The organism is Rhodanobacter sp. IGA1.0 (genome assembly GCF_040208325.1).
GTDB classification, from domain to species: Bacteria; Pseudomonadota; Gammaproteobacteria; order Xanthomonadales; family Rhodanobacteraceae; genus Rhodanobacter; species Rhodanobacter spathiphylli.
On the sequence record NZ_CP157948.1, the window covers coordinates 796,917 to 912,259 of the forward strand.

General features: G+C 67.8%; 101 protein-coding genes, 1 other RNA gene and 1 riboswitch (1 of these 103 only partly in view). Of the genes, 72 read left to right on the forward strand and 30 right to left on the reverse strand.

What is annotated here, in order from left to right; genetic code table 11:
* Positions 1–25: 25 nt before the first annotated feature.
* Both ABNK63_RS03455 and ABNK63_RS03460 read right to left on the reverse strand, forming a co-directional pair.
* Positions 26–382 (reverse strand): YraN family protein, encoded by a 357-nt coding sequence (locus ABNK63_RS03455; protein WP_350016705.1) that lies wholly within the window; start codon positions 380–382, stop codon positions 26–28.
* Positions 382–2,298: a penicillin-binding protein activator gene (locus ABNK63_RS03460; RefSeq protein ID WP_007809386.1), complete on the reverse strand. Its 1,917-nt coding sequence runs from the start codon at positions 2,296–2,298 to the stop codon at positions 382–384. Before ABNK63_RS03460 ends, ABNK63_RS03455 begins: the two co-directional genes overlap by 1 nt.
* Before the next feature lie 81 nt (positions 2,299–2,379).
* Between ABNK63_RS03460 and rsmI the strand changes: the two genes are divergently transcribed.
* From rsmI to lpxC, 17 genes are all read left to right on the forward strand, one after another.
* A complete protein-coding gene (gene rsmI / locus ABNK63_RS03465; RefSeq protein WP_040673497.1) occupies positions 2,380–3,213 on the forward strand; it encodes a 16S rRNA (cytidine(1402)-2'-O)-methyltransferase in 834 nt (277 codons plus the stop codon).
* A gap of 91 nt (positions 3,214–3,304) precedes the next feature.
* Positions 3,305–3,671, forward strand: an RNA gene (gene rnpB, locus ABNK63_RS03470) — RNase P RNA component class A.
* 317 nt (positions 3,672–3,988) lie between these two features.
* A complete protein-coding gene (mraZ, locus tag ABNK63_RS03475; RefSeq protein WP_238530957.1) occupies positions 3,989–4,444 on the forward strand; it encodes a division/cell wall cluster transcriptional repressor MraZ in 456 nt (151 codons plus the stop codon).
* Between the two features lie 41 nt (positions 4,445–4,485).
* A complete protein-coding gene (gene rsmH, locus ABNK63_RS03480; RefSeq protein WP_350016706.1) occupies positions 4,486–5,412 on the forward strand; it encodes a 16S rRNA (cytosine(1402)-N(4))-methyltransferase RsmH in 927 nt (308 codons plus the stop codon).
* 5 nt (positions 5,413–5,417) lie between these two features.
* Positions 5,418–5,678, forward strand: coding sequence for a cell division protein FtsL (gene ftsL, locus ABNK63_RS03485; RefSeq protein ID WP_193385086.1), 261 nt, complete (start codon positions 5,418–5,420; stop codon positions 5,676–5,678).
* Positions 5,675–7,489: a penicillin-binding protein 2 gene (locus tag ABNK63_RS03490; protein ID WP_007809396.1), complete on the forward strand. Its 1,815-nt coding sequence runs from the start codon at positions 5,675–5,677 to the stop codon at positions 7,487–7,489. The genes ftsL and ABNK63_RS03490 overlap by 4 nt, the downstream gene beginning before the upstream one ends.
* Entirely contained in the window at positions 7,486–9,048 is a 1,563-nt protein-coding gene (locus ABNK63_RS03495) for a UDP-N-acetylmuramoyl-L-alanyl-D-glutamate--2,6-diaminopimelate ligase (protein WP_350016707.1), read from the forward strand. The genes ABNK63_RS03490 and ABNK63_RS03495 overlap by 4 nt, the downstream gene beginning before the upstream one ends.
* The gene (gene murF, locus ABNK63_RS03500) at positions 9,045–10,415 is read left to right on the forward strand and encodes a UDP-N-acetylmuramoyl-tripeptide--D-alanyl-D-alanine ligase (RefSeq protein WP_350016708.1); all 1,371 of its coding nucleotides are present in this window, start codon (positions 9,045–9,047) and stop codon (positions 10,413–10,415) included. The genes ABNK63_RS03495 and murF overlap by 4 nt, the downstream gene beginning before the upstream one ends.
* On the forward strand, positions 10,405–11,505 hold the full coding sequence (gene mraY, locus ABNK63_RS03505) for a phospho-N-acetylmuramoyl-pentapeptide-transferase (RefSeq protein ID WP_350016709.1): 1,101 nt from the start codon (positions 10,405–10,407) through the stop codon (positions 11,503–11,505). Before murF ends, mraY begins: the two co-directional genes overlap by 11 nt.
* Positions 11,506–11,622: 117 nt before the next feature.
* On the forward strand, positions 11,623–12,855 hold the full coding sequence (gene ftsW, locus ABNK63_RS03510; RefSeq protein WP_007809402.1) for a putative lipid II flippase FtsW: 1,233 nt from the start codon (positions 11,623–11,625) through the stop codon (positions 12,853–12,855).
* Positions 12,852–13,925 carry an undecaprenyldiphospho-muramoylpentapeptide beta-N-acetylglucosaminyltransferase gene (gene murG, locus ABNK63_RS03515; RefSeq protein ID WP_007809403.1) on the forward strand — a complete coding sequence of 358 codons (1,074 nt, stop codon included), beginning with the start codon at positions 12,852–12,854 and terminating at the stop codon, positions 13,923–13,925. Before ftsW ends, murG begins: the two co-directional genes overlap by 4 nt.
* Positions 13,922–15,361, forward strand: coding sequence for a UDP-N-acetylmuramate--L-alanine ligase (murC, locus tag ABNK63_RS03520; protein WP_007809404.1), 1,440 nt, complete (start codon positions 13,922–13,924; stop codon positions 15,359–15,361). The genes murG and murC overlap by 4 nt, the downstream gene beginning before the upstream one ends.
* On the forward strand, positions 15,358–16,299 hold the full coding sequence (locus ABNK63_RS03525) for a D-alanine--D-alanine ligase (protein WP_350016710.1): 942 nt from the start codon (positions 15,358–15,360) through the stop codon (positions 16,297–16,299). The genes murC and ABNK63_RS03525 overlap by 4 nt, the downstream gene beginning before the upstream one ends.
* Complete coding sequence (locus ABNK63_RS03530) at positions 16,296–17,030, forward strand: cell division protein FtsQ/DivIB (protein WP_350016711.1); 735 nt, start codon at positions 16,296–16,298, stop codon at positions 17,028–17,030. The genes ABNK63_RS03525 and ABNK63_RS03530 overlap by 4 nt, the downstream gene beginning before the upstream one ends.
* A gap of 10 nt (positions 17,031–17,040) precedes the next feature.
* Complete coding sequence (gene ftsA / locus ABNK63_RS03535; RefSeq protein ID WP_007809407.1) at positions 17,041–18,273, forward strand: cell division protein FtsA; 1,233 nt, start codon at positions 17,041–17,043, stop codon at positions 18,271–18,273.
* 122 nt (positions 18,274–18,395) lie between these two features.
* Positions 18,396–19,589, forward strand: coding sequence for a cell division protein FtsZ (ftsZ, locus tag ABNK63_RS03540; protein WP_007809408.1), 1,194 nt, complete (start codon positions 18,396–18,398; stop codon positions 19,587–19,589).
* A 475-nt stretch (positions 19,590–20,064) separates the two neighbouring features.
* Positions 20,065–20,979 (forward strand): UDP-3-O-acyl-N-acetylglucosamine deacetylase, encoded by a 915-nt coding sequence (gene lpxC, locus ABNK63_RS03545; protein WP_007809409.1) that lies wholly within the window; start codon positions 20,065–20,067, stop codon positions 20,977–20,979.
* 179 nt (positions 20,980–21,158) lie between these two features.
* Here lpxC and ABNK63_RS03550 read toward each other — a convergent pair whose 3' ends face one another.
* Complete coding sequence (locus ABNK63_RS03550; RefSeq protein WP_007809410.1) at positions 21,159–21,641, reverse strand: DUF721 domain-containing protein; 483 nt, start codon at positions 21,639–21,641, stop codon at positions 21,159–21,161.
* 27 nt (positions 21,642–21,668) lie between these two features.
* Here ABNK63_RS03550 and ABNK63_RS03555 point away from each other — a divergent pair, with 27 nt between their 5' ends.
* Both ABNK63_RS03555 and secA read left to right on the forward strand, forming a co-directional pair.
* On the forward strand, positions 21,669–22,598 hold the full coding sequence (locus ABNK63_RS03555) for a M23 family metallopeptidase (protein ID WP_007809412.1): 930 nt from the start codon (positions 21,669–21,671) through the stop codon (positions 22,596–22,598).
* A 192-nt stretch (positions 22,599–22,790) separates the two neighbouring features.
* On the forward strand, positions 22,791–25,526 hold the full coding sequence (gene secA, locus ABNK63_RS03560) for a preprotein translocase subunit SecA (protein ID WP_350016712.1): 2,736 nt from the start codon (positions 22,791–22,793) through the stop codon (positions 25,524–25,526).
* A gap of 69 nt (positions 25,527–25,595) precedes the next feature.
* On the opposite strand, the gene ABNK63_RS03565 is transcribed toward secA, so the two are convergent.
* The 9 genes from ABNK63_RS03565 to ABNK63_RS03605 form a co-directional block, all read right to left on the reverse strand.
* Entirely contained in the window at positions 25,596–26,447 is an 852-nt protein-coding gene (locus ABNK63_RS03565) for a symmetrical bis(5'-nucleosyl)-tetraphosphatase (protein WP_007809415.1), read from the reverse strand.
* A 15-nt stretch (positions 26,448–26,462) separates the two neighbouring features.
* Positions 26,463–26,846 carry a Co2+/Mg2+ efflux protein ApaG gene (gene apaG, locus ABNK63_RS03570; RefSeq protein ID WP_350016713.1) on the reverse strand — a complete coding sequence of 128 codons (384 nt, stop codon included), beginning with the start codon at positions 26,844–26,846 and terminating at the stop codon, positions 26,463–26,465.
* Positions 26,847–26,902: 56 nt separating this feature from the next.
* Positions 26,903–27,691, reverse strand: coding sequence for a 16S rRNA (adenine(1518)-N(6)/adenine(1519)-N(6))-dimethyltransferase RsmA (rsmA, locus tag ABNK63_RS03575; RefSeq protein ID WP_007809419.1), 789 nt, complete (start codon positions 27,689–27,691; stop codon positions 26,903–26,905).
* Complete coding sequence (gene pdxA / locus ABNK63_RS03580; protein WP_350016714.1) at positions 27,691–28,740, reverse strand: 4-hydroxythreonine-4-phosphate dehydrogenase PdxA; 1,050 nt, start codon at positions 28,738–28,740, stop codon at positions 27,691–27,693. The genes rsmA and pdxA overlap by 1 nt, the downstream gene beginning before the upstream one ends.
* A 15-nt stretch (positions 28,741–28,755) precedes the next feature.
* On the reverse strand, positions 28,756–30,093 hold the full coding sequence (locus ABNK63_RS03585; protein ID WP_007809423.1) for a peptidylprolyl isomerase: 1,338 nt from the start codon (positions 30,091–30,093) through the stop codon (positions 28,756–28,758).
* A gap of 33 nt (positions 30,094–30,126) precedes the next feature.
* Complete coding sequence (gene lptD, locus ABNK63_RS03590; RefSeq protein ID WP_040673500.1) at positions 30,127–32,541, reverse strand: LPS assembly protein LptD; 2,415 nt, start codon at positions 32,539–32,541, stop codon at positions 30,127–30,129.
* A 126-nt stretch (positions 32,542–32,667) separates the two neighbouring features.
* On the reverse strand, positions 32,668–33,585 hold the full coding sequence (locus tag ABNK63_RS03595; RefSeq protein WP_202946806.1) for a histone deacetylase family protein: 918 nt from the start codon (positions 33,583–33,585) through the stop codon (positions 32,668–32,670).
* 11 nt (positions 33,586–33,596) lie between these two features.
* Positions 33,597–34,169 carry a cob(I)yrinic acid a,c-diamide adenosyltransferase gene (locus ABNK63_RS03600; protein ID WP_007809429.1) on the reverse strand — a complete coding sequence of 191 codons (573 nt, stop codon included), beginning with the start codon at positions 34,167–34,169 and terminating at the stop codon, positions 33,597–33,599.
* An 18-nt stretch (positions 34,170–34,187) separates the two neighbouring features.
* A complete protein-coding gene (locus ABNK63_RS03605) occupies positions 34,188–34,805 on the reverse strand; it encodes a hypothetical protein (RefSeq protein ID WP_040673509.1) in 618 nt (205 codons plus the stop codon).
* 89 nt (positions 34,806–34,894) lie between these two features.
* Between ABNK63_RS03605 and ubiH the strand changes: the two genes are divergently transcribed.
* The 3 genes from ubiH (at position 34,895) to ABNK63_RS03620 (ending at position 38,199) form a co-directional block, all read left to right on the forward strand.
* Positions 34,895–36,124: a 2-octaprenyl-6-methoxyphenyl hydroxylase gene (gene ubiH / locus ABNK63_RS03610; protein WP_350016715.1), complete on the forward strand. Its 1,230-nt coding sequence runs from the start codon at positions 34,895–34,897 to the stop codon at positions 36,122–36,124.
* A complete protein-coding gene (locus ABNK63_RS03615) occupies positions 36,121–37,332 on the forward strand; it encodes a UbiH/UbiF/VisC/COQ6 family ubiquinone biosynthesis hydroxylase (RefSeq protein WP_350016716.1) in 1,212 nt (403 codons plus the stop codon). Before ubiH ends, ABNK63_RS03615 begins: the two co-directional genes overlap by 4 nt.
* A gap of 72 nt (positions 37,333–37,404) precedes the next feature.
* Positions 37,405–38,199, forward strand: a complete 795-nt coding sequence (locus ABNK63_RS03620; protein WP_350016717.1) for a dienelactone hydrolase family protein — start codon at positions 37,405–37,407, stop codon at positions 38,197–38,199.
* 740 nt (positions 38,200–38,939) lie between these two features.
* On the opposite strand, the gene ABNK63_RS03625 is transcribed toward ABNK63_RS03620, so the two are convergent.
* Entirely contained in the window at positions 38,940–40,400 is a 1,461-nt protein-coding gene (locus ABNK63_RS03625; protein WP_350016718.1) for a GTPase, read from the reverse strand.
* Between the two features lie 172 nt (positions 40,401–40,572).
* On the opposite strand from ABNK63_RS03625, the gene ABNK63_RS03630 reads away from it, so the two are divergent.
* Positions 40,573–44,127: an ATP-binding protein gene (locus ABNK63_RS03630; RefSeq protein ID WP_350016719.1), complete on the forward strand. Its 3,555-nt coding sequence runs from the start codon at positions 40,573–40,575 to the stop codon at positions 44,125–44,127.
* Positions 44,127–47,684, forward strand: coding sequence for a two-component regulator propeller domain-containing protein (locus tag ABNK63_RS03635; RefSeq protein ID WP_350016720.1), 3,558 nt, complete (start codon positions 44,127–44,129; stop codon positions 47,682–47,684). The genes ABNK63_RS03630 and ABNK63_RS03635 overlap by 1 nt, the downstream gene beginning before the upstream one ends.
* Before the next feature lies 1 nt (position 47,685).
* On the opposite strand, the gene ABNK63_RS03640 is transcribed toward ABNK63_RS03635, so the two are convergent.
* Positions 47,686–48,105: a DNA polymerase III subunit chi gene (locus ABNK63_RS03640; RefSeq protein ID WP_007809447.1), complete on the reverse strand. Its 420-nt coding sequence runs from the start codon at positions 48,103–48,105 to the stop codon at positions 47,686–47,688.
* An 85-nt stretch (positions 48,106–48,190) separates the two neighbouring features.
* A complete protein-coding gene (locus ABNK63_RS03645) occupies positions 48,191–49,675 on the reverse strand; it encodes a leucyl aminopeptidase (protein ID WP_350016721.1) in 1,485 nt (494 codons plus the stop codon).
* A gap of 98 nt (positions 49,676–49,773) precedes the next feature.
* On the opposite strand from ABNK63_RS03645, the gene lptF reads away from it, so the two are divergent.
* The 3 genes from lptF to ltaE all read left to right on the forward strand — a co-directional run bounded on the left by lptF (position 49,774) and on the right by ltaE (position 53,343).
* The gene (gene lptF, locus ABNK63_RS03650; protein WP_007809451.1) at positions 49,774–50,889 is read left to right on the forward strand and encodes an LPS export ABC transporter permease LptF; all 1,116 of its coding nucleotides are present in this window, start codon (positions 49,774–49,776) and stop codon (positions 50,887–50,889) included.
* Entirely contained in the window at positions 50,886–51,986 is a 1,101-nt protein-coding gene (gene lptG / locus ABNK63_RS03655) for an LPS export ABC transporter permease LptG (RefSeq protein WP_007809454.1), read from the forward strand. Before lptF ends, lptG begins: the two co-directional genes overlap by 4 nt.
* Before the next feature lie 337 nt (positions 51,987–52,323).
* The gene (gene ltaE, locus ABNK63_RS03660; protein ID WP_350016722.1) at positions 52,324–53,343 is read left to right on the forward strand and encodes a low-specificity L-threonine aldolase; all 1,020 of its coding nucleotides are present in this window, start codon (positions 52,324–52,326) and stop codon (positions 53,341–53,343) included.
* An 885-nt stretch (positions 53,344–54,228) separates the two neighbouring features.
* On the opposite strand, the gene phaZ is transcribed toward ltaE, so the two are convergent.
* The 3 genes from phaZ to ABNK63_RS03675 all read right to left on the reverse strand — a co-directional run bounded on the left by phaZ (position 54,229) and on the right by ABNK63_RS03675 (position 56,898).
* A complete protein-coding gene (gene phaZ, locus ABNK63_RS03665) occupies positions 54,229–55,482 on the reverse strand; it encodes a polyhydroxyalkanoate depolymerase (protein WP_007810178.1) in 1,254 nt (417 codons plus the stop codon).
* Positions 55,483–55,571: 89 nt separating this feature from the next.
* Entirely contained in the window at positions 55,572–56,339 is a 768-nt protein-coding gene (locus tag ABNK63_RS03670; protein ID WP_007810176.1) for a methyltransferase domain-containing protein, read from the reverse strand.
* 55 nt (positions 56,340–56,394) lie between these two features.
* Positions 56,395–56,898, reverse strand: a complete 504-nt coding sequence (locus tag ABNK63_RS03675; RefSeq protein WP_350017184.1) for an RDD family protein — start codon at positions 56,896–56,898, stop codon at positions 56,395–56,397.
* Positions 56,899–56,947: 49 nt separating this feature from the next.
* Between ABNK63_RS03675 and xerD the strand changes: the two genes are divergently transcribed.
* The 6 genes from xerD to ABNK63_RS03705 all read left to right on the forward strand — a co-directional run bounded on the left by xerD (position 56,948) and on the right by ABNK63_RS03705 (position 65,867).
* Positions 56,948–57,865, forward strand: a complete 918-nt coding sequence (xerD, locus tag ABNK63_RS03680; protein ID WP_350017185.1) for a site-specific tyrosine recombinase XerD — start codon at positions 56,948–56,950, stop codon at positions 57,863–57,865.
* 192 nt (positions 57,866–58,057) lie between these two features.
* Entirely contained in the window at positions 58,058–58,828 is a 771-nt protein-coding gene (locus ABNK63_RS03685; protein ID WP_350017186.1) for a DsbC family protein, read from the forward strand.
* A gap of 396 nt (positions 58,829–59,224) precedes the next feature.
* Complete coding sequence (gene purL, locus ABNK63_RS03690; protein WP_007810167.1) at positions 59,225–63,142, forward strand: phosphoribosylformylglycinamidine synthase; 3,918 nt, start codon at positions 59,225–59,227, stop codon at positions 63,140–63,142.
* A gap of 29 nt (positions 63,143–63,171) precedes the next feature.
* Positions 63,172–63,912, forward strand: a complete 741-nt coding sequence (locus ABNK63_RS03695; RefSeq protein WP_040673601.1) for a hypothetical protein — start codon at positions 63,172–63,174, stop codon at positions 63,910–63,912.
* A gap of 67 nt (positions 63,913–63,979) precedes the next feature.
* Positions 63,980–64,900: a glycosyltransferase family 2 protein gene (locus tag ABNK63_RS03700; RefSeq protein ID WP_350016723.1), complete on the forward strand. Its 921-nt coding sequence runs from the start codon at positions 63,980–63,982 to the stop codon at positions 64,898–64,900.
* 61 nt (positions 64,901–64,961) lie between these two features.
* The gene (locus tag ABNK63_RS03705) at positions 64,962–65,867 is read left to right on the forward strand and encodes a DMT family transporter (protein WP_350016724.1); all 906 of its coding nucleotides are present in this window, start codon (positions 64,962–64,964) and stop codon (positions 65,865–65,867) included.
* On the opposite strand, the gene ABNK63_RS03710 is transcribed toward ABNK63_RS03705, so the two are convergent.
* From ABNK63_RS03710 to ABNK63_RS03720, 3 genes are all read right to left on the reverse strand, one after another.
* On the reverse strand, positions 65,864–66,367 hold the full coding sequence (locus ABNK63_RS03710; protein WP_350016725.1) for a DUF2127 domain-containing protein: 504 nt from the start codon (positions 66,365–66,367) through the stop codon (positions 65,864–65,866). The genes ABNK63_RS03705 and ABNK63_RS03710 overlap by 4 nt on opposite strands.
* 106 nt (positions 66,368–66,473) lie before the next feature.
* Complete coding sequence (locus ABNK63_RS03715) at positions 66,474–66,668, reverse strand: YbdD/YjiX family protein (protein ID WP_007810154.1); 195 nt, start codon at positions 66,666–66,668, stop codon at positions 66,474–66,476.
* A gap of 1 nt (position 66,669) precedes the next feature.
* Positions 66,670–68,745 (reverse strand): carbon starvation CstA family protein, encoded by a 2,076-nt coding sequence (locus ABNK63_RS03720; protein ID WP_350016726.1) that lies wholly within the window; start codon positions 68,743–68,745, stop codon positions 66,670–66,672.
* Between the two features lie 173 nt (positions 68,746–68,918).
* Here ABNK63_RS03720 and ABNK63_RS03725 point away from each other — a divergent pair, with 173 nt between their 5' ends.
* The 5 genes from ABNK63_RS03725 to ABNK63_RS03745 all read left to right on the forward strand — a co-directional run bounded on the left by ABNK63_RS03725 (position 68,919) and on the right by ABNK63_RS03745 (position 72,565).
* Entirely contained in the window at positions 68,919–69,713 is a 795-nt protein-coding gene (locus ABNK63_RS03725; protein ID WP_007810152.1) for a DUF4197 domain-containing protein, read from the forward strand.
* Positions 69,714–69,846: 133 nt separating this feature from the next.
* The gene (gene def, locus ABNK63_RS03730) at positions 69,847–70,383 is read left to right on the forward strand and encodes a peptide deformylase (RefSeq protein WP_007810150.1); all 537 of its coding nucleotides are present in this window, start codon (positions 69,847–69,849) and stop codon (positions 70,381–70,383) included.
* Entirely contained in the window at positions 70,383–70,664 is a 282-nt protein-coding gene (locus ABNK63_RS03735) for a DUF427 domain-containing protein (RefSeq protein WP_007810148.1), read from the forward strand. The genes def and ABNK63_RS03735 overlap by 1 nt, the downstream gene beginning before the upstream one ends.
* A 64-nt stretch (positions 70,665–70,728) precedes the next feature.
* Entirely contained in the window at positions 70,729–71,922 is a 1,194-nt protein-coding gene (locus ABNK63_RS03740; protein ID WP_007810147.1) for an acyltransferase, read from the forward strand.
* 274 nt (positions 71,923–72,196) lie between these two features.
* Entirely contained in the window at positions 72,197–72,565 is a 369-nt protein-coding gene (locus ABNK63_RS03745; RefSeq protein ID WP_350016727.1) for a hypothetical protein, read from the forward strand.
* 46 nt (positions 72,566–72,611) lie between these two features.
* Here the strand turns inward: ABNK63_RS03745 and ABNK63_RS03750 are convergent, their stop codons facing one another.
* Positions 72,612–73,418, reverse strand: coding sequence for a hypothetical protein (locus tag ABNK63_RS03750; RefSeq protein WP_350016728.1), 807 nt, complete (start codon positions 73,416–73,418; stop codon positions 72,612–72,614).
* A gap of 138 nt (positions 73,419–73,556) precedes the next feature.
* Here ABNK63_RS03750 and ABNK63_RS03755 point away from each other — a divergent pair, with 138 nt between their 5' ends.
* Positions 73,557–73,790, forward strand: coding sequence for a hypothetical protein (locus ABNK63_RS03755; protein WP_350016729.1), 234 nt, complete (start codon positions 73,557–73,559; stop codon positions 73,788–73,790).
* A gap of 35 nt (positions 73,791–73,825) precedes the next feature.
* On the opposite strand, the gene pyrF is transcribed toward ABNK63_RS03755, so the two are convergent.
* The 4 genes from pyrF to ABNK63_RS03775 form a co-directional block, all read right to left on the reverse strand.
* A complete protein-coding gene (gene pyrF, locus ABNK63_RS03760; protein ID WP_007810139.1) occupies positions 73,826–74,644 on the reverse strand; it encodes an orotidine-5'-phosphate decarboxylase in 819 nt (272 codons plus the stop codon).
* Positions 74,645–74,785: 141 nt separating this feature from the next.
* Complete coding sequence (gene ettA / locus ABNK63_RS03765) at positions 74,786–76,453, reverse strand: energy-dependent translational throttle protein EttA (RefSeq protein ID WP_007810137.1); 1,668 nt, start codon at positions 76,451–76,453, stop codon at positions 74,786–74,788.
* Positions 76,454–76,598: 145 nt separating this feature from the next.
* Positions 76,599–77,207 carry a TetR family transcriptional regulator gene (locus ABNK63_RS03770; protein WP_350016730.1) on the reverse strand — a complete coding sequence of 203 codons (609 nt, stop codon included), beginning with the start codon at positions 77,205–77,207 and terminating at the stop codon, positions 76,599–76,601.
* The gene (locus ABNK63_RS03775; RefSeq protein WP_350016731.1) at positions 77,204–78,100 is read right to left on the reverse strand and encodes an NAD(P)H-binding protein; all 897 of its coding nucleotides are present in this window, start codon (positions 78,098–78,100) and stop codon (positions 77,204–77,206) included. Before ABNK63_RS03775 ends, ABNK63_RS03770 begins: the two co-directional genes overlap by 4 nt.
* Positions 78,101–78,370: 270 nt before the next feature.
* Between ABNK63_RS03775 and glyA the strand changes: the two genes are divergently transcribed.
* The 11 genes from glyA (at position 78,371) to ABNK63_RS03830 (ending at position 87,456) form a co-directional block, all read left to right on the forward strand.
* Positions 78,371–79,624, forward strand: coding sequence for a serine hydroxymethyltransferase (gene glyA, locus ABNK63_RS03780; RefSeq protein WP_350016732.1), 1,254 nt, complete (start codon positions 78,371–78,373; stop codon positions 79,622–79,624).
* A 20-nt stretch (positions 79,625–79,644) separates the two neighbouring features.
* On the forward strand, positions 79,645–80,016 hold the full coding sequence (locus ABNK63_RS03785; RefSeq protein ID WP_350016733.1) for a hypothetical protein: 372 nt from the start codon (positions 79,645–79,647) through the stop codon (positions 80,014–80,016).
* Between the two features lie 8 nt (positions 80,017–80,024).
* A complete protein-coding gene (nrdR, locus tag ABNK63_RS03790; RefSeq protein WP_007810127.1) occupies positions 80,025–80,537 on the forward strand; it encodes a transcriptional regulator NrdR in 513 nt (170 codons plus the stop codon).
* A 32-nt stretch (positions 80,538–80,569) separates the two neighbouring features.
* Entirely contained in the window at positions 80,570–81,631 is a 1,062-nt protein-coding gene (gene ribD / locus ABNK63_RS03795) for a bifunctional diaminohydroxyphosphoribosylaminopyrimidine deaminase/5-amino-6-(5-phosphoribosylamino)uracil reductase RibD (RefSeq protein WP_350016734.1), read from the forward strand.
* 108 nt (positions 81,632–81,739) lie between these two features.
* Positions 81,740–81,908: riboswitch (FMN riboswitch) on the forward strand.
* A 131-nt stretch (positions 81,909–82,039) separates the two neighbouring features.
* Positions 82,040–82,681, forward strand: a complete 642-nt coding sequence (locus ABNK63_RS03800; RefSeq protein WP_350016735.1) for a riboflavin synthase — start codon at positions 82,040–82,042, stop codon at positions 82,679–82,681.
* Positions 82,682–82,847: 166 nt separating this feature from the next.
* Positions 82,848–83,939: a bifunctional 3,4-dihydroxy-2-butanone-4-phosphate synthase/GTP cyclohydrolase II gene (gene ribBA / locus ABNK63_RS03805; RefSeq protein ID WP_350016736.1), complete on the forward strand. Its 1,092-nt coding sequence runs from the start codon at positions 82,848–82,850 to the stop codon at positions 83,937–83,939.
* Positions 83,940–84,014: 75 nt separating this feature from the next.
* The gene (gene ldcA, locus ABNK63_RS03810; protein WP_007810117.1) at positions 84,015–84,944 is read left to right on the forward strand and encodes a muramoyltetrapeptide carboxypeptidase; all 930 of its coding nucleotides are present in this window, start codon (positions 84,015–84,017) and stop codon (positions 84,942–84,944) included.
* 115 nt (positions 84,945–85,059) lie between these two features.
* Complete coding sequence (gene ribE / locus ABNK63_RS03815; protein WP_007810115.1) at positions 85,060–85,524, forward strand: 6,7-dimethyl-8-ribityllumazine synthase; 465 nt, start codon at positions 85,060–85,062, stop codon at positions 85,522–85,524.
* A complete protein-coding gene (nusB, locus tag ABNK63_RS03820) occupies positions 85,521–85,964 on the forward strand; it encodes a transcription antitermination factor NusB (RefSeq protein ID WP_007810113.1) in 444 nt (147 codons plus the stop codon). The genes ribE and nusB overlap by 4 nt, the downstream gene beginning before the upstream one ends.
* 20 nt (positions 85,965–85,984) lie before the next feature.
* Entirely contained in the window at positions 85,985–86,953 is a 969-nt protein-coding gene (thiL, locus tag ABNK63_RS03825) for a thiamine-phosphate kinase (RefSeq protein ID WP_350016737.1), read from the forward strand.
* Positions 86,950–87,456 (forward strand): phosphatidylglycerophosphatase A, encoded by a 507-nt coding sequence (locus ABNK63_RS03830; RefSeq protein WP_350016738.1) that lies wholly within the window; start codon positions 86,950–86,952, stop codon positions 87,454–87,456. Before thiL ends, ABNK63_RS03830 begins: the two co-directional genes overlap by 4 nt.
* Positions 87,457–87,523: 67 nt before the next feature.
* Here ABNK63_RS03830 and ABNK63_RS03835 read toward each other — a convergent pair whose 3' ends face one another.
* The 4 genes from ABNK63_RS03835 to ABNK63_RS03850 are packed head-to-tail and all read right to left on the reverse strand — an operon-like array spanning position 87,524 to position 91,067.
* Entirely contained in the window at positions 87,524–89,203 is a 1,680-nt protein-coding gene (locus ABNK63_RS03835) for a flotillin family protein (protein WP_007810108.1), read from the reverse strand.
* A 33-nt stretch (positions 89,204–89,236) separates the two neighbouring features.
* Positions 89,237–89,854 carry an OB-fold-containig protein gene (locus ABNK63_RS03840; protein WP_350016739.1) on the reverse strand — a complete coding sequence of 206 codons (618 nt, stop codon included), beginning with the start codon at positions 89,852–89,854 and terminating at the stop codon, positions 89,237–89,239.
* Positions 89,851–90,522, reverse strand: coding sequence for a PspA/IM30 family protein (locus ABNK63_RS03845; RefSeq protein WP_350016740.1), 672 nt, complete (start codon positions 90,520–90,522; stop codon positions 89,851–89,853). The genes ABNK63_RS03840 and ABNK63_RS03845 overlap by 4 nt, the downstream gene beginning before the upstream one ends.
* A 41-nt stretch (positions 90,523–90,563) precedes the next feature.
* Positions 90,564–91,067: a hypothetical protein gene (locus tag ABNK63_RS03850; RefSeq protein WP_204110651.1), complete on the reverse strand. Its 504-nt coding sequence runs from the start codon at positions 91,065–91,067 to the stop codon at positions 90,564–90,566.
* Between the two features lie 185 nt (positions 91,068–91,252).
* Here ABNK63_RS03850 and ABNK63_RS03855 point away from each other — a divergent pair, with 185 nt between their 5' ends.
* The 22 genes from ABNK63_RS03855 to ABNK63_RS03960 form a co-directional block, all read left to right on the forward strand.
* The gene (locus tag ABNK63_RS03855) at positions 91,253–92,227 is read left to right on the forward strand and encodes an aldo/keto reductase (protein WP_350016741.1); all 975 of its coding nucleotides are present in this window, start codon (positions 91,253–91,255) and stop codon (positions 92,225–92,227) included.
* A gap of 85 nt (positions 92,228–92,312) precedes the next feature.
* Complete coding sequence (locus ABNK63_RS03860; RefSeq protein ID WP_350016742.1) at positions 92,313–92,516, forward strand: hemin uptake protein HemP; 204 nt, start codon at positions 92,313–92,315, stop codon at positions 92,514–92,516.
* A gap of 99 nt (positions 92,517–92,615) precedes the next feature.
* A complete protein-coding gene (locus ABNK63_RS03865) occupies positions 92,616–93,197 on the forward strand; it encodes a hypothetical protein (RefSeq protein WP_350016743.1) in 582 nt (193 codons plus the stop codon).
* A 184-nt stretch (positions 93,198–93,381) separates the two neighbouring features.
* Positions 93,382–94,653, forward strand: a complete 1,272-nt coding sequence (locus ABNK63_RS03870; protein ID WP_350016744.1) for an efflux RND transporter periplasmic adaptor subunit — start codon at positions 93,382–93,384, stop codon at positions 94,651–94,653.
* 161 nt (positions 94,654–94,814) lie between these two features.
* The gene (locus ABNK63_RS03875; RefSeq protein ID WP_007810092.1) at positions 94,815–95,534 is read left to right on the forward strand and encodes an ABC transporter ATP-binding protein; all 720 of its coding nucleotides are present in this window, start codon (positions 94,815–94,817) and stop codon (positions 95,532–95,534) included.
* Positions 95,535–95,634: 100 nt separating this feature from the next.
* The gene (locus ABNK63_RS03880; RefSeq protein ID WP_350016745.1) at positions 95,635–96,948 is read left to right on the forward strand and encodes an ABC transporter permease; all 1,314 of its coding nucleotides are present in this window, start codon (positions 95,635–95,637) and stop codon (positions 96,946–96,948) included.
* Between the two features lie 5 nt (positions 96,949–96,953).
* On the forward strand, positions 96,954–98,192 hold the full coding sequence (locus ABNK63_RS03885) for an FtsX-like permease family protein (protein WP_007810087.1): 1,239 nt from the start codon (positions 96,954–96,956) through the stop codon (positions 98,190–98,192).
* A gap of 55 nt (positions 98,193–98,247) precedes the next feature.
* A complete protein-coding gene (locus tag ABNK63_RS03890) occupies positions 98,248–99,570 on the forward strand; it encodes an ABC transporter permease (protein ID WP_350016746.1) in 1,323 nt (440 codons plus the stop codon).
* Positions 99,571–99,581: 11 nt separating this feature from the next.
* Positions 99,582–100,841 (forward strand): ABC transporter permease, encoded by a 1,260-nt coding sequence (locus ABNK63_RS03895; protein ID WP_350016747.1) that lies wholly within the window; start codon positions 99,582–99,584, stop codon positions 100,839–100,841.
* Positions 100,842–100,885: 44 nt separating this feature from the next.
* On the forward strand, positions 100,886–101,509 hold the full coding sequence (locus tag ABNK63_RS03900; protein WP_350016748.1) for an ankyrin repeat domain-containing protein: 624 nt from the start codon (positions 100,886–100,888) through the stop codon (positions 101,507–101,509).
* A gap of 26 nt (positions 101,510–101,535) precedes the next feature.
* The gene (locus tag ABNK63_RS03905) at positions 101,536–102,834 is read left to right on the forward strand and encodes an ABC transporter permease (protein WP_350016749.1); all 1,299 of its coding nucleotides are present in this window, start codon (positions 101,536–101,538) and stop codon (positions 102,832–102,834) included.
* 1 nt (position 102,835) lies between these two features.
* Complete coding sequence (locus ABNK63_RS03910; protein WP_350016750.1) at positions 102,836–104,059, forward strand: FtsX-like permease family protein; 1,224 nt, start codon at positions 102,836–102,838, stop codon at positions 104,057–104,059.
* 114 nt (positions 104,060–104,173) lie between these two features.
* Entirely contained in the window at positions 104,174–105,493 is a 1,320-nt protein-coding gene (locus ABNK63_RS03915) for an ABC transporter permease (RefSeq protein ID WP_350016751.1), read from the forward strand.
* An 86-nt stretch (positions 105,494–105,579) separates the two neighbouring features.
* Complete coding sequence (locus ABNK63_RS03920) at positions 105,580–106,794, forward strand: FtsX-like permease family protein (protein WP_350016752.1); 1,215 nt, start codon at positions 105,580–105,582, stop codon at positions 106,792–106,794.
* 107 nt (positions 106,795–106,901) lie between these two features.
* Positions 106,902–108,095 (forward strand): alpha/beta hydrolase, encoded by a 1,194-nt coding sequence (locus ABNK63_RS03925; protein ID WP_350016753.1) that lies wholly within the window; start codon positions 106,902–106,904, stop codon positions 108,093–108,095.
* A gap of 58 nt (positions 108,096–108,153) precedes the next feature.
* On the forward strand, positions 108,154–109,467 hold the full coding sequence (locus ABNK63_RS03930) for an ABC transporter permease (protein ID WP_007810073.1): 1,314 nt from the start codon (positions 108,154–108,156) through the stop codon (positions 109,465–109,467).
* Between the two features lie 11 nt (positions 109,468–109,478).
* Positions 109,479–110,711 carry an FtsX-like permease family protein gene (locus ABNK63_RS03935; protein WP_350016754.1) on the forward strand — a complete coding sequence of 411 codons (1,233 nt, stop codon included), beginning with the start codon at positions 109,479–109,481 and terminating at the stop codon, positions 110,709–110,711.
* Between the two features lie 61 nt (positions 110,712–110,772).
* On the forward strand, positions 110,773–112,092 hold the full coding sequence (locus ABNK63_RS03940; RefSeq protein ID WP_350016755.1) for an ABC transporter permease: 1,320 nt from the start codon (positions 110,773–110,775) through the stop codon (positions 112,090–112,092).
* 15 nt (positions 112,093–112,107) lie between these two features.
* Positions 112,108–113,343, forward strand: a complete 1,236-nt coding sequence (locus ABNK63_RS03945) for an FtsX-like permease family protein (RefSeq protein ID WP_350016756.1) — start codon at positions 112,108–112,110, stop codon at positions 113,341–113,343.
* Between the two features lie 85 nt (positions 113,344–113,428).
* Positions 113,429–114,775, forward strand: coding sequence for a sigma-54 dependent transcriptional regulator (locus ABNK63_RS03950; protein ID WP_350016757.1), 1,347 nt, complete (start codon positions 113,429–113,431; stop codon positions 114,773–114,775).
* A gap of 135 nt (positions 114,776–114,910) precedes the next feature.
* Complete coding sequence (locus tag ABNK63_RS03955; RefSeq protein ID WP_007810068.1) at positions 114,911–115,240, forward strand: hypothetical protein; 330 nt, start codon at positions 114,911–114,913, stop codon at positions 115,238–115,240.
* 31 nt (positions 115,241–115,271) lie between these two features.
* Positions 115,272–115,343, forward strand: partial view of an ATP-binding protein gene (locus tag ABNK63_RS03960; protein WP_350016758.1) — the 5' portion only. It continues 1,314 nt past the right edge of the window; only the first 72 of its 1,386 coding nucleotides appear in the window; its start codon is at positions 115,272–115,274; its stop codon lies beyond the right edge, outside the window.

Consider the following 115,343-nt stretch of genomic DNA (forward strand, 5'->3'; position numbering starts at 1 on the left):
CCGCGATTATCGCACCGGGCGGGGTTCAGCCCGCCTCGAATGCACCGCGCAGCCATTGCCGCTGCGGTGCTTCCACCGGGCCGTCGTAGCTGAGCACGTCGAAGCGGCAGGCCGCGCGCGCATGTTGCGGGTGCGCGGCCAGCCAGTGTTGTGCCGCAAGTATCAGCTTGCCCTGCTTGGCGGCGGTCACCGAAGTGGCGGCGTCGCCGTGGCTGGCGCTCTTGCGGTAGCGCACCTCGACGAAGACCACGGTGCCGCCGTCACGCATCACCAGGTCCAGCTCGCCGTGGCGCGTGGTGTAGTTGCGCGCCAGCAGTTTCAGGCCGGCGCGTTCGAGCTCGCCGCAGGCGCGTTGCTCGAAGTCGTCGCCGGCCGCGCGCATCAGCGTGATTCGGGCTGGAAGGTTCCGCTGGACGACGGACTCGCCGGCACCGGCTCCGCGTTGGCCGGCGGCGCGGTCGATGGCATGTCGTCCATCTGCAGGCTGCCGCCCAGCGGACGCGCCAGGCCATCCTGGAAGCGCGCCCAGATCAGCACGCGGCGCACGCGACCGAACTGGTCGGCGGCAAGCTGGCCGCTGGCGCCCGGCAGGTAGCTGCCCGGATGGGCGCGCATCCATTCGATGTAGGGCACCAGGTTCCAGGCATCCATGCCGAAGGCGAACAGCCGCGCCGCGCCGCCCCGGGCCGCGGGCAGGCGCGTGGCGATGTCGTCGTGGCTTGGCAGTCCCGGCTGGGCGTCGAACAGCCAGGGCGCGTCGCAGAATTCCAGGCCGTCCAGGTCGCGATTCGCGGCGGAGTCGTCATTGCCTTCATAGACGTGCGAAGTGCCGAACACCGGCAGGCCGACCCGGGCAATGTGCAACTGCGGCAACAGCAGTCGCGCCTGTTGCGGGCGCATGCTGATGAAGATGCCGCTGTCCACCACCACCGGATTGTCCGGTTGCGCCGTGCTGGCGCTGGCCGCGGGCTCGGCGGTCGCCGGTGCCGTCGGCAGTCGCATCCCGGCAATGACATCGGCGTAGCTGGTAACTCCGGGCGGCAGGGTGATCGAGCCCAGCAACTCGCCGCCGCGGGCCGTCAGCTCCGCCTTGAACGCGCCGGCCGCACGCTGGGCAAAGTCATCGACGGAAACCATCACGTAGGCCTTGCGGATGCCTCGTTCGATCATGTGATCGGCAGCCTGCGCGCCCTCGGTCTCCGGCAGCAGGCCGAATTCGCTGGTGTCACCGGCGGGCAGTTGCTTGTCGTCGGGATGATTCAGGGCCAGCAGCGGAACCGGCAGTTGCGCCTGGCCGAACACGGCGGCGACCTCGGCACGGGTCAGCGGGCCGACGACCAGTCGCGCGCCGTCACTGACGGCCTGCTGATACGCCTTGAGCGCACCGTCGGCGGTGCCCTGGCTGTCGTAGACCCGCACCGAGGGGCGCGGCGCGTGATTGCGGCCGGCATCGAGGTAGGCCGCGAAGAAGCCTTCGCGGATCGCCGTGCTGGCGGCGGCGTAATTGCCGTCGTTGGGCAACAGCAGGGCCACCTGGGTGGGCACCTGGTAGCCCTCGCGCACGTTGGCGTCGGCGCCGGGCAGCAAGGTGCCGACCGGTTGCTGGAGGTCGGGCGTCGGCTGCGCCACGGTGACGCCGAGCTGGCTGAGCGCCTCGTTCACCCACGGCAGCATGCGGTCGCCGCGCTGCATGCCGGCGGCACGCTGCTTAAGCGAATCGACGCCGACCTTGCCCAGCAGGGTGAGGATCTGCTGGCGATTCTGGCTGTGGTCGAAACCGCTGAGCTGCCCGTCCAGCTCCACGCGGGTTCGTGCGGCTCCCCACGGGTCGCCGCTGGCGGCCATCGCGCGGGCGCGGAATTCCAGCAGGCGCGGCTGCAGCGCCGCCGGGACGGCGACCCGCGGCTGCGTGGTCAGCCGCAGCGCGGTGGCCGCATCATGCTGGTCCAGCGCCAGTTCGGCGCGCAGCAGGTCCAGTCGTACCGGTTCGTCGCCGGCAAGGTTCTGCCGCTTGATGCCGGCCAGCACGGGCGCGGCGCGCTGGAGCTGGCCTTCCTCGCGCCACGCCTCGGCGGCGTACAGGCGATAGCTGTCGGCGTGTCCGCGCGATTGCCCGGCCAGTGCGAGCCATGCCTGCGCGGCCTGGTCGAACTGGCCCTGCGTGGCCAGTGCGGCGGCACTCTGCGCCGCGGCAAGCTCCGCCGGCGAGCGTGGTGCATTGCTGGGCACGCAGGCTGCCAGCAACAGCGAAAACAGCAAGGCAGTCGCGGCGACGCGCGAGTGGCGCATGAAGCGCATGGGAAATCCCTTGGTCGTCATGGTCGTCAATGCGCGATCATAACGGATTGGATTGTCGCCCCGTGGTGCAGGAGTTAGCAGATGTCATCGGTTCAGTCAGGGTGTTTGTGGGTGGTGGCCACGCCCATCGGTCATCGCGACGATTTTTCAGCACGTGCGATCGCCACCTTGCGCGCGGTGGCGGTGATCGCAGCGGAAGACACCCGCCACAGCCGCCCGCTGCTGGTTCACCACAATATAGATACGCCGCTGCTCGCACTGCATGACCACAACGAGCGCGATGCCGTGGATGCGATCGTGCGTCGGATGCAGGGCGGCGATTCGGTCGCGTTGATCTCGGATGCGGGCACGCCGCTGATCAGCGACCCGGGCTTCCGGCTGGTACGCGCCGCGCGTGCCGCAGGCATCCGCTGCATTCCGGTGCCGGGCGCGTGCGCGGCGATCGCGGCCCTGTCGGTGGCCGGCCTGCCCAGCGATCGCTTCGTGTTCGAGGGTTTCCTGCCGCCGAAGGCGGCGGCGCGGCGCAGTCGCCTGCAGGAACTGGCCGGCGATCCGCGCACGCTGATCTTCTACGAGTCGTCGCACCGCGTCGCCGAAAGCCTGGCCGACATGCGCGACGTGTTCGGCGCCGACCGCGAGGCCGTGCTGGCGCGCGAGCTGACCAAGATGTTCGAAACCGTGCTGGGCGAGCCGCTGGCGGAGCTGGCGGCGCGGGTCGTCAGCGATCCGGACCAGCAGCGCGGCGAGCACGTGATCCTGGTGGCGGGGCGCGGCGAGGAAGCCGACGCGAAACTGGCCGAAGGCCGGCGCGTGTTCGCGATCCTGCGCGACGAGCTGCCGCCGGCGAAGGCGGCCAAGCTGGCGGCGGCGATCAGCGGGGCGCCGCGCAAATCTCTCTACGAGAGCGAGAAGTGAGTGGAGAGGAGTGAGGTAGGGGCAAACACGCATGCAGCGGCTTCTCTCTCGTTTCTCACTCCTCCTCACTCACTCCTGTATCCTTTCCCGTGGAGTCGGCCGGACAGTCGCGTCGCGCGCAAGCGCATCGAGGAAAGTCCGGGCTCCGCAGGGCAGAGTGCCAGGTAACTCCTGGGCAGCGTGAGCTGACGGCCAGTGCAACAGAGAGCAGACCGCCGAACGGCATCTCCGGATGTGCGTGGCAAGGGTGAAAGGGTGCGGTAAGAGCGCACCGCGTACGGGGCCAACGTCGTACGGCACGGTAAACCCCACTCGGAGCAAGACCAAATAGGGGAACGATAACGCGGCCCGCGTTGTTCCCGGGTAGGTTGCTGGAGCCAGGCGGCGACGCCTGGCCGAGAGGAATGACTGTCGCGTCGCAAGACGTACAGAACCCGGCTTACAGGCCGACTCCACCTCTTCGTGCATGTCATCGCCACCCCGACGTCTTCGTCAGGGTGGCGATGGCACGCCCATGTGAACGGGAAATTCAGTCCGCGGGCGCCAAATGGCGTGATTTCGCGTGGAATTCACCCCGTTCCGGCCCAAAGCAGCGCGGCCCTGATTGCAAAAAATTCCCTGCTTTCAAACACCTTGCCGGTGTTCCTGAGAATATGCTGCATGTCCGGTCAGGATTTTGCCTTTACTCATTGATTCACAAGCGAAATTGCCTTGACAGTCTCAGGGGGCGAGATTATCGTGGGCTCCAGTGTGAAATTGTGGGTTTTCGTGGAGTCTGCTGATCGTGTTCCAGGGCGAAACCGCCATCACCATCGACGACAAGGGTCGCCTGACCATCCCGACAGCGTATCGGGAGCAGGTGGCGGGCGAGTGCGCCAATCGCCTGGTGATCACCTACAACCCGTTCGAGGCGGGCAGCCTGTGGCTGTTTCCGCATGCGGAGTGGGAAAAGGTGCGCGATCAGGTGAACGCCCTGTCCAAGGTCAAGGCGGCTCACCGCGACATGCAGATGAAGCTGGTCGGTGCCGCCGCCGTGGTCGAGCCCGATGGTGCGGCGCGCGTACTGCTGCCGGCCAGCCAGCGTGCCACCACCGGCATCGAGAAAAAGGCGGTGCTGCTGGGCATGGGCAACAAGTTCGAGCTGTGGAGCGAACAGGCCCACCTGGCCAAGATCCGCCAGAGCATCGGCGAAGACGACATCACAAGCGAAATGGCCGAACTGCGCCTGTAGACGGCGCGGCGACACACGTGGGACGGGAGCGGGAGTGCGGCATGGCCGAGCAAGTTTTGCGGCACATCCCGGTGATGCTGGGTGAAGCAGTGGAGGGTCTCGCCGTGCATGCGGGCGGGCGTTATCTCGATGGAACCTTCGGTCGCGGCGGACACGCCCGCGAGGTCCTGTCGCGCCTGGGCGCCGACGGTCGCCTGCTGCTGATGGATCGCGACCCCGCCGCCATCGCCACGGCCCGTGCCGAGTTCGCCGCCGATCCGCGGGTATCGATCCGCCATGCGAATTTCTCCAGCCTGGCCGAGTGGGACGAAACCGCTGCCGGCCTCGATGGCGTTCTGCTCGACCTGGGCGTGTCGTCGCCGCAACTGGACGAGGCCGCGCGCGGTTTCAGCTTCATGGCCGATGCGCCGCTGGACATGCGCATGGACACCAGCCAGGGCGAGAGCGCGGCCGACTTCCTGGCCCGGGCCAGCGAGCGCGAGATCGCCGACGTGCTGTGGAACTACGGCGAGGAACGCCACAGCCGGCGCATCGCCCGCGCCATCGTGGCCGATCGCGAGGCGACCCCGTTCACCCGCACCGGCCAGCTGGCCGCGCTGATCGAGCGCGTGGCGGGCCGGCGCGAGCCGGGCAAGCATCCGGCCACGCGGAGCTTCCAGGCGCTGCGCATTCGCGTGAACGGCGAGCTGGATGCCTTGCAGCAGGGCCTGAATGCCGCGCTGGAACGGCTGAAGCCGGGCGGTCGCCTGTCGGTGATCAGCTTCCACTCGCTGGAAGACCGCGCGGTGAAGCTGTTCATCCGCGACCACTCCGGCCGCGTGCAGAACAGCCGTCGCGGACCGCCGGTGCAGGGCGCGCCGGCGCAACTGGCTGCGGTCGGCAAGGCGCAATTCCCGGGCGATGCCGAGCTGGCGGCGAACCCGCGCTCGCGCTCGGCTGTCCTGCGCGTGGCGGAGAAACTCGCATGAAGGCCATCGGCGCCCTCTGCCTGCTGGTGTTGCTGGTGGCCGTGCTGGCCAGCGCGCTCGGCGTGGTGTGGACGCGCCACGAGAGCCGCGTGCTGTTCGTCAACCTGACCGCGCTGCAGAACCAGCGCGACGAGTTGAACATCGAATACGGCAAGCTCGAACTGGAGCAGGCCACCTATGCCGAACCCCGGCGCATCGACGACGAGGCCCGGCAGAAGCTGGGCATGGTCGATCCGCGCCCGCAAGACATCCGGTTGCTGCGATGAGCTGGCGCAAGCACGTCAAGCCATCCCCGCCCGGTCGCCGCCGCGTCGCAGGTCCCAGTGCGCGGCGCCGCATGATCGTAGTGGTCGGCCTGCTGGGGCTGGTTTCCGCAGCGCTGGTCGCGCGCGCGTTCGACCTGCAGGTGGTGCGCAAGGAGTTCTACCAGCGCCAGGGTGACGCGCGCTTCCTGCGCGAAGTGCCGATCCCGGTGTCGCGCGGCACCATCTTCGACCGCAACGGCGAGCCGCTGGCGGTGTCGACGCCGATGATGTCGATCTGGGCCAATCCGTCCGAGGTGCTGGACAACGACGAGCGCATTCCCGCGCTGGCCCAGGCGCTTGGCGTGGAAGCGGACGGCCTGAAGGCGCAGCTGGCGCAGCGTTCGGATCGCGAGTTCGTCTACCTGCGCCGGCAGATGTCGCCGGCCGCGGCACAGGCGGTGCTGGACCTGGGCATTCCGGGGATCAACGGCCAGCGTGAATTCAAGCGCTACTACCCGTCCGGCGAAGTCACCGCCCACGTGCTCGGTTTCACCAACATCGACGACCGCGGCCAGGAAGGCCTGGAGCTGGCGTACGACGAATGGCTGGCCGGCAAGCCGGGCGCCAAGCGCGTCATTCGCGACCGCATGGGTCACGTGGTCGAGGATCTGGAGCAGGTGCGCGCGCCCAAGCCCGGCCAGAACCTCACGCTGAGCATCGACCGGCGCATCCAGTTCCTGGCCTACAACGAGCTGAAGAACACGCTGGAGAAATCGCAGGCCGACTCCGGCTCGATGGTGGTGCTCGACGTGCGCACCGGCGAAGTACTGGCCATGGTCAACCTGCCGACCTACAACCCGAATGCGCTGGGCGGCAGCAAGCCGGGCCAGCGCCGCAACCGGGCGATGACCGACGTGCTCGAACCCGGCTCGACGATCAAGCCGATCCTGATGGCGGCGGCGCTGTCCAGCGGCAAGTACACGCCGACCAGCCCGCTCATCGACACCACCGGCGGGCACTGGTACTTCCAGGGCCACGACATCCACGACACGCACAACTACGGCGTGCTGACCCCGACCGGGGTGATCACCAAGTCGAGCAACGTGGGCGCGGCGCACATCGCGATGCAGCTGGACACCTCGCTGATGTACGACACCTATCGCGCGTTCGGCTTCGGCAACAGCACCGAGAGCGGCTTCCCCGGCGAAGCCTCCGGCTATCTGCGCATCGGCCGCGACTGGCGCCCGCTGGAAAAGGCCATTCTCGGCTACGGCTACGGACTCAACGTCACCGTGCTGCAGCTGGCCAATGCCTACGCCACCATCGCCGATGGTGGCGTGATGCACAGCCCCACCTTCATCAAGGACAACGACAGCACCGCGAAGCAGATCATCTCGCCCGAGGTGGCGCACGAACTGCTGCAGATGATGGAGACGGTGACCGGGCCGGGCAGTACCGGCACGATGGCGCGCATCGCCAACTACAGCGTGGCCGGCAAGACCGGCACCGCGCACAAGGCCGCCGGCGGCAGCTATGCCAAGAGCAACTACACCTCGGCGTTTGCCGGCATCGTGCCGGCCTCCAGCCCGCGCCTGGCGGCGGTGGTGGTGATCGACAACCCGCAGAAGGGTAGCTATTACGGCGGCACCGTGTCCGGTCCGGTCTTCTCCAAGGTGATGGAGGGCGCGCTGCGCCTGCTCGACGTGCCGCCCGACAATATCGGTCGCTGGTATGTCGGCGGTCCGCTGCAGAGCCCGGACGGGCTGGTCGGCAGCAAGCCGCCGGTGGATGCGCCGATCGACGACGCGCCCGTGGACGAGGACACGCCATGAACACCGGCCACCTCGATCAATTGCTGCTGGGCATCGCAGACGCGCAACTGGCAGCGATGCCGGAAGCCGCGCGCATGACGGTCTCCGGCCTGAGCCTGGATTCGCGCAGCGTGCAGCGCGGTGACGCGTTCTTCGCGCTGCATGGCACCCGCGCCCATGGCATCAGCTTTGCGCCTGCCGCCGTGCAGCGCGGCGCGCGCATCGTGCTGGCCGAGGCGCCGGCGACAGGCGAATCGCTTCCCTCGCTGGCAGGGGAAATTGACGAGGGCGGAAGGGATGCACTGCCGCAGGCAGTCGGCGAGGTGCCGGTGCTGTGGATCGACGACCTGCACGCGCAGGTCGGCGAGATCGCCGCGCGCTTCCATCAGCGACCCAGCGAGTCGCTGCGCCTGATCGGCGTGACCGGTACCAACGGCAAGACCTCCTGCGTGCAGCTGCTGGCCCAGGCGCTGACCCTGCTGGGCCATCGCGCCGCCTCGATCGGCACGCTCGGCGCAGGCGTGCACGGCCAGCTGCACGAGGGCGAACGCACCACCCCCGACGCGATCAGCGTGCAGGCGCAGCTGGCGGCGTTCCGCGACGACCGGGTCAGCCACGTGGCGATGGAAGTTTCCTCGCACGCGCTGGTGCAGGGGCGCGTGGCTGCGGTCGACTTCGAAGTGGCCGCATTCACCAACCTCACCCGCGACCACCTCGACTATCACGGCAGCATGGAAGCCTACGGCGCCGCCAAGGCCATGCTGTTCGCGTGGCCGGGTCTGCGCAGCGCGGTGATCAACATCGACGACGCGTTCGGCCGCGAGCTTTCGAGTCAGCTGTCCGATGATCTGCAGTTGCTGCGCTTCAGTGCGGCCGGCGACGACGAGGCGGAAGTTGCCGCCAGCGACATTGTCACCTCGGCCGAGGGCCTGGCCTTCCATCTGCGCACCCCGTGGGGCAGTCAGGCGATCCGCAGCCAGCTGATCGGTCGCTTCAACGTGGCCAACCTGTTGGCCGTGGTGGCCAGCCTCGGCGCGCTGGGCGAACCGTTCGCGCGCATCGTCGAAGTGGTCGCCCGGCTGCAGCCGGTGAATGGCCGGATGAACCGGATCGGCGGCGTACACGGCCAGCCGCTGGTGGTGGTCGACTACGCGCATACCCCGGATGCGCTGGAGCAGGCACTGAATGCCGTGCGCGCCCACTGCGCCGGCAAGCTGATCTGCGTGTTCGGTTGCGGCGGCGAGCGTGACGCCGGCAAGCGCCCGTTGATGGGCGAGATCGCCGCCAGGCTGGCCGACGTGGCGATCGTCACCGACGACAACCCGCGGGGTGAGGACGGCGACGCGATCGTGGCGCAGATCGTGGCCGGCATGACTGCCGCGCCGGCGATGGCGGTCGAGCGCGATCGCGCGGTGGCGATCGCCGACGCGCTGGCGCTGGCCAGGCCGGGCGATGCGGTGCTGATCGCCGGCAAGGGCCACGAGACCTATCAGGACGGCGCGACCGGCAAGCATCCGTTCGACGACCTGCTGGTGGCTCGTGCTGCGCTGGAGCAATGGCAGCGGGAGCAGCGCGCATGATGGCGCTCGCCACCATCGCCGTGTGGACCGGCGGCCGCCTGCTTGCGGGCGATGCCGAGATCACCGGCGTGGCCATCGATACGCGCAAGCTCAAGCCCGGCGACCTGTTCGTCGCGATCAAGGGCGAGCGCGCCGACGGCCATGACTACCTGGCCGAGGCTGCCGCGAGGGGCGCGGTGGCCGCGATGGTCACGCGCAAGGTCGACAGCGACTTGCCGCAGGTGCTGGTCGACGACGCCGGATTGGCGCTGGGCGACCTGGCCAGTGCGGTGCGCGCCCAGCGCGACGTGCGCGTGGTCGGCATCACCGGCTCCAACGGCAAGACCACGGTGAAGACCCTGGTCGCCTCGATCCTGTCGCGGCACGGTCGCACCCATGTCAGCGGCGGCAACTACAACAACGAACTGGGCCTGCCGCTGAGCCTGCTGGCGATGCCGGCCGACACCGAATACGCGGTGTTCGAGATGGGCGCGGGCAAACCCGGTGACATCGCGTACCTGGCTGCCATCGCGCGGCCCGATATCGGCCTCGTCACGCTCATCGCGCCGGCGCATCTTGAGCGCATGGGCAGCATCGAGGGCGTGGCCGAAACCAAGGGGGCGCTGTATCAGGCACTGCCGGTCGACGGCACCGCGATCATCAATGCCGACGATGCGTTCGCCAGTTTCTTCGGCGGCCTGGCCGGTTCGCGCCAGGTGCTGCGGTTCGGCCTGGAGCACCGGGCCGACGTGGGCGCCGACATCATCGAGCAACGCGTGGACGGTTCGCGTTTCGTGCTGAGCACGCCCCGGGGCGACGCCGAGGTGGCGCTGCCGCTGCCCGGTCGCCACAACATCGCCAACGCATTGGCCGCGGCCGCGGTGGCGCTGGCGCTCGATGTGCCGCTGGACACCATTGTCGCCGGGCTCGAGCAGTCCTCCGGCGTGGCCGGCCGGCTGCGCCGCGTGGTGGCTGCCGGCGGCTGGACCGTGATCGACGACAGTTACAACGCGAACCCCGGTTCGATGGCGGCGGCGATCGACACGCTGCTGCTGGCCGGTGGCGAGCGCTGGCTGGTGCTGGGCGACATGGCCGAGCTGGGCGCCGATGCGCGGGCACTGCATGCAGGCATTGGCGCGATGGCGCGCCAGCGCGGCATCGAGCGCCTGTTTGCGGTGGGCCCGTTCGGTGCGGCGACGGTCGAGGCCTTCGGCGCCGGCGCCACGCACTTCGACGACAAGCCGGCGCTGATCGCCACGCTGCAGGCGCAACTGCATCCGGGCGTCACCTGCCTGGTCAAGGGTTCGCGTTCGGCCGGCATGGAGCAGGTCGTGGCCGCCATCGACGGTGGCGCAGAGAAGAAGGGGGAGGCATCCCATGCTGCTTGAGCTGGCCGACTGGATGGCACGGCATTTCACGGCGCTGCACCTGTTCCAGTACATCACCTTCCGCACGATCATGGCCGCGCTCACCGCGCTGGCGATGTCGCTGCTGTGCGGGCCGTGGCTGATCAATCGGCTGGCTGCGCTGAAGGCGGGCCAGGTGGTGCGCAGCGACGGTCCGCAGACGCACCTGGTCAAGGCCGGCACGCCGACCATGGGTGGCGTGATGATCCTGCTGTCGGTCACCGTGGCCACCCTGCTGTGGGCCGACCTGCACAACCGCTACGTGTGGGTGGTGCTGGCAGTGCTGCTGAGCTTCGGCGCGATCGGTTTCTACGACGACTACCGCAAGCTGGTGCTGAAGGACAGCCGCGGCCTGGCCAGCCGCTGGAAGTATTTCTGGCAGTCGGTGTTCGGGCTCGGTGCGGCGCTGTTCCTCTACTACACCGCACCGCATGCCGCGGCCGCCGGGCCGGTGGCGGAAACGGCGCTGTACCTGCCGCTGTTCAAGCACGTGGTATTGCCGCTGGGCCTGTTCTTCATCGCCATCACCTACTTCATGATCGTGGGCTTCTCCAACGCGGTGAACCTCACCGACGGCCTGGATGGCCTGGCGATCATGCCGACCGTGCTGGTCTCCGGCGCGCTGGGCGTGTTCGCCTATCTGGCCGGCAACAAGGTGTTCTCCGAATACCTGGGCATCCCCTCGATTCCCGGTGCGGGCGAGCTGGCGATCTTCACCGGCGCGCTGGCCGGTGCGGGGCTGGGCTTCCTGTGGTTCAACACCTATCCGGCCCAGGTGTTCATGGGCGACGTGGGCGCGCTGGCGATGGGCGCGGCGCTGGGCTGCGTCGCGGTGATCGTGCGCCAGGAGATCGTGCTGCTGGTGATGGGCGGCGTGTTCGTGATGGAAACCGCCTCGGTGATGATCCAGGTCGCCAGCTTCAAGCTCACCGGCAAGCGCGTGTTCCGGATGGCGCCGATCCACCACCACTTCGAATTGAAGGGCTGGCCCGAGCCGCGTGTGATCGTGCGCTTCTGGATCATCAGCGTCGTGCTGGTGCTGATCGGCCTCGCCACGTTGAAGGTGCGGTGATGATCAAGGCCGGGAATCGGGCATCGGGAATCGGGAAGCGGAAGGGCGTGCGCCTGTGCGCTTTTGCCCATTCCCCATTCCCCATTCCCCATTCCCGTGCCTCCAAGGGACGCACCCATGTTTGACGCCTCGCAAGCCAGACGCCGGACCGGGCCGCGCGGCAGCTTCGACTTGTGGCTGCTGGTCGCGCTGATCGGTCTGGCCAGCGTGGGCGTGGTGATGGTGACGTCCAGCTCGATCGCGGTGGCGGACAGCCAGCACATCGGCGCGTTCTACTTCCTGAAGAAGCACCTGCTGTTCCTCAGCCTTGGCCTGCTCGCCGCTGCCCTGGCCATGCGCACCGAGCTGAAGCTGCTGGAGAAGTACGCGTTCCCGCTGCTGGCGCTGGCCTTCCTGATGCTGCTGGCGGTGTTCGTGCCGCACTTCGGCATGCGCATCAACGGCGCGCGGCGCTGGCTGAACCTGCTGGTGACCACGTTCCAGCCGGTCGAGGCGGTAAAGCTCATTCTGGTGATCTACGTGGCCAGCTACCTGGTGCGCCATCGCGACAGCGTGGAGACGAAATTCCTCGGCCTGTTCAAGCCGTTGCTGGTGGCCGGCCTGATCGTGCTGCTGCTGCTGGCGCAGCCGGACTTCGGCTCGGCCACGCTGGTGATCGCGGTGACCATCGCGATGGTCTGGCTGGGCGGCGCGCGGCCGATCTTCCTGTTCCTGATGGGCCTGCCGCTGATGCCGCTGCTGTATGTCGCGGCGACCGGCGAGAGCTACCGCATGAAGCGACTGACCTCGTTCATGGACCCGTGGAAGGACCCGTTCAACGACGGCTTCCAGCTGACCCAGTCGCTGATGGCTATCGGCCGCGGCGAGTGGACCGGCGTGGGCCTCGGTTCGAGCGTGTTGAAGCTGTCCTACCTGCCCGAGGCGCATACCGATTTCATCTTCGCGGTGATCGGCGAGGAGCTGGGCCTGGCTGGCGTGATCCTGGTGATCAGCCTGTTCGGACTGGCGGTGGGCCGCGGCCTGTACATCGGCCTGAAGGGCGTCGAGGTGGGCCAGCGTTTCGCCGGCTATGTGGCGTTCGGCATCTCGCTGATGCTGGCGATGCAGGCCTTCGTGTCGGTGGGCGTGAATCTCGGCGCGCTGCCGACCAAGGGGCTGACGCTGCCGCTGATCAGCTATGGTGGTTCGTCGATGGCGCTGACCTGTGCCATGGCCGGCGTGCTGCTGCGCGCCACCTACGAGATCAACCGTGCGCTGGACGCGCGGCAGATGGCCACCCGGATGCCGGCAGCTGTCGCTGCTGTCGACGCGAGCGCCGCGGCAACGCCGCGCGAGGCGGTGGCTGCATGACCGCGCAGCGTCCCGTGCTGATCATGGCCGGCGGCACCGGTGGCCATATCTTCCCCGGACTGGCCGTGGCCGAATGCCTTCGGGCGCAGGGCGTGCCGGTGGTGTGGCTGGGTGCGGTCGGCGGGATGGAAACGAACGTGGTGCCGTCCCAGCGGATCGAGCTGCACACGGTGGCCGTCGGCGGTCTGCGCGGCAAGGGTTGGAAGACCCGGTTGCTGGCGCCGCTGATGCTGTTGCGTTCGCTGCTGGCCTCGCTGGCCGTACTGCGCCGGGTGAATCCGCGCAGCGTGCTGTCGATGGGTGGTTATGTCGCCGGCCCCGGTGGCGTGGCTGCCTGGCTGTTGCGCCGACCGTTGCTGGTGCACGAACAGAATCGGGTGGCCGGCTTCACCAATCGCAAGCTGGCCGCGCTGGCGAAGCGCGTGCTGGCCGGTTTCGCCGATGCCTTGCCGCAGGCCGAATGGGTCGGCAATCCGGTACGCGACGCGATCGCCGCCCTGCCGCCGCCGGCGCAGCGCATGGCGGGGCGGGAGGGCAGGCCACGCCTGCTGGTGCTCGGCGGCAGCCTGGGCGCGCGCGCACTGAATCTCGCGCTGCCGCAGGCACTGGCCCTGTTGACGGCGGAACAACGGCCCGAGGTGCTGCACCAGTGCGGCAACCGCGGTCTGGACGAGGCGCGCGCCGCGTATGCGAAGGCCGGCGTCGAGGCGCAGGTGGTGCCGTTCATCGATGACATGGCGGCTACCTACGGCCGCGCCGACCTGGCCGTCTGCCGCGCCGGCGCGCTGACCCTGGCCGAGCTGGCTGCGGCCGGACTGGGTGCGGTGCTGGTGCCGTTCCCGCACGCGGTGGACGACCACCAGACGCGCAATGGTGAAGTGCTGGTGGCGGCCGGAGCCGCCGAACTGATGCAGGAGAACGAGCTGGACGTACAGATTCTGGCGCAGCGACTGGAGTCGCTGCTGGGTGACCGCAAGCGCCTGCTGGCGATGGCCGAGGCCGCGCGCACGCTGGCGAAACCCGACGCGGCGCAGGTCATCGCCCGCGCATGCCTGGAGGTGGCCGCATGACGCCGCGTCGCCTGCATGCGCACGAAGATCCGATGAGCACGTTCCGCCGGGTGCACTTCATCGGCATCGGCGGCGTCGGCATGAGCGGCATCGCCGAAGTGCTGCACAACCTGGGCTACGCGGTCTCCGGCTCCGATCGGGCGAACTCGCCGACGGCACAACGGCTGCAGCAACTGGGCATCGTGGTGCACGTGGGCCATGCGGTGGAAAACATCGGCGACGCCGACGTGGTGGTGACATCCAGCGCGATCAGGCAGGACAACCCCGAGCTGGTCGCCGCCCGCGCCGGCCGCATTCCGGTGATCCCCCGCGCGGAGATGCTGGGCGAACTGATGCGTTTCCGCCGCGGCGTGGCGATCGCCGGCACCCACGGCAAGACCACCACCACCAGCCTCACCGCCAGCGTGCTGGCCGAGGCCGGTTACGACCCGACCTTCGTGATCGGTGGCCAGCTCAACGCGGCCGGCGCCAATGCCCGGCTGGGCACCGGCCAGTACCTGGTGGCGGAAGCGGACGAATCGGACGGCTCGTTCCTGATGCTGTCGCCGGTGATCGCGGCGGTGACCAACATCGACGCCGACCACCTGGAGAATTACCACGGCGATTTCGCCGAGGTGAAGCAGGCGTTCGACGACTTCCTGCACCGGCTGCCGTTCTACGGCCTGGCCGTGCTGTGCGTGGACGACCCGGAAGTGGCGGTGCTGGCCAAGTCCACCACGCGGCGGGTGATGACCTACGGCATCGACAGCGCGGACGCCGACGTGCGCGCGCTGAAGGTGAGCCAGCACGGCTTCGAGATGCACTTCGACCTGCAACTGCCGGGGCGCGACGAGGTGCTGCCGGTGAAGCTCAACCTGCCCGGTCGCCACAACGTGCTCAATGCGCTGGCCGCCGCGGCGATCGGCTGGCAGCTCGGCGTCGAGGCCGATGCGCTGGCCCGTGCGCTGGAGAATTTCCAGGGCGTCGGCCGGCGTTTCCACCGGCGCGGGGAGCTTGCGCTGGACCACGGCAGCGTGCTGCTGGTCGACGATTACGGCCACCACCCCCGCGAACTGGCCGCGGTGTTCGCCGCCGCCCGCGGCGGCTGGCCCGACCGGCGCCTGGTGGTCGGTTTCCAGCCGCACCGCTACAGCCGCACGCGCGACCTGCTGGACGACTTCGCCAACGTGCTGGCCGAGGCCGACGTGCTGGTGCTGACCGATGTCTACCCTGCTGGCGAGGCGCCGATCGCCGGCGCCGACGGTCGCGCCCTGGCGCGCGCCGTGCGTGCGCGCGGCAAGGTCGATCCGGTGCTGGTCGAGCATCCGCGTGATCTGAAAGAGAGCCTGCCGGCGCTGCTGCGCGATGGCGACCTGCTGCTGCTGCTCGGCGCGGGCGACATCGGCGCGGCGGCGGTGGAGCTGGCGCAAACGGGCAACCTGAGGACAAGCAAGTGAGCACGATGATCAAGGACCCTGCCCAGTTCGGACGCGTCGCCGTGGTGATGGGCGGCAGCTCGGCCGAGCGCGAAGTGTCGCTGGATTCCGGCCGCAACGTGCTCGATGCACTGCGCGCGCGCGGCATCGACGCCCATGCCATCGACGGCATCCCGGCCCTGCTCGATGCGTTGCGCGCCGGGCACTTCGCCCGGGTCTTCAACATCCTGCACGGCCAGCATGGCGGCGGCGAGGATGGCGTGCTGCAGGGCGCGCTGGAATCGCTCAACGTGCCGTACACGGGCTCCGGCGTGCTGGGTTCGGCGCTGTCGATGGACAAGACCCGCTCCAAGCGCGTGTGGCAATCGCTGGGCCTGCCGACCCCGAAGTTCGTGGCGCTGCCGCGTGGCGCCGACGTGCACGCGGCGGCGAAGCAGGTCGGCTTTCCGCTGATCGTGAAGCCGGCCTGCGAAGGTTCCAGCGTTGGCGTCACCCGCGTGTTCGACGAATCGCAACTGGACCAGGCGGTGGAGCTGGCCGCGAAGTATCCCGGCGACCTGCTGATGGAAACCCTGATCGAGGGTGACGAACTGACCGTCGCGATCCTCGGGCGCCAGGTGCTGCCGTCGATCCACATCGTGCCGAAGGGCGCGTTTTACGACTACAACGCGAAGTACATCGCCGAGGACACCCTGTACCTGTGCCCCGGCCAGGAAGGCGAGGCCGAGGCGGAACTGCGCGCGCTGGCGCTGCAGGCGTTCGACGCGCTGGGCTGCGCCGGCTGGGGTCGGGTCGACGTGATGCGCGATCGCGCCGGTCGCAACTGGCTGCTGGAAGTGAACACCGCGCCGGGCATGACCTCGCATTCGCTGGTGCCGAAGGCCGCCGCGGTGGACGGCATCGACTACCAGGAGCTGTGCTGGCGCGTGCTGGAAACCAGTTTCCGGGAGGGCCTGTGAAGGGAGCCGTCCGCCTCGTCGCCTGGTGCCTGGCCATCGCCCTGGTCGCGCTGCCGATCGTCGGCGTGCTGCGCGGCTGGTTTGCGGCCGGGCGCTGGCCGGTGACCCGGTTGACGGTGCAGGCCGAGTTCAAGCACGTCAGCGAAAGCGACCTGCGCGCCGCGGTGCGGCCGCGGTTGGGCAAGGGCTTCTTCGCGCTGGATCTGGATGCGGTGCAGAAAGCCGTGGCCGCGCTGCCGTGGGTGGAATCGGTCGAGGCGCGCAAGCGCTGGCCCGACACGCTGCAGTTGCGCATCTACGAACGCCAGCCGTTCGCGCGCTGGAACGACAGACAGCTGATCAGCCGCCAGGGCCTGGTGTTCGATGCGCCCGGCATGAATGACCTCGGCGACCTGCCGGAACTGCATGGCCCGGATGCCAGGCTGGCCGAGGTGGTGAGCTTCTACGCCCAGACACAGAAGGCCTTCGCCGGCACGCACCTGCGCATCACCGGCGTGGCGCTGACCGAGCGCGGCAGCTGGAGCATCGGCACCGCGGGCGGTGCGCAGATCGTGATCGGCGACCGCGAGCAGGCGGGTCGTCGCCTGCGCCGCTTCCTCGAGGTCTATCCGCAACTGATCGCCGGACACACCGAGGGTTTTGCCTACGCCGACCTTCGCTACACCAACGGATTCGCCGTGCGCTGGCCCGATGCGGCCGCCGCCAACGCTGGGGGTTCGCCTCGCACATGAGCATTTTTCTATGAAGCCGCGCAACGACAAGCAACTGGTGGTGGGGCTCGACATCGGCACCTCGAAAGTGGTGGCGATCGTGGGCGAGTACGAGCCGGGCGAGCCGATCACCGTGATCGGCATCGGCACCCACGTCTCGCGCGGCATGAAGCGCGGCTCGGTGGTCGACATCGAATCGACCGTGCACTCGATCCAGCGCGCGGTGGAGGAAGCCGAGCTGATGGCCGGCTGCGACATCCGTTCGGTCTACGCATCGATCTCCGGCAGCCACCTGGAAACCCGCAACTCGCACGGCAACGCGGCGATCCGCGACCGCGAGGTCACCGCGGCGGACCTGGAGCAGGTGCTGGAGGCGGCCAGCGCGGTGGCGATCCCGGCCGACCGCAAGGTGCTCTACAAGGAGTCGCAGGAATACCGCATCGACGGCCAGGACGGCATCCGCGCCCCGGTCGGCATGAGCGGCGTGCGGCTGGAGGCCAACGTGCACCTGGTCACCGGCGCGGCCGCGGCGGTTCAGAACATCTCCAAGTGCATCCAGCGCTGCGGCCTCACCGTGGATGAACTGGTGCCGTCGGCGCTGGCCAGCGCCAAGGCGGTGCTCACCGACGACGAGCGCGAGCTGGGCGTGTGCCTGGTCGACATCGGCGCCGGCACCACCGACATCGCGATCTACACCCAGGGCTCGATCCGCTACACCGCCTCGCTGCCGGTCGGCGGCGACCAGGTCACCAGCGACATCGCCTACGGCGTGCACACGCCGACCGCCCACGCGGAGGAGATCAAGATCAAGTACGCCTGCGCCCAGACCGGGCTGGCGCACGCCGAGGAAACCATCCAGGTACCCAGCGTGGGCGACCGCCCGCCGCGCCGGCTCGCGCGGCAGTCGCTGGCGCAGAGCGTGCAGGCCCGCTACGAGGAAATCTTCGAGATGGTGCAGGACCAGCTGCGCCGCTCCGGCTACGAAAGCCTGGTCGCGGCCGGCGTGGTGCTGACCGGCGGCGCCTCGAAGATGGAAGGCGCGCTGGAGCTGGCCGAGGAGATCTTCCACAAGATGGTGCGCATCGGCGTGCCGCAGCAGATCGACGGCCTCGGCGAAGTGGTCTCCAGTCCGCTGCACGCCACCGGCGTGGGCCTGCTGCTGCACGGCGCGCGGGCGGGCGGCATGCGCGTGGGCGGGCCGGTCGGCGGCAGCGTCGGTGGCCTGGTCGGGAAAGTGCGTGGCTGGCTGACGCGGAATTTCTGAAGCACGGTTGCGGATGACGCAGGACGCGTCATCCAGGGTGGAGGGACATCCACCCATCACCATGGACCGACAGGAGTCGTCATCCATGGTTAAAACGACAACAACTCTACGGAGGACGGGAAATGTTTGAACTGATCGATAAACTCGCACCCAATGCAGTCATCAAGGTGATCGGCGTGGGCGGCGGCGGTGGCAATGCCGTGGCGCACATGCTCAACGCCAACATCGAAGGCGTCGACTTCGTCGTCGCCAACACCGACGCCCAGGCGATGACCAGCTGCGGCTCGCGTACCCACCTGCAGCTCGGTGGCAACGTGACCAAGGGTCTCGGCGCCGGCGCGAACCCCGAAGTCGGCCGGCAGGCTGCGCTGGAGGATCGCGAACGGATCGAGGCGATGCTGGAAGGCGCCGACATGGTGTTCATCACCGCCGGCATGGGCGGCGGCACCGGTACCGGCGCCGCGCCGGTGGTGGCGCAGCTGGCCAAGGAGAAGGGCATCCTGACCGTGGCCGTGGTGACCAAACCGTTCCCGTTCGAAGGCCGTCGGCGCATGCAGGTCGCCCTGAAGGGCATCGAGGACCTGTCGCAGCACGTCGACTCGCTGATCACCGTGCCGAACGAGAAGCTGCTCAGCGTGCTCGGCCGCGAAGTGACCCTGCTCAACGCGTTCAAGGCGGCCAACGACGTGCTGCAGGGCGCCGTGCAGGGCATTGCCGACCTGATCACGGCCCCGGGCCTGATCAACGTCGACTTTGCCGACGTGCGCACCGTGATGTCGGAGATGGGCCTGGCGATGATGGGCTCGGGCACCGCGCGCGGCGACGATCGTGCCCAGGCCGCGGCCGAGGCGGCGATCAAGAACCCGCTGCTGGAAGACGTCAACTTGAATGGCGCCTGCGGCATCCTGGTCAACGTCACCGCCGGTCCGAACCTCACCATGCGCGAGTTCGACGAGATCGGCCGCATCATCCACGACTTCGCCAGCGAAGACGCCACCGTGGTGATGGGCACCTCGCTCGACCCGGAGATGAAGGACGACGTGCGTGTAACGGTGGTCGCCACCGGCCTCAACCGGGCGATGGCCTCGCGCCAGCAGCCGCCGATCCGCATGGTGGAAACGAGCCAGCAGGTGCAGATGCGTCCGCGCCCGGTGGTGCTGCGCACCGGCACCGGCAACGAGGTGGTCGACTATGCCCAGCCTGACGTGGTGCATTCGAACCAGGGCAGGACCGAACCCGCGGCGCCGGCGAAGCACGCCGAGCCCGGCTTCGACTACCTGGACATTCCGGCGTTCCTGCGCCGCCAGGCCGACTGAAGAGGTGACTTCCGGCAGGCTGACTTCCGACAGGTTCAAACTGTTGGGGGAGATGCGAAAGTATTGAACAAATCCGCGTTGGGCCGGTCACTGCAGGACTCACCGGGCTCGCCGCCTGCCGATGGCAGCGTGGCGGATTCGGGTGTCCTGGCCGGTACACGCAGGTCCAGGCACGCTGCCGGTAGTGCCCCGTGATACCGCAACAAGACTGTGCATCAGGACGATGCATGGCCTGTCGCCACGGCTTTGCCGTGACGGCAGATCCGATGTCCCGTGCCGGATTCCCGTCCCCGGCACGGGACGTCGTGTCGGTCGCCGTTCTCCCCGGGAAATCAGATGGATACCCGTCGCTTCAGGGATGAAGGAACCATGAAGGCATAATCAGACTGTACGGTACGGTTTGCTTTTACCACAGGTTAAAACTGTGTTAGCATCCGCCCCTGATTGGCTGCTGCCTACACAGGTACCAACAAAAATGATCAAGCAGCGTACCCTCAAGAACATCATCCGGGCGACCGGTGTCGGCCTGCATACCGGCGACAAGGTCTACATGACCTTGCGTCCCGCGGCGCCCAATACCGGCATCGTGTTTCGACGAACGGATCTCGATCCGCCGGTCGATATCCGCGCGCGTGAGGATCATGTCGGCGATACCCGCCTGTCGACCACCCTGGTCAATGGCGACGTGCGCGTCTCCACGGTCGAGCATCTGCTCTCGGCGATGGCCGGACTGGGCATCGACAATGCCTATGTCGACCTTTCCGCGCCGGAAGTGCCGATCATGGACGGCAGCGCCGGTCCCTTCGTGTTCCTGCTGCAGTCCGCCGGCATCGAAGAGCAGGCCGTGGCCAAGCGCTTCATCCGCATCAAGAAGCCGGTGAAGGTGCAGGAAGGCGACAAGTGGGCCAGCTTCGAGCCGTTCGAAGGCTTCAAGGTGGGCTTCTCGATCGACTTCAACCATCCGATCATCAGCCAGCGCACCTCGCGTGCCGAGATCGACTTCTCCACCACCTCCTTCGTCAAGGAAGTGAGCCGCGCCCGCACGTTCGGCTTCATGCGTGACATCGAGATGCTGCGCGAACACAACCTGGCGCTGGGCGGTTCGATGGACAATGCCGTGGTGCTGGACGACTACCGCGTGCTCAATGAGGACGGCCTGCGTTACGAGGACGAGTTCGTCAAGCACAAGATCCTCGATGCGATCGGCGACCTGTACCTGCTCGGCCACAGCCTGATCGGCGCGTATCACGCGCACAAGTCGGGTCATGAGCTGAACAACAAGCTGCTGCGCACGCTGATGGCCGACGCCTCGGCGTGGGAAGAGGTCAGCTACCAGGACGATCCGGCCACCTCGCCGATCTCCTACGCCCATCCCGCCCAGGCGATCTGAGCCCACGCCGCGGCAGCGGCGCTCCTGTCAAAACGAACGGCCGTGTCTCGCGACACGGCCGTTTTCGTGACGGGCGTCACATTTTGCCCGCGTCATGTTTCACGCCCCCGCGACATCCCGGCTTATTCCTTAACAAAGTGCATGCTATAAACCTCACACCGAATTGACGGGCGGCGACTTCAGCCCGCGTCGGCAGCAGGGGAATCAGCGGTTTCGGCGAAGGACGCCAGCTCAAGGAACAGTGCCCGCAATTCGGGGTCTGTGAATGACGCGGCGGCCGCCACGAGGTGGGCGGCGGCGGCAGGCGAAAGCGGTTTTGACCGATCCGGTGGTGTTGCGGCCGGTGGTTGGGGGACCACTTTCACGGTGACTGAACTGGCGCGCGTGCCGATGGCATGTGCGGCGGCAAGGATCTGTGTCTGCATCAAGCGCAGACGCGATGCCCAGCCCGGTGAAGACGCCAGGAAGACGAGGCGGTCGTGGCGCAGGTTGGCGAATCTCACCTGCTCGCGCAACGGCGATGGCAACGTCTGGCGCAATGCGCGATCCAGCGCTTCCAGCGACTCGGCCTTCTGGGCCAGGGTCGCGAAGGAGCCGCAATCGACAAGTGACTTCGGTCCGTTGTCGCGGCGGCGGGAAGTGGCCGGGGTAACGCGTTGCATGGTGCCGGAAATCGATCTTGGAAAGACATGCAAATCATACTCGTATCACGTGCCCGGAAATTGCCGCAAACCCTTGATCTGGCGAACCGACGCCTGCGCTGGAAGCTGTTCGCCCTGGCATCGGTGGCGGTGCTGGCCTGCATGAGCGCCGGCGTGGCGCTGGCGCTGCTGGTGGCCAGCCCGAGAGATCGCTCGCTGGCCGAGATCCATGCCTTGCAGCAGGAGATCGGTCAGCAGAAAGCCCAGTTGGGCACCGTGCGCGAGGATGCCCGGCGCGGGCTGGACGCGCTGGCCGTGAAGCTGGGTCAGCTGCAGGCCCAGTCGACCCGCCTGAACGCGTTGGGCGAACGCCTGGCCGAGGTCGGCAAGCTGGACAGCGGCGAGTTCAACTTCGACCAGCAACCCGCCGTGGGCGGTGTCGAGGACGCCAGCGGCACGGCCTATGCGCTGCCGCCCTCGCTGGACAGCGGCATCAACCAGCTCGCCAGCCAGTTCGACCGCCAGCAGGCCCAGTTGTCGGCGTTGCAGAGCCTGCTGCTCGACGCCAAGATCGAATCGAATCTGAAGCCCACCGGCATGCCGGTGCCGGGTTACATCTCCTCGTACTTCGGCGTGCGCGCCGACCCGTTCGACGGCCATTCGGCGAGGCACACCGGCATCGACATATCGACGCCCCTGGGTACCGCCGTGCACACCGTGGCCGAGGGCATGGTGACGTTTGCCGGCGTGCGCAGCGGCTACGGCAAGGTGATCGAGATCGACCACGGCAACGGCTACATGACCCGCTACGCCCACAACAGCGCGCTGGAAGTGCGTCCGGGCCAGCACGTGCAGGTCGGCGACGTGGTCGCCAGGGCCGGCTCGACCGGTCGCTCCACCGGTTCCCACGTGCATTTCGAAGTCTGGTACGACGGCCGCGTGGTCAACCCGCTGGCCTTCGTGCGCAATCACCGCTGAGCCTTTTCCGGCGGTTGCCGCCACTTGAATCGGGCGCCCGCCGGCGCCATTCAGGATGGCGGGTGCGGCATCTGCGACTGCACGCATCCCCTCCAGTCCGGCCTGACGGGCAGTGCCGAGCGGGCATGTAGTAACATGCCCGATTGGCCCGCGCCCGTGGCGGGCGTTTCAACTCTCCAACCCGGAAAATCGATGTTCAATCGTGCCCTGACGAGCCTGTTTGGTAGCCGCAACGAACGCGTGCTGCGCCAGATGTCCAAGAGCGTCAACCGCATCAATGCGCTGGAGCCGGAATTCGAGAAGCTGAGCGACGACGAGCTGCGCGGCAAGACCGACGAGTTCAAGCAGCGCGTCGCCGCCGGTGAATCGCTGGACAAGCTGCTGCCGGAAGCGTTCGCCGTGGTGCGTGAGGCAGCCAGGCGCACGCTGGGCATGCGCCATTACGACGTGCAGATGATCGGCGGCATGGTGTTGCACCAGGGCAAGATCGCCGAGATGCGCACCGGCGAAGGCAAGACCCTCGTCGGCACGCTGCCGGTGTACCTCAATGCGCTGGCCGGCAAGGGCGTGCACGTGGTCACCGTCAACGACTACCTGGCGCGGCGCGACTCGGCCCAGATGGGCAAGCTGTACAACTTCCTCGGGCTGACGGTGGACGTCGTGTATCCGGGCATGGACCACGCCGACAAGTACGCCGCCTACCGCGCCGACATCACCTACGGCACCAACAACGAATTCGGTTTCGACTACCTGCGCGACAACATGGCGCTCAGCAAGGAGCAGCGCTACCAGCGCGGCCTGCACTACGCCATCGTCGACGAAGTCGACTCGATCCTGATCGACGAGGCGCGCACGCCGCTGATCATTTCCGGGCCCGCGGAGGATTCCCCGCAGTTGTATCTCGCGGTCAACAAGATCGTGCCGCGGATGATCCGCCAGGCCGAGGAAAACGGCGAGGGCGACTACTGGGTCGACGAGAAGCAGAAGCAGGTGCATCTGTCCGAGGCCGGCATGCAGCACGCCGACGAGCTGCTGCGCGAGGCCGGCGTGATCGACCAGGACAGTGGCCTGTACGACTCCAAGAACCTGGCGGTGGTGCACCACCTCAACGCGGCGCTGAGAGCCAACGGCATCTACCAGCGCGACGTGGACTACATCGTGCGCGACGGCGAGGTGATCATCGTCGACGAGTTCACCGGCCGTACCCTGGCCGGCCGGCGCTGGTCCGACGGCCTGCATCAGGCGGTCGAGGCGAAGGAAGGCGTGCCGATCCAGCGCGAGAACCAGACGCTGGCCACGGTGACGTTCCAGAACCTGTTCCGCATGTACAAGAAGCTGGCCGGCATGACCGGCACGGCCGATACCGAGGCGTTCGAGTTCCAGAGCATCTACGGCCTGGAGGTGGTGGTGATCCCCACCCACAAGCCGATGATCCGCAAGGACAACCCGGACATGATCTTCCTGTCGCAGACGCCGAAGTACAACTCGGTGATCGAGGACATCAAGGATTGCCACAGGCGCGGCCAGCCGGTGCTGGTCGGCACCACCTCGATCGAGGTGTCCGAACTGCTGTCCGGGCTGTTGAACAAGGCCGGGGTGAGGCACGAAGTGCTGAACGCGAAGCAGCATGAGCGCGAAGCGCACATCGTGGCCCAGGCCGGTGCGCCGGGGCAGGTGACCATCGCCACCAACATGGCCGGTCGCGGTACCGACATCGTGCTCGGCGGCAGCCTCGAGGCTGCGCTGGCGGCCTTGCCGGAAGGCGCCAGCGAGGTCGATCGCGCCCGCGTCAAGGCCGAGTGGAAGAAGCTGCACGAACAGGTGCTCGCCGCTGGCGGTTTGCACATCATCGGCACCGAGCGGCACGAATCCCGGCGCATCGACAACCAGCTGCGCGGCCGTTCCGGTCGCCAGGGCGATCCGGGCTCCTCGCGTTTCTACCTGTCGCTGGAAGACAACCTGCTGCGCATCTTCGGTGGCGAAGGCCTGGTGCGCTGGATGAAGCGCTTCGGCATGAAGGACGACGACGCGCTGGAAGATCGCATGATCAGCCGGCAGATCGAGAAGGCGCAGCGCAAGGTCGAGCAGCACAACTTCGACATCCGCAAGCACCTGCTCGAATTCGACGACGTCGCCAACGACCAGCGCAAGGTGATCTACCGCCAGCGCGACGAATTGCTGGACGGCGAGGAAGTGCAGGCGACTGTTGCGGACATCCGCGAGGACGTGGTGCAGTCGATGGTGCGTGCCTACGTGCCGGACGAGAGCATCGACGACCAGTGGGACCTGGCCGGGCTGGATCGCGAGCTGGAAAGCGAGCTGGGCCTGTCGCTCGACCTGAAGTCGTGGATCGAGCAGCAGCACGAGGTCGACGCGAAGATGCTCCTCGAGCACGTCCGTGGCGCGGTGAACGAGCTGTTCCAGGCCAAGGAAGCGCAGATCGGTGCCGAAACCATGCGCCAGCTCGAGAAGCACATCATGCTGACCGTGGTGGACAACGCCTGGAAGGATCACCTGGCCAGCATGGATTACCTGCGCCAGGGCATCTACCTGGTGGGCTACGCGCAGCAGGACCCGAAGCAGGCGTTCAAGCGCGAGTCGTTCAAGCTGTTCTCCGGCATGCTCGAACGGATCAAGGGCGAAGTGATCCAGATGCTGGCGCGCATCCGCATCCGCAGCGAGGAGGAAGTGGCGGCGATGGAGGCCGAGCAGCAGCGTCTGGCCGACCGCCTGCAGCAGCAGATGCTGGCCACGGGCGGCGGTGCGCCGCCGGCCGGTGCATTCGGCGGCGACTCTGCCGACGAATCCGCCGTCGGTGCCGGTATCCGCATGGCGCCGCAGGCCGAAGGCCCCAAGGTCGGCCGCAACGAACCCTGCCCCTGCGGCTCGGGCAAGAAGTACAAGCACTGCCACGGCCAGCTCGCCTGAGCTGCCGCGACAGTCCCCATGAAAAACCCCGCCGCGGCGGGGTTTTTCATGGCTGGAGGCGCTCGCGAATCAGTCTTCGCCGCCGGGTGGGCGTTTCCGGTGGGGTTCCGCGTCGACCGTGACGTAGCGCGGTTCGTCGCCGTCCAGCTGCAGCGCGGTGAGTTGTCCGCCCCAGACGCAGCCGGTGTCGATCGCGTGCACGCCCAGTCCGGCGAAGCGACCCAGTGCCGACCAGTGGCCGCAGACGATGCGGGTATCACGCTTGCGCATGCCGGGCACCGAGAACCACGGATACAGCCCCGGCTTCTGCGTGCCGGGAACGCCCTTGGCATCGAAGTCGATGCGGCCGTTGACGTCGCAGTAGCGCATCCGGGTGGTGGTGTTGATGGTGGCACGCTGGCGGTCCAGCCCCTGCAGGCGTGCCGACCAGACGGCCGGCCGATTGCCGAACAGGTTGCGCAGCAGACGCGGGTGGCGCGGACTGGACAGTTCACGCTCCACGTCCTGCGCGGCCCGCAATGCCTGGCGCAAGGTCCACATCGGGGCCAGCCCGGCGTGCACCATGGTCCAGTTGAGCCGTTCGTCGTGGTGCACCAGCTTCTGCGAGCGCAGCCATTCGAACAGCACCGGCGCATCGTCGGCGAACAGCACTTCGCGCAACTCGGGATTGACCCGCGCCTGCGCGTCCGGGCGGCGCTGCGAGATCGCCAGCAGGCTGAGGTCGTGGTTGCCCAGGGTGATGATGCTGGACTCGCGCAGGCCGTGAATCAGCCGCAGCGTGTCCAGCGACTGCCCGCCGCGGTTGACCAGGTCGCCGCAGAACCACAGCTGGTCCTGCGCCGGATCGAAGCGCAGCTTTTCCAGCAGGCGTTGCAACTCGGGATAGCAGCCCTGCACGTCGCCGATTGCGTACGTCGCCATGTCAGTCCCTGACCATCAATGCAGCGTACGCGGAATGGACAGGGTGAAAGTCGGGATCGGCGCCTCGAATTCCGTGCCGTCGTCGGCGAGCATCCGGTAGCTGCCGCCCATGGTGCCCACCGGCGTTTCCAGCACCGCGCCGGAGGTGTATTCGAAATCGTCGCCCGGGCGCATCCACGGCTGTTCGCCGACCACTCCTTCGCCGCTGACTTCCTCGACCTTGCCGTTGGCGTCGGTGATCATCCAGCGTCGGGCGAGCAGGCGTGCCGGCATCGCTCCGGCATTGCGCAGGGTGATGGTGTAGGCAAAAACGTAGCGATTGTCACCCGGCTTGGACTGGTCCGGAACAAAGCGTGTCTGGACCTGCACGTCGATCGTGTAGGAAGGTTTTTCAGTCATGTCGCGATTGTACGGCCTGCCGCCGTGATTGGGTGGCGTTGCCGCGGGTGCGTCGATCAGCGATCGCCGTAGACCTTGGCCAGGCGCACGAAATCCGCCGGCGCCAGTGTCTCGGCGCGGGCGCGCGGATCGACGTCGGCGCGGCGGATCGCGTCGGCATCGAGCAGTTGCGCCAGGGCATTGGACAGGGTCTTGCGGCGCTGTCCGAACGCCGCCTTGACCACGCTGTAGACGTGTTCGGGTCGCGCATCGTGCAGTTCTTCCGGAGCCAGCGGCAGCAGGCGTACCACAGCCGAGTCCACCTTCGGCGGCGGGCGGAACGCTTCCGGCGGAACCTCGAACAGCGGTTCCACCCGGCAAGCCAGCTGCAGCATCACCGACAGCCGTCCATACGTCTTGCTGCCGGGCTCGGCCGCCATGCGGTCGACCACTTCCTTCTGCAGCATGAAGTGCATGTCCTGGATGGCGGCGGCATGTTCGACGCAGTGGAACAGGATCGGGCTGGAGATGTAGTAGGGCAGGTTGCCCGCGATGCGCAGACGGGAGACGCCGTGGCTGTGCGCCATCGCGGTGAAGTCCACCTTGAGCACGTCGGCATGGACGATGTGCAGTTCGCCCGCGCTGGCCGCGCGCGCCTGCAGGCCGGGGATCAGGTCGGTGTCCAGTTCGATCGCGGTGAGCCTGCGGGCCGCGGCCAGCAGCGGCAGGGTCAGCGCTCCCTCGCCCGGCCCGATCTCGACCACGAAGTCCTCGGCGCGCGGCCTGATCGCGCTGACGATGCGATCGATGTAGCGGCCGTCATGCAGGAAGTGCTGGCCGAAGCTTTTCTTGGGGCGCGCGTTCATCAGGCGGATGCTTCCGGGGAAAGCGGTCCTTCGGCATGCTCTTCGCCCCGCGGGGAAGCGGAGGAGCGAGCGGCGCCGCGTGCCACCAGGTCCATCGCCATCTTCGCCGCGGCGATCAGGCTGGAAGGATCGCCGCGGCCAGTGCCAGCCAGATCCAGCGCGGTGCCGTGGTCGACCGAGGTGCGGATGAACGGCAGGCCGAGGGTAAGGTTGACGGTACGGTCGAAGGCTTCGCTCTTCAGTACCGGCAGCGCCTGGTCGTGATACATCGCCAACACCGCATCGTAGCTCTTGCGTTGCGCCGGCACGAACGCGGTATCGGCCGGCAGCGGCCCGATCAGCTGCATGCCTTCGCGACGCAAGGCCTCGATCACGGGGATCAGCGTGTCGATTTCCTCGTGGCCGAGGTGGCCGGCTTCACCCGCGTGCGGGTTGAGGCCGAGCACGGCGATGCGTGGCGAGGCCAGGCCGAACTTCGTCTGCAATTCCGCGTGCACGATGCGCAGCGTGCGCATGAGCGTGGCCGAAGTGATCGCGGCAGGCACGGCCGCGAGTGGCAGATGGGTGGTAGCCAGCGCCACCCTCAGCTCGGGGCTGGCCAGCATCATCACCACCTCGGCATGGGCGCGTTCGGCGAAGAATTCGGTGTGTCCGCTGAAGCGGATGCCGGCGTCGTTGATCGAGGCCTTCTGCAGCGGCGCGGTGACGACTGCGGCGTAGCGACCCGCCATGCAGCCGTCCGCTGCTTCGCTCAGCGTGTCCAGCACGTGGCGGGCATTGCGTGGATCGGGTCGACCCGGCGCTTCGTCGACCGCCAGGGGCACATGCCGCACGCGCAGCGTGCCGGGTTGACGTTCGGTGATGTCCGAACCGTCGTCATCGATCAGCGTGACCGGAACTGCGCAGCGCGAGGACGCGCGGCGCAGCAGGCTGCGGTCGGTGATGGCGACGAGATTGGCCGGCAGGGACGTGCCAGCCAGCCGGACCAGCAGCTCCGGGCCGATGCCTGCCGGCTCTCCGGCGGTGACCGCGAGCCGGGGCAGCGGCATGGCGTCCAACCGCGCTTACGGCGACTTGGCGGACTGGTCGTCCGCGCTGCGCAGCTCGGGTACCAGCACGTTGATGTAGGCGTTGGAACGCAGGTCGCGCAGATAGTCTTCGTATGCCTGCTCGGACTTGCGGGTGCCGATCGCCTGGCGTGCCTGGTCGCGGGCGATCTGCACCGTCTGGTCGCTCTGGCGCTCGCCGAGGCGTTGCAGGATGTGCCAGCCGGCTTCGCTCTGGAACGGCTTGGATACCTCGTTGTCCTTCAACTGGTCCAGCTGGTTGGCGATGGTCTTGCCCCAGGCATCCTTGGGGAACCAGCCCATGTCACCGCCGACGTTGGCCGAGGTGTCGTCCTTCGAATATTCCTTGGCCAGGGCAGCGAAGTCCTCGTGCTTGTCGACGATGCGCTGGTACAGGTCGCGCGCCTTCTGCTCGGCCTGCTCCGGCGTCACCAGCTCGCTGGGACGGATCAGGATCTGCCGGGCATGCAGCTCGGTGACCATCTTGCGGCTGCTGTCGCGCTGGTCGACCAGCTTGAGGATGTGGAAACCGGTCGGACCGCGCAGGGCGGGGCTGACGTCGCCGGGCTTCATGGTGGCGATGGTGTCGGCGAACGCGGGCGGAATCTCGTCCAGCCGGCGCCAGCCGAGGTCACCACCTTCCAGCGCATCCGAAGCATCGGAATAGCGGATCGCGGCCGCGTTGAAGTCCATGCCGCCCTTGATCGCGGCCATTGCCGCCTCGGCCTTGGCCTGGCTGGCCTGGATGGCCGCGGCGTCGCCGCCGGCGGGAATGCTGATCTGGATATGCGCCAGGTGCACTTCGCCGGACTTGTAGGTCGGGCTGCTGAGCAGGTTGTCAATCTCGCTGTCGGTCACCGACACGGAGTCCTGCACCACGCTCTGGTGCAGGCGCTGCACCGTGATCTGGTCACCGATCTGCTCGCGGAAGGCCGCGAAGCTGCTGCCGCTGCGCTCGACCTCGGTACGCAACTGGTCGGGGCTGAGATTGTTCTGCTGCGCCACACCCTGGATGGCCTGATCGATGTCGGCGTCGGACACCCGAATGCCCTGGTCCTGCGCCTTCTGCACCTGCAGGCGCATCAGCACCAGCCGGTTCAGTACCTGCTGCTGCAGCACGTTCATCGGCGGCAGTTGGTCGGTATGGCCGGCGTACTGCTGCTGCACCGAGAGCACGGCGTCGTTCAGCTGGCTCTGCAGGATCACGTCTTCGTTGACCACGGCCACGATCCGGTCCAGCGGCTGGCTGGCCGGCGCAGTCGGGGTCAGCAACTGGGCGTGAGCGGGCAGGATGATCGCAAGCGCGAGCAGAAGGGATGCGAAGGTTTGCTTCATCAGTGGAAAGCCTGGTCGCCGCAGCGAGTGTGTTTATTGATAGCCGAGAATATCACGGCGCAGCAGGGGGTCGATCTGGCCACCGGTGGAACCCAGGCCCTTGAACACCACTTCGAACATCACCGCGTTGTCCCGCCGATCGGGCCTGCCGGCCGTCGCGATCGGGCCAAAACCGTAATACGCCTGGTTGACGTAGCTGCGACCGACCAGGCGCAGCGACACGCAGCAGCTGTCGTATTCCACGCCGGCCAGCGCGTCAATGCTCTGGCGATCCTTCACCGAGTACGTCCACGCGCCCACCAGCCGCCAGCGTTCCGACACCGGGTAGACCACGGAAGCGTTGTATTGTTCCAGCAGGCCTCGACGATAGCGGTAGGAGAAGTTGAAGATGCCGTCCGTGCCGATCCGGCGCTGCAGTTCCAGCATGCCCATGTCGGTGAGCCGGCTGTTCGGGCTCCACTGGTACGAGCTGGCGAGGCGCCAGCGGTCATTCAGGCGGATGTCGAGCTGGGCCACGTAGTCCGAGCGGGTCCAGTCGGTGGGGGGCACCACGCTGTTCTGGCCGCGCGCCAGCTGCACCCGTTGCGGGCTGAAATAGTGGATCTGGCCAAGGCTGGCCGACAGCCGCTCCACGCCGCCCTCGTCGAGCAGACGCGTGGTGAGCGCCCCGGTGAGGTTGTTCGCGTCCATCTGCCGGTCGGCACCGGAGAAGCGGTTCGGCGAGAACAGCTGCCAGTAGTCGAACGTCATCGCGTTGGTGTCGAACAGCGGCAGGTTGTCCTGGTTGCGATACGGCACGTACAGGTAGTACAGCCGCGGTTCCAGGGTCTGCGTGTAGCTGTGGCCGAACAGTGACGCTGCCCGATCGAACACCAGCCCCGAGTCCAGGCTGACCACCGGCAACGAGCGGCTCGGCGACTCGTCGGTGAACGGCGTGCTGGCACCGCTGGCCAGCAGGCCGGAATAACCGTAATCCTGGTAGCCACCATCGAGCTGGTAGGCGGTGTAACGCCAGGCCACCTTCGGTCGCACGAACCACGCCGAACTGCCGAAATCGGCGGCGAGGTACGGATAGAGGTCCTCGCGCTGGCCCTCGACATAGCCGTTCTTGCGGAAGGCGACCGCCTCGCTGTCGAGGCCGAACTCCAGCCAGCGTGACAACGGCACGTCCATGCCGAAGCGGGCATACGGCAACTGCTTGTACGGCAACCCGCGGTCGGTGATGAACGGATTGACGTTCTGGTAGATCGTGCCGCCGACCGCGGCGTTCCACCACTTGCCTGAACCCACCAGTGCGGCGTTGGATGACAGCGTATAGATCGCGCTGTGGCTCAGGCTGTCGCCGAAGTCGTACAGGTAGCTGGCGTCCGAGGCGTGGTTGTACGAGCTGACGAACTGCCAGCCCTTCCACAATTGCGTGCTGTCGGAGAACTGCACCAGATAGCGTGAATCCCCCCGGGTGTCGGCCAGCCCGTCGTTCTCGCCATGATCCCTGGGCACGTACTGCGCGTTGAGCTGGCCGGTGCTGCCGGGCACCAGGTAGCGGAATTCGCCGCCCAGCATCGCACCCCGTGCGCTGTAGTAGCGGGGGTCCAGCGTGGCGTCGTAGTTCGGCGCCAGGTTGAGGTAGTAGGGCGTGCTGATTTCGTAGCCCGAGCGTCCGCTGTGGCCGATGGTCGGGTACAGGAAGCCGCTCTTGCGCCGGTCATCGATGGGAAAGCTGAAATACGGCAGGTACAGGAACGGCACCTTGCCCACGCGCATGGTGGCGTCGCGCGCCACGCCGACGCCGTTGACCTTGTCGATGGTGATCGACCTGGCGCGGAATTCCCACACGTGATGACCCACGTCGCAGGTGGAGTAGGTGGCCTGCGAGTAGCGCGTGTGCTGCGCGTCCAGCATCTGGCCCTGGCTGGCGGTGCCATTGCCGCGCGCTTCGAGCATCTGGTAGCGCACATCGTTGGCGACGCCGTGGCTGGCATTGGTGTTGCCGCGCATGTGCGAGGCGGCCAGCAGCTGCCCCGCGTCCTGATAGCGCACGTTGCCGCTCGCGTCGTAGTCGGTGCTGCCGTTGTTGTAGTCGATGCGATCGGCGCGCAACAGCTGATCGGCCCGCTCCAGCCGCACGTCGCCGCTCAGGTGGTAGACCGACTGGTTGGAGCTGTCCACATGCTGCGCCTGCACCTGGGTCGGGCTGCTGTCGCGCAGGCTGCTGTCCCGCATCAGGCCGGGGTCGTAGAACTCCAGCAGGGCGTTCGGGCGGCACATCGCGTAGTCGAGTGGACGCGGGGCGCAGTGGAACGAGCCCAGCGGGCAGGCCAGGTCGGCTGCTCCGGAGGCGTCGCGGGTGGCAGGGCTCTGGCCGTTGCTGGCGTCGGCCTGACCGCCGACCAGGGCGAGTGCGGCGGCAACCGCCAACAGGCGGCGTGGAGGTAGCTTGCGCGTCACGGGAAATCTGCCGGCTTCGAAGGCTCGTTAAGCTAACAGAAAGCCCCTCTCGGCGGCAGATGCTGGTTAGTAGAAAGCCGTCGGGATTCAGCGTGCGAAGGCCTGCCACCGGATTGGCGGAGGCCTTCAGTCCATCAGCGCGGCGACGTGCGCACTGCTGCTGGCCGCCAGCGCCGCCAGGTCGTAGCCGCCTTCCAGCGAGGAAACCAGCCGCCCGCCGGCGTGCGCTTCAGCCAGCGCCACCAGTCGTTCGGTGATCCATGCATAGTCCTCGCTGCCCAGCCGGATGTCGGCCAGGGGATCGTTGCGATGGGCGTCGAAACCGGCCGAGATCAGCACCAGTTGCGGCTTGAACGCATGCAACCGCGGCAGCAACACACCGTCCCACAGTTCGCGGAACTCGTGCGAGCCGGCGCCGGGCGAGAGCGTGCCGTTGACGATGTTGCCGACGCCGCGCTCGTCCTCGTAACCGCTGTCCGGATACAGCGGCGACTGGTGGCTGGAGGCGAACAGCACACGCGGTTCGCGCTCGAAGATGTCCTGGCTGCCGTTGCCGTGGTGCACGTCGAAATCGGCGATCGCCACCCGTTTCAGCTTGTGCAAGGCCAGCGCGTGGGCCGCGGCCACCGCGATGTTGTTGAACAGGCAGAAACCCATCGAGCGATCGGCGGTGGCATGGTGGCCCGGCGGACGCACCGCGCAGAACACGCGCCGGGTCGTGCCGCCCAGCACCGCGTCGACCGCCGCCACCACCGCGCCGGCAGCGCGCAACGCCGCGTCGGTCGAGCCGGCGCCCATCACCGTGTCCTGGTCCAGCGCCAGCATTTCGCCGGGAGGCGGGCCGGCCAGTATTTCCGCCACGTGGGCGGCACCATGCACGCGCAGCAGCTGTTCGCGGGTGACCGGCGGCGCCTCGATGCGATCGAGCGCGGCGAAGCGGTCGTGATCCAGCGCCTGCAACACCGCGCGCAGCCGCGACGGTCGCTCGACGTGGCCCGGACCGGGGTCGTGCTGCAGGCAGGCGGGGTGCGTGTACAGCCGCAGCATGCAGCGATTCAGACGGTCGGCTTGGGCTTGCGCCGGCGCTCGTGCTGCCACAGCACTTCGCCGTGGCCGCTGGCACGCGCCAGCACGCGCGAGATCACGAACAGCAGGTCGGACAGGCGATTCAGATAGCGCTGCGGCTGGCCGCGAACCTCTTCCACCCGGGCCAGCGCGATCACCTCGCGCTCGGCGCGGCGGCACACCGTGCGCGCCAGATGGCCGCAGGCCGCGGCCATGCCGCCGCCGGGCAGGATGAATTCCTTCAGCGGCGGCAGCGGTTCGTTGAGTTCATCCAGGATCGACTCCAGCCGGCTGATGTCGCTGTCCTCGACCATGGCCATGCCGGGAATGCACAACTCGCCACCCAGGTCGAACAGGTCGTGCTGCACCTGGGTCAGCGCCTCGCGCACCTCGTCGGTGACCCCGTCGGCGGCCAGCAGCATGCCGATCGTGCTGTTGAGTTCGTCCACCGTGCCGTAGGCATTGACGCGCAGCGAATCCTTGCCGACCCGGGAGCCGTCACCGAGCCCGGTGCTGCCGTCGTCGCCGGTGCGGGTATAGATTTTCGAAAGTCGGTTGCCCATCGTTGTCCGGCGCGCCGCTCAGCGTGGCAGCTTGGCTTGGTCGGCATGCATCGTCCTGGCGATCTGGATCGCCAGCACGTGCAGCACGGCCCCGACGCCGACATAGAGCGCCGTGGTCTGCAGGAACGGCAGGTACCAGTCACCCAGGTTGGCGAACCAGGCCGCGAAGTTGCGCGGCAGCGGCACGCTGTCGCTGAGCCAGTAGAAGCTGCCATTCGACAACAGGTAGCACGCGGTCCAGCTGACCAGCAGCGCCACCACGGCCATGCCGAGCGTGTGCAGGCGCAGGCCTGCCTGGTGCTTCGCCAGCCAGCTGCCGCCCAGCCACAGGCTGAGGTAGGACGGAACCAGGAACCAGTAGGCCGCCGAGACGCAGTAATGGCTCCAGAAATCGAGGCCCTGGCCGCTGATCACCAGATAGTCGACCAGCACCGCCTCGGCCATCAGCAAGGGGAACGCCCAGCGAAGGCCGGCCCAGCGGCCTTCGCCGCGCAGCCAGAAACCGGCAAGGAAGAAAATCGCCCACGACGCGTCGTCCACGCTGTGATGGAGCAGGGACAGGTGGATGCGGGTAACCGCCATCACCGCGGCGAGTGCCAGGAAGATGCCGAGGCGTTGGGTCATGGTCTTGACCATGGTGAGCTCCATGTGGACGTCTGGATATAGACCGCTAGTCTAGCCCAATGCAATGCAACACAGGCGGCGCCAGCGCGTATCATCGCCGCATGAATGTCTCCGAATCTCCCGCCTCGGGCGGGTCAGGCGTACTCATCGTCGGCGGTGGCCTGGTCGGCGCCAGCCTGGCGATCGCGCTGGATGCCGCCGGCGTCGCTGCCACCCTGGTCGAGACGGCGGCACCGCGCGCCGATGCCCAGCCCAGCTACGATGAACGCAACCTCGCGCTGGCCAGGGCCACCGTCAACGGGCTCGACGCGATCGGTGTCTGGCGTCACGCCGCTGCCCGCGCCACGCCGATCCGGCACATCCGGGTCAGTCGTGCCGGTGAATTCGGCAGCGCCCGCATCGACGCCGACAAGCAGGGCGTCGACGCACTGGGCTGGACCTTGCCGGCACGCGAGCTGGGCGCCGCCCTGCTGCGACGGCTCGACGAATGCACCCGGCTGACCCGGCTCGCTCCCGCGACGCTGTCCGCGCTGGAGCCGTTGGCCGATGGCTGGCGCGCCCGGATCGACACGGCGGACGGCCCGCGCAGCATCGATACACCGCTGCTGGTCGGCGCCGACGGCACGCATTCGTTCGTGCGCGACCGGCTCGGCATCGAGGCCGGGCATCACGATTACCGGCAAAGCCTGTTCGTGTGCACGGTCACGCCCGAACGCGCGCACGCGAACCGCGCCTTCGAGCGCTTTTCCGATGACGGCCCGATTGCCTTGCTGCCGCTGGCCGAGCGTCGCTGCGGATTGGTGCTCACCGTTTCGGCGGATGAAGCCGACGCGGTGGCCGCGCTGGACGATATCGGCTTCCTCGACCTGGCCCAGCGTCGCTTCGGCTGGCGGCTGGGTCGCCTGACGCGGCCGGGCAAGCGCCATCCTTACGCGATCCATCGCGTGGCCGCCACGCAGCTCGTCGCACCGCACGCAGTGCTGGTCGGCAATGCCGCGCAGACGGTGCATCCGATCGGCGCGCAAGGGTTCAACCTGGGCTTGCGTGACGCGTTGACCCTGGCCGAGCTGGTCACGGCGGCGACCGATCCGGGCGATCCCGCCCTGCTCGCGGCCTACGCGGCGCGCCGCGCGCCGGATCGCGAGGGCACCATGGCGATGAGCCACGGGCTGGTCCGGCTCGCCTGCCTGGAGCAGCCGTTGCTGGCGCCGCTGCGTTCGCTGGCGTTGCTGGCGTGCGACCGGCTGCCGCCGCTGCAACGGGCGCTGGCGCGGCGGGGCATGGGATTCCGCGGTGAGCCGCCACGAGCGGTGCTGGAGCGCCTGCCATGACTGCACCCGTCCAGGAACTGGCGTCCCGGCGTCGTCCACCCGCGCTGGACGTGGCGGTGGTCGGTGGCGGCATGGCCGGTGCCGCCACCGCGCTGGCGCTGGCCCGCGCAGGCTTCAGCACGGCCCTGCTGGAGGCGCGCGCGCCGGCTGCGTGGGATGCACGGGCCGAGGTGGACCTGCGCGTGGTCGGGCTGGCGCCGTCCTCGGTGGCCCTGCTGGATGACCTGGACGTCTGGACGTCCATTCGCAAGGCGCGCGCGGCGCCGTATGTCCACATGCACGTCTGGGACGCGGAAAGCGGTGCGTCGATCGACTTCGACGCCGCCAGCGAAGGACGCGACCTGCTCGGCCATATCGTCGAGAACTCGCTGGTGCAGTGGACGCTGTGGCAGGCCCTGCAGTCGGCCGGCGTGCGGGTGATCTGCCCCGCCGAGGTGACGGCGTTCGAGGCGCGCGAGGGTCGCATCCAGCTGGAGTTGGCCGGTGGGGAAACCCTGTCGGCGGCCCTGCTGGTGGCCGCCGATGGCGCTGCTTCGCCGCTGCGCCGGCTCGCCGGCATCGGCACCCGTGGCCGCGATTACGCGCAGCGCGCGGTGGTGGCGCACGTGACGACCGAACGACCGCACCAGGCCACCGCGTGGCAGCGTTTCCTGCCCGGCGGCCCGCTGGCCCTGTTGCCGTTGGCCGACGGTCGCAGCTCGATCGTGTGGTCGTTGCCGGAAGCCGAGGCCCGGCGGGTCCTGACGCTGGACGAGCCCGCGTTCCTCGATGAACTGGGCGTGGCCAGCGACTTCCGGCTGGGCCGGGTCATCGCCAGCACGCCGCGCGCCGCGTTTCCGCTCAAGCTGCAGCTGGCCGAGCGTTACCAGGCGGAGCGCCTCGTGCTGCTGGGCGACGCGGCGCATGCAGTGCATCCGCTGGCCGGGCAGGGCGTGAACCTGGGCCTGCGCGACGTGGCCGAACTGCGCGACGTGCTGGTCGACGCCCGCGCCGCCGGTCGCGACATCGGCGCGGTTCACGTGTTGCGCCGCTACGCACGCCGCCGGCGCAGCGCCGACACGCTGGACGCGCTGGGCTTCGACGCACTGGCGCGGGTCTATGCATGGCAATCGCCGGCGCTGGTGGCCGCGCGAGGACTCGGCGTGTGTGTGCTGGATCGCCTTGCGCCGTTGAAGCGGCGACTTTCGGAACACGCTGCCGGGTATTGAAACCTTGCTCCTCCCTCTGCTCGCAGAGGAGGGGTCAATCAATCCGCGTCAATCAACCCACGGAGAATCATCATGCGCATCTCCCGACTCTGCTGCCTGCTGCTGCTTGCCGGTTCGAGCTTCGCCCTGGAGGCGAAGATGGTGCACCGTCCGGTCGAATGGACCCAGGACGGCATCCGCTTCCACAGCGTACTGGTGTACGACGATGCCTCGACCGCGCAGCGGCCAGGCCTGGTGATGGTGCCGAACTGGTATGGCATCAACGATGTGGCCGTAAAGAAGGCCGAAATGATCGCCGGCAAGGATTACGTGATCCTGCTCACCGACATGTACGGCGCCAGCGTGCGCCCCCAGGTGGGCAATGCGGCGCAGGCGCAGGCCGCGGTGAAGCCGCTCTACGGCGACCGCGCGCTGATGCGCAAGCGGATCAACGTGGCGCTGGACCAGTTGAAGGCGCAGGCGGCGGGCGCACCGATCGACCTGAAGAAGCTGGGCGCGATCGGCTTCTGCTTCGGCGGCTCGGCCGTGCTCGACCTGGCCCGCAGCGGTGCCGATGTCGCCGCGGTGGTGTCGTTCCACGGCGGGCTGGACACCGACAACCCGGCGCTGGCGAAGAACATCAAGGCCCGCGTGCTGGCGATGAACGGAGCCGACGACAAGGGCACCATGCCGGACGCGGACAAGTTCATGGACGAGATGCGCCTGAGCCCGGCCGACTGGCAGTTCGTGGTGATCGGCCACGCCGTGCACTGCTTCACCGAAGTCGGCGAGAACTCGCCCGGCTGCCGCTACGACGAACGCGCCGCCACGCGCAGCTACCGCCTGATGCATGACTGGCTGCGCGCCGCGTTCGCGGGCACGCCGTAGGGGTTTCTGGCGCTTGCTGAAAGACCTTTGGAGCGGAAAGCATCAGGAGCCAGAGCTTTCGTCTGCCTACGGCAGCCGAGCCACCTTTCTCTGAGTGGCCAGAGAAACGTGGCCCAAAGAGAGGCCACCCCGCTTCCGCGCCTTGCGGACATCCTGTCCGCAAGGTTCGCGGTCGGGTTACGGGGTTTGTCGACAGGGCATCCTGCCCTGACGCCAAACTGGCTTGCATCCATGCAAGCCACCCTGCGGGCTGATCCTCCACCCGCCCGCCGCTGCAGAGGGGCCCCGGGTAGAGCAGCGGGCCATCGTGGCCCGCACTTTTCAGAAGAGCCGGATCAAGAGCAAAGCGGCGGCGACCCGCTTTTGCTTCGGCTCTGGCTTTTGCCTTTGCCTTTCAGCTTTATCACCGAGTGCGGGCCAGGAAGGCCCGCTGCTTTACCCGGGGTCCCTTGTGCGGCGGTGAGTCGGGGTCGACAGGCCGCGCAGCGGGCGTTGCCAGGGATGGCAACGCCTTTTCGCGCGGGCAGGAGCCCGCTCGAAAAGCCCGGCCCCGGCTCACGAACTTGTTGGGCAGGATGCCCAACAAGCGCCAAGCGGGGTGGCCTTCTCTTTTGGTTACTTTTCTCTTGGCCACGCAAGAGAAAAGTGACTCGGTCGCCGAAGGCGATCGACCGCTCTGCACTTGAGCTTCTCTTTCAAGTCATGGGGGTTCAACTGCAGCACACACCGTGCGCGGCACCTCAATCCGCGCGCTCGCGCACCGCATCCATCGTCAGCGCGGCCAGCTGGCGCAGGCGGTTGCCGCCGGCGTCGGCGAGCAGTTCCTTGAGGCGGGCGCCGGCGTCGTCCTGGTCCAGGCTGTGGCGTTCGGCCAGCGAGGCGGCCAGCGCGCGGCCCATCGAGTCGAAGATCAGCGCGTAGGCAAATGCGTGCAGCACGCCGCCGCCCAACGTGCCCAGGCCGGGGAACGCCTTCAGTGCGTTGCCGGCCACGGCCAGCACGATCGAACTGCCGCTGCGCAGGGTGAGCTTCGCCTGCTGCACGAAATCCTCGATCTGCACCTCGCTGACTTTCACGCCGTAGAGTTCGGCCAGCGCGCGGGTGAGGCCGGTGGCCAGCACGCCCTGGATCACCAGGTCGCTGCCCGGCGCCACCGCGGCCAGCGCGCCGACGATGGCGCGGCGCGCGTACTTGCGCACGATCTGCTCGGCGGCTTCGGCCCGGGTCCGTGCTTCGAGCATGCTGGTGCGCTGGTGCAGGCCAGCCAGTACGGCGTTCTCGCGCATGTCCTCCAACCCCTCCGCACCGGGTGCGGTGATCCGCGCCAGTGCCTGCAGCAGCGGTTCGATCGACGGCTTGCGCTGGCGTTCCACCGACTCGGTGCTGCCATCGGCCAGTTGGCGCTGGTAGCGCTCGCTGCCGCCGGCGCTGATCGCCAGCACCGCACTGGCGACGCCTCGCCCATGCCGGCGCAGGCGCTCCAGCAACGTGTCCCGTTCGGCGTCGCTCCACTGGTCGGCCTTGTTCAATACCAGCAACAGGGGCTTGCCGAAGTCGGCCAGCCAGCGCAGTTCGTCGGCCTGGGCCCGGTTGAGGTCGCCGGCGCACAGATAGATCACCGCGTGCGCCCGCAGCGCTTCCTCGCGTGCGAGAGTTTCGTGCGCCTCGCCGCCGTTTTCGCGGCTGCCCGGCACGTCGGCCAGCACCAGGCTGCGCCCGTCGGCGAGCGTGCCGTCGTAATGGTCCACGGCGCGGGTGGTGCCGCCGCGCACGTCGCTGGCGACGTGCGCCTGCGGTGCCAGCGCGCGGATCAGGCTGGATTTGCCGGTGGAGATTTCGCCGAACAGCGCCACGTAGACGCGGGCGCTGGCGCGGCGGCGATCGAGTTCGCCCAGTTCGGACGCCAGCGCGCCGGTATCCGCGCCGTGCTCGCGCAACTGGCCGATGCGCTGTTCCAGGCTGCCGCGATCGGGTACCGGCAACGGCCGCCGCTTGCGCCGGGGGCGCAGCAACCACCACAGCACGCTGACGCCCGCGGCGACGAACACCAGCAACACGCCGCCCAGGGTCCATTGCAGCCAGGTCGGCAGTTCGAGGAAACGCTGGGCCAGCGCCAACGCACGTTCGGCGGCGGCGAACAGCAGCCACAGCAATGCGGCCAGGGTCAGGGCGGTGAACAGCAATCGCAGGCGTCGTGACATGGGGACATTCTAGCCAGCTTGCGTTCGCGCACCGGCGGGGGTCTCGGCTCGCGCTGGCAGCCCGGTTTTGGCACTATCGGACGGGGCGATCGGATCGATGTTGGCGCCGGCATGTTGCCGTGCGACTTCGCCAAGGGGAGTTATGGGGAGCGGAACGAGATGGTTGGCCAGGATGGCGCTGGCGCTCGCCTGGCTGCTGCCCGGGCTGGCGGCTGCCGCGGTCGCCCCGTCGGCAGGCGCGGGGGCGCGCTCGTCCGATCCGCTGCCGACGCCGCAATTTCGCCGCTATCAGACCTCCGATGGACTGCCGGGCAGCACGGTGTATGCGGTGGCACAGGATCACCAGGGTGCGATGTGGTTTGGCGTCGGCGTCGACCTGGTGCGTTTCGACGGCGTGGACTTCCGCGTGTTCGGCCACCACTCGGATGATCCGGCGTCGCTGCCCGAAGGTACGGTGTACAGCCTGTTCGTCGACCGCACCGGGGAACTGTGGGTAGGCGGCTTCGGCTCGGGACTGAACCGCTACCGGCGCGACACTGCCGACTTTGCGCATTGGCGGCACGATCCGGCCGACCCGCGCAGCCTGGCCAGCGACAACGTCTGGTCGACGACGCAGACGGTGGACGGCACGCTGTGGGTGGCCACGGACGCCGGTCTGGACCGGATGCTTCCCGACGGCCGGCATTTCGAGCATGTCGGCAATCCACTGGAGAAGGACCCGGCCGCGGGATTCGGGGCCGTGCGTGCCCTGCTGGCGCGGCCGGACGGAAGCTTGTGGATCGGCTCCAGCCAGGGTCTGTTCGTGCGCGGGGCGGATGGCCGGGTGCGCCAGGTGACCATCGATCCGCAGCTGCAGAACCTCAAGATCTGGCGCATCCAGGCCGATGGCGACGACGTGCGCATCGCCGTGCGCGGCGGCCTGCTGCGAATGGACGCCAGCGGTGCGGCGATGCTGTACCGGCCCGCGCAGATCCCCCCCACCGACGTGTACAGCAGCACGCTGGACCAGGCCGGCAACCTGTGGATCAGCACGCGCAGCGGGCTCTACCTGGACGATGGGCGGGCGCATATCCACGCCATCGCGGGCCAGCCCTTGCTGCTGGGCAGCCTGCCGGCGCAGCAGGTGTGGCAGTCGCTGTGCGACAGCGAAGGCGGGCTGTGGTTCGTGATGGGTGATGGCGGCATTGCCTATCTGGCGCCGGGCTGGAACCAGTTCACCCGTTTCACCCACGTGCCGGATGATCAGCACAGCCTGCGCGACAACATGGCCTCGTCGGTGCTGGCCGGTGCGGATGGCTGGCTGTGGGTGGGTGGACACGAGCTGGTCGACCAGCTCGACCCGGTCACCGGCGAGGTGCGGCACGTGGTTTCGGGCCTGCAGGGCAACGTGCTGGACATGGTGGAGGACGCGCGCCAGCGGTTGTGGATCGTCAGCGAAGGCGGTGTCTACCGCTACGCCGGCGGCAAGCTGCAGCAGGTGGATCTGGCCCCCGCGGGCGCCACCCACCCGCGTCGCGTGACCCTCGGTCCGGACCAGCGCATGTACCTGGTGTCCAGTCGCGACGGCTTGTTCCGCATCGATCCGGACACCATGGCGGTCGATCCGAAGCCGGTGGCGCCCGCTGACGAAACCGGCTTCGTCGGCAATCGGCTGACCCGCTGGAACAGCCTCGGCTGGTACGTCGACAAGGGCACGCTGCTGCGCTGGAAGGCGGCTGCCGGCAAGCTCGAAGCGGTCGCCGGCCTGTCGGACGAAGGCTATGTCTACGCGCTGGAGTTCACCGCAGACGGGTTCTGGGCGGCGCGCAACAAGATGTTCGAACGCTACCGGCTGGACGGCGACAAGGTAGTGCGCGAGCAACTGGTGCCGATTCCGCCGAGCTGGCCGTCGATGGTGCTGATCGCCCTGCACGTCGACAACGAGGGACGTTTCTGGCTGTTCTGCAAGAACGGCCTGTGGCGGTTCGACCCGGCCAGCGGCGAGCTGAAATCCTTCGGTCTGCGCAATGGTCTGGTCAATGGCGAAGTGCGCGGCGACTCGCCGGCGATGATGCCCGACGGCACCATCTACGTGGCCAGCCTGGGCGGCGTGTTCGGTTTCCAGCCGGACCGCGTGCCGGCCATCGCCAGCCCGGCGGGCGTGGTGATCACCGCGGCCAGCGTGCGCCGCGATGGCGCGATCCATGATCTGCCGACCCGGGCGGTGCCGATCCAGCTTGCCTGGAGCGACCGCGAGCTGCGTTTCGAGGCGCGTTCCAGTTCCTACGTGGACCCGGGCGCCAATCGCTACCGCTTCCGCCTGCGGGGATTCGACCGCAACTGGGTCGACACCGGCAACCACGGCGAGCGCGAGTTCGCCGGCCTGGGCGCGGGTGACTACACGCTGGAAGTGCAGGCGGCCGGTGCCAACGGACGCTGGGCCGACCTGCAGCAGCCGCTGCGCATCCATGTCGAAGCGCCGCCATGGGAGCGCTGGTGGGCCTGGCTGGCCTACCTGCTGTTGCTGGCGGCCCTGGTCGGCGTGATCCTGCGCAGCTGGCGCCGGCGCCTGGCCCAGCGCCATCACATGCAATTGGTCGAGCAGCAGCGGCAGATGGCCGAGGCGGCCAGCGCGGCGAAGACCCAGTTCCTGGCCACGCTGAGCCACGAGATCCGCACCCCGATGACCGGCGTGATGGGCATGGCCGAACTGCTGCTGAGCACCCCGCTCAATCCGCTGCAGCACGACTACACGCAGGCCATGCAGCGCTCCGGCACGATGCTGCTGAAGCTGCTCAACGACGCGCTGGACCTGGCACGGATCGAGGCCGGTCGGCTGGAGCTGGAGCCGGTCGCGTTCGACCCGCGGCAGTTGCTGGAAGAGGTGGCGCAACTGGAGCAGGGGCTGGCGCATGCGCGGGGCCTGCGCTTCGTGCTGGACATCGCCGCCGGGCTGCCGCCGCAGTTGCTCGGCGATGCGCTGCGGATCAAGCAGGTGTTGCTGAACCTGGCCAACAACGCGCTCAAGTTCACCGAGCAGGGCAGCGTCACCCTGCGTGCGCAACGAATCGAGGGCGGCCTGCAATTCAGCATCGTCGATACCGGCCCGGGCATTCCCGAGGCGAGCCAGGCGCGCCTGTTCCAGCGCTTCGAGCAGGTCGAGGGTCCGCAGCGTCGGGCGGGCAGCGGCCTGGGGCTGGCGATCTGCCGCGAGCTGGTGGACATGATGGGCGGCAGCATCGAACTGGAATCGCGGCTCGCCCACGGCAGCACGTTCCGGGTGCGCTTGCCGCTGGTCGAGCCGCCGGCGTCGCTGCCCACGACGGTACCGTCTTCCGACCGGTGCTATCGCCTGCTGCTGGTGGAGGACGACACCATCGTGGCGGCGGTGATCCGCGGCCTGCTGGAACGCGAACGACACGCGGTGGTGCACGTGGTGAACGGCCTGGCCGCGCTGGCCGAGCTGGCCCAGTCCAGCTTCGATGCCGTGTTGCTGGATCTGGACCTGCCCGGCGTGGACGGGTTCCAGATCGCCCGGTTGATCCGCCAGCGCGAGCACCGGCAACAGCACCTGCCGATCATTGCGGTCACCGCGCGCTCGGGCAACAAGGACGAGGCGATGGCCCGCGATGCGGGCATGGACGGTTTCCTGCGCAAGCCGTTGACCGGCGAGCAGTTGAGCCAGGCGCTGGCGCGGGTGATCGGGCCGGCGGCGGCCACCCCCACCGTTCCGCAGGAAGCGGACTGATGCTGGCGGCCGCCTTGCTGGGCATGGCTCTTGGCGTGGCCGCGCCCGTCGCGCCGGCCGCTGCCGCTGCCGTCGTGCCTGCGGCGAGCGGGCTGTTGCCCACGCCGCAGTTCCGTCGTTACGCCACCACCGACGGCCTGCCCAGCAGCAGCGTGTACGCCGTGGCGCAGGATCGCGACGGCGCGATCTGGTTCGGCACCAAGGGCGGCATCGCCCGTTACGACGGCGTCGACTTCAAGGTGTTCCGGCACGCTGCCGACGACCCCGGCTCGCTGTATGACAACGGCATCGCCAGCCTGCTGTTCGATCGCGACGGCACGCTGTGGGCGGCCGGGCTGGAGGCGGGGCTGAACCGCTACGACGCCGCCAGCGGCCGCTTCACCCACTGGGGCAACGACCCGCACGATCCGGCCAGCCTCAGCAGCGACAAGGTCTGGTCGATGGTTGCCGATGCCGAAGGCAACCTGTGGATCGGCACGGTGCGGGGGCTGGACCGGATGCGGCCGGGTCATCGCGGTTTCGAGCACGTGACCAATCCCCTGCTGGGCACCGATCCGGCCGCGTTCGGCCTGGTCGCTGCGCTCTGTATCGATGATCGGCAACAACTGTGGATCGGCAGCAGCCGCGGACTGTTCCGTCGCGACATCGCCGGCAGCATCCATCGCGTTTCGCAGGACGGCACGGCGTTGCCGATCGATGCCTGGCACATCGATGGCGAAGCCGGAGAGATTCGCGTCGAGAGTACCCACGGCCTGCTGCTGGTGGGCAGCGACGACGTGGCCCGCCCGCTGGCCAGCGTGGGCGCGCCCGACGGCAATGTGTTCGCCAGCGCCCGTGACCGCAACGGGCGCCTGTGGATCGGCACCCAGCATGGCCTGTTCGTGCAGATGCAGCCATCGGCGCCGATGCTGGCAGTGACCGACCAGCCGGTGCTGCACGGAGACCTGCCCGGCACCTGGGTGTGGTCGATGCTGGTCGACCACGAAGGAGGGCTGTGGGTGACCATGCTGGACGGTGGCGTGGGTTACCTCGCGCCCGGCTGGAACGACACCAGCCGCTTCACCCACATCCCCGACGACCCGACCAGCCTGCGCGATTCGATCGTCACAGCGATGGCGCGCGGACACGATGGCCGCGTCTGGGTCGGCGAACGCTCCGGCCGGGTGGACAAGCTCGACCCGCACACCGGCAAGGTCGAGCATGTGCTGTCCGGTCTTGGTGGCGACGTGCTGGGCATGACCCAGGACCCGCAGGAGCGCCTGTGGATCGCGGTGCGTGGCGCACTCTATCGCGACACCCTCGGCCAGCCGCCGCAGCGCATCGACCCGGAAGGCCACTGGCTCAAGCATCCGCTGGAAGTGGAGCCCGGCCCGGACGGGCGCATGTACGCGCGCACGTTCGGCGAAGGCCTGTTCCGCATCGATCAGGACACCCTGGCGGTGACCCGGGTGGCGATGGACCAGCCGAACCAGCGCGTGTTGTGGGGCAGCCAGCTCACCCTGCACGGCGGTTGCTTCTGGTACGCCAGCGATGGCGGCATGCTGCGCATGAGCCCCGATCGCGACCGCTTCGAGGTGATCCCCGGGGTCACCAACGACCGGGCGGTGAACGCGTTCGATTTCGATGACGGCGGCATCTGGATGGTCCGCCCCGACGGTCTCGAGCACTACCACTACCGGGACGACACGCTGGTGCTGGATCGCACCGTCGACGCCTCGCAGGGCTGGCCTTCCATCAACGTCGTCGACCTGCAGGTCGATGCCGCGCAGCGGGTCTGGATGCTCGGTCACGACGGCTTGTGGCGATTCGATCCGCGCACCGGCCGGTTCCGTTCCTTCGGCCTGCAGAACGGCCTGGCCAACGGCGAATTTTCCCGCGGCTACGCCGTCATGCCCGATGGCAACATGTATGCGCCGACGCTGGGCGGTGTGGCGGGCTTCAACCCCGACCGCATCCGTGACGACACCACCGTGTCGCCGCTGGCGGTGACCCGGGTCAGCCTGCGTCGCGACGGCAAGCTGCAGCCACTGGCACCGCAGCAGCAGGCGATCACCCTGGGCTGGAAGGATCGCGGCCTGAACGTCGCGACGCGGCTTTTCTCCTATGTCGACCCGGCGGCGAACCACTATCGGTTCCGCCTGCGCGGTTTCGACAGCACATGGATCGACAACGGCAACCACGGCGAGCGCGAATTCACCGGCCTGGCTCCCGGCGACTACGTGCTGGAGGTGCAGGCCGCGGGCGCCAACGGCCAGTGGGTGCACCTGGCTCATCCGCTGCAGATCCAGGTGCAGGCGCCGCCGTGGCAGCGCTGGTGGGCGTGGCTGGGTTACGTGCTGATCGCGTTGCTGGGCATCTGGTTCGGCCTGTGGATCTGGCGGCGCCGGCTGGCGCGGCGGCACCACGTGGCGATGGTGGAACAGCAGCGGCAGATGGCCGAGGCGGCCAGCGCGGCGAAGAGCCAGTTCCTGGCCACGCTGAGCCATGAGATCCGCACGCCGATGACCGGCGTGATGGGCATGGCCGAACTGCTGCTGAGCACGCCGCTCAACCCGCTGCAGCACGACTACACCCAGGCCATGCAGCGTTCCGGCAGCATGTTGCTGAAGCTGCTCAACGACGCGCTGGACCTGGCCCGCATCGAGGCCGGGCGGCTGGAGCTGGAACCCTCGCCGTTCGACCCGCGCCAGCTGCTCGAAGAGGTGGCGCAACTGGAGCAGGGCCTGGCCCACGCGAAGGGCCTGCGCTTCATCCTGGAGATGTCCGACGACCTGCCGCCGCAATGGGTGGGCGATGCGCTGCGGATCAAGCAGGTGCTGCTGAACCTGGCCAACAATGCGCTGAAGTTCACCGAGCACGGCGAAGTGATCCTGCGCGCGCGGCGATCCGATGACGGCCTGCTGTGCAGCGTCAGCGACACCGGGCCGGGCATTTCCGAGGCCAGCCAGGCACGGCTGTTCCAGCGCTTCGCGCAGGCCGAGAGCCCGCAGCGCCGGGCCGGCAGCGGCCTGGGCCTGGCGATCTGTCGCGAACTGGTCGACATGATGGGTGGCTCGATCGAGCTGGAGTCGCAGCTCGGTCATGGCAGCACCTTTCGTGTGTACATGCCGCTGGCCGAGCCGGCGGTGGCGGCGCCGGTGGACGAGTTCGCCAGCGGGCGGCACTACCGCCTGCTGTTGGTGGAGGACGATCCGATCGTGGCGACGGTGATCTGCGGCCTGCTGGAACGCGAAGGCCATCGGGTCAAGCACGTGGGCAACGGGCTGGCGGCGCTGGGCGAACTGGCCCATGCGCCCTTCGACGCCGCGCTGCTGGATCTGGACCTGCCGGGCGTGGACGGTTTCCAGATCGCCCGGCTGATCCGCCAGCGCGAGCACGCGGGCCAGCACTTGCCGCTGCTGGCGGTCACCGCCCGTTCGGGCACCGGCGACGAGGCGAAGGCGCGCGAGTCGGGCATGGACGGGTTCCTGCGCAAGCCGGTCAGCGGCGAGCAGCTGATCACGGCGCTGGCGCGCGTGGTGCCGGGCACCGTGGCCAGCGAGGAATTGCCCGCCTGAACTACATGTCGTGCTTGCGCACCTCGAAGCCGCGGCGCTGGTATTCGCGCCAGCGCGCCCGCGAACCTTCGCGCGCGTCCGGGTCGGCGGCCACCACTTCCAGCACGCGCTGGTAGTGGCCGGGGGCGCAGGCCTCGCGCAGGTTGATCACCAGCGGACGGTCCGCCGTGTCCACGCCCGGCGGCACGATCAGCACGGCGGTGTGTTCGTCGTCGTCATCGCCGGCCAGCTGGTGCGGGATCATCGCGTCGTCGTCGAATGCCCACAGCAATTCGTCCAGTTCCTCGGCCTCGCTGAAATCGCGGACGAGGATCAGCGTGGGCTGCTGCGCCGCGAACGCCTTCTTCGCCAGCTCGCAGGCCAGCAACAGCGGCTGTTCGCGGAAGCGCGGCTTGTCGATCAGGTAGAAGTCGGCACGCATGGAAGCCGGGAATCGGAATGGAGAATAGGGAATAGTAAAGGCAAAAGCCGCGTTGCGTTCCTGGCTTTTCCGATTCCCGATTTCCCTATTCCCTGTCCAGCAGCCACTGCGCCAGCAGCGCCACCGGGCGGCCGGTGGCCAGGCCCTTGCGACCTTCGTCCCAGGCGGTGCCGGCGATGTCCAGGTGGGCCCAGCGCTGGCCGTCGGTGAAGCGCGACAGGAAGCAGGCGGCGGTGATCGCGCCGGCGCTCTTGCCGCCGATGTTGGCGACGTCGGCGAAGCCGGAGTCGAGCTGGGCCTGGTAGTCGTCCCACAGCGGCAGGCGCCAGGCGCGGTCGAGGGTTTCCTCGCCGGCGGCGAGCAGTTCGGCGGCGAGGTCGTCGTGCTTGCTCATCAGGCCGCTGGCGTGCTTGCCCAGCGCGATCACGCAGGCGCCGGTGAGCGTGGCCGCATCGATCAGCGCCTGCGGCTGGTACGTCTGCGCGGTGTAGGTCAGCGCGTCGCACAGGATCAGTCGGCCTTCGGCGTCGGTGTTGAGCACTTCGATGGTGAGCCCGGACAGGCTGGTCAGCACGTCGCTGGGGCGGTAGCTGTCGCCGTCGGGCATGTTCTCCACGGCCGGCACCACGCAGACCAGGTTGAGCTTGAGGCCCATCTTCACCGCGGCCACGAACGCGCCCAGCACGCCGGCGGCGCCGCCCATGTCGAACTTCATTTCCTCCATGCCGGCGCCAGGTTTCAGGCTGATGCCGCCGGAGTCGAAGGTGACGCCCTTGCCGACGAACGCATACGGCTTGTCGCCGTCGTTGCCGCCCTTGTATTCCAGCGCGATCAGGCGCGGCTTGTTGACCGAGCCGCGGCCCACGGCGAGCAGCGAGCCGAAGCCCAGCTTCTCCATCGCCACTTCGTCGAGCACGTTGCAGCTGACCTTGTCGTGGCCGTCGGCGAAGGCCTGCGCCTGCGCCGCGATATGGGCGGGGTTGCAGATGTTCGGCGGCAGGTTGGCCAGCTCGCGGGCGAAGCGCACGCCTTCGGCGATCGCCACGGCCTGCGCCAGTCCGCTGGCGGCTTCGTCGCCACCGGCGAAGGTCAGCCGGGCCAGTTCGACCTGCTTGCTCCGGTCGCGGGGCTTGAAGGTGGCGGTGTAGCGGTAGGCCGCGTAGTCGCTGGCCAGCGCGGCGATGCGCACGCGCCAGGCACTGTCGCGGCCGGGCACGTCGACGCTGCTGAGGCAGGAGACGGCATCGGCCACCGGCAGCCGACCCAGTGCACGCGCAGCCTCGATGTTCACTTTCTGGAAGCGCGCCGCGTCGAACGACTTCTGCGCGCCCAGCCCCACCACCAGCACGCGCCGTGCGGTGATGCCAGCCGGGGCGAACAGCAGCGTGGTCGAACCGGCCTTGCCGCTGATGTCGCCGCTTTCGATCTGGCGCCTGATCGCGCCGCCGCTGGCGTCGTCCAGCTGGGCAGCCGCGCTGGTCAGCACGCCCTGTTCGTACACGCCGACCATCACGCAGGCACTGTCGACGGTGGCGGGGGCAATGCTGGCGAGGCTGAACTGAAGTGTCATCGGAGGGTTCCTGCATGAGCCCGGCTATGGCCGGACAGGCTAGACTTGCGGTTTGCCGGCGCTGCTGCCGGGCCGGTTCAAGCGGACAAGTTTATCGCATGCTGAGCATCCTCGACCGCTATTTCCTGCGCGAGCTGGCGCAGACCGTGGCCGCCACCGTGGTGGTGCTGCTGGTGATCGTGGCCGGCAGCGCGTTCGCCCACGTGCTGCAGCAGGTCGCCAACGGCAGCTTTCCCGCCAGCGTGATGTTCCAGGTGCTGGGCCTGCGCACGCTCGACGGCCTCACCAACATGATGCCGCTGGCCAGTTTCATCGGCATCCTGCTCGGTCTCGGGCGGATGTACCGCGAAAGCGAGATGCACGTGCTGTCGTCGTCGGGCATGGGGCCGCGCGGACTGCTGCGGCCAGTGCTGATACTGGGCGCCGTGCTGGTCGCGATCACCGCCGGGGTTTCGCTGTGGCTCGGGCCGTGGGCCGTGCGCACCAGTGACGCGATGGTCGCCGCGGCGAACCGTTCGGTGATCGCCGCCGGCCTCGATGCGGGACGCTTCACCGAGCTGCCCGGCAAGGGCGGCATCATCTTCGTCGACAGCCTGAGCCGTGACGGCAGCAAGCTGGGGCGCACCTTCGTGGCGACCCAGAGCGAGGGCAAGGGCGGCCCGGCGCATCTGAAACTGGTCAGTGCCACCAGCGGCGAGCTGTACCAGGAGAGCAACGGCGACGGCCGCTTCATCGCCTTCAAGGACGGCTGGCAATACGACATTCCGCTGGGCGCGAACAACTGGCGGCAGATGCAGTACCAGCGCAACGACACCTCGCTGTCCGAGGTGCGGGCCGACGAGGACGACGATCCCGCGCATTCCAAGAGCAGCTGGGCACTGTTCCAGTCCGATGATCCGGATGATCGCGCCGAGTTCGCCTGGCGCGCCAATGCGCCGCCGCTGACCCTGGTACTGCTGCTGCTGGCGTTGCCGCTGTCGCGGCAGAGTCCGCGTGAACCCAGATACGGCCGGCTGCTGCTGGCGGTGGTCACGTTCTATCTCTACTACACCTTGCTCGCGCTGGGCCGCGCCCAGATCGGCAAGGACCACTGGCACAACCAGGCGCCGCTGTGGGCCCTGCATGCGCTGGTGCTGGGCATGGCCGGCTGGATGCTGTGGAAACAGTATTCCCCGCGCAAGCTGCGGACGCCGCCCACCGGTGTGGCCGCATGAGCATGTTCAACATCAAGCGGGTCGACCGGCTGGTCGCGCTGAGCGTGCTCGGCTCGATGCTGATGGTGTGGCTGGTGCTGACCGGTTTCGACGCGGTCACCCAGTTGCTGCGCCAGCTCGGCAACGTGGGCAAGCACGGCTACACGCTGAGCAATGCGATTGCCTATGTGCTGGTGACATTCCCGCGCCGGGCCTACGAGATGTTCGGCAATGCGGCGCTGATCGGTGGCCTGCTGGGCCTGGGTGGGCTGGCCGGGACCGGCGAGCTGACTGCCTTGCGCGCCGCCGGCATGTCGCGGTTGCGCATCGCCGGTTCGGCGGTGGGCGTGGTCGCGGTACTGATCGTGGGCGTGGTGATCATGGGCGAGACGCTGGCGCCGTGGGGCGACCAGCAGGCGCAGGTGATGCAGGCGCGGATGAAGTCCGGCAACCTCGGCATGACCTCCAGCAGCGGACTGTGGGCACGCGACGGCGATGACGTGATCAATGCACGCGGCACCTCGCTGAAGCAGCATGACGGCCTGGCCACCGTGCAGCTCAGCGACGTGCGCATCTTCAACTTCAGCAGGGATGGCCAGCTGCATCGCTTCACCTGGGCCAGGACCGCCCAGCACGACGGCAGGCAATGGATGCTGCACGACGTGCGCATCACCACGCTGGACGAAGCCGGCACGCATGCGAGCACCGAGGCGGAGTTGCCGTGGAAGTCCACGCTGAATCCGCAGGTGCTGGCGCAGTCGGTGATCCAGCCGCAGTACCTGTCGATGCGCGACCTGCGCCGCAACATGGATTACCTGGAAGGCAACGGGCAGAGTCCCGGCAGCTATGCGGTGGCATTCTGGGGACGCGCGCTGTATCCGCTCAACGTGCTGGTGCTGGTGTTGTGCGCGATGCCGTTCGCGTTCGGGTCGCTGCGTTCGGGTGGCCTCGGCAAGCGCATGTTCATCGGCATCCTGCTGGCGCTGGGCTGGTATTTCCTGCAGCAGGCGATGGTGAACTTCGGTACGGTCTACGGCATGCCGCCGCTGCTGGCCAACCTGCTGCCAGCGGTGATCCTGGTGCTCGTCGCCTGGTTGTACTTCCGGCGACGGGTCTGATCGCCGCCGCTGTCTTTCCCCGGCAGTGTGACTGCGTTCTCAGCATCGTCGACCCGCCCACCCCCACTATCGGATGGACGCCGGGGCGATGCCTGCCCCGCGTCATCGCAGGACGGAAGCCGCCGGCTTCCGTCATCACCAACTCTCGGGGGGGAGTCATGTCCAAGCCTTTCTGGCACAAGGATGCCTGCGGATTCTGGTTGATCGCCTGTATTCAGCTGAGCGCTTCGGCCGGCTGGGCGATGGTGCATTACCAGCTGCTGCAATAACCGGATCAACTTGCCGGCGATGACGGATCGAGCCAAGCTGTCGGCTTTGCCGACAGCAGGGGTGAGCCGTGGAATGGGTTGATCTGCGCAGCGATACGGTGACGCGGCCGACGGCCGCGATGCGCGAAGCGATGCTCGGTGCCGAGGTCGGCGACGACGTCTACGGCGAAGATCCCACCGTCAACGCGCTGCAGCGGCGACTGGCCGACGAGCTCGGTTTCGACGCCGGCCTGTTCGTGCCCAGCGGCACGCAATCCAACCTGCTGGCCCTGCTGGCGCATTGCGAGCGCGGCGACGAATACCTGGTCGGCATGGACGCGCATACCTACAAGTTCGAGGGCGGTGGCGCGGCAGTGCTGGGCTCGATCCAGCCGCAACCGATCGTGCACGCCGACGACGGCACGCTGCCGCTGGCGCGGATCGAGGCGGCGATCAAGCCGGTCGATCCGCACTTCGCGCGGACGCGTCTGCTGGCGCTGGAAAACACCTGGCACGGCCGCACGCTGCCGCTGGATTACCTGGTCGCCGCGCACGACGTGGTGCGCTCGCATGGCCTCGGTCTGCACCTCGATGGCGCACGCCTGTTCAACGCCGCCGTGGCGTGCGGCGTGCCGGCGCGCGAGATCGCGCGGCATTTCGACACCGTCTCGATATGCCTGTCGAAAGGCCTCGGCGCGCCGGTGGGTTCGGTACTGGTCGGCTCGCACGCGCTGATCGACAAGGCGCGCCGCTGGCGCAAGGTCACCGGCGGCGGCTGGCGCCAGGCCGGCATGCTCGCCGCGGCGGGCATGCACGCGCTGGATCATCATGTGACGCGGCTGGCGCAGGATCATCATCGCGCCGAATATCTGGCGGGCCGCCTGCGCGAGGTCGCCGGCATCGACCTGCTGGGCCAGTACACCAACATGGTCTTCATCGACGTGCCGGCCGAACGCCTGCGCGATCTGGACGTCCATTTGCGCGCGGCCGGCATCCGCATCAGCATCGGCTACCTGCCCACACTGCGCCTGGTGACGCATCTGGATGTCGACGATGACGGCATCGAACGCACGGCCACCGCGTTCCGCGAGTTTTTCGCGCGGCATTGATTGTCTGCTTCTCGTCGGCTTGCTGCGCAGGCCGCTTTTGCCGGCCCTTGCGCATCAGAGCGAAAAGCTTTCGTCTGCCTGCGGCAGCCGAGCCACGTTTCTCTGTGTGGCCAGAGAAACGTGGCCCAAAGAGAGGCCACCCCGCTTCCGCGCTTTCCGGGCATCGGGCAACTGCTCCTGCGTTGCCTCAACTCGGGCATCCATGCCCTCGCCTGCCCGGAAAGTCCGCGAGTCGGGGCCGGGCTTTTCGAACGGACATCCTGTCCGTGCGAAAAGGAGCCGACATCCCTGTCGGCTCCCGCTACGCGGCCTGTCGCCCCCGCCTCGCCGCTGCAGAGGGGCCCCGGGCAGAGCGACGCGCATCCTGCGCGTACTTTTCAGAAGAGCCGGATCAAGAGCAGAGCTGCGGCAACCCGGAGCTTTTGCTTTTCAGCTTCATCATCGAGTGCGCGCTGGGAGCGCGCTGCTCTACCTGGGGCCCCTATGGCGCGGCGGGTGGGCGGAGGAAAGGCCCCGCAGGGGTGGCCGGCAGGGATGCCGGCCAGTTCGACGTCAGTCCATGGATGGACTGTCGGCGAACCCCCGGAGCCCGCCCGCGCACCTGGAGGGCAGGCGAGGGCATGGATGCCCGAGTTGAGGCAACGCAGGAGCAGTTGCCCGATGCCCGGAAGGCGCGCCATCGGGGTGGCCTTTCTCTTGGGTTACTTTCTCTTTGGCCACTCAAAGAGAAAGTGACTCGGTCGCCGAAGGCGATCGACCGCTCTGCACTTGAGCTCTCGCTTTTCTGGGCATAACGCGAGAACAGAACTTGCCCTCCGAAGGAGGACGAAAGTCCATCACTCTGAAGCCAACGAAACGCGCCGCGCAGCGGATAACCTGCCAGCGCTACTTCGCCACCTGATCAAACTTGCGGATGAAATCCCGCACCTGCGGGTACACCGTTTCGCGCCAGCGGCGGCCGCTGAAGATGCCGTAGTGGCCAGCGCCTTCGATCACCCGGTGGGCGCGGCGCCCGGCCGGGATGCTGCTGCACAGGTCGTGTGCCGCTTCGGTCTGGCCCAGGCCGGAGATGTCGTCCAGTTCGCCCTCGATGGTGAGCAGGGCGCTGCGCTTGATCGCCGAGGGATCGACCCGTTCACCGGCCACGTCCCACAGGCCGCGTGCCAGCAGGAACTGCTGGAACACCTTCTCGATGGTGTCGAGGTAGAACGCCGCCGGCATGTCCAGCACGGCGTTGTATTCGTCGTAGAACTTGCGGTGCGATTCGGCATCGTCCTGGTCGCCGCGCAGCAGGTCCTGGTAGAAATCCCAGTGCGAAGTCATGTGCCGGCCAGGGTTCATCGCGATGAAGCCGGCGTGCTGCAGGAAACCGGGATAGACCTCGCGTCCGCGCCCCGGGTAATTCGGCGGCACGGTATGGATCACGTTGCCCTTGAACCACGACAGCGGTCGCTGGGTGGCGAGGTTGTCGACGCTGGTGGGGCTGCGCCGGGGGTCGATCGGGCCGCCCATCATGGTCAGGCTGCGCGGGGTATCCTCGCCGCGCGCGGCCATCAGCGACACCGCCGCCAGCACCGGCACGGTCGGCTGGCATACGGAGATCACGTGCAGGCTGGCAGCGCCGATGTGACGGATGAACTCCTCGACGCAGGCGACATAGTCGTCCAGTCCGAACGTGCCTTCGGCCGCCGGCACCATGCGTGCGTCGACCCAGTCGGTGATGTACACCTTGTGGTCGCGCAGCAGGGTGCGCACGGTATCGCGCAGCAGCGTGGAGTGATGGCCGGACAGTGGCGCCACCACCAGCACCACCGGATCGTTCTTCATCTTCTCGATGGTCGAGGGATCGTCGCTGAAACGCTTGAAGCGCTTGAGCTGGCAGAACGGCCTGGCCAGCGCGACCCGTTCGATCACCGCGATCTCGTGGTCATGCGCGGTGGCGCTGTGGATGCCGAACTCCGGCTTTTCGTAATCCTTGCCCAGCCGGTGCATCAGCTCGTAACCGGCGGCCAGCCGTTGCGCGCCCGGCACCTGGGCAAACGGACTGCTGGTGTCGTTGAGCATGTTCGCGCTGGCCTGCGCGAAATGGCTCAGCGGGCCGAGGAACGCACGTTGCCACTCATGGATCTGATAGAGCATCGAAGGGGGATTGCCGGGACGAAAGCAGCCATCTTAGCGCCGTTTTGGCGGTGCGTGTTGCGATGCCGCAGCGGCGGCTCCCAATCCAATCAGTGGCTTGGCGCTGTCGCTGGCCGATACGTGCAGCGCAGCAGCACCTCGTCGACGCCAGCGGTGTCGCCCAGTCCCGCATGCCATTGCAGCGGTTTCTGGAAGCGCAGCCCGATCGGCATGAAGACCCGGTTGTACCACCACATCGCGCGTTCGCGCTGGTGCGTGAGGTACCACTGGCCCAGCGCCAGCAGGCGCGAGGAGCCCGGTTGCATGCCGTAGACCGCGCTCTGTTCCAGGACGAAACCATGTGCAGCCAGCCGGGCCAGGATTTCCGCCGGTTCGTAGCGTCGGTAATGGCCCACGAACTCGTCGAAGGCGGTCCACGCCTGCGGATGCAGCGGCACCGACAGCAGCACGCTGGCGCCCGGTGCGGCGACGCGGGCCAGTTCGGCCAGTGCGCCGTCGTCATCGGCGACGTGTTCGAGGATGTCGAGCGCGCAGACCAGGTCAAAACTGGCGTCGGCGCAGGGCAGCTGACCGATCATCCCGTGGATCGCGTTGCCGCCGCCGGCCCGCAGCCGGCGCAGCGCGGCATGGCTGAGGTCGACGAAACAGGTGCCGGCCAGCGGTAGTCGCGGGCGCAGGCCCGGCGCCACTTCCAGCCGGCGCGGCGCAGCCTCGGCCAGCTCGCGCGACAGCGGCCAGGTATTGAAACGTTCCGGCCCGATCAGCCTGGCCGCGGACCACAGCGATTCGTAGAAGCCGCGGTTGATGCGGACCAGGTCGGCATCGCTGCGGCTGGTGTCGGCTCGGCTTCGGGTCATCGGCGGATTGAACCTTTCCCGGGCTGAGCACGGCGTGAAGCCGGACGCTGCGGCCTCAATCGAGCCGACGCACTTCGGTGCCCGCCGCGAAATCGTGCACGGCGCGCCGGCGAAGATCGAACAGCGCCACGGCAAACCAGCCCGCCCACACCACCAGCAGCGTCCACAGCGTGGTGCGCAGACCGAACGCGGGCGCCAGCAGCAACAGCACCATCGGCGCACCGGCCACCAGCAGGCGGATCACCGCCTGCTGCAAGGTCACCGTGCCGCCATCGTCGCGGGTCACCCGGATGCGCCACGGCCGCATGCCCACGGTCTGTCCGCCGCGCCGCCACGAACTGATGAAGTACGCCGCCACCACCAGGCCCTGCAGGCACTGGTACCAGAGCGGGATCACGGTCTTCGCGCCGGTGGTGATCAGCTTGCCGCCGGTGGCGAGCTGGCACAGCAGGCCTACCACCATCACGATCGCCACCACGATCAGCAGGTCGTAGACCAGCGCCAGCAGGCGGCGCCACAGCGGGCAGGGGGCAGGGGCGGCGGTGGAATCTGCGGGCATCGTGTCCGGTCGCTTGCGTCGGGCGCGCGCAATGGCCAGCATCGTGCGCATGGAGAAGGAAATGATCCGCGACAGTATCGCCGAAGCCGACCGCCGCAGCATCGCCGCGTTCGTCGAGCGGGTGTGGTCGGAGGACGGCCTGGCCGATCGCACGCTGGAAGCGTATCGGCGCGACCTGGAATCGCTGGCCGCATGGCTGGCCAGCCACGGTCGCGAGCTGGCCACGGCGCGGCGCGAGGACATTTCCGCCTATCACGGCAGCCAGGCGGTGGCGGTGCGATCGCTGGCGCGACGGCAGTCGGCGTTCCGCCGCTACTACGCGTTCCGGGTCCGCAACGAGCCCGGCTTCGCCGATCCCACCTTGCTGATCGAGCGTCCGAAGCTGCCGCGCAGCCTGCCCAAGGCGCTGGCCGAACGCGAGATCGACGGCCTGCTGCAGGCGCCGGACAGCACCACCATGCTGGGCCTGCGCGATCGCGCGATGCTGGAACTGATGTACGCCTCCGGCCTGCGCGTATCCGAGCTGGTCGAACTGCCGCTGGCCGCGCTGAATCCCCGCCAGGGCGTGCTGCGGGTGACCGGCAAGGGCGGCAAGGACCGCCTGGTGCCGGTCGGCGAAGAGGCGCTGGCACACATCGGCAAGTACCTGGCCGATGCCCGTCCCGCACTGGCGAAGGGACGACAGCCCGCGGCGCTGTTCCTCAGCCAGCGCGGCGAGGGCATGACCCGGCAGATGTTCTGGACCCTGGTCAAGCGCTACGCGCTGCGCATCGGCATCAACCCGAAACGCATCTCGCCCCACGTGCTGCGCCACTCCTTCGCCACCCACCTGCTCAACCACGGCGCCGACCTGCGCGCCCTGCAGATGCTGCTGGGCCACAGCTCGCTCAGCACCACGCAGATATACACGCTGGTGGCGAAGGAAGGATTGAAGCGGCTGCATGCGCAGCATCATCCCCGGGGGTGATGGCGGATTGCCGTGAGATGCCTGGGTCGGGGAGTGCAATGGCGCGGTGCCGGCGTGGCTGGCTGGCGGGGAGATTCCGGCGCAACCCCGGCCCTGCCATTCCGTCGCACACCCCGGACGAGCCCTCGGCCTGTGCGAGAATGGGCGATACCGTCGATCCCCGCGACGGATCGATGAACGAGGCTGGTGATGCTGAAGAATCTTGTGTTGGCGCTGTGCCTGGGTGGTCTTTCGCTGAGTGCCTGCGCCGTGCAGAACGAGCCGGCGGCGGCCGCCACTGCTGCGGTGACGCCGGCCGTGCGCGAGATGGTGCAGAAGGCGATCCGCAGCCTGGCGCCGAACATCAACGTGGACGTGATCGAGCCGGCGCCGATGCCGGGCTTCTACCAGGTGATCGCCTCGGGCCAGATGCTCTACATCAGCGCCGACGGCAAGTACATGATGCACGGCGACCTGATCGACCTGGGCCGCAAGCAGAATGCCAGCGACGACGCCTGGGCGCGCTTCCGCAAGGCCGAACTGGCCAAGGTGCCGGAATCCGAGCGCATCGTCTATGCGCCGGCCAACCCGAAGTACACGATTTCCGTGTTCACCGACGTCAATTGCGGCTTCTGCCGTGCGCTGCATGAACACATCGCGGACTTCAACAAGGAAGGCATCGCGGTGGAATACCTGGCCTGGCCGCGCGAAGGCCTGGTGACCACCGCCGGTGGCCCCACGCCGACCTATACCGAAATGGTGTCGGTATGGTGCGCCAAGGACCGCAAGGCAGCGTTCACCGCGGCCAAACAGGGGCGCCCGCCCGCGCCGACGACCTGCTTGAACCCGGTCAAGGACCAGTTCAACCTGGGCGTGAGGCTGGGCGTCAACGGCACCCCGGCGATCTACGGCCCGGACGGCCGCACCCTGGGTGGCTACGTGACGCCCGAACAGCTGCTGCAGGCGTTGAAGCAGGGCGGCTGATTCCCGATGCTCCCTCCCTGCAAGGCAGGGTGGAGCGAATGTGTGATTCCCTGCCTTGCTCCCTCCCCTGCGCAGCAGGGGAGGGCTGGGGTGGGGTGCTCTTTGCGGCAGGATCAAGAGCGACCCCTCCTAATCTCCCCCTACGCGAAGGGAGGGGGGCAAAAGCCAGGGGCGCGGCTTCGCTGGGACGGCTTGGGTAGCCGGGGCTACCCCCTCCCAACCTCCCCCTGCTAGCAGGGGGAGGGGCGAACGTGTCTTCGGCGTAGCCGAAGACGGCTTGAGCTGGAAGGGGGCCGGCGCAGCCGAAGACGGCTTGAGCTGGAAGGGGGGTCTCGGCGTAGCCGAAGACGGCTTGAGCTAGAATGGGCAATTCCCTCGCATAGCTTCGTTCCCCGCATGATCGCACTCGACGGGCAGAACGCCCTCTCGCCGTTCCGCCTCGAACGCCTCAATGCCCACCTTGATGCCCTGCATCATGGCGTGCGCGTGCAGGCGTCGTGGTTCGTCCATTTCATCGATGCCGACAGCGCGCCCACCGGCGAGCTGCGCCAGCGGCTGCTGGCCGTGCTGGAGGCGAAGGACGCCGCGCCGGAACCGGCCACGCTGTGGGTGGTGCCGCGGCTGGGCACGATTTCGCCGTGGTCGAGCAAGGCCACCGACATCCTGCATGGCGCCGGTTTCGATGTGCCTGGCTTCAACCTGCGTCGGGTGGAGCGCGGGCAGGCCTGGCTGGTCGCCGGGCTGCCGGCGGAGGATGCGCCCGATCACGCCGCGATCCTGGCGGTGCTGCATGACGCGATGACCCAGTCGGTGCTGACCCGCATCGACGAGGCGCAGGGCCTGTTCCTGGCCGGGACACCCGGCGACCTGGTGCACGTCACGCTCGGCGCCGATCCGCAGGCGGCGCTGGCCGAGGCGAACCGGCGGCTGGGCCTGGCGCTGGCCGACGACGAGATCGAGTACCTGGTCGATCGCTACGCCGAGCTGGGCCGCGATCCCACCGACGCCGAACTCTTCATGTTCGCCCAGGCCAACTCCGAGCATTGCCGGCACAAGGTGTTCAACGCCAGCTGGACGGTGGATGGCGAGGAACAGGACAAGAGCCTGTTCGGCATGATCAAGCACACCCATCAGCAGTCGCCCGCGCATACGCTGTCCGCCTATTCGGACAACGCCGCGGTGATCGAAGGCAGCACCGGCCGCCGCTTCTTTGCCGATCCGGCCGATCGCGTGTGGCGGGGCCACGAGGAACGCATCGACTTCGCGATCAAGGTGGAAACGCACAACCATCCCACCGCGATCGCGCCGTGGCCCGGTGCCGCCACCGGCGCCGGTGGCGAGATCCGCGACGAGGGCGCGACCGGCCGCGGGGGCAAGCCGAAGGCCGGCCTCACCGGTTTTTCGGTCTCCGACCTGCGCATTCCCGGCCATCCGCAGCCGTGGGAAGTGCAGCGGCCGCTGCCGCCGCGCATGGCCAGCGCGTTCGAGATCATGCGCGACGGCCCGCTGGGCGCGGCCGCGTTCAACAACGAGTTTGGCCGTCCCTGTCTGGGCGGCTATTTCCGCAGCTATGAAGCCGAGCTGCCCGGCCAGCCCGGTTTCCGCCGCGGCTACGACAAGCCGATCATGCTGGCCGGCGGCCTGGCCAACCTGCGCCCTGGCCACGTGCTGAAGCGCCCGGTGCAGCCGGGCAACAAGGTGATCGTGCTGGGCGGCCCGGCGATGCTGATCGGCCTGGGCGGTGGCGCGGCCTCGTCGGTGGCCGGCGGCGCGTCGAGCGCGGAGCTGGACTTCGCCTCGGTGCAGCGCGACAACGCCGAGATGGAGCGGCGCTGCCAGGAAGTGATCGACGCCTGTTGCGCCCGCGGCGACGCCAACCCGATCGTCAGCGTGCATGACGTGGGCGCCGGCGGCCTGTCCAACGCAATCCCCGAGCTGCTCAACGATGCCAGCGTCGGCGGCGTGATCGACCTGTCGAAGATCCCCTGCGACGACCCCTCGCTGTCGCCGATGCAGGTGTGGAGCAACGAGTCGCAGGAGCGCTACGTGCTCGCCATCGCGCCGGAGAACCTCGCGGAATTCGAGGCCATGTGCCAGCGCGAGCGCTGCCCGTACGCCGTCGTCGGTGACGCCACCGTCGAACGCCGCCTGCTGGTGACGCGTGCCGCTGTTGCTTCTGACGATTCCCGATTCCCGATTCCCGATTCCCGGGAGGTCGTCATCGACCTCCCCATGGACGTGCTGTTCGGCAAGCCGCCGCGGATGCATCGCGATGCGAAGCGGATCAAGCCGCGCATCGATCTGGTGCCGGATCTGTCCGGCGTGGGCATGGACGAGGCCCTGCTGCGCGTGTTGCGCCTGCCTACCGTGGGCAGCAAGAGCTTCCTGATCAACATCGGCGACCGCACCGTCGGCGGCCTCAACCATCGTGATCCGATGGTCGGCCCGTGGCAGGTGCCGGTGGCCGATTGCGCGGTGACGATGGCCGACTTCGACGGCTACGCCGGCGAGGCGATGGCGATGGCCGAACGCGCGCCGGTGGCCGTGCTGAACAGCGCCGATGCGGCGCGACTGGCGGTGGGCGAGGCGATCACCAACCTGGCCGCCGCGTCGATCGCCAGCCTCGGCGACATTCGGCTGTCGGCCAACTGGATGGCCGCGGTGAATCATCCGGGCGAAGACGCCGCGCTGTTCGACGCGGTCAAGGCGGTGGGCATGGAACTGTGCCCCGCACTGGACATCTCGATCCCGGTCGGCAAGGACTCGCTGTCGATGCAGACCGTGTGGCACGACGGCCAGACCGACCAGCGCACGGTGTCGCCGGTGTCGCTGGTGATCACCGGCTTTGCCCGCGTCACCGACGTGCGCCGCACGCTCACGCCGCAACTGCGGCTGGATCGCGGGCATTCGGAACTGTGGCTGATCGATCTGGGCGCGGGTCGCGATCGCCTCGGCGGTTCCTGCCTCACCCAGGTATTCAACCGTTCCGGTGGCGTGCCGCCGGACCTGGATGATCCGAAACGCCTCAAGGCACTGTTCGAGCTGATCCAGGAAGCGAACGCCGCCGGCATCCTGCTGGCCTATCACGATCGTTCCGACGGTGGCGTCATCACCACCCTGATGGAGATGGCCTTCGCCGGCCACTGCGGCCTGGAAATCCATCTGGACGGCTGGGCCGAGGCGACCCTGCGCGCGCTGTTCAACGAGGAACTCGGCGCGGTGGTGCAGGTGGCCGAGGCCAACCGCGAGGCGTTCGAGGCGCTGCTGGTGAAGTACGGCCTGGCCGGCATCGGTTACCGCATCGGGCGGCCCAAGGAAAAACTGGGCATCAAGCTGTTCCTCGGCGACGAGACCTTGTTCAAGTGGAACTGGAGCACGCTGTTCAAGGCGTGGAACGAGACCAGCCACGCGATGCAGCGCCAGCGCGACAACCCGCAAAGCGCAGACGCCGAACTGGAATGGCGGATGGACGATGCCGACCCGGGCATCAGCCCGAAGCTCAGCTTCGATCCGGCGCAGAACGTGGCGGCGCCGTTCATTGCCAGCGGCGAGCGTCCACGCATCGCGATCCTGCGCGAGCAGGGCGTCAACGGCCAGGTGGAAATGTCGGCGGCCTTCACCCGCGCCGGCTTCGACGCGGTGGACGTGCACATGTCCGACCTGGCCAGCGGGCGGGTGAAGCTGGCGGATTTCCGCGGCTTCGCGGCCTGCGGCGGTTTCTCCTACGGCGACGTGCTCGGTGCCGGTCGCGGCTGGGCCACCTCGATCCTCTACAACGACATGCTGCGCGAGCAGTTCAGCGCGTTCTTCGCCGACCCGACCAGGTTCGCGCTGGGCGTGTGCAACGGTTGCCAGATGCTGTCGCAGCTGAAGGAGATCATCCCCGGCGCCCAGCACTGGCCGAAGTTCCTGCGCAATGCGTCGGAGCAGTACGAGTCGCGCCTGGTCACGCTGGAGATCCTCGACACGCCGAGCCTGTTCTTCAAGGGCATGGCCGGTTCGCGGATTCCGGTGGCAGTGGCGCACGGCGAGGGCCGGGTGAGCTTCCCCCAGGTGTGCAGTCCGTCGAAGTCGAACGGCGCGGTGCGTTTCGTCGACAACCGCGGCAAGCCGACCGAAAGCTTCCCGCTCAACACCAACGGCTCGCCCGGTGGCCTGGCCGGCTTCACTGCCGCCGATGGCCGCGTCACGATCATGATGCCGCACCCCGAGCGCGTGTTCCGCACGGCACAGCTCAGCTGGCATCCGGACAGCTGGGGTGAGGATTCGCCGTGGATGCGCATGTTCCGCAACGCGCGCGTGTGGTGCGGCTGAACCTCCCGCGGTTGACGAGGCGCTGAGCGATGGCCTGGCGCCGCTGGCCCGCGTCGCGGGCGTTGCTGTCGGTCGTGGCGTGGATGGCCGTGCTGGCGGTGTTGCCGTGGTGGCTGGACCTGCCGTTGCTGCTGTCGCTCGCCGCCTCGACGGTGTTGCTGCAACATCGCCTTGCCGGGACGCACGCCGCGATGATCCGTCGCGCGCTGCGCTGGGGACTGCCGGGCATGCTGTTCGCGCTGCAGCGCAGCCTGGGTGGCGACGCGATGGCCTGGGGCGCGGCCCTGCTTGGCGCGCTGGCCGGCTACACCCTGCTGGCGGGGCTCGAGGCCTGGCTCGATCGCGAACTGCGACGCGCTCCGCCGGCACCGCCATCGCCCGAATGGCCGGAACTGGCGCTGGCACCCAGCGGACCGCCGGCGCGGATCATCGAATTGCAGCCGGTGCGCTGGCAGCCCGTCGCCGATCATCCGTCCGATCCGCTGGGCGGCAACGTGGTGTGCAGCGATGGCCACTGCCGGCTCGCCACCGGCGAGTGCATCGATGACGTGGGCGACGCGGTCGCCTTCAGCGTTTCCGGTCGCTGGCTGATCGCACGCCTGCGCGACGAACGCTCGCTGCTGTTGTGGGATCGCCAGCGCGATCGGCGATACCGCTTGCGGCGCTGGCAACTGGTCGGCTGGGATGGCGAGCAACCCTGGCTCGGCCGCGGCGACGATGCGATGCCACTGGCCTTGCCGGCCGTGCTCGGCCGGGACGACGAAGGCTGAGGCCGGAGTCGCGCGCTGTCGACGCTTCGAGGTTTTACGTTCACGCGTCACCGCGCATACTTGCCGAATGGATACCCTTGCATTCCATCGCTCGCCGTTCACGCTGCCGCTCAGCGTGGTCGTGGTATCCGCCGACAGCGGTCCGGCCCTGCGCGAATGCGTGCGCAGCATCCTGGCCAGTTCGCTGGCCCTGGAACTACTGCTGGTCGACAACGACTCGCACGACGGCGTGCCCGAGGCGATCGAGCGCGCGCATGCGCACGACAGCCGGCTCAAGGTGATCTACAACCACCGCAACCTCGGCTTCGGCCCCGCGGTGAACCTCGCCTCGCAACAGGCGCAGGGCGATGCGCTGCTGGTGCTCAACCCCGACTGCGTCCTGCAGGAAGGTGACCTGCAGCGACTGGTCGGCCTGCTCGCCGGCAAGCCGAAGGTGGGGCTGGTCGGCGCGGTGGTCTGCGATGCCGAGGGGCGCGCCGATCCGGCATCATGGCGGCGCGATCCGTTGTTGCAGCGTTCGCTCAACACCCTGTTCAACCGGGCCGGCGAAAAGGTCAACGTCGGCGGGGAGATCCCGCCCCGGCTGATCGAGGCCGAGGCGGTGTCCGGCGCGCTGATGCTGATGCCGCGCGCGCTGTTCCGCCGGATGGGCGGCTTCGACGAAGACTACTTCCTGCACTGCGAGGACCTGGACCTGTGCCGGCGCGTGCGCGACATCGGCTACCAGGTGCTGCTGGCCGGCGACATCCGGATACACCACGGCAAGGGCAGCTCCAGCCGGCACCGTCCGGTGTTCGTCAGCCGGCACAAGCATCGGGGCATGTGGCAGTGGTTCCGCAAGCACGATCCGGCGGCCGACAACCGGCTGGTTTCGGTGACCGTGTGGCTGGGCATCTGGACCCACTTCCTGCTGCAGATTCCCGGACAGCTGTGGCGGTTGCTGCTGCTGAAGGCCCGCCGCCGGCCAGTGCCGGTCGACAACGAGTAGGCCGCGACACCGCGCGCCGGTTGCGCTAACGTGCCCGCCTCACTGCCGCCCCGCCTTCCCGATGTCCGCCACCCACCGCCACCACACCCTGCTGGCCACGCTCGGCCTCATCGCGATGACCGCCGTGTGGGGCTCGACCTTCGTGCTGATCAAGGATGTGGTCGGCCGCATGCCGGTGGCGGACTTCCTCGCCGTGCGTTTCGCCATCGCCGCGGTGGCGATGCTGGCGCTGTTCGCCCGGCCGGTGTGGCGGCTGGGGCGAGGCCAGCTGCTGCGTGGCCTGCTGCTGGGCCTGGTCTACGGTTGCGGCCAGCTGCTGCAGACCTGGGGCCTGTCGCTGATCGCGCCCAGCGTCAGCGGCTTCGCCACCGGCATGTATGTGGTGTTCACGCCGATCCTGGCGATGCTGCTGCTGGGCCAGCGCATGGCCGGCATCGTGTGGCTGGCGGTGGCGTTGTCCACGCTGGGTCTTGGCCTGCTGTCGTTGAACGGCGTGTCGGTGGATCTCGGCGTATGGCTGACCCTGGCCTCGGCCGCGCTGTACGCGCTGCATATCGTCTTGCTCGGCCAGTGGTCGCGACCGGGCGACGCGTTCGGGCTGTCGGCGGTGCAGATGGTCGCCATCGCGGTGGTCTGCCTGCTCGCCACTGCGCCGCACGGGCCGGTGCTGCCACCCGATCGCGGCGCGTGGCTGGCCATCCTGTACATGGCGCTGATCGCGGGCGCCGGCGCGATGCTGATGCAGACCTGGGCGCAGTCGCACCTGCCGGCTGCCCGCGCCGCGATCGTGATGACCACCGAGCCGGTATTCGCCGCCGCGTTCGCGGTGTTGCTTGGGGTCGACGCGCTCAGCTGGCGCATGGTCGTCGGCGGCGGGCTGATCCTGGCCGCGATGTACCTGGTGGAGCTGATGCCGCGGCGGCAGCACGAGGCGCCGCCCGCCGAGGCGGTCCATCACGAAGTCTAGGTGCGCGCTTTCGGCACGCGCGGCTGCCGCGCGATGCGCACCAGGTAGATGATGATCACCACGTTGCCGAGCAGGGTGGCCAGCTTCAGCCAGCCGAAGTGGTACAGCGTCTCGTACAGTTCCAGCGGAATCAGCGAGCCGGTGGCGATCACGGTGAACCATTCGGCCCAGTGCTTGCCCAGCCACAGGCCCACGCCCTCGATCGCGAACAGCACCGCGTAGCCCAGCGCCACCGCGCCGACCGCCACGAACCTGCTGGGGCCGAAGTCCTGCAGCAACTCCACCAGTTTCCAGCGCAGGCCATTGCTGTCGGCCAGCGAAAGATGCCCCAGCCAGTGCACCAGCCGGTCGAAGTTCTGCTCGTGATAGAAGTGGAAGGCCGCCATCGCCACCAGCAGCAGGCAGACGGTCTTGACCATCTCGTAGATGGCGATGATGCGCAGGCCGGCGTGATGTTCTGACGGCGTGGCGGAAGGCGAGGGATGCTTGCGTGGGAACATGGAGGCCAGGCGGTACAGGCAATCCGCCCATTGTCCTCGCCTGGGCCGGGATCGCCAGTGCGCTTTGGCACGGCGATCACCGGCAGGGCATCAGGATCGTGGCGGATCAGCAGCAGCGCCCGCCGCCGCCCTTGTAGCGGGCTTCCTGCCGTTCGCGGAAGAACTCGCCGTAGCTGGGCACCTTGCGCTCGGGATGATGCTCGCGCAGATGCTTCACGTAGACGTCGTAGTCGGGCACGCCGCAGCACAGGCGGGCGGTCTGCACCGCCCACTTGCGCACGGACCGGAAGGTCGCGTCCATCTCAGCCGGCCACGCTGGTCAGCGCCACGTACGGTTCCTCGTGCGCGGTCGGTTGGTTCGCCTTCCAGCCCCTGACCAGCGCGCGCAGGCAGAACGCCACCATCGCCACGATCAGCAGCATGAACAGGCCGGTCAGCGCCATGTCCACGTAGTTGTTGGTGACGATCTGCTGCATCTCGGCCGGGGTCTTCGCCGGGGCCAGCAACTGGCCCTGCTGCATCGCGGCCGAATACTTGTTGGCGGCGGCGGTGAAGCTGATCGGGCCGCTGAGTTTCTGCCAGCCCGCGGTGAGCGTGCAGATGATCAGCCAGATCGCGGGGATGCCCGGCACCCACACGTAGCGCTCGCGCTTGAGTTTCACCACCACCACGGTGGCCAGCATCAGCGCGATCGCGGCCAGCATCTGGTTGGCGATGCCGAACAGCGGCCACAAGGTGTTGATGCCGCCCAGCGGGTCGACCGCGCCCTGGTACAGGAAGTAGCCCCAGATGAACACGCAGATCGCGGTGGCCAGCAGGTTGCCGGTCCACGAGTCGGTTTCCTGCAGCGGCTTGTGGATCAGGCCGGCGATCTCCTGGATCATGAAGCGGCCCACGCGGGTGCCGGCATCGACCGTGGTGAGGATGAACAGCGCCTCGAACAGGATCGCGTAGTGGTACCAGAACGCCATCATGCCGCCGCCGGGGATGATGTTGTGCAGCAGCTGGGCCATGCCCACGGCCAGCGTGGGTGCGCCGCCGGCGCGACTGAGGATGCTGTTCTCGCCGATGTTCCTGGCCGTCTGGATCAATTCGTCCGGAGTCACCACGAAGCCCCACTGGCTGATCGTGGTGGCGGCGTCCTGCACGGTGGTGCCGATGATCGCGCCCGGCGCGTTCATCGCGAAGTACACGCCCGGGTGCAGCGAGGCGGCGGCGACCAGCGCCATGATCGCCACGAACGCCTCCATCAGCATGCCGCCGTAGCCGACCATGCGCGCCTGGCTTTCGTTGGCCAGCAGCTTGGGCGTGGTGCCCGAGGCGATGATCGAGTGCCAGCCCGACACCGCGCCGCAGGCAATCGTGATGAACAGGAACGGGAACAGGTTGCCGGCGAACACCGGGCCGCTGCCGTCGATGAAACGCGTCACCGCCGGCATCTGCAGCATCGGCGCGGACAGGAAGATCGCCAGCGCCAGCAGCGCGATGGTGCCGATCTTGAGGAAGGTGGACAGGTAATCGCGCGGCGCCAGCAGCAGCCACACCGGCAGCACCGAGGCGCAGAAGCCGTAGCCGATCAGCCACCAGGCCAGCGCCTTGGCGTCGAAGTCGAACAGCGGCGCCAGCGTGGCCGACTCGGCCACGAAGCGGCCGGCCCAGATCGACGCCAGCAGCAAAAGCAGGCCGATGATCGAGACTTCGAGAATCCGGCCGGGCCGGAACCAGCGCAGGTAGACGCCCATCAGCAACGCGATCGGAATGGTGGCGGCCACGGTGAAGGTGCCCCACGGACTGTGCGTGAGCGCCTTGACCACCACCAGGGCCAGCACCGCCAGCACGATCATCATCAGCACCAGCACGCCGATCATCGCCACCAGGCCGGGCACCGGGCCCAGCTCCTCGCGCAGCATGTGGCCCAGCGAGCGGGCGTCGCGGCGCAGCGAGAGGCCGAGGATCATGAAATCCTGCACCGCGCCGGCAAACACCACGCCGAACAGGATCCACAAGGTGCCGGGCAGGTAGCCCATCTGCGCGGCCAGCACCGGACCGACCAGCGGGCCGGCGCCGGCGATCGCGGCGAAGTGGTGGCCGAACACCACCCACTTGTCGGTGGGCACGTAGTCGAGGCCGTCGTTGCGCAGCACCGAGGGCGGCGCGCGGGTCGGGTCCAGCTTCAGCACCGAGTGCTCGACGAACTTGCCGTAGAAGCGGTAGCCGATCACGAAGATCGCAATGGAGGCGGCCACCAGCCAGATCGCGTTGATCGGCTCGCCTCGTCGCAGCGCCACCACACCCAGGCAGAACGCGCCCACGATGGCGATGGCGACCCACAATATCTTGCTGGCCGGGCTGGGCTTGGGCATGACGGTGGCTTGCATGGCTGGGCTCTCCTCGGTGGTCGCCCAAGGGTCTGCCCGTCGGGCGGCGGGGTCAATCCCAAAACCCGCAAAGCGGCATTAGCCATTGGTCGAATGGCGTGGCGATGGAGATCACGCCATGGGCGGGATTGCAGGGCTACACTGATCGCCCTGTCGATCCCGAGGAATTGGTCATGCGTATCGCCATTCGCCACGGCGTGTTCGGACTGGCTCTCGCTGCGGCGATGGTGCCGTTGGCGGCGATGGGTGCCGGCCAGTTCAAGGACTTGTTGAACAAGGTCAAGCAGTCGACCCACGGCTCGACCTCCTCGCAGCTGGGCAGCAACCTGCCGAGCAGTGACATCGCCGCCGGCCTCAAGGAGGCGTTGGCCAAGGGCACCACCAATGCGATCAACAGCCTGGGCCGCGACGGCGGTTTCTGGAACAACAGCAAGGTGCGCATTCCGTTGCCGGGCAAGCTGGAACAGGCCGGCAAGCTGGCGCGACAGCTCGGCCAGGGCGCCAGGGTCGATGCGTTCGAGCTGAGCATGAACCGGGCGGCGGAAAAGGCGGTGCCCCAGGTGGCCGAGATCTTCGGCGACGCGATCCGCAAGATGACGCTGAGCGATGCGCGGGGCATCCTCGCCGGCGGCGACCATGCGGCCACCGACTTCTTCCGTCGCGTCGCCGGCGACGCGCTGACCGCGCGCATCCACCCGATCGTGGCCAGGGCCACCGACAGCGTCGGCGTCACCCAGAAGTACAAGTCGTTCACCTCGGGCAGCGCGGGCGGCGAACTGGGCGGCTTGCTGGGGTCGCTCGGTGGCGGCAAGTCGAGCAGGAACGGCAACGCGCTGGACCTGGACGACTACGTCACGAAGAAGACGCTGGACGGCCTGTTCACCACGATCGGCGAACAGGAGCAGTCGATCCGCCACAACCCCGGCGCGCGCACCACCGATCTGCTGAAGAAGGTGTTCGGCGGCTGAAGCCGCTTGCGGCTTCGGCAAACCGGTACGGGCTTTGCCTGGCTTTTCGCTCTTGCAGCATTGGCATCGCCGCTTGCATCGACATCGCATCGACCACAAATCATCCAGTAACAGCGTTCAAGGCGAGGCTCCGATGATTCGTGAAATCCTGAAGATGGGCGATCCGCGCCTGCTGCGCGTCGCGCCGAGCGTGCCCGCCGCGATGATCGGCACGGCCGAGCTCGATGCGCTGATCGTCGACATGTTCGACACCATGCACGCCGCCGACGGCGTGGGGCTGGCGGCGCCGCAGATCGGTGTCGACCTGCAGCTGGTGATCTTCGGTTTCGACAACAACGAACGCTACCCCGAGGCGCCGGCGGTGCCGCGCACGATCCTGCTCAATCCGGTGATCACGCCGTTGTCGCAGGACATGGAGGAGGGCTGGGAAGGCTGCCTGTCGGTGCCGGGCCTGCGTGGCGCGGTGAACCGCTACAGCCTGATCCGCTACCAGGGCATCGACCCCCAAGGCGAACGCATCGACCGCCGCGCCGAAGGCTTCCACGCCCGCGTGGTGCAGCACGAATGCGACCACCTGATCGGCCGGCTGTATCCGTCGCGCATCACCGACTTCAGCCGCTTCGGCTACACCGATGTGCTGTTTCCGGGGCAGGAGCTGGGAGACGACTGATGAGAGCCACCTGGAACGACGCCGTTCTGGCCGAAACCGACGATACCGTCGTGGTCGAAGGCAACCACTACTTTCCCGCTGCGTCGTTGCGGCATGAATACTTCCGCGAGAGCGATCATCACAGCGTCTGCCCCTGGAAGGGCACGGCCAGCTACTACGACGTGATCGTCGGTGACGCGGTCAATGCGCAGGCCGCATGGTATTACCCGCACCCAAAGGAAGCCGCCGCGCAGATCGCGGGGCGCGTCGCCTTCTGGAAAGGGATACGCGTCATCGACTGAGGTGCAGTTGCCGAGGCCCCGGCGCTCGTCGATGATGCGGCATCGTCTCGATGCGGCTTCATCCATGCAGACCGTGCCAGCCTCTTCCGGAAATGCCGTCGAAGCGACACGCGCCCGCAACCCCGGCATTGATCTGCTGCGCGGGCTGGCGATCGTGCTGGTGGTGCTCAACCACCTGGGCTTGCGCATTCCGTTGAAGCAGAGTGCGCTGGCCGACGTGCTGCCGCCATGGTTGCTGAGCCGCCTGAACTACAACGGCTACGAGGCCGTGTTCGTGTTCTTCGTGATTTCCGGCTTCCTGATCGCGGGCAATGCGCTGCGTCGCCGGGGCAGCCTGGAGCGGATCGACCTGCGCGCGTTCTACGCGCGGCGCTTCGCCCGCATCGTGCCCTGCCTGCTGGCGCTGATCCTGGTGCTCAGCGTGCTGCACCTGCTGGGCGTGCAGGATTACGTGATCCATCGCGAGGGCCAGTCGCTGCCGCGGGCGATCGTTGCCGCGCTCGGCCTGCATCTGAACTGGTACGAGGGACGGACCGGTTACCTGCCCGGCAACTGGGACGTGCTGTGGTCGTTGTCGATCGAGGAAGTGTTCTACATCGGCTTCCCGCTGGTCTGCCTGGCGACGCGTCGGCGTGGGGTGCTGATGCTGGTGCTGGGCGCGCTGGCGCTGTCGATGCCGTGGACGCACGCGGCCTTGCGTGGCAACGAGATCTGGCAGGAGAAGGCGTACCTGCCCGGCATGTCGGCGATCGCCATCGGTGTACTGGGTGCGCTGCTGGCAGCGCATTGGCGCTTGCCGCCACGACGCACCAGCGGGCTGCTGGGTTGGCTCGGCGCGGTCGGCCTGATTGCGGCAACGATCTTCGGGGCCGCGATGTGGCAGCTGCTTCGCGATGGCTACCTGTTGCTGCTGGCGGTCTCGGCGCTGTGCCTGCTGCTGGCCTGCGAGCAGCGCCAGCGGCGCGGTCCGTGGCAACCGTGGCGCGGGCTGGGCTGGCTGCGTTCGTGGGGGCGGCTCAGCTACGAGATCTATCTGAGCCACATGTTCGTGGTGTTCGCCGTGGTGCGGATTTTCCGGCTGGCCGGCGGCGATCCGCGTTGGGGGCACCTGTGGTACCTGCTGGCGCTGCCGCTGTGCTGGCTGCTTGGCAAGGCGGTGGAGCGCTGGCTGTCGCTGCCATGCGAGCGCTGGTTGCGGGCACGGCTGCTGCGCCCGCGTACGGCGGCAGCTGCCCCGGTGGCGATGGCGGTCGACTGAGCGCAGACGCCACCACGCGGAACTTCATGACGCAGGCCGCGCCGAGCGGGCGCAGTGCGGCGTGGTCGCGGCGAGATGCGTGATGTTTGCCGCATCGCGTCCGTGGCTGTTCAAGGGTGTGCGGGTGTGGACGCCATCTTGACCAGGCCCGCGGTACTTTCCGGAAGTGCAGTGCTTGCCGCCCCTGACAGCGCCCGATCCGACGCTGCAAGGAACGAAGAGCGCTGGCGGGTGCACCGCACAACGTCCGGGAGAGGTCTGGAACATCGGCACCATGAAACATGCCAAGCCACCGCCGTCACGCCATGTCGTCAATTGGGACCATCCCGACCTGAAGTCCCTGCTCGACAAGACGGCGGGATGGGGGCTGGGTCATCGGGGCGTGTTCGAGCCCGTTCCGTGCGAACTGCACGTGGGCTGGGGGGCGGTGGTGGGCCGTCCCGCGTCGTTGCTGTACGAAGGCGAGGGTGTGCTGGTGATCGCGGCGAACTTCGTCATTTCCCCGGCCGAGAATGTCCGTATCGACTACCTGCAGGCAGGCCGCATGCGCTCGCGTTGGGGCATCGTGGTCGAAGGCCGTGCCGGGCTTCGCGCCGAAGATGCCGAAAACGGCACCCGGGTGTATTGGGTGCACATGCGCTGAGCTCGCGGCGGGGACGCGGGCCGTCCATGGCCCGCCGTCGCGTTGCTCAGTGCTTTTCGGCCTGCGCGGCCTGTTCCTTCTCCGCGGCGGCCTTCGCCGAGGCGGCATCATCGAACTGCCACGCCGGCTTGCTGGCCCCATCGAGGTTCAGTTGTGCGCGCGCAAGTCCATCCGTGCCGTTGAACTGGACATGGGCGGTTTTGGCATCGGTACCCATTTCAAAGGCCGCTCCCCGGGCCTTGGGGTCGCCGTAGTTGATGTACATCCCGGCGAAATTGTCCTGGTCGTCCACCATCAGGCCGATGGCCTCGTACGGGGGCGTGGCCCGATCGAGGGCGATGCCGACGCGTCCGCTGCCCATCGAAGCCATGCCGCCGCGCTCGCTGCCCTTGGTGTCGTAAAGCGTCATGCCGTAGTTGTTGTCGTCGCCCCGGCGCTTGTATGTCTTGCCATCGATATGCAGGGTCGGCGTCTGCCCGACCGCGAGACGGTCGGCACCGGTCGTGCCGAGGAAGATGATGCCGTCCGAAGCATCATCCTTGCGGGTGCGGTCCTTGCTGGCCGGCACCGGTGCGCCGATCAGGATGCGGTCGTGGCCTTGGGCATCGGTGATCACCAGGCCCTGCGTGCGGATGATCGCGTCGGGCTTGGCCGGCGCCTCCGGTTTGCGCAGCAGGGACATGGCGGCCAGGGCAATCACCGCCAGCAGGGCGACGATCACCAGTACACGCAAACGGGCCACTTCATGTTGCAGGCGATTCCAGTCTTCCATGGGAATGTCGTTCCGGTCAGACATGCGTTGAGTTCCTTGGGGAAAGAGGGCTGCGCGGTGGAGCAGCCGGTGGCCGGCCACCGGCAGGAGCCAAGACTACAGCGCTGGCGAACGCCAGGCGCCATCGGAAAACATCGCAGGAACGTGCGATGGCGTAGAGTGAGCCGGGGCGGAATCCCGCCCGGGAGAAATCCGGTGAAGAAAGAAGATGAAACACACATGCAGATCGTGTCTGCCGACATCAGTTCGGAGTCGCTGACCGGCATGGTGATCTTCCGGCCGCATTGCGTGTCACGCGCGGGACGCAATGCGACCGAGGTGGGCAAGAGCGGCAACTGGTATGCCCTGCGGCCAGCCGAGGTGCGCAGTTTTGCGCGGGCGCTGCTCGATGCGGCGGACGCGCTCGACCTGAAGACGAAGATGCAGCACGCGGCGAAGTCCGCCGCGGTGTGACCGATGCGCCGGCGACGTGCCGGCGCATGCCTCATTCAATCGTGCCGATGACGATTGATGGTGTCGCGCAGTTCGCTGGCGGCGGCACGCGCGGCCAGCGCGAAGTCCTCGCCATGTCCCGCGTAAAGAATCGCCCGCGACGAGCTGATCATCAGACCCGTGCCGTCGCCCGTGCGGCCATGGCGCAACACCGCTTCCACGTCGCCGCCCTGGGCGCCGATGCCCGGCACCAGCAGCGGCATGTCGCCGACCGCCGCGCGCACCTTGCCCAGTTCCTCCGGCCAGGTGGCGCCGGTGACGAGGGCGCAGTTGCCGTGTGCGTTCCAGTCGCGCGCGATGGTCTCGGCCACGCGCAGATAGAGCGGTTGCCCACTGCAATCCAGCGCCTGGAAATCCGCGCCGCCCGGGTTGGAAGTGCGACAGAGCAGGATCACGCCCTTGTCGGCGCGGTCGAGGAACGGCTGGATCGAATCGCGGCCCATGTACGGGTTCAGGGTCACCGCGTCGGCAGCGAAGCGCTCGAAGGCTTCGCTGACGTAATGCTGCGCGGTACTGCCGATGTCGCCGCGCTTGGCGTCGAGGATCACCGGCACGCCGGGATGCTTGTCGTGGATGTGCGCGATCAGCCGTTCGAGCGTGTCCTCGGCGCGCAGCGCGGCGAAGTGCGCGATCTGCGGCTTGAACGCGCAGACCAGGTCGGCGGTGGCGTCGACGATGGCGGCGCAGAACGCGAACACCGCGTCGGGCGTGCCGCGCAGGTGCGCGGGGAATTTCGCCGGTTCCGGATCGAGTCCGACGCAGACCAGTGAGTCGTGGTCTTTCCAGGCCTGCTGCAGGGACTGCATGAAGTGCATCGGGGTCTCCGGTCACCGAGGTTTGCTCCTCCCCCTGCGTGCAGGGGGAGGCTGGGAGGGGGTTGCCCGGGCTGGCGGGGAAGATCAAGAGCTTGACCCCACCCCAGCCCTCCCCTGCAAGCAGGGGAGGGAGCAAGGGCATTACGCCAGCTTCTTGTACTTCACCCGATGCGGCCGCGCGCCTTCGTCGCCGAGGCGACGCTTCTTGTCGGCCTCGTACTCGTTGTAGTTGCCGGGGAAGAACTCGACGTGCGAGTCGCCCTCGAAGGCGATGATGTGGGTGGCGATGCGGTCGAGGAACCAACGGTCATGCGAGATCACGATCGCGCTGCCGGGGAATTCCAGCAACGCGTCTTCCAGCGCGCGCAGGGTTTCCACGTCGAGGTCGTTGGACGGTTCGTCGAGCAGCAGCACGTTGCCGCCCTGCAGCAGGGTCTTGGCCATGTGCAGGCGGCCGCGCTCGCCGCCGGACAGGCTGCCGACGATCTTCTGCTGGTCGGTGCCCTTGAAGTTGAAGCGGCCGATGTAGGCACGCGACTGGATCTCGAAGTTGCCGATGGTGAGGATGTCCGAGCCGCCGGACACTTCCTGCCACACGTTGTTCTTCGGGTCGAGCGCGTCGCGCGACTGGTCGACGTAGGCGAGCTTGGTGGTGTGGCCCAGCTTCACTTCGCCGGAGTCCGGCGTCTCCTTGCCCATGATCATCTTCATCAGGGTGGACTTGCCGGCGCCGTTCGGTCCGATCACGCCGATGATCGCGCCCGGCGGCACCTTGAACGACAGGTCCTCGATCAGCACGCGGTCGCCGAACGACTTGGTGACGTTCTTGAACTCGATCACTTCCTGGCCCAGGCGCTCGCCCGGCGGGATGAAGATTTCATTGGTCTCGTTGCGGCGCTGGTAGTCGACCGAGTTCAGCTCCTCGAAGCGGGCCAGGCGGGCCTTGCCCTTGGACTGGCGGCCCTTGGCGGCCGAACGCACCCACTCCAGCTCCTTCGCGATGGCCTTCTGGCGCGACTTTTCCTGGTTCGCTTCCTGCTTCAGGCGGGCATCCTTCTGCTCCAGCCATTCGGTGTAGTTGCCCTTCCACGGAATGCCGCGGCCGCGGTCGAGTTCGAGGATCCACTCGGCGGCGTTGTCGAGGAAGTAGCGGTCATGGGTAACGGCGACGACGGTGCCGGGGTAGTCGTGCAGGAACTTCTCCAGCCAGTCCACCGATTCGGCGTCCAGATGGTTGGTCGGTTCGTCCAGCAGCAGCATGTCCGGCTTGGACAGCAGCAGGCGGCACAGCGCCACGCGGCGCTTCTCGCCACCGGACAGCGGTCCGATGACCGCATCCCACGCGGGCAGACGCAGTGCGTCGGCGGCCACTTCCAGCTGGCGTTCCAGCGCATGGGCGTCGTTGGCGGCGAGCAGGTTTTCCAGCTGTTCCTGTTCCTTGGCCAGCTTGTCGAAATCCGCGCCGTCTTCGGCGTAGGCGGCGTACACCTCTTCCAGCCGCTTCTGCGCGTCGAGGATCACGGAAACACCTTCCTCGACCACTTCGCGCACGGTCTTCTCGGGATTCAGGTCGGGCTCCTGCGCCAGGTAACCGATCTTGGTGCCCGGCTGCGCCCGCGCCTCGCCCTGGAAGTCGGTATCCACGCCGGCCATGATCTTCAACACGGTGGACTTGCCCGCGCCGTTGACGCCGAGCAGGCCGATCTTGGCGCCGGGGAAGAAGCTGAGCGAGATGTCCTTGATGATCTGCCGCTTCGGCGGAACGATCTTGCTGACACCGTTCATGGTGTAGATGTACTGCGAGCTCATGCAACCTCCGAAAGCGTGCGCCGCGCCACCGACAGGCAGGCGCGGAAAGGGAATTCACCAAACCGCGCATTATAGGCGAGGAGGGGTCGGAGTGCCTTTTCATTCCGACGAAAAGGCGCTCCGACCCCCGGTCCGGCCCAACCGGCTATTTGCGCCGTCGTGGCGGAGTGGGTGCCGGGGCCAGGCCGGCCAGCAGCAGGTCGAGCAGTCGGGCAAACGCCACATCCTCACCGGGCTGGTTCCAAAGGTGGGAAAGCCCCGGATAGTGGAAGCGCGCCGTGGCGTCGAACAGGGCCCGCGCGGCGGCGGGCGGATCGAGCTCACGGAAGTCGCCACTGGCCATGCCGGCGGCAAGGATCGAGGCGATCTGCTGCTGCATGCGCTCCTTGTGCTCGGCGATCGCGTCGCCCGCTTCCGCCGCCAGCGCGCTGTAGGTGGCGAACAGCTCGGGGTCGCCCAGCACGTTGTCACGCTTGGCCTGGCGCAGGGTGGTAAACCACTGGCGCAGGCGCGCCGGCGGCGGCGTGCGGCTGTTGGCGATTGCCTGCAGCGGCGCCATCGAGCGCGCCAGCCAGCCGCGCAGGACCGCCTCGCGCAGTGCCGCCTTGCTGGCGAAGTGGCGGTACACGCTGCCGTGGCTGACCCCGAGCGCCTGTGCCACGTCGACCACGGTGGCCTTGCCGGGACCATAGCGGCGCAGGACATCCTCGGCGGCGGCGAGGATGCGTTCGGGGGTGAGGACGGAGTCGTTCATGCCGCCGATTCAAGCACATCGAGCGTGGCGCAGACGAGTTCGTCCGCCACGTAACCCAGCGGGATGCGGCCGCAGACATGTTCCGTCGAACGCTTCTCGAAGCCGATCCAGCCGCTGTTGAAGCCGTCCAGCATGGCGATGCGCGGTGCGATGCGATCGGCCGGCATGCCTTCGTCCACGAAGCGGGCCGCCCATTGCTCGCGCGGTATCGCGATCGTTTCCACGTCGTGCTCCAGCACCGCGGCCAGCGACTGCGCCATGTCGAGCGGGCTGTAGCGTCGCGGACCCTCCACCTCGATCACCCGGCGACCGAACCAGGTTTCCTCCAGCGTGCTGGCGACGGTGCGGCCGACGTCGTCGGTGGAGACCATCGGTATCGGGCGGTCGAGCGGCTGCAGATGGCTGGCAAGCCGCCCCTCGAATTGCGCCAGCGGCACATCCCAGCGCAGGTTTTCCATGAACCAGGCGGCGCGCACGTGGGCGCGCGGCATCGGCAGCGCGTCCAGCGCCTGTTCCAGCAGGTGCAGCTGGGTGATCAGGCCCAGGTCGCGTTCCTGCTGGGCGCCGATCGACGACAGCGCCACGATCTTCGGCGGCTGTGCCTTGCGCAGGGCGGCGGTCAGGGTGTCGATCAGGGCGCGTGGTTCGGCGAAGTCCGCATCGGGCGTGAAGTTGGCGGGCAGCATCACGAACACGCCTTCGACGCCGGTGAAGGCCGCGGCCAGTGCCTCCGCATCCGACCAGTCGGCGACGACGAGCTCGGCACCGCGGGCGGCCCACGCCGAGGCCCTGCTCTTGTTGCGCACGATGCCGCGCACGCGTTCGCCGCGCTCCAGCAGGTACTTCGCGGCGGCGCTGCCGACCTGGCCGGTGATGCCCATGATGGCGTACATGTGATGTCCTCGAAGAAAGGATGGAGGGTGTCCAGCGAAGTCGCGCTGGCTGTCGGGCGTCATCGCGGGTGCGGGGGATGGCCGTTGCCCGCTGGGGGTCGGCCCGAGGGCTGCGTTCGACGCGTGCCGATGTTAGACAATCGACTGACAGATTTCAATATCTGTCAGTCGATCAATCAAGCCATGCCCGTGCCGGTCGCCATCAGTGGCCGGAAACGCCCGTGGGGGCTACACTTTCGGACTTCCCCGCCCGCCACTCACGAGGTCAGAATGTTCCCCAAGGACTGCACGATTGCCGGTTACGACGATGAACTGGCCCGGGCCATCGCCGATGAGGGCCGCCGCCAGGAAGATCACGTCGAGCTGATCGCCTCGGAGAACTACGCCAGCCCGCGGGTGATGGAGGCGCAGGGTTCCAAACTGACCAACAAGTACGCCGAGGGCTACCCGGGCAAGCGCTACTACGGTGGCTGCGAGTACGTGGACGTGGCCGAGAAGCTGGCGATCGAGCGCCTGAAGCAGCTGTTCGACTGCGACTACGCCAACGTGCAGCCGCACTCCGGCTCGCAAGCCAACCAGGCGGTTTACCTGGCGCTGCTGCAGCCGGGCGACACGATCCTCGGCATGTCGCTGGCCCATGGCGGCCATCTCACCCACGGCGCCAAGGTCAACATCTCCGGCAAGCTGTTCAACGCGGTGCAGTACGGCGTCGATGAAAATGGCCTGATCGACTACGACGAAGTGCAGCGCCTCGCCACCGAACACCAGCCGAAAATGCTGGTCGGCGGCTTCAGCGCCTACTCGCAGGTGGTCGACTGGGCGCGCATGCGCCAGATCGCCGATTCGGTCGGCGCGCTGTTCTTCGTCGACATGGCCCACGTCGCCGGCCTGGTCGCCGCCGGCGTGTACCCGAGCCCGCTGCCGCATGCGCACGTGGTCACCTCGACCACCCACAAGACGCTGCGCGGTCCGCGCGGCGGCATCATCGTGAGCAAGGGCGCCGGCGAAGAGATCGAGAAGAAGCTGCAGTCGATCGTGTTCCCCGGCATCCAGGGCGGTCCGCTGATGCACGTGATCGCGGCCAAGGCGGTGGCGTTCAAGGAAGCGCTGGAGCCGGCGTTCAAGACTTACCAGGCCCAGGTGGTGAAGAACGCCAAGGCGATGGCGAAGACCTTCATCGAGCGCGGCTACAAGATCGTCTCCGGCGGCACCGAGAACCATTTGATGCTGGTCGACATGATCGGCAAGGAAGTCACCGGCAAGGCGGCCGAGGAGGCGCTGGGCAAGGCGCATATCACCGTCAACAAGAACGCCGTGCCGAACGATCCGCGCAAGCCCTTCGTCACCTCCGGCCTGCGCGTCGGCTCGCCCGCCGTCACCACCCGCGGCTACGGCGAGGCGGACGTGATCGAACTGACGCAGTGGATCTGCGACGTGCTGGACGCGCCGGACGACGAGGCGGTGATCGCCCGCGTGCGTGAGGCGGTGACGGCGCAGTGCCGGAAATTCCCGGTTTACGGTTGAGCATGTTTTCGCCAGGACGCATGTCGGTGGCGTTCGGCGTGGCGGCTTTCATGGCCTCGCCGACGATGAGTGCCGCGCCGGCGTCATCGAGCGCCGCTGAAAACGTGACGGCATGGATGCACAAGCATGACGTCGCCCGCATGTGCGTCAACATCGAGGTCAGCGACAAGAATCCCGCGACGGCGCGTCTGCTGACCTCGATGGGCGATGCGACGGTCGATGCGGAGATTCTTGAAGTCGTGCGGGCGGCCGGAACGACCTGGAGGAGTGCCGAAGGACGGGTTGTTTCGCGCTATACGAGGTCGCCCCAACAAATATCCTGGGTATTCTGGGGTGGCCGGATGGACGCAAAAGGCGCCGTCCTGGGTTGTGCGAAAACGTCGAGGCACTGAACAAATCCATGCACTGCCCCTTCTGCCAGCACGAAGACACCCGCGTGATCGATTCGCGACTGACCGAGGATGGCAGTACCGTGCGTCGCCGGCGCGAGTGTCCGCAGTGCGCGGAGCGCTTCAATACTTACGAAACCGCCGAGCTGAAACTGCCGGCGATCGTGAAGAGCGGCGAACGGCGTGAGCCCTTCGACGAGCGCAAGTTGCGGGTGAGTTTCGAGCGCGCGCTGCAGAAACGGCCGGTGTCCAGCAACGACGTGGACGCCGCGGTACGCGCGATCGTCAACGACCTGCGCCGCAGCGGCGAGCGTGAAGTACCTTCGCGCCAGCTCGGCGAGCTGGTGATGCGCGAGCTGAAGAACCTCGACCAGGTCGCCTACGTGCGCTTCGCCTCGGTCTATCGCAAGTTCGAGGACGTGCAGGCGTTCCGCGAGGAGATCGAGCGGCTGGAGCGCGACCTGCCGGGACTGGCCGATCTGCAGCTGCCCCTGCTCGGTGGCGGCAAGCGCGAAGGCAAGTGACGGACTCCTTTTCGGCGGTCGATCATGCCCACATGGCGCACGCCCTGCGCCTGGCCGAACGTGGCCTGTTCACCACCCAGCCGAATCCGCGGGTCGGCTGCGTCATCGCGCATGGCGACGACGTGGTCGGCACAGGCTTTCACCAGCGTGCCGGCGAACCGCATGCGGAGGTCTTCGCGCTGCGCGAAGCGGGCGGGTCGGCGCGAGGCGCCACCGCTTATGTGACGCTGGAACCCTGCGCGCATCACGGCCGCACGCCGCCCTGCGCCGAGGCGCTGGTCGCCGCGGGCGTGCGCCGCGTGGTGGTCGCCAGCGAGGACCCGTTCCCACAGGTCAACGGCCGTGGCATCGACCGGCTGCGCGCGGCCGGCATCATGGTCGAGACGGGTCTGCAGCGCGAGGCGGCCCGCGAATTGAATGCGGGCTTCTTCAGTCGGATCGAGCGTGGCCGTCCGTTCGTGCGGGTGAAGCTGGCGATGAGCCTGGACGGGCGCACGGCGCTGGCCAACGGCGAATCGAAATGGATCACCGGCGAGGCCGCGCGTGCCGACGTGCAGCGCTGGCGCGCCCGCAGCTCGGCGATCCTCACTGGCAGCGGCACCGTGCTGGCCGACGATCCGCGACTCACCGTGCGACTGGACGGGGACGAGGCGTTCAGCCCGCCGCTGCGCGTGGTGCTCGATCGCCAGCTGCGCACGCCGCCCGGCAGCCAGGTGCTGGACGGGTCGACGCCGACCCTCGTCCTGCATGGCGCCGCGGCATCGTGTGCGGACGAGCGTTTCGCCCGGATCGAGCGGATGGCCGTGGCGACACGGGGCGACATGATCGACCTGCACGCCGTGCTCGGTCTGCTGGCCGGGCGCGGCTGCAACGAAGTGCATGTCGAGGCTGGCCCCACGCTGTGCGGCGCGCTGTTCGCCGCCGGCCTGGTCGACGAATTGCTGCTGTATGTCGCGCCGATCCTGCTGGGCGACAGCGCCCGGCCGCTGCTGCAACTGCCTGCCCTCACCGACATGGCGCAGCGCTGGCAACTCACGCTGCGGCAGCAGCAACTGCTGGGCGCGGACTGGCGATTGCAGCTGCGACCAGCCTGAGCCAGGTGTTGTGGCACCCGGGTGAACACTGCATTCGCCGCGGCAACGTGCGGTCGCGTCACGTCGCGGTGCTAGAATTCGCCGTCGGCCTCGGCCGGCAACCATGCACAGCGTCTTCAGGGCGGGGCGAAATTCCCCACCGGCGGTAGGTTCTTCGGAACGAGCCCGCGAGCGCTTCCGGCCAGGCCGGAAGGTCAGCAGATCCGGTCAGACTCCGGAGCCGACGGTTGGAAGCGGGCGACCGTTTCCTCACAGTCCGGATAAAGAGAAGACGGCACGACGCGCGCCCCTGCCGGTGCGCGTCTGGCCTGATGCCTTGTGGCGTACTCGCTTAACTTCATGCGGGATACGTTTCATGAAAGCCATTGCGTTCATGCGATCCACCGCCCTCCCGCCGGAGGCGCGCTGATGTTCACCGGCATCATCCAGACCGTGGGCCGCGTCGCGCGGCTCGAGCCGCGGGGCGGCGACGTGCGCCTGCATGTCGACACCGCCGACCTCGACCTCGCCGATGTGCAGCTCGGCGACTCGATCGCCGTCTCCGGCGTCTGCCTCACCGCGATCACGCTGGAGCCGCGCGGCTTCGGCGCCGACGTCTCGAACGAAACCTTGTCGCTGACGTCGCTGGGGCAGCTGAAGGCCGGCGATCCGGTGAACCTGGAAAAGGCCTTGCGGCTGGCCGACCGGCTCGGCGGGCACCTGGTGTCCGGTCACGTCGACGGGCTGGGCAAGGTAGTGTCGATCACCCCGGACGGCCGCTCGCAGCGCTGGACGTTCGAAGTGCCGGCGACGATCTCGCGCTACATCGCGGCCAAGGGTTCGGTCTGCATCGACGGCACCAGCCTCACTGTCAATGAAGTCGCCGGGTCACGATTTGGCGTCAACCTGATCCCGCACACGGTCGAGCACACCGCCTTCCATGCGCGCCGTGCCGGTGACGCGGTGAACATCGAAGTGGACGTGATCGCGCGCTATGTCGAGCGGCTGCTGGCCAGCGGTGAAGCGCCGCGTCTGGACGAGGCGTTCCTCAAGCAGCACGGCTTTGCCTGACTCTTTTCTCCTCCCCCTGCTCCGCAGGGGGAGGTCGGGAAGGGGTAGCGCTTTTGGTTTAACAGATCAGATCAAAAGCGGCCCCCACCCCAACCCTCCCCTGCGACCGAAGGAAGTCCCTTTGGGACGAGCAGGGGAGGGAGCACTCCCTCATCAAGGAACACGCATGCCCTTCAACACCATCCCCGAGATCCTCGAAGACATCCGCGCCGGTCGCATGGTGGTGATCCTCGACGACGAAGACCGCGAGAACGAGGGCGACCTGATCATGGCCGCGCAAATGGTGCGGCCCGAGGACATCAACTTCATGGTGCGCGAGGCGCGCGGCCTGGTCTGCGTCACCCTGACCGAACAGCGCACGCGCCAGCTCGGCTTGCGCCCGATGGTCAGCGACAACACCTCGTCGTACCACACCAACTTCACCGTCTCGATCGAGGCGGCCGAAGGCGTCACCACCGGCATCTCGGCGCATGACCGCGCGCGCACCATCCAGGTCGCCGTGAAGAACGACGCGAAGCCGCAGGACCTGGCCCAGCCCGGCCACATCTTCCCGCTCACCGCGCAACCCGGCGGCGTGCTGACCCGGGCCGGCCACACCGAGGCCGGTTGCGACCTGGCCGCGCTGGCCGGGCTGGAGCCTTCGGCGGTGCTGATCGAGATCCTGCACGAGGATGGCTCGATGGCGCGCCGTCCCGAACTGGAAGTCTTTGCGGCCAGACACGGACTGAAGATCGGCTCGATCGCCGACCTGATCCGCTACCGGCTGGAGACCGAGAAGACCGTGCAGCGCGTGCATGACGAAATGGTCGAGACCGAGTTCGGCATGTTCCGGCTGATCGCCTATCGTGACGTGATCCGCCGCGGCCTGCACTACGCGCTGGTGCGCGGGACCGTCGATGACGGCGCGCCGGTGCTGTCGCGCGTGCACGTGCGCAACACCTTGTCGGATGTGCTGCATCTCAAGCGCGACGACCTCGGCCTCACCGTGACCTCGGCCCTGCGCCGGATCGCCGACGAGGATCGCGGCGTGTTGCTGGTGCTGTCCGGCGAGGACACGCCGGAAGCCTTGCTGGCAAGGCTGCAGCGCCAGCCCAGCACGCAGGCGCCGGAAGATGCGCAGCAGCAGGAGTGGCGCCAGCTGGGCCTGGGCGCGCAGATCATGGGTGATCTCGGCGTGCGCCAGCTGCGCGTGCTGGGCACGCCGCGCAAGCTGGTCGGCCTGGCCGGCTTCGACCTGGAAGTTGTCGAATACGTGTAGAAAACGCGCCGCGTCCTGCCACGCAATGCCCACACCACGACCGCATAATCCAGCTTTCCTTCCTCGACCATGCCCATGTCCGCAATCCGCATCCGCCTGATCGCCCCTTCCGGCTACCCGCACGATCGCGCCGCGATGACGCGCGGCGTGGAACGCCTGCAGGCCGCAGGTTGCACGGTAGACGGACTGGAAGTACTCGATCGCACCGAGCAACGCTACGCGGGCAGCGACGCCGAACGCGCGGCCGACCTCAATGCGCTGGCGACGCTGGACGCGCTGCCCGACATCGCGCTGGCGATCCGCGGCGGTTACGGCGCCACGCGTCTGCTGGCGGGGCTGGATTACGACGCGCTGCGCGAGCGCCTGCAGGGCAGCAACACCTTGCTGGTCGGCTACAGCGATTTCACCGCCGTGCAGCTGGCGCTGTACGCGCGCAGCGGGCTGTGCACGTTCAGCGGGCCGATGCTGGGCGCCGATTTCGGCGCGGCGACGCCCAGCGAGTTCACCTGGCGGCATTTCTGGGACACCGTGCGGGCGCCCTCGGCGCAGCTCGAGTGGAACACGGCGCCCGACGCCGAGCTCGACGTGGAGGGCCCGCTGTGGGGCGGCAACCTGGCGGTGCTGTGCAGCCTGATCGGCACGCCATATTTCCCGGACATCGACGGCGGCATCCTGTTCGTCGAGGACGTCGGCGAGCCGCCGTTCCGCATCGAGCGCCTGCTGTACCAGCTGCACCTGTCCGGGGTGCTGGGGCGCCAGCGGGCGCTGGTGCTGGGCGACTTCAGCCAGTGCCGTCCCAGCGGCTACGACAACGGTTACGGGCTGGCCGAAAGTTTCGAACAGATCCGCCGGGCCAGCGGCGTGGCCGTGATCGGAGGCCTGCCGACCGGACACGAGCCGGACAAATTCACCTTGCCATTCGGCGCGCCGGCGCGCTTGCGCGTCTCGGGCGGCAAGGCCCGGCTCCACTTCGGCGGCTACCCGCACCTGCCGCCCGGGGCCTGATCCCATCCCGACGCTCTCCAGCCGGGCCGGGGAGGAGGCAAACGGGCAGGATCGTCGGCAAACCCGTAAAATGCCCGGTCTGCCTGGGCCGCGCGTCCAACCAAGGAAATCTGCAATGAAGATCATCGAAGGCGATTTCGCCACGCCCAAGGGCCGTTTCGCCATCGTCGCCGGCCGTTTCAACGGCTTCGTGGTGGAACCACTGGTGGCCGGCGCCCGTGATGCGCTGGTGCGCCACGGCGTCAAGGACGATGCAATCGACCTGATCCGCGTGCCGGGCGCGTGGGAAATCGCGCTGGCCGCGCACAAGCTGGCCAACTCCGGCCAGTACGCGGCGGTGATCGCGCTGGGCGCGGTGATCCGCGGTTCCACTCCGCACTTCGACTATGTCGCCGGCGAATGCGCCAAGGGCCTGGCCCAGGCCGCGACCAGCTCCGGCGTGCCGGTGGCGTTCGGCGTGCTGACCACCGACAGCATCGAGCAGGCGATCGAGCGCTCGGGCACCAAGGCCGGCAACAAGGGCGCCGACGCCGCGATCGCCGCGCTGGAAATGGTCAACCTGTACGGGAACCTCGGATGAGCCAGGGCATCGACATGCAGGCGCGCTCGCGCGCTCGCCGCCGCGCGCTGCAGGCGCTGTATGCGTGGCAGATCAGCGGCAGCCACATGAACGCGGTGATCGACCAGTTCCGCCACGAACAGGACATGGAAGTGGCCGACCTGGAATATTTCGAGGACCTGCTGCACGGCGTGGAGAAGAACGTCGACGCGCTCGACGAGGTCCTGCGGCCGCACATCGACCGCGAGGTGGCCCAGGTCGATCCGATCGAGCGCGCGGCCCTGCGCCTGGCCGCGTATGAACTGAAGTTCCGCCCCGACGTGCCGTACCGGGTGGTCATCAACGAGGCGATCGAGGTGACCAAGCGCTTCGGTGCCGACCACGGCCACAGCTACGTCAACGGCGTGCTGGACAAGCTGGCCGGCGAGCTGCGCGTGGTCGAGAAGCAGCACGGCCGCTGAGCGCCTGCCGGGGCCGGCCGATGGAATTCCGACTGATCGAACGCATCCGCGAACTCACCGCGCAGGCGCGTGACGACGTGCAGCTGGGCATCGGCGACGACGCCGCGTTGCTGCTGCCGCCGGTGGGGCAGCATCTGGCGGTGGCGCTGGATACCCTGGTCGAGGGCGTGCATTTCCCCCGCGGCACGGCCGCTGCCGACATCGGCTGGAAGGCGCTGGCGGTGAACCTTTCCGACCTTGCCGCGATGGGCGCAAGCCCGGCGTGGGCCTTGCTGGGGCTGACCCTGCCCAGGGCGGACGCCGACTTCGTCGAAGGTTTTGCCGAGGGCTTCTCCAAGCTGGCCAGGCCACATCGACTCGCCCTGGTCGGCGGCGACACGACGCGCGGTCCGCTGGCGATCAGCGTGACCGTGCATGGCTTCGTGCCGCCGGGCAAGGCATTGACCCGGGGCGGCGCACGCGTCGGCGACGCGGTACTGGTGACCGGCACGCTCGGCGATGCCGCGGCGGGTCTGCAGGCGCTGCAGCAACCGTTGTCCGATGACGACACCCGCGCCGGCCTGCGTGCCTTCCTGATCGAACGGCTCAACCGGCCCACACCGCGCCTGTCCGCCGGCGTCGCCCTGCGCGGCCAGGCCAGCGCCTGCGTCGACGTCTCCGACGGCCTGGTCGCCGACCTCGGCCACATCTGCAGCAGCAGCGGCGTTGCCGCAGAAATCGACGCGGCACTGCTGCCGCGATCCCCGGCACTGATGGCGCTGTACGACGAAGCGGCTGCGCTGCAGTGCGCGCTGGGCGGCGGCGACGATTACGAACTCTGCTTCACCGTGCCGGCGGCACGGGTGGCCGACGTGCAGGCCGACCTGTCACGGCTGGGCTGTGGCGCGACCCGGATCGGGCGCATCATCGAAGGCGCCGGCGTGCGCGTGCGCGGACTCGATGGCGAGTGGATGAACACGGATCGGCCCGGCTGGGAGCATTTCGCGTGAGCGCAAAGAAGACCTTGAGCAGCGGGCAACGTCGCGCCTTGCTCGCCACGCCCGCCGGCTGGCTGGCCTCCGGTTTCGGCTCGGGCCTGGCGCCGGTGGCGCAAGGCACGTTCGGCTCGCTGGCCGCGCTGCTGCCGTGGCTGTGGCTGCGCGAACTGTCGTTGCCGATCTACGTGGTGATCCTGCTGGCGGGCTTCGCGCTCGGCGTATGGGCATGCACCGCGGCGGGCCGCGCGCTCGGTGTCGACGATCACCGCAGCCTGGTCTGGGACGAATTCATCGGCCAGTGGATCGCGCTGTTGCCGTTGCTGGTGCTGCCTGCACCGTGGTGGTGGATCGTCGTCGGCTTCGTCCTGTTCCGTCTGTTCGACGTGTGGAAGCCCTGGCCGATCCGCTGGCTCGACCGTCGCGTGAAAGGCGGCTTCGGCGTGATGATCGACGACGTGATCGCCGGCGTGTTTGCGGCCATGGTGCTGGCGCTGGCGTTTTTCCTGCTGAACTGATCCGCAGGGCCGCGACGCCGGTACGGAACGAGCGAAGGATCGCCTCGTCCGTTCCGGCGTCGAACGCTCAGTGCGTCGAATCGGGGGCAGGCCCTGTCGGCGCCACCGTTGACGCGGTCAGGTCGCCCTTGACGCCGTTGACCAGGTTGGCCAGCGAATCGCCCTTCATGCCGATCTCGCCCAGCACGGCGTCGAGGATCGGCTGCTGGGCACGATAAGCGAGCGCGGCGGAGACCGCCTGTTCGGCCAGGTTGCCGGTGCCCGTACCCGTCGCCGAAGCCTGGCCGTTGCCGGCATGGCCGCGATTGAGCCCGTCCACCTGCACGATCTTGATGCCGTCGATCTTTTCCATCGGCTTCACCGACGCCTCGATGATGCCGGGCAGGGCGGCGATCAGCGCCTGCTTGATCTGCAGCATGACCTGCTCGGCGCCGAGCGTGTTCAGCGACTCGTTGCGCATGCGGATGCCGGAGGCCTCCACCTCGAAACGCACCCGGTCGGCCTCGGCCTTGATGCGGACGGCCTGTGCCTGGTTGTCGGCGGCGTCGCGCTCCGCCTCGGCGGCGACCTTCACCCCGATGGCTTCCTGTTGGGCTTCCTGCTCGGCGGCAACCAGGGCGATCTGCTTCTCGCGGTCGGCGATCGCCACTTCGCGCGCAGTCTTCACCTGCTCTTCGGCGCGGGCGGCCAGCGCACGTGCCTCGTTGGCGTCGCGTTCGGCCTCGGACTGCGCCTTGGAGCGCTCGGCGATCGCGGTCATCTTTTCCTGCTCGGCCAGGGTGGTGCGCTTGACCTGCTCGATCTGCGCCACCTGGACGTCGCGCTCGGCCTCGATCTGGCGCTGCTTGATGGCGCGCTCCTTCTCCACCTGTGCCTCGCGCACCAGCCGCTCGGCCTCGATGGTCGCCTGCTGTGCCTCGCGGTCGCGCTGTGCCTCGATGGCCGCCACCTCGGCTTTCTGCTGGGCTGCGCGGGTGGCCACTTCCTGCTGCTGCGACAGCGTGGCGAAGGTCTGCTCGCGGTCGATGCTCAGGCGCTGGTTGATCGCCTCGTAATTCTTCTGCGCGATCTCGACCGAGGTGTTCTGCTCGATCTCGTTGCGTTGCTTGGCGCGCAGCTGGGTTGCTTCGGTGAGCTTGGTCAGACCCTCGGCATCGAACGCATTGTTCGGATCGAAGAAGTTCATCGGGGTCTGGTCGACCCGGGTCAGCGAGACGCTCTCCAGCTCCAGTCCGTTCTTCAGCAGATCCTCGGCCACCGCGTGCTGCACGGCCTGGATGAAATCCTGACGCTTGTCGAGCAACTCCTGCATGGTCATCGACACGGCGGCGGCACGCAGCGAGTCGACGAACTTGTCTTCCACCAGCTCGCGCAGGCTGTCCGGCGCCATGGTGCGCTGGCCAAGGGTCTGTGCGGCGTTGGCAATGCCTTCGACGCTGGGAATCACCCGCACGAAGAAGCCGGCGACCACGTCCACGCGCATGCGGTCACGGGTGAACAGGCTGTCCTTGCCGGCGCGAGCCACTTCCAGCTTCAGCGTGTTCATGTTGACCTGCATGATCTCGTGGAACACCGGCAGCACCAGTGCGCCGCCGTCCATGATCACCTTCTGGCCGCCCATGCCGGTGCGCACGAAGGCCATTTCCTTGGAAGAGCGACGGTACAGCCGCGCAATGACCAGGCCCACCACGACCAGGCCGAGCAGCAGGATGCCCACGAGGATGGAGACGTCAATCAGGTTGTTCATCAAGATTCCTTGCTTGAAGCGGTTGATCGGATGTCAGCCCAGCAGATCCGGGCGAGGATTGGGGATGGCCGCGAAGCGCGAGCCGCTGATCTGGCGCACCAGCAGCACGTCGCTGTCGATGGCCAGTTCGTCGACGGTTTCATCGGGCTCGACCATCAGATAGAGCGTATGGCCGTTGCCGTCGGCCACCTTCGCCTGGGCCGGGTACGCCGGCCGGGCGTGGCCGAGCATGTGGGCGACGCGGCCGACCAGGCTGTCAAAGGTGACCGCATAGGTTTCCTCGCGCGGCATCCAGCGGGCCAGGCGCGTTCCCAGTGCGCGCACCGCCGGCAGGCTGGCCAGCAGCGCCACGGGCGCCGAGAGAAGGGGCGGCAGGGGAGCGCCGAACGAAGCCATCGCGATGAAGTTCAGCGCGAAGCCGGTGAGCGCAAATGCGGTCAGCAACAGCGCCAGCAGGACCAGCAATGGCGCGCGTCCCACATGCATCCAGCCGAGGAACCCATCGGGTGGCTCATGCTCGATCATGCCGTCCAGCCAGTGCCAGGCACTGGCGCCGAACAGCAGGGACAAGCCCTCGACCAGGCCGAGCAGTAACAGCACGCCCAGTGCGGCGACGAAGGGCAGCGATGCCGGCAGCACGAACGGATTCACCGGTCCTCGCCCAGCTGGATCTTCAGCGCAGCCAGACGCTCATCGATACGCTGCTTGCGCTGCATATCAGCGATTTCCTTGAGTTTCATCGCATCCCCCTGTGCGGCGGCAAAGCCTACCACGCCGGTTTCCCGCGCCATGATCCGGTCGAACGCGTTTTCGGCGCGGGCCGCGCGATTTTCGCGGCCGCCATGGTCGGGTGCCTGTCCCGGCGCATTTTCCGGGCGGCGCGAGGCGAGGAATTCCCGCAGGATGGTCTCGCGCTCCTGCTTGCGCGCCATCAGCGCACGCAGGTAGCCCTCGCACTCTGCGGCGCGTTCGCGCTGCGTCTCCAGGTTCTGCTGCAACACCGGCAACTGGTCCTCGATCAGGGTCTGCCGCTCCAGACAGGCCGCGGCCAGATCGTCACGTTGCTGCTGGACGGCCAGTTCGGCGCGGGCGGCCAGTTCCTCGTGCTCGCCGGTGAGCTTGCCCATGCGGGTCGCCAGCTGGTGCTTGGCCGCCTCGATGCGGCCGAGTTCGACGCGCACTTCGCCGAGCACCTGTTCGATCTCGCGCAACACCTGGTTGAGGGTGGCCTCGGGTGCCAGGCCTTCGACCCGGTCGAGCAGCGCGTGCGCGCTGCCACTGATCAGACGGACAACGCGATCCTGCAGTGAATCGGTCATGGCTTTCTCCTTGCGTTCCAGGTGAGATGGAGGACGAGCAGTCAGGCGGCCTGGCGGGCGACGCGGACGGCGTCGACCAGCGCGGCGAGTTTCGGCAGCTGCCGGTCGATCGCCACGCTGTCGTAAGCGGGAACATCGGGCGCCACGCCCAGTCTCAGCAGTGCGCTGATCAAGGCGGTACTGCGTTGCAGCAGCTGGTCCTCGATCTTGCGCGCGCGTTCGGGCGAGGCGTCGGCATCGATCTGTTCGGAGGCCAGCAGGGCCATCAGTTGCGGCACCCATTCCAGCATCGTCGCGACGATTTCGGAACGCTGCTCCCGGCGGTGCTCGAACCCGGCCACACCACGGGCGAACGGCTGTACCAGTTCGCGCAGCCAGCCCAGGGTCAACTCATAGGAGTCGCTGCCATCGAGTTGGCGCCGGTAGCGCTGGATGATGGCGCGCAGCTTGTCCGAGGGCGTGCTGGTACCGGGCACGTCCAGCCCGGTCAGCCACTCGAAGTCTTCCTGCGGAACCCGTACCGAAAGGGGAATCGAGATCGACATGGTCTGAATACCTTCGTATGCAATCGTATACACATGCATACTGCTCCTGACCGCGAGGCTTGTAAAGAGGGGACGCGGCGAACGGGCTCCCGCGTCCGCTCACGTGGGCCCGCTGGACGACTTCACGTCAGGTTCGTCATGCTGCCCGTTCGGCATACCGGCCTTTCCCATGAAGGAGTCCTCCCATGCAATACCGTCGCCTCGGCACTTCCGGCCTGCAACTTTCCGCGCTGTCGTTCGGTGCGTGGGTCACCTTCGGCAAGCAGGTGGGGCGCGGGGAAGCGCGCGAGCTGCTCGCGCTGGCCCACGATCGCGGGGTGAATTTCTTCGACAACGCCGAGACCTACAACAACGGCGTGGCCGAGCAGGTGATGGGCGACGTGCTGGCCGACTTGCGCTTTCCCCGCGACAGCTACTGTGTGTCCAGCAAGGTGTTCTTCGGCGCGGTGGACAAGCCGCTGCCAACCCAGCGCGGGCTGTCGCGCAAGCACGTGATGGAGGCCTGCACGCAGGCGCTGCAGCGATTGCGCGTGGATTACCTGGATCTGTACTTCTGCCATCGCCCCGATCCGGACACGCCGATCGCCGAGACGGTGATGGCGATGGACACGCTGGTGCGCCAGGGCAAGGTGCTGTACTGGGGCACCAGCGAATGGCCGGCCGAGGCGATCCACGAAGCGCATCGGATCGCCCGCGAGAACCACCTGTACGCCCCGGTGATGGAGCAGCCGCAGTACAACCTGCTGCATCGCGAGCGGGTGGAAGAGGAGTACGCGCCGCTTTACGCGGCCTATGGCATGGGCACCACGATCTGGTCGCCGTTGGGCTCGGGCCTGCTCAGCGGCAAGTACAACGACGGCGTGCCGGCGGACTCGCGGCTGGCGCAGCCGGATTACGCGTGGTTGCGCGAAAGCGTGCTGGGCAAGGGTGACGAGCGGGTGGGCAAGGTGCGCGCCCTGCAGCCGATCGCCGATGAGCTGGGTTGCAGCCTGGCGCAACTGTCGATCGCCTGGTGCCTGCTCAATCCGCATGTGTCCACGGTGATGCTGGGCGCCAGCCGGCGTGAACAACTGGAGCAGAACCTGGTCGCGCTGGAGGTGCTGCCGAAGCTGGATGCCACGTTGGCACGGCGGATCAGGACGATCGTCGAAGACGCCTGAGTGCAGGGGCGACGGGTGCGGCGGTTGACAGGCTAATGAGAATCATTATCATCAAGCTCGTCACTCATCTTTCGTGGATTCGCCCATGTCCGTCCTGTCACTGAGCCACGCCATGCCGTCCCGATCGATCCAGCGGTCGGCTTCATTGCCCGCCACGTCGCCGTTGAAGGCGCGGCGCGTTTCCAGTCACACGCTGCTGGAAGGCGAGCGCGAGCTGGTGATCCAGCACCAGGGCAGCGAGTACCACCTGCGCCTCACCCGCAACGACAAGCTGATCCTGACCAAGTAGTCCCGCGTCGTCCGCGTACGGCGGGCGGCGCACATCTTCCCGGCCTCAGCCAGCGCGTCGCTGGCGGCGCCCGCCCGGCCATTCCGCCCGAGGTGATCGATGTTCGTTCCGCCAGTCCATCGGCTGCAGGATCTGCGGCGGGCCATCCCGGCCCAGGCCATCCATTGGCGCTGCCTGCGCACGACGCCGGCGCAGCTGGTCGAGCGCCTGCCCGAGCTTGGCGGCGTGCTCTACGTGCCGATGCGGCCTGACGGCGCGCAGCCGCACGAATGGCCCCGCGGCCTGCTGGTCGACACGATGCAGCTGGCCCCGCTGCTGCAGACCCGCCGCCTCGCCGCTGCCGGCATGATCACCAGCGAAGGTCCGCGCGAGTGGATCGAATGCCTGGATCGGGAAGGCCGCGGTTGTGTCCGCCTGCATCTGCTGCCGGACACTGACTATCTGGCCTGGGATCGCCTGCTGGAGCACGCTCGGGTGGCGCCGGGAGGTCGGCCTTCGCGCCGGCTGCGCCAGCCGTGTCCGGTGTACGCGAAGGTGCTGCGCTTCCATGCCCGCAGGCTGGCCGGCCTGGTCGTGCTGGGAGCCGAACCCTGCCTGCCGATCTCGCCACTGGGCCGGCAAGTCGCTGGCCAGATCGCACGGGCCGAGGCGGTGCCGCTGCAACTGGCCCACCGCGACTAGCCCGCGAAAGCCGCGTTCCCGCGCGTTCGTCCGATCGTCCGACGAGTGTCCGCGGACACCGGAGGTGATTGCGGCGTCATGCGTAAGTCATTGAACAAAGTAGAATATTATTTCGTGCCGGCGGTGGCACGTGGATTGCATCGACCTGCCTGCAACCGCGCTGTCCGCGGTCAGGAACGGCATGATGATTCGCGACACTTCTGCGCAGGACAAACTGGTCCAGGTCAAATCCCATCCCAAACGCCGGCTGATCCTGGCGGGCGCCGGCGTGCTGGTGCTGGCCCTGCTGGCGTGGCTGGCGCCAGGGATCAGCCGGATGTTCTCGGCCTCCGCATCGGTGAGCAGTTCGCGGCTGGCGTTCGCCACCGTCGAACGCGGCCCGTTCGTGCGCGACATCGCCGCCGAGGGCAAGGTGGTCGCGGCGGTCAGCCCGACCCTGTACGCCACTTCCGGCGGCGCGGTCACGCTGAAGGTGCACGCCGGTGACACGGTGAAGATCGGCCAGGTGCTGGCGACCATCGTCAGCCCCGAGCTGACCAACAAGCTGGCGCAGGAACAGAGCAACGCCGACGCGATGGAAGTGGATTACCAGCGTGCGCAGATCGACGCGCGCAAGAAGCGCGGCGAACTGCAGAAGGCGTTCGACAACGGCAAGATCGACGAGCAGGCCGCCGAGCGCGATCTCGATCGCAACCAGAAGGCGTTCGCCAAGGGTGCCGTGCCGGGGATGGACGTGGACCGTGCCAAGGACGCGCTGCAGAAGGCGAAGATCACCCTGCAGCATGCGCAGGCGGATCTGGGCATGGACAACGCCAGCCTCAACTTCGACATCCAGTCGAAGAAGCTTGCGCACGAGCGCCAGCTGCTGCTGGTGAAGGACCTGCAGCGCCAGGTCGACGACCTCAACGTGAAGTCGCCGGTGGACGGCCAGGTCGGCCAGCTGTTCATCGCCGAGCGCGCCACCGTGGCGAAGGATGCCCAGTTGCTCAGCGTGATCGACCTGTCCGCGCTGCAGGTGGAGATGCAGGTGCCGGAAAGCTTCGCCCGCGACCTGGGCATCGGCATGGCCGGCGAGATCAGTGGCAACGGCCACACCTGGAAGGGCCTGGTCAGCGCGATCTCGCCCGAAGTGGTCAACGGCCAGGTCGCCGCCCGCCTGCGCTTCGAGGGCGAGACGCCGAAGCAGCTGCGCCAGAACCAGCGCCTGTCGGTGCGCGTGCTGCTGGACAAGCGCGACAACGTGCTGACCGTGCAGCGCGGCTCCTTCGTCGACGAATCCGGCGGCAGCTACGCCTACCTGGTGCGCGACGGCATCGCCAAGAAGACCCCGATCCGCGTCGGTGCCTCCAGCATCGACAAGGTGGAGATCCTCGAAGGCCTGAAGGAAGGCGACAAGATCGTGATCTCCGGTACCGACAGCTTCAAGAGCGCGGCCACGGTCGCGATCAGCAACTGACGATTTTCTCCCTCCCCTGCGTGCAGGGGAGGGCTGGGGTGGGGTCGCTCTCCGTGACGCAAAAGCGCACCCCCTCACCTAAAGGATTCCTTTCAGTCACCAACCTCCCTCTGCTGCGCAGGGGGAGGAGCAAAAACCATCACCACCACCGAGGAACAACCATGCTGAAGATGACCCACCTGTCCAAGGTCTACCGCACCGAAGTGGTGGAGACCTATGCGCTGCGCGATTTCAACATCGACGTGAAGGAGGGCGAGTTCGTCGCCGTCACCGGTCCGTCGGGCTCGGGCAAGACCACCTTCCTGACCATTGCCGGCCTGCTGGAAACCTTCACCGGTGGCGAGTACCACCTCGACGGCATCGAGGTGAGCAACCTCAACGACAACGCCCGTTCGAAGATCCGCAACGAGAAGATCGGCTTCATCTTCCAGGCGTTCAACCTGATCCCCGACCTCAACGTGTTCGACAACATCGAGGTGCCGCTGCGCTACCGCGGCATGAAGGCGGCCGAACGCAAGCAGCGCATCATGGAATCGCTGGAGCGTGTCGGCCTCGCCTCGCGCGCCAAGCACTACCCGGCCGAACTCTCCGGTGGCCAGCAGCAGCGCGTGGCGATCGCCCGTGCACTGGCCGGCTCGCCGCGCCTGCTGCTGGCCGACGAACCGACCGGCAACCTGGACACCCAGATGGCCCGCGGCGTGCTCGAACTGCTGGAGGAAATCCACCGCGACGGCGCCACCATCGTGATGGTCACGCATGACCCGGAGCTGGCCGCCCGCGCCCAGCGCAACGTGCACATCATCGACGGCCAGGTGGTCGAGCTGTCCGAGGACCCGCGCTTCCACAGCGTGCACGCGGTCGCCGACGGGGCGCATGGCTGAGAGGCAGGGAATGGGAAGGGGGAATCGTCGAGGGCAGATGCTCGCGAGGCCGCCGCTTTCCCATTCCCGATTTCCCATCCTTCATTCCCGGAACCCAAGCATGTTCGCCTACTACCTTCAACTCGGCCTGCGCAGTCTTCGGCGCAACCCCATGCTCACCGCGCTGATGGTGATGGCGGTGGGTTTTGGCGTGGCCGCGTCGATGATCACGTGGTCGGTGTTCCGTGCGGTGTCGGGTGATCCGATTCCGGGCAAGTCCTCGCAGCTGTACACGGTGCTGGTCGACAACCGGGGCCCCCGGTACAACGACAACGGCGAGCCGCCCGAGGCGCTCACCTATACCGATGCCACTGCCCTGGTCGCTGCGCACAAGGCCGCCCACCAGACGCTGTTCTTCAACGTCGCGCCGTCGGTGCTGCCCGAAGGCAACCAGAGTCTGCCATTCATCGCCGACGGCTACGCCACCAACGCCGACTTCTTCAACATGTTCGAGGTGCCATTCGAGTACGGCGGCGCCTGGCGTGCCGGTGACGACGACGGCCGCGCCGCCGTGGCGGTGATCAGCCACGAGCTCAACCAGCAGCTCTTCAACGGCGCCAACAGCGTGGGCCGCGAGATCACCATGGATCGGCACAGCTACCGCATCGTCGGAGTGACTGCGCACTGGGATCCGAAGCCGCGCTTCTACGACCTGTTCAGCCACAACGCCTTCGGCGATCCGGTGCAGCTGTACCTGCCGTTCACCCGGGCGATCGATGTGGCAATGGACACCTCCGGGCGCAACAACTGCGGCAGCAACACGGATTTCGGTGTCGGCCGCGAAGCCTGGCTGCACAGCGAATGCGTGTGGGTGCCGGTGTGGGTGGAGCTGCCCGACCCGGCCGCCGCGACCGGCTACCGCGAATTCCTGACCCATTACGCCGCCGAGCAGCAGCGCGCCGGCCGCTTCCACTGGGCGCCGAACGTGCGCCTGCGCGACGTCAACGACTGGCTCGACTACGAACGGGTAGTGCCGCCGGAAAGCCGCATCTCGCTGATGGTGGCGCTGGGCTTCTTCGCGATCTGCATGGTCAACACGATCGGCCTGCTGCTGGCCAAGTTCATGCGCCGCGCCGCCGAGATCGGCGTACGCCGCGCGCTGGGCGCGCCGCGGCGCGAGATCTACCGCCAGTTCCTGATCGAGGCGGCCGCCGTGGGCCTGGCCGGCGGCGTGCTCGGCTTGCTGCTCACCGCACTGGGCATGTTCGGCGTGGGCCTGCTGTTCGAGCCGGAGATCGCCCGGCTTGCGCATCTCGACTTGTCGCTGGTGGCGACGACCCTGCTGGTGGCGATCGCGGCCACCGTGCTGGCCGCGTTCTATCCCACCTGGCGCGCCGCGCAGGTGCAGCCGGCCTGGCAGCTGAAGAGCAATTGAGGGCGATGACGATGCAGATCCGACCCATCCTCGCCGCGATGCGCCATCACAAGGCCGGCACTGTGCTGATCGCGCTGCAGATCGCCCTGACCCTCGCCATCGTCTGCAATGCGCTGTTCATCATCCAGCAACGCATCACGCGCATGTCACGTCCCAGCGGAGTGAGCGAGAGCAACCTGTTCGTGATCCGCAGCGACTGGGCAGACAAGTCCGACACGCAGCGCATCGACGCGCAGATGCAGGCTGACCTGATCGCCCTGCGCCAGCTCGGCAGCGTGCAGGACGCGGCCTCGACCAACAGCTTTCCGCTGCGTGGCACCGGCTGGGACAACTACATCAAGCTGCAACCTGACCAGCCCAGGATGACTACCGACTCGGCGATCTTCTTTTCCGACGACCACACGCTGGCCACGCTGGGCACGCGCCTGATCGAGGGACGCAATTTCACCGCCAGCGAAGTCGCCGCGCAGAAGCCCCGCGACGCGATGCACGCCGCCCAGGTGATCATCAGCAAGGACCTGGCGCGGCGGTTGTTCCCGCAGGGATCGGCGCTGGGCAAGACCATCTATGTGTCGATGGGCCAGGCGCCATCCACGGTGATCGGCGTCACCGACACCTTGCAGGCGCACATGACCGGCAGCTGGGCCGGCCCGTATGCGTACAACGCGGTGCTGATCCCGGCGCGGCTGTTGAACGACTACACCTACTACCTGGTCCGCGCGAAGCCCGGCCAGCTGGAGGCCGCGATGCGCGATGCGCCGAAGGCGCTGTTCGCGCAGAGCCGCATGCGCATCATCGACCACAAGGATGGCGTGATGAGCTTCGCCCAAGTGCGCCAGCGGGCTTACGAGCGTGACGTGGGCATGGCGATCCTGATGGGCATCATCAGCGTGGTGCTGCTGGCGATCACTGCCGCCGGCATCGTGGGCCTGACCAGCTTCTGGGTCGGCCAGCGGCGCAAGCAGATCGGCGTGCGCCGTGCGCTGGGCGCCACCCGCGGCGACATCCTCAGCTACTTCCTCACCGAAAACCTGCTGATCGGGATTGGCGGCGTGCTGGCCGGTGCGGTGCTGGCGATCGGCATCAACCTGTGGATGGTGACCCAGTTCGAAATGGCGCGGTTGTCGCTGGCCTATGTGGTGGCCGGGGTGGCGGCGTTGCTGGTGCTTGGCCAGGGCGCGGTGCTGGCCCCGGCGCTGCGTGCTTCACGCGTGTCGCCGGTGGAGGCGACACGCAGCGTGTGAGTTCCCACTTCCTCCCTGCAGGGCAGGGGAGAAGACAACCCTCGGAGTGAACGGAATGCTTGCCTACTACCTCGAACTGGCCCTGCGCAGCCTCAAGCGAAGTCCCGGCCTGACCGCGCTGATGGTGCTGGCGATCGGCTTCGGCGTGGCCGCGTCGATGACCACCTGGTCGGTGTTCCGCGCCGTGTCGGGCGATCCGATCCCGTGGAAGTCGTCGCAGCTGTTCGTGCCGCAGATCGACGCCTGGGGGCCGAAGGGGCACCGCGGCGGCGACGACAATGAGCCGCAGGATGCGATGAACTACACCGACGCGATGGCGCTGATGCGCGACCACCGCGCGAAGCGTCAATCGGCGATGTACCAGATCTCGCCTTCGGTGGTGCCGGCGCAGGCCGGCAAGCATCCGCTCAACGTGGGCGGACACGCCGTCTACAGCGAGTTCTTCCCGATGCTCGACGCGCCGTTCCTGTACGGCAGCGGCTGGGATGCGCAGGACGACGCACAGCGCGCGGCGGTGGTGGTGATCAGCAGCAAGCTCAACGAAAAGCTGTTCGGCGCGGTCAACAGCGTGGGCAAGACGGTGAACATCGAGGGCAAGGACTACCGCGTGGTCGGCGTGCTGGACAACTGGAATCCGCAGCCGCGCTTCTACGACGTGGTCAACACCGGCGGCTTCAGCGAGCAGGTCGAGGACGTGTTCATTCCCTTCGAGCGCGCCATCGCCGTGGGCATCCCCAATGACGGCAACACCAACTGCAGCGAAACGCCGAAGGAGTCGGGCTTCGTCGGCCTGCAGCAATCCAGCTGCATCTGGATTGCCTACATGGCCGAGCTGGAAGACGCTGCCGCGGTGACCGCCTATCGCCAGTATCTGGACGGCTATGCGCGTGCGCAGCAGACGGCCGGCCGGTTCACCTGGGCGCCGAACAACAAGCTGCGCGACCTGCCGGCTTTCCTCGACCATGAGCAGGTCGTACCCAGCGACACCAAGGTGTCGCTGCTGGTGGCGCTGGGCCTGCTGCTGGTCTGCCTGGTGAATACGGTGGGCCTGCTGCTGGCGAAGTTCCTGCGCCGCAGCGGCGAGATCGGCGTGCGTCGCGCGCTGGGCGCGCCGCGCAAGGCGATCTATCTGCAGTTCCTCACCGAGGCTGGCGTGGTCGGCCTGGCCGGCGGGGTGCTGGGACTGCTGCTGACCGGTGTCGGCGTGGCCAGCGTGGGCATGGTGTTGCCCAAGAGCATTTCCGATCTGGCGCGGCTCGACCTGTCCCTGCTCGTCGTCACCTTGGTGGTCGCCGTGCTGGCCACCCTGCTGGCCGGGCTTTACCCCACGTTCCGTGCATCACGCGTGCAACCCGCGTGGCAACTGAAGAGCAATTGAGGATTATGCCCATGACCATGCATCCCATCCTCGCGGCATTGCGCAAGCACAAGGCCGGCGTGGTGCTGATCGCGCTGCAGATCGCGCTGACCCTGGCGATCGTCTGCAACGCGGTGTTCATCATCGGCCAGCGCATCGAACGGGTGAACCGGCTGACCGGCCTGGACGAGAGCGACTTGATGCTGGTCAGCCAGCAATGGGTGGGCGCGCCCAGCGGCGACGATGCCGCCAGCGTGGAAAAGCTCGACAGCCTGCAGCTGACCGACCTCGCTGCCCTGCGCGCGCTGCCGGGCGTGGCCTCGGTGGCGCCGGTCAACTCGGTGCCGCTGCTCAACTCGTCGTGGAACGGCGCCGTCGACCACAAGCCCGGGGACACCAACGAGGGCAGCTTCCACGGCACCCGCACCACGTACTACTTCAGCGACGACCAGGCGCTCTCCACCCTGGGCCTGCGCCTGGTGGCGGGGCGCAACTTCACCGCCGCCGATGTGGGCCACCAGGGCTTCCGCGACAACAGCGAGCCGTCGGTGGTGATCCTGACCAGCGCGCTGGCCGACAAGCTGTTCCCGAAGGGCGACGCGCTGGGCAAGGTGATCTATCTCAACGGGTCGACCAAACCCACCACCATCATCGGCATGGTCGAGCGCATGCAGGTGCCCGGCACCGGCACCTGGACCAACAGCTTCGCGTGGAACTCGACGCTGGTGCCGATCCGGTTGGACGCGAACTTCGCGCGCTACGCGATACGCGCCAAGCCCGGCCAGCTGGATGCGGTGATGCGTGCGGTGGTCCCGGCGCTGTACAAGGCCAATCCCATGCGCGTGCTGGATGACGACAGCGTGCGCTCGTTCGCCCAGATCCGCGAAAAGGCTTACCAGGCCGATCGCGGCATGGCGATCCTGATGGGCGTGGTCGCGCTGATCCTGCTGTGCGTCACCGCCGCCGGCATCGTCGGCCTCACCAGCTTCTGGGTGGGCCAGCGTCATCGGCAGATCGGCGTACGGCGTGCGCTGGGCGCCCGCAAGATCGACATCCTGCACTACTTCCAGATCGAGAACCTGCTGATCGCGGGCACCGGCGTGGTGATCGGCGTGCTGCTGGCGCTGAGTCTGAACATGTGGCTGATGAGCCACTACGAGATGACCCGCATCCCCGTGCTGTATGTGCTGACCGGCGTGCTGGCGATGCTGGCGATCGGCCAGGCCGCCGTGTTCGTGCCGGCCCGGCGCGCGTCCAACGTACCGCCGGTGGTGGCGACGCGGGCGGTGTGAAGGCAGCGGTTGTAATTCACCAAGGGAACAGGAGTGGCCTTTTCATGAGAATCACCCATACATCAGCCAGCCGGCTCATGGTTTTCAGCATGCTGGCGTCGATGGGCCTCGCCGCATCGGCGAGCGCGCTTCGGGCCATGCCCGCGGCCATGCAGGACGGCCGCGGCCAAGAGGATGCCACGCCCCTGATTGCCGTGGTTCGGCAAGGGAACCTCGATGCCGTCCGGCGCATGGCAGGGAAAGGCATGGACGTGAATGCGAGCGTGCGCGGCGATGGCACGGCGCTCATCGTCGCGTCGCGTCGCGGCGACCTCGCGATGGTGAACCTCCTGCTCGGGCTCGGCGCAGACGTGAACAAGGCCGTGCGTGGCGAAGGCAATCCGCTGGTTGCCGCATCGGCCGCCGGGAGCCTCGATGTCATGGCCCGATTGCTGGCGGCCGGCTCCAGGGTCGACACCATCGTGCCGGATGACGAGACCGCCTTGATCAGCGCCGTGAGGAATGGCCGCCTGGAAGCCGTCGAATTTCTCGTCGAGCACGATGCCGACGTGAATCTCGGCGTCGTCGCCAACGGCACCGAATGGCGTTCGCCGCTGAACCAGGCACGCAGCGAAGCCATCAGGAAATACCTGTCAGGCCATGGTGCCGTAGTCGGCCATCCTGGTTGAATGCGCCCGCAACAAGGAAACGCGCAATGTTCACCTACTACCTCGACCTGGCCCTGCGCAGCCTCAAGCGCAACAAGGCGCTCACCGCACTGATGGTGCTGGCGCTGGCGCTGGGCATCGGCGCCAGCATGACCACGCTGACGGTATTGCACGTGCTGTCGGGCGATCCCTTGCCCGGCAAGAGCCATCAGCTGTTCTATCCGCAGCTCGATCCGCAGGACATGGACGGCTACAAGCCGCAGGATGAGCCGCCGGAGCAGGTCAGCTGGATCGACGGCATGGCCCTGCTGCAGGCCAGGCGCGCCCAATTCCAGGCCTTGATGACCGGCGGCGCGGTACCGATCCAGCCGGCGCAGTCCTCGATCGATCCGTTCTTCGAGGATGCGCGTTACACCACCGCCGACTTCTTTCCGATGTTCGACGTGCCGTTTCTGTACGGCCAGGGCTGGAACGCGAGCGACGACGAGGCCAGCGCCCACGTGGCCGTGCTCACCCGCGAACTCAACGACAAGCTGTTCGGCGGCAAGGACAGCACCGGCCAGACCCTGCGCATGAACGACGTGGCGTTTCGCATCGTCGGCGTGCTGGACAGCTGGCGGCCGACGCCACATTTCTACGATCTCAACACCGGCAGCTACTCCGCCGATGAAGGCGTGTTCGTGCCGCTGGCCACCGCCACCGACCTGAAGTTCGCCCGCAACGGTTCCACCGATTGCTGGGACAAGGGATCGAGCGAGAACATGAAAACCGCCACCTGCACCTGGCTGCAATTCTGGGTGCAGCTGGACACGCCGGCCGAGGCGACCGCGTACCGGGAATTCCTGCTGAACTATTCGCGGGAGCAGAAGGCGCTGGGTCATTTCCAGCGGCCGCCCAATGTGCGCCTGCGCGACGTGATGGGCTGGCTGGACTACAACAAGGTGGTGCCCAGCGACGTGCATCTGCAGGTGTGGCTGGCGTTCGGCTTCCTGCTGGTGTGTCTGGTCAACACCGTCGGCCTGATGCTGGCCAAGTTCCTGCGCCGCGCGGGCGAACTGGGCGTGCGCCGCGCACTCGGCGCCTCGCGCCGCTCGCTGTTTGCCCAGCTGCTGGTCGAAGCCGGCGCGGTGGGCCTGGTCGGCGGCATCGGTGGCCTGCTGCTGGCCTTGCTCGGCTTGTGGCTGGTGCGCAGGCAACCCTCGGATTACGCCGCGCTGGCCCACCTGGACCTGCCGATGCTGCTGGCCACCTTCGTCGCTGCCGTCACGGCCAGCCTGCTGGCCGGCCTGCTGCCGGCCTGGCGCGCCTGCCTGACTCCTCCCGCGCTGCAACTGAAGAGCAACTGACATGGACATCCTGCCCATCTTCTCGACCCTGCGCCGGCACAAGATCACGGCGCTGCTGCTGGTGCTGGAGATCGCGCTGACCTGCGCGATCGTCTGCAACGCCGTGTTCCTGATCAGCCAGCGCCTGCAGCGCACCGAAATGGCCAGCGGCGTGGCCGAGCACGAACTGCTGCAGGTGCAGGTCGCCAACATCGGCAAGCCCGCCAATGGCAAGGCGCGCGCCCAGGAAGACCTGGCGCTGCTGCGGCAGATACCCGGCGTGACCGCGGCTGCCCTGCTCAACCAGGTGCCGTTCACCAACAGCTCGTCGAACACCAGCATCAAGCTCGATCCCGCGCAGAAGCTGCCCACGCTCAACGCCACCATGTACATGGGCGAGGGCCTGATCGCGAGCTTCGGCGCCCGGCTGGTGGCGGGGCGGGACTTCAGCGCCGACGAATACCTGGACTACGACGACATGCGCAGCAATCCCGAGCTGCAGAGCAAGGTCGGCTCGGTGGTGATCACCCAGGCCCTGGGCGAGCGCCTGTGGCCCGGGCAGAGCGCGCTGGGCAGGAACATCTACCTGGGCGACACTTCCGTGCGCGTGATCGGCGTGGTGCAGTCGCTGATCCGGCCGTCGCTGTTCATGGGTGACGACGCGGCGCAGTGGACGATGGTCTTCCCCCTGCGATTGAGTGCGGCCAGCGCCTCGCGCTACGTGCTGCGCACGGCACCCGACCAGCGCCAGCAGGTGCTTTCGGAAGCGGCAAAGGTGCTGCGCAAGGCCGACCCGCACCGCATCGTCCTGCACAAGGACACGCTGGACGACATCCGCGGCGCGTTCTTCCAGAACGATCGGGCGATGGCCGGCATCCTGGTCGGCGTCATCGCCGCGTTGCTGATCGTCACCGCGCTGGGCATCGTCGGCCTGGCCAGTTTCTGGGTGGCGCAACGCCGCCGCACCATCGGCGTGCGCCGCGCACTGGGTGCGACCCGCCGCAACATCCTCAACTACTTCCAGACCGAAAACTTCCTGCTGGCCACGATCGGCATCGTGCTGGGCATGGTGCTGGCCTACGGCATCAACCTGTTCCTGATGACCCGCTACGAGTTGCCACGCCTGCCGGGCATGTACTTCCCGATGGGCGCGATCGCGTTGTGGCTGATCGGCCAGCTGGCCGTGCTGGGACCGGCCCTGCGCGCGGCAGCCGTGCCGCCGGTGGTGGCGACGCGTTCGGTGTGATCAACAAGCAGGGAATGGGGAATCGGGAATAGGGAATCGGTAGAGCGACAGCCGCCCGCCTTGGCCTTTCCCATTCCCCATTCTCCAGACCAACCTCCGAAGGAGACACCGAAGGTGTTCACCTACTACCTCGACCTCGCGCTGCGCAGCCTGAAGCGCAACCGCATGCTTACCGCACTGATGGTGCTGGCGATCGCCGTCGGCATCGGTGCCAGCATGACCACGCTGACGGTGACGCACCTGCTGTCCGGTGATCCGTTGCCCGGTCGCAGCCAGCACATCTTCTATCCGCAGGTGGATGCCTCGCCGGCCGGTTACTCCAAGAGCGGGCCGCTGGACATGCTCGACTACCGCTCGGCGGTGGACCTGTGGAGCGCGCATCGCGCGGATCGGCAGGCCCTGATGGCGGGCAGCGAGGTCAAGGTGCGTGCGCCGGACACCACGCTGCCGCCCTTGATGGTGCCGATGCTGGCCACGACCTCCGACTTCTTTGCGATGTTCCAGGTGCCGTTCCAGTACGGCACCGCCTGGACGGCAGCCGACGCCGCCAGCCGTGCGCGCGTGGCGGTGATTTCCTCCGACCTCAACGACCGCCTGTTCGGCGGCGCCGACAGCGTGGGCAAGACCCTGCGCCTGAAAGACAGCGACGTGCGAATCGTCGGCGTGATGAAGAAGTGGCGACCCTCGCCGCTCTTCTACGACGTGCGCGCCGGGCGCTTCGCCGAAGGCCAGACCTCGTCGTTCTACGGCAAGCCGGAAGACGTGTTCATGCCGTTTTTCAGCGGGCTTGACGTCAACGACGGCAACTTCTGGCAGTTCACCTGCTGGGGTTCCGTTCCGAGGCCGGGGCATCTGCAGGATGCGCCGTGCGTCTGGGTCGGCTTGTGGGTGCAGCTGGATGACGCCGCCAAGGTGGCGGACTACCGCGCCTTCATCGCGAACTATGCGCAGCAGCAAAAGCAGCTCGGGCGTTTCGCCACCACCCAGACCCGCATGCCGGGCCTGATGGAGTGGCTGGTGTTCAACCATGTGGTGCCCAGCGACGTGAAGCTGCAGACCTGGCTGGCCTTTGCGTTCCTTGCCATCTGCCTGTTCAACATGATCGGCCTGCTGCTGGCCAAGTTCCTGCGTCGCAGCAGCGAAATCGGCGTGCGTCGCGCGCTGGGCGCCAGTCGTGGCGCGGTGTTCGCCCAGTGTCTGGTGGAGGCGGGCATGGTGGGCCTGGTCGGCGGCATCGGCGGCTGGCTGCTGACCTTGCTGGGTCTGTGGCTGGTGCGGCGGCAGCCGGTGGAATATGCCGACCTCGCCCACCTCGACCTCGGCATGTTCGGGCTGACCTTTGCGCTCGCCGTCGCCGCCAGCCTGCTGGCAGGCCTGTTGCCCGCCTTGCGGGCCAGCCGGATTGCGCCCGCGCTGCAGTTGAAGACGCTTTAGCGCGCCGTCCCTGCGCAAGAGCCCGGCCATCCATGGCCGGACTTTTCAGAAAGGCACCGTTCGTACCAAGCATCAGGTAACGAGAAATGCATATTCAACCGATACTCGCTGCGCTGCGCCGCCATCGTCTCGCCACCGCGCTGATCGCGCTGGAAATCGCGCTGGCGTGCGCGGTGCTGTGCAACGCCTGCTTCATCATTTCCCAGCGCGTCTCGGCGATGCACATCGTCAGTGGTGCGGATGAAGCGGCGCTCGCCTCGGTGCAGCTGACCGGCTACGACTCCGCCCAGGCAGCCGACGTGGACGCACGGGCGCTCGCCGCCTTGCGCGCCGTACCCGGCGTGGAATCGGTGTCGCCGCTCAATTCCATACCGTTCGGCAGTCGCCGTGGCACCTCCGGAATTTCAACCGATGCGGCCGGCGAACACTTCGGCGGCGTGATCGAATTCTACGTGGGCGGCCCCGGCAGCCTTGAGGCACTCGGCGCCAAGGTCGTCGCCGGACGCGCGCCGCAGCCGGACGATTTCCATGCCTTCAGCGGCTTCATGCCCGACGAGGGCAGCGTCCAGATCACCCGGGCGCTGGCCGAGCACTTGTGGCCGGGCGCCGATCCGCTGGGCAAGGAGTTCTGGTCGCTGAAGTCGCACTACCGCGTCGTCGGCGTGTTGGAGAACCTGGTTCGCCCCGATCCCACCGGATGGACGCCGGAACAGCGCCAGTGGTCGGTATTCCTGCCGGCGCAACCGGGTCCGTACCTGACCGGCAGCTACCTGTTGCGGGCGAACCCGGGCGACATGCCGCGGGTGATGCGCGACGCACTCGCGGCGGTGGCCAAGGCGGTGCCCGAGGTGGTGATCGATCGGGAAGCCAGCCAGAGCGTGTCCGACCTGCGCCATGACGTCTTCAAGAACGACCGCGTGATGGCCGCGATGCTGGTCGGCGTGATCTTCGCGATGCTGATGGTCACCGCGCTGGGCATCGTCGGCCTGGCCAGTTTCTGGGTACAGCAGCGCCGTCGGCAGATCGGCATCCGCCGCGCCATCGGCGCCACCCGCCGCGACATCCTTCGCTACTTCCAGACCGAGAATTTCCTGATCGTCGGCGGCGGCATTGCGCTGGGCATGGTGCTGGCATTCGCGCTGAACCTGGTGCTGATGCAGCACTACGAACTGCCGCGCCTGCCGCTGTACTACCTGCCTGTGGCGGCGCTGGCGCTGTGGGTACTGGGCCAGCTGGCCGTGCTGGGTCCGGCGTTGCGTGCGGCGGCGGTGCCGCCGGTCGTGGCGACGCGGAGCGTGTGACCGTGTGGCTGTCTTCGCACGCTGCCATGACGGCGCCGCTCGGCGGCGATCCACCGCATTCAATTTGTTTCGACGTGGCATTCAATTTGTTTCGACGTGGAGTTTCGATGAGCATGTTCCGTACCGCATTCCTGCTCCTGGCGATGGCCGCGCTGGGCGCGCCGTGGCGCGATGCATCGGCCGCCCAGGCGACGGCCGCCTCGTCCGCCGCACCTGTCGCGTCCTCCGGCGCTGCAGCGGAGATGATTTCGCGCGCCGAAGTCAGCCGCATCATCGGCAACACCCGCAGGATCGTCTCGCCGAACGGGGTGGACGAACGCATCAAGCTGCGCATCGGCGGCATCGACCAGTGGCTGTCGATCCGCGGCCGCGACCGGCGCAACCCGATCCTGCTGTTCCTCCACGGTGGCCCCGCCGCGGTGACGATGCCGGCCAGCTACACCTACCAGTCGCCCTGGGAAGATTTCTTCACCGTCGTGCAATGGGACCAGCGCGGTGCGGGCAAGACCTATGCCGCCAATACCGAGCAGCAGATGTCGCCGGGCATGACCATCGAAGGGATGACCGACGATGCGGCGCAGGTCGTGCAGTACCTGCACCGGCATTACGGCAAGCGGAAGATTTTCCTGCTCGGCCATTCCTGGGGCACGGTGCTGGGCACGCGGCTGGCCCGGCAGCATCCGGACTGGTTCCATGCCTATATCGGCGTGGGCCAGGTGGTGAACGTGCGCAGGAACGAGGAGATCGGCTTCGCCTTCGCCCTGCGTGCGGCAAAGGCCGACCACAACCCGCAGGCCGTGCGCGAGCTGGAGGCGCTGATGCCCTACCCGGGCACGGTGCCGATGACGCTGCAGCGCATCGGCACGCGCAGCAAGTGGGAGACCTACTACGGCGGCCTCACTCATGGCCGCAAGGACTTCTCCTATGAGGCCGATGCCGAGGGTCTCTCGCCCGACTACGACCAGGCCGAACTCGACGCGATCGGCAAGGGCAGCGTGTACACGCTCAACCACCTGTTGCAGCCGCTGCTCGACGTGGATCTCGATGACATGACGGACTTCGGTTGCCCGGTGATCCTGTTCGTCGGGCAGCACGACTACACCACCTCGCACGAACTGGCCGAGCAATGGTTCGGGCGCATCCACGCACCGTCTAAACACATGGTGCTGTTTGCCGACTCGGCGCACATGGTGATGCAGGAGCAGCCGGGCCGCTTCCTGATGCACCTGGTGACGGATGCGCTGCCATTGGCGCAGAAGCTCGGCGACGCGGCGCCGGCGGAGGTCACCCGCGGAGATTGAGGCGATACGCACGGCACCCATGCCGGTCGGCATGGGTGGGGAAACTCGAGGGAAGGGAATGTTCGGCTACTACCTGGATCTGGCACTGCGCAGCCTGAAGCGCAACAAGGTGCTTACCGCGTTGATGGTGCTGGCGATCGGCCTGGGCATCGGCGCCAGCATGACGATGATCACGGTGCTGCACGTGATGACCAACGATCCGCTGCCCGGGCGCAGCGCGACGTTGTTCACGCCGCACCTCGACCCGCTGCCGCTGGATTACAAGCATCGCAGCGATGGCCCCGACCCGACCGACAATCTCACCTGGCCGGATGCGATGGCCCTGCTCGAGGCGCATCTCGCCACGCGGCAGGCGGCGATGGCCGGTGGCTCGCTGCTGGTGCGCCCCGCGCGGGCGGACGTGCGTCCGTTCCGCGTGGATGGGCGTTATGCCACGGCGGACATCTTCGCGATGTTCGGCATCTCGTTCGAGCATGGACAGGGCTGGTCCGCCGCCGACGATGCCTCACGGACGCATGTGGTGGTGCTCGGCGAGACGCTGGATCGCAAGCTGTTCGGCAACAGCGGCGGCATCGGTCAGGTCGTGCGACTGGGCGAACACGACTTCCGCGTGATCGGCGTCACCGCCGACTGGCAGCCGCAGCCGATGTTCCATGCCGACCTGTCGGCGCAATCGTTTGGCGATGCGGATCAGTTCTTCCTGCCGTTGACCGCCGCGGTGGACCTGAAGTTGCCGACCAACGGGAATCAATCCGGCTGGGGCAAGGACGACGCCGCTGATTCCATGACCAGCGCCAACATGTCCTGGCTGCAATTCTGGGTGCAACTGCAAAGCCCCGGACAGGTGCAGGCGTATCGCCAGTTCCTGCTCGACTATTCCGCCCAGCAGAAGGCGCTGGGCCGTTTCCAGCGCCCGCCCACGGAGGCGAAGCTGTACAGCCTGATGGGCTGGCTGGCGCACCGCAACCTGGTGCCCACGGATGTGCGCCTGCAGCTGTGGCTGGCGCTGGGCTTCCTGTTCGTGTGCATCGTCAACATCATGGCCTTGCTGCTGGCGAAGTTCCTGCGCCGCAGCGGCGAGATCAGCGTGCGTCGCGCACTGGGCGCGCGACGGCGCGACATCTTCCTGCAACTGGGCATCGAGTCGGCGATGGTCGGCGTGGCCGGCGGCCTGTCCGGCTTGCTGATCGCCCAGCTCGGCCTGTGGAGCGTGCGCCATCGCCCCGACGACTATGCGCAACTGGCGCAGATGGACACGTCGATGCTGCTGGGCACGTTCGCGCTGGCGGTCGCCGCCAGCCTCCTGGCCGGCCTGTTGCCGACGTGGCGCGCGTGTCGCGTGCCGCCCGCATTGCAACTGAAGGCCTTGTGAGGACATCCAGCATGGAACTGCGCCCGATACTCTCGACCTTGCGTCGACACAAGCTCACCGCGACCCTGCTGGTACTGCAGGCCGCCCTGACCTGCGCGATCGTCTGCAACGTGGTGTTCATGATCGCCAATCGCGTGCAGCGGATCGGCGTGCCGACGGGGATCGCCGAAAGCGAGCTGTCGGTGATCCCCAGCACGAGCATCGAAGAGGGCGAGAATCCGCAGGCGCGGCATGCCGCCGACCTGGTCGCCCTGCGTGGCGTGCGCGGCGTGCAATCGGCGGTGGCGGTCAGCTATTCGCTGCCGCTGGATCGCAGCGAATCATCCAGCGGCATCTGCCCCAGCAAGCAGGCGCTGGATCGAGCGATGCAGCTCAATACGATCGAAGGCAGCGGCTGCATGCAACCTGCCGTCTACGACGGCACGCCCGGCCTGGTCGGCACGATGGGCCTGCACCTGGTCGCGGGACGCGACTTCCGGCCGGAAGACTACGTGAGCCAGGGCAAGCCCGCGGTGGCCATCGTCAGTCGCGCGCTGGCGCAGCATCTGTATCCGGGCAAGCAGGCGCTGGGCCAGAGCATGTACGACGGCGACAACTACATTCGCATCGTGGGCATCGTCGACCGCCTGCTGCGCCCGAACCTGCGCACGCCGGGGGTCGACGAGGACAGCATGATCTGGCCGCAGCTGCCGCCGGGCTCCGGCGTGCTCTACGTGCTGCGCAGCGCCCCCGGCGATCGGGCGCGAATACTGCAGGAGGGGTCGGCGGAACTGCTGAAACTCAGTGCGAACCGGCTGATCAGTACCGCCCGCACGCAGACCTACGGGGAGATTCGAGCGGCCTATTTCCAGCGCGACACCACCATGATCGGCCTGCTGCTGGCTTCGGCCCTGGGCCTGCTGTTCGTCACCGCGCTGGGCATCACCGGGCTGGCCAATTTCTGGGTGCAGCAGCGCACGCGCAGCATCGGCATCCGCCGCGCGATCGGTGCCACGCGTGGCGATATCCTGCGCTACTTCCAGACCGAGAATTTCCTGATCGTCGGCGCCGGCATCGTGCTGGGCATGCTGCTGGCCTTCCTGTTGAACGCGGAGCTGATGCAGCACTACGAACTGGCGCGCCTGCCGCTGTTCTATCTGCCGATGGGCGCGCTGGTGCTGTGGGGCCTGGGCCAGCTGGCGGTGCTGGGGCCGGCGCTGCGCGCGGCGGCGGTGCCGCCCGTCGTGGCGACGCGTTCGACATGAGCATGGAGTTGTTCACGATGGCACTGCCACGACAGGCGCCTTGCAAGCGGGGGATCGGCTGATGTTCCGCTACTACCTTGACCTGGCCTGGCGGCGTTGCCGGCAGGGGCCGTCGATGGTCCTGCTGCTGGTCCTGACCATGGCGATCGGGATCGCCTCGTGCATGACGGCGCTGACCATCTTCGGCGCGCTGTCCGGCGAGCCGTTGCCGGGCATCAGTCCGTATCTGCACGTGGTGACGATGGATGCCCGCGAGGCGGTCGACGCCAACAACAACGACTACGACAAGCCGGACGGCTATCTCAACCTGACGGATGCGAAGGCGCTGGTCGATGCACGGCGGGCGCGCCAGCAAGTGGCGCTGGCGCAGAGCTATACGCTGGTCGGTCGCCCCGACGGCAAGCAGTCCGACCAGGTGCAGGGGTTGATGGCCCATGGCCCGCTGCTGGCCATGTTCGGCGTGCCGCTGCGGCATGGCAGGTCATGGACCGCCGAGGAGCAGGCGGCCCATGCACCGGTGGTGGTGATCGACAGCGCGCTGGCGCAAAAGCTGTTCGGCACGGAGGACGCGGTGGGCCGCAGCGTGTCGCTGGGCAGCGGCAGTTTCCGCGTGGTGGGGGTCAGCGCGCAATGGAAGCCGCGCACGCAGTTCCTCGACGTGCCGCGCAACCAGGGCAACGTGCTGGGCCAGCCGGAACAGTTCTTCGTGCCGGCGCAGGCGGCGCTGGCCGCGGGCGTGGGCCCGCTGACCGCGGGGGAATGCGGCAAGGGCGCGGCGATCGTCAGCTTCCAGTCGGCCGAGGTGGACAAGTGCCGCTGGCTGGAAGTGTGGGTGGCGCTGGATACGCCGGCGACGGTGGCTGCGTATGCCCGGTTCGTCGCGGGCTACGCGGATGCGCAGCATGCGGCCGGGCGTTTCGTGTATCCGCCGCAGGCCGCGCTGTACGGCGTGCCGTCGTGGATGAGCATGAACCACGTGGTGCCCGACGACGTCGGCCTCAACCTGGCGCTGGCCGGCGCCTTCCTGCTGCTGTGCCTGGTCAACGTGGCCGGCCTGCTGGCGGCGCGCTTCCTGCGCCGGCAGGCGGACGTGACGATTCGCCGTGCGCTGGGCGCGTCGCGGCGCGACGTGTTCACGCAACACCTGGTCGAGACCGGCGTGCTCGGCCTGATCGGCGGCGCGCTGGCGCTGCCGCTGACCTGGCTGGGGTTGTGGATCGTGCGCATGCAACCGGTGGCCTATGCCGACGCGGCGCACTTCAGTGTTTCGGCATTCGCCGCACTGCTGCTGTTGTCACTCGTCGTCGGCCTGGTGGTGGGCATCCTGCCGGCCTGGCGTGTGTGCCGCCAGCCGCCGGCCATGCAGATCAAGCTGGGCTAGGGGAACGCGATCATCATGCGACACATCATCCAACCACTCTTTCGCCATCGCCTGATGCCGCTGCTGGTGCTGCTGCAGGTGGCGCTGGCCTGCGCGATCGCCTGCAATGCGCTGTTCCTGCTGCAGCAGCGACTGGTGCCGATCCTGGCGCCGGACGGCATCGGCCAGCCGGACAAGCTGGTCGTGGCGTGGAACATCGCCTCGCGCGGCAAGCCGTGGCCGCCGAGCCGGCTGCGCGAGGTGCAGGCGTCGCTGCGAGCCATTCCCGGCGTCGCCGCGGTGGGCCTGGCCGGTTCGCTGCCGATGGAGACCAGTGCCCAGATGAACGGTGACGTGATCGGCGAGGGGACCGGCATCCAGGCCGATGCGGCGGTCTACATCGGCGATCACCTGCGCGAGGCACTGGACCTGCAGCTGGTCGCCGGCCGCGATTTCAGCGCGACCGAGCAGGGCATCGACTACCGCGACATCGGCATCAACCAGAGTGGCCCGGCGATCATCACGCAGGCTCTCGCCGACCACCTGTTTCCCGATGGCCATGCCCTGGGCAAGGTGGTGCGGATCGGCCGGGACGCGGATGCGGCGCGGCGCACCGTGGTCGGCGTGGTCGAGCACCTGATGCGCAACAAGCTGGAGCAGGACAACCGCAGCAACATCGACTACAGCATGCTTTTCCCCGGCGTGCCCGGGCAGTGGCCGATGCCGGTGTTCGCCGTGCGGGCGGGGGTGGAAGGCGATGCCGAGCGCGTGCGCCAGGCCGTCAAGGCCACCATCACGCGCGAGCTGGGCGTGGAGATGATCCAGGGCTTCGAGCCGACCTACCAGATGTACGCCGACATGCGCGCGCACATGCTGGCCAAGTCGAAGGCGGCGGTGTGGCTGCTGTCCGGGGTCAGCCTGGTGGTGCTGATCGTGGCCCTGGTGGGCATCATGGGGTTGACCGGCTACTGGGTGCAGCAGCGCACGCGGCAGATCGGCATCCGGCGCGCCCTGGGCGCGCGCCGCGTCGACATCCTGCGCCACGTGCAGATCGAGAACCTGCTGGTGGTGGGTGCCGGCATCGTGCTCGGCATGCTGCTGGCCTATGCGGTGAACCTGTGGCTGATGCGCCACTACGAGTTGTCGCGTCTGCCGTGGATCTACCTGCCGTTCGGCGCGGCGCTGATGCTGGTGCTGGGTCAGCTGGCGGTGCTGGCGCCTGCGCGTCGCGCCGCCGCGGTGCCGCCGGTGGTGGCGACCCGGTCGGCATGAAGCCGGTCCCGGGTGTACGCATGACCATGGTCATGGCAACCTTTATCGCTGGAGCGGCATCCATGTCCGCATGTGCAGAAAAAAGATGACACGTACCGTACTGATCATCGACGACAACCCGGCCGTGGGCGAGGCGCTGTCGCTGGCGTTGTCGTTGCACGAGATCCGCGCGCTGGTGGCGCTGACCCCGGGCGAGGGGCTGGCGCTGCTGCAGCGCGAAGCGGTCGACGTGGTGATCCAGGACATGAACTTCACCGCCGACACCACCTCGGGCGAGGAGGGCGTGGAGCTGTTCCGTGCGATTCGCGAGCAGCATTCCGACTTGCCGGTGATCCTGCTGACCGCGTGGACGCACCTGGAAACCGCGGTGGAACTGGTCAAGGCCGGCGCCGCCGATTACCTGGCCAAGCCGTGGGACGACAACAAGCTGCTGGCCACGGTGGAGAACCTGCTGGAACTGTCCGAGTCCACCCGCGAGGTGAACCGGGGCCGCCGCGAGCGGCGCCAGCGACGCGAGATGCTGCAGAAGAAATACGACCTGGACAGCCTGGTGTTCGCCTCCGAGGCGATGGCCCGCACGCTGGACCTGGCCTGCCAGGTGGCGCGCTCGGACGTGTCGGTGCTGATCACCGGTCCGAACGGCACCGGCAAGGAGCGCATCGCGGCGATCATGCACGCGAACTCGGCGGTGAAGCGCGGGCCGTTCGTGGCGGTGAACTGCGGTGCGTTGCCGGGCGAGCTGATCGAGGCCGAGCTGTTCGGCGCCGAGGCCGGCGCGTACACCGGCGCCAACAAGGCGCGCGAAGGGCGTTTCGAACTGGCCGATGGCGGCACCCTGTTCCTCGACGAGATCGGCAACCTGCCGCTGCCGGGCCAGATGAAACTGCTGCGCGTGCTGGAGACCGGCCAGTTCGAGCGGCTCGGCTCGGGCAAGACGCGGCAGGCGAAGGTGCGCGTGCTGTCGGCGACCAATGCCGACCTCAAGGCGATGATCCAGGCCGGCACGTTCCGCGAGGATCTGTACTACCGGCTCAACGTGATCGAGGTGAACCTGCCGCCGCTGGCCGAGCGCAACGACGACATCCTGCCGCTGGCCGAATTCTTCCTGGACGGCCGCGCCGAACTGGGCGAAGCGGCGCGTGACGCCTTGCTGGGCTATCCGTGGCCGGGCAACGTGCGCGAACTGAAGAACGCGATCGAGCGCGCCGCCCTGCTGGCCGGTGGCAACCTGATCACGCCGGAACTACTCAACCTGCCGCAGCACGTGACCGCCGCGGCCGCGCGCAATCTCGACGAGCCCAGCCGCGAGACGGTGGAGGCGGCCCTGCACAAGGCCGGCGGCGTGGTCAGTCGCGCCGCGCAGAACCTGGGCCTGTCGCGCCAGGCGCTGTATCGGCGCATGGAGCGCTACGGCCTGGCGACCACGGCCTGAGCGGACGCGCGATGGAAGAAAACCACGGGAAGTGGTTTTCTTCACCGACTCCGAGCGTTGTTCCGTGATCGGCATGCTTGCTCTTGACCAGAAGGCGTAGAAAGATGGCGATCGGTATCCAGTTGGGGGAACGTCATGCGATATCGCCTGATCACATTCTTGTCGGCCGCGCTGATCGGCGGGGCGGCGATGGCGCAGACGCCACCCACGCTGCGCACCGACCTCAGCCTGCTGCCTGCGCCCAGCAGCAGTTCGCCGGACTATCGAGCCGGCTCGCTGGCGGTGCCGGGCGACGGCAACAGCAGCCCGTTCCGCTTCAGCGACGGTCACGATGGCGAGGCGTGGAACAAGGCGCCGCCGCGGCCGATGGATCGCGACGCGGTGCTCGGCACCGAGCGCGCCTGGCTGGGCGGACGCCCGCCGCTGGACTGCGCGATGACTCCCCGCGACGCCAGGTGCCATTGATCGGGCGCTTTCCCCGCGAGGAGAACGGCCGATGTGGCGTCGCCTGAATTCGCTGCGCGGTCGGCTGACCCTGCTGCTGGCGGTAGCCGCCTTCGCCGGCGCC

Coding starts and splice junctions, on each gene's coding strand:
- ABNK63_RS03455 (WP_350016705.1), bottom strand. CDS start 382: ATGCGCGCGGCCGGCGACGACTTCGAGCAACGCGCCTGCGGCGAGCTC.
- ABNK63_RS03460 (WP_007809386.1), bottom strand. CDS start 2,298: ATGCGCTTCATGCGCCACTCGCGCGTCGCCGCGACTGCCTTGCTGTTT.
- rsmI (WP_040673497.1), top strand. CDS start 2,380: ATGTCATCGGTTCAGTCAGGGTGTTTGTGGGTGGTGGCCACGCCCATC.
- rsmH (WP_350016706.1), top strand. CDS start 4,486: ATGGCCGAGCAAGTTTTGCGGCACATCCCGGTGATGCTGGGTGAAGCA.
- ABNK63_RS03490 (WP_007809396.1), top strand. CDS start 5,675: ATGAGCTGGCGCAAGCACGTCAAGCCATCCCCGCCCGGTCGCCGCCGC.
- ABNK63_RS03495 (WP_350016707.1), top strand. CDS start 7,486: ATGAACACCGGCCACCTCGATCAATTGCTGCTGGGCATCGCAGACGCG.
- murF (WP_350016708.1), top strand. CDS start 9,045: ATGATGGCGCTCGCCACCATCGCCGTGTGGACCGGCGGCCGCCTGCTT.
- mraY (WP_350016709.1), top strand. CDS start 10,405: ATGCTGCTTGAGCTGGCCGACTGGATGGCACGGCATTTCACGGCGCTG.
- ftsW (WP_007809402.1), top strand. CDS start 11,623: ATGTTTGACGCCTCGCAAGCCAGACGCCGGACCGGGCCGCGCGGCAGC.
- murG (WP_007809403.1), top strand. CDS start 12,852: ATGACCGCGCAGCGTCCCGTGCTGATCATGGCCGGCGGCACCGGTGGC.
- murC (WP_007809404.1), top strand. CDS start 13,922: ATGACGCCGCGTCGCCTGCATGCGCACGAAGATCCGATGAGCACGTTC.
- ftsA (WP_007809407.1), top strand. CDS start 17,041: ATGAAGCCGCGCAACGACAAGCAACTGGTGGTGGGGCTCGACATCGGC.
- ftsZ (WP_007809408.1), top strand. CDS start 18,396: ATGTTTGAACTGATCGATAAACTCGCACCCAATGCAGTCATCAAGGTG.
- lpxC (WP_007809409.1), top strand. CDS start 20,065: ATGATCAAGCAGCGTACCCTCAAGAACATCATCCGGGCGACCGGTGTC.
- ABNK63_RS03550 (WP_007809410.1), bottom strand. CDS start 21,641: ATGCAACGCGTTACCCCGGCCACTTCCCGCCGCCGCGACAACGGACCG.
- ABNK63_RS03555 (WP_007809412.1), top strand. CDS start 21,669: ATGCAAATCATACTCGTATCACGTGCCCGGAAATTGCCGCAAACCCTT.
- secA (WP_350016712.1), top strand. CDS start 22,791: ATGTTCAATCGTGCCCTGACGAGCCTGTTTGGTAGCCGCAACGAACGC.
- ABNK63_RS03565 (WP_007809415.1), bottom strand. CDS start 26,447: ATGGCGACGTACGCAATCGGCGACGTGCAGGGCTGCTATCCCGAGTTG.
- apaG (WP_350016713.1), bottom strand. CDS start 26,846: ATGACTGAAAAACCTTCCTACACGATCGACGTGCAGGTCCAGACACGC.
- rsmA (WP_007809419.1), bottom strand. CDS start 27,691: ATGAACGCGCGCCCCAAGAAAAGCTTCGGCCAGCACTTCCTGCATGAC.
- pdxA (WP_350016714.1), bottom strand. CDS start 28,740: ATGCCGCTGCCCCGGCTCGCGGTCACCGCCGGAGAGCCGGCAGGCATC.
- ABNK63_RS03585 (WP_007809423.1), bottom strand. CDS start 30,093: ATGAAGCAAACCTTCGCATCCCTTCTGCTCGCGCTTGCGATCATCCTG.
- ABNK63_RS03600 (WP_007809429.1), bottom strand. CDS start 34,169: ATGGGCAACCGACTTTCGAAAATCTATACCCGCACCGGCGACGACGGC.
- ABNK63_RS03605 (WP_040673509.1), bottom strand. CDS start 34,805: ATGGTCAAGACCATGACCCAACGCCTCGGCATCTTCCTGGCACTCGCC.
- ubiH (WP_350016715.1), top strand. CDS start 34,895: ATGAATGTCTCCGAATCTCCCGCCTCGGGCGGGTCAGGCGTACTCATC.
- ABNK63_RS03615 (WP_350016716.1), top strand. CDS start 36,121: ATGACTGCACCCGTCCAGGAACTGGCGTCCCGGCGTCGTCCACCCGCG.
- ABNK63_RS03620 (WP_350016717.1), top strand. CDS start 37,405: ATGCGCATCTCCCGACTCTGCTGCCTGCTGCTGCTTGCCGGTTCGAGC.
- ABNK63_RS03625 (WP_350016718.1), bottom strand. CDS start 40,400: ATGTCACGACGCCTGCGATTGCTGTTCACCGCCCTGACCCTGGCCGCA.
- ABNK63_RS03630 (WP_350016719.1), top strand. CDS start 40,573: ATGGCGCTGGCGCTCGCCTGGCTGCTGCCCGGGCTGGCGGCTGCCGCG.
- ABNK63_RS03635 (WP_350016720.1), top strand. CDS start 44,127: ATGCTGGCGGCCGCCTTGCTGGGCATGGCTCTTGGCGTGGCCGCGCCC.
- ABNK63_RS03640 (WP_007809447.1), bottom strand. CDS start 48,105: ATGCGTGCCGACTTCTACCTGATCGACAAGCCGCGCTTCCGCGAACAG.
- ABNK63_RS03645 (WP_350016721.1), bottom strand. CDS start 49,675: ATGACACTTCAGTTCAGCCTCGCCAGCATTGCCCCCGCCACCGTCGAC.
- lptF (WP_007809451.1), top strand. CDS start 49,774: ATGCTGAGCATCCTCGACCGCTATTTCCTGCGCGAGCTGGCGCAGACC.
- lptG (WP_007809454.1), top strand. CDS start 50,886: ATGAGCATGTTCAACATCAAGCGGGTCGACCGGCTGGTCGCGCTGAGC.
- phaZ (WP_007810178.1), bottom strand. CDS start 55,482: ATGCTCTATCAGATCCATGAGTGGCAACGTGCGTTCCTCGGCCCGCTG.
- ABNK63_RS03670 (WP_007810176.1), bottom strand. CDS start 56,339: ATGACCCGAAGCCGAGCCGACACCAGCCGCAGCGATGCCGACCTGGTC.
- ABNK63_RS03675 (WP_350017184.1), bottom strand. CDS start 56,898: ATGCCCGCAGATTCCACCGCCGCCCCTGCCCCCTGCCCGCTGTGGCGC.
- xerD (WP_350017185.1), top strand. CDS start 56,948: ATGGAGAAGGAAATGATCCGCGACAGTATCGCCGAAGCCGACCGCCGC.
- purL (WP_007810167.1), top strand. CDS start 59,225: ATGATCGCACTCGACGGGCAGAACGCCCTCTCGCCGTTCCGCCTCGAA.
- ABNK63_RS03695 (WP_040673601.1), top strand. CDS start 63,172: ATGGCCTGGCGCCGCTGGCCCGCGTCGCGGGCGTTGCTGTCGGTCGTG.
- ABNK63_RS03700 (WP_350016723.1), top strand. CDS start 63,980: ATGGATACCCTTGCATTCCATCGCTCGCCGTTCACGCTGCCGCTCAGC.
- ABNK63_RS03705 (WP_350016724.1), top strand. CDS start 64,962: ATGTCCGCCACCCACCGCCACCACACCCTGCTGGCCACGCTCGGCCTC.
- ABNK63_RS03710 (WP_350016725.1), bottom strand. CDS start 66,367: ATGTTCCCACGCAAGCATCCCTCGCCTTCCGCCACGCCGTCAGAACAT.
- ABNK63_RS03715 (WP_007810154.1), bottom strand. CDS start 66,668: ATGGACGCGACCTTCCGGTCCGTGCGCAAGTGGGCGGTGCAGACCGCC.
- ABNK63_RS03720 (WP_350016726.1), bottom strand. CDS start 68,745: ATGCAAGCCACCGTCATGCCCAAGCCCAGCCCGGCCAGCAAGATATTG.
- ABNK63_RS03725 (WP_007810152.1), top strand. CDS start 68,919: ATGCGTATCGCCATTCGCCACGGCGTGTTCGGACTGGCTCTCGCTGCG.
- def (WP_007810150.1), top strand. CDS start 69,847: ATGATTCGTGAAATCCTGAAGATGGGCGATCCGCGCCTGCTGCGCGTC.
- ABNK63_RS03735 (WP_007810148.1), top strand. CDS start 70,383: ATGAGAGCCACCTGGAACGACGCCGTTCTGGCCGAAACCGACGATACC.
- ABNK63_RS03740 (WP_007810147.1), top strand. CDS start 70,729: ATGCAGACCGTGCCAGCCTCTTCCGGAAATGCCGTCGAAGCGACACGC.
- ABNK63_RS03745 (WP_350016727.1), top strand. CDS start 72,197: ATGAAACATGCCAAGCCACCGCCGTCACGCCATGTCGTCAATTGGGAC.
- ABNK63_RS03755 (WP_350016729.1), top strand. CDS start 73,557: ATGCAGATCGTGTCTGCCGACATCAGTTCGGAGTCGCTGACCGGCATG.
- pyrF (WP_007810139.1), bottom strand. CDS start 74,644: ATGCACTTCATGCAGTCCCTGCAGCAGGCCTGGAAAGACCACGACTCA.
- ettA (WP_007810137.1), bottom strand. CDS start 76,453: ATGAGCTCGCAGTACATCTACACCATGAACGGTGTCAGCAAGATCGTT.
- ABNK63_RS03770 (WP_350016730.1), bottom strand. CDS start 77,207: ATGAACGACTCCGTCCTCACCCCCGAACGCATCCTCGCCGCCGCCGAG.
- ABNK63_RS03775 (WP_350016731.1), bottom strand. CDS start 78,100: ATGTACGCCATCATGGGCATCACCGGCCAGGTCGGCAGCGCCGCCGCG.
- glyA (WP_350016732.1), top strand. CDS start 78,371: ATGTTCCCCAAGGACTGCACGATTGCCGGTTACGACGATGAACTGGCC.
- ABNK63_RS03785 (WP_350016733.1), top strand. CDS start 79,645: ATGTCGGTGGCGTTCGGCGTGGCGGCTTTCATGGCCTCGCCGACGATG.
- nrdR (WP_007810127.1), top strand. CDS start 80,025: ATGCACTGCCCCTTCTGCCAGCACGAAGACACCCGCGTGATCGATTCG.
- ribD (WP_350016734.1), top strand. CDS start 80,570: ATGGCGCACGCCCTGCGCCTGGCCGAACGTGGCCTGTTCACCACCCAG.
- ABNK63_RS03800 (WP_350016735.1), top strand. CDS start 82,040: ATGTTCACCGGCATCATCCAGACCGTGGGCCGCGTCGCGCGGCTCGAG.
- ribBA (WP_350016736.1), top strand. CDS start 82,848: ATGCCCTTCAACACCATCCCCGAGATCCTCGAAGACATCCGCGCCGGT.
- ldcA (WP_007810117.1), top strand. CDS start 84,015: ATGTCCGCAATCCGCATCCGCCTGATCGCCCCTTCCGGCTACCCGCAC.
- ribE (WP_007810115.1), top strand. CDS start 85,060: ATGAAGATCATCGAAGGCGATTTCGCCACGCCCAAGGGCCGTTTCGCC.
- nusB (WP_007810113.1), top strand. CDS start 85,521: ATGAGCCAGGGCATCGACATGCAGGCGCGCTCGCGCGCTCGCCGCCGC.
- thiL (WP_350016737.1), top strand. CDS start 85,985: ATGGAATTCCGACTGATCGAACGCATCCGCGAACTCACCGCGCAGGCG.
- ABNK63_RS03835 (WP_007810108.1), bottom strand. CDS start 89,203: ATGAACAACCTGATTGACGTCTCCATCCTCGTGGGCATCCTGCTGCTC.
- ABNK63_RS03845 (WP_350016740.1), bottom strand. CDS start 90,522: ATGACCGATTCACTGCAGGATCGCGTTGTCCGTCTGATCAGTGGCAGC.
- ABNK63_RS03850 (WP_204110651.1), bottom strand. CDS start 91,067: ATGTCGATCTCGATTCCCCTTTCGGTACGGGTTCCGCAGGAAGACTTC.
- ABNK63_RS03855 (WP_350016741.1), top strand. CDS start 91,253: ATGCAATACCGTCGCCTCGGCACTTCCGGCCTGCAACTTTCCGCGCTG.
- ABNK63_RS03860 (WP_350016742.1), top strand. CDS start 92,313: ATGTCCGTCCTGTCACTGAGCCACGCCATGCCGTCCCGATCGATCCAG.
- ABNK63_RS03865 (WP_350016743.1), top strand. CDS start 92,616: ATGTTCGTTCCGCCAGTCCATCGGCTGCAGGATCTGCGGCGGGCCATC.
- ABNK63_RS03870 (WP_350016744.1), top strand. CDS start 93,382: ATGATTCGCGACACTTCTGCGCAGGACAAACTGGTCCAGGTCAAATCC.
- ABNK63_RS03875 (WP_007810092.1), top strand. CDS start 94,815: ATGCTGAAGATGACCCACCTGTCCAAGGTCTACCGCACCGAAGTGGTG.
- ABNK63_RS03880 (WP_350016745.1), top strand. CDS start 95,635: ATGTTCGCCTACTACCTTCAACTCGGCCTGCGCAGTCTTCGGCGCAAC.
- ABNK63_RS03885 (WP_007810087.1), top strand. CDS start 96,954: ATGACGATGCAGATCCGACCCATCCTCGCCGCGATGCGCCATCACAAG.
- ABNK63_RS03890 (WP_350016746.1), top strand. CDS start 98,248: ATGCTTGCCTACTACCTCGAACTGGCCCTGCGCAGCCTCAAGCGAAGT.
- ABNK63_RS03895 (WP_350016747.1), top strand. CDS start 99,582: ATGACCATGCATCCCATCCTCGCGGCATTGCGCAAGCACAAGGCCGGC.
- ABNK63_RS03900 (WP_350016748.1), top strand. CDS start 100,886: ATGAGAATCACCCATACATCAGCCAGCCGGCTCATGGTTTTCAGCATG.
- ABNK63_RS03905 (WP_350016749.1), top strand. CDS start 101,536: ATGTTCACCTACTACCTCGACCTGGCCCTGCGCAGCCTCAAGCGCAAC.
- ABNK63_RS03910 (WP_350016750.1), top strand. CDS start 102,836: ATGGACATCCTGCCCATCTTCTCGACCCTGCGCCGGCACAAGATCACG.
- ABNK63_RS03920 (WP_350016752.1), top strand. CDS start 105,580: ATGCATATTCAACCGATACTCGCTGCGCTGCGCCGCCATCGTCTCGCC.
- ABNK63_RS03925 (WP_350016753.1), top strand. CDS start 106,902: ATGAGCATGTTCCGTACCGCATTCCTGCTCCTGGCGATGGCCGCGCTG.
- ABNK63_RS03930 (WP_007810073.1), top strand. CDS start 108,154: ATGTTCGGCTACTACCTGGATCTGGCACTGCGCAGCCTGAAGCGCAAC.
- ABNK63_RS03935 (WP_350016754.1), top strand. CDS start 109,479: ATGGAACTGCGCCCGATACTCTCGACCTTGCGTCGACACAAGCTCACC.
- ABNK63_RS03940 (WP_350016755.1), top strand. CDS start 110,773: ATGTTCCGCTACTACCTTGACCTGGCCTGGCGGCGTTGCCGGCAGGGG.
- ABNK63_RS03945 (WP_350016756.1), top strand. CDS start 112,108: ATGCGACACATCATCCAACCACTCTTTCGCCATCGCCTGATGCCGCTG.
- ABNK63_RS03950 (WP_350016757.1), top strand. CDS start 113,429: ATGACACGTACCGTACTGATCATCGACGACAACCCGGCCGTGGGCGAG.
- ABNK63_RS03955 (WP_007810068.1), top strand. CDS start 114,911: ATGCGATATCGCCTGATCACATTCTTGTCGGCCGCGCTGATCGGCGGG.